The sequence below is a fragment of the Streptomyces sp. NPDC001927 genome (genome assembly GCF_053594455.1).
Genome location: NZ_JBSFEN010000003.1, coordinates 566,963 through 682,305 on the forward strand (window position 1 = coordinate 566,963; position 115,343 = coordinate 682,305).

General features: G+C 71.0%; 79 protein-coding genes (2 of these 79 running past the window's edge). 32 read left to right on the forward strand and 47 right to left on the reverse strand.

The features are described from left to right. From ACWCO8_RS09940 to ACWCO8_RS09960, 5 genes are all read right to left on the reverse strand, one after another. A protein-coding gene (locus ACWCO8_RS09940; RefSeq protein ID WP_451031819.1) for a DUF3626 domain-containing protein crosses the window boundary here: on the reverse strand, positions 1 to 18,814 show its 5' portion. It extends 4,382 nt beyond the left edge of the window; only the first 18,814 of its 23,196 coding nucleotides appear in the window; it begins with the start codon at positions 18,812 to 18,814; its stop codon lies off the left edge, out of view. A 4-nt stretch (positions 18,815 to 18,818) separates the two neighbouring features. Beyond that, positions 18,819 to 19,178 (reverse strand): hypothetical protein, encoded by a 360-nt coding sequence (locus tag ACWCO8_RS09945; RefSeq protein WP_451031820.1) that lies wholly within the window; start codon positions 19,176 to 19,178, stop codon positions 18,819 to 18,821. 113 nt (positions 19,179 to 19,291) lie between these two features. Beyond that, positions 19,292 to 19,753, reverse strand: coding sequence for a YbaB/EbfC family nucleoid-associated protein (locus ACWCO8_RS09950; RefSeq protein ID WP_451031821.1), 462 nt, complete (start codon positions 19,751 to 19,753; stop codon positions 19,292 to 19,294). 1 nt (position 19,754) lies between these two features. Beyond that, complete coding sequence (locus ACWCO8_RS09955) at positions 19,755 to 23,132, reverse strand: AAWKG family protein (RefSeq protein ID WP_451031822.1); 3,378 nt, start codon at positions 23,130 to 23,132, stop codon at positions 19,755 to 19,757. A gap of 46 nt (positions 23,133 to 23,178) precedes the next feature. Beyond that, positions 23,179 to 23,670: a type VII secretion system-associated protein gene (locus tag ACWCO8_RS09960; RefSeq protein ID WP_451031823.1), complete on the reverse strand. Its 492-nt coding sequence runs from the start codon at positions 23,668 to 23,670 to the stop codon at positions 23,179 to 23,181. A gap of 241 nt (positions 23,671 to 23,911) precedes the next feature. Between ACWCO8_RS09960 and ACWCO8_RS09965 the strand changes: the two genes are divergently transcribed. Next, positions 23,912 to 24,400 carry a YbjN domain-containing protein gene (locus ACWCO8_RS09965; RefSeq protein ID WP_451031824.1) on the forward strand — a complete coding sequence of 163 codons (489 nt, stop codon included), beginning with the start codon at positions 23,912 to 23,914 and terminating at the stop codon, positions 24,398 to 24,400. Positions 24,401 to 24,441: 41 nt separating this feature from the next. Here ACWCO8_RS09965 and ACWCO8_RS09970 read toward each other — a convergent pair whose 3' ends face one another. Then, complete coding sequence (locus tag ACWCO8_RS09970; protein WP_451031825.1) at positions 24,442 to 25,224, reverse strand: peptidase inhibitor family I36 protein; 783 nt, start codon at positions 25,222 to 25,224, stop codon at positions 24,442 to 24,444. 214 nt (positions 25,225 to 25,438) lie between these two features. Between ACWCO8_RS09970 and eccD the strand changes: the two genes are divergently transcribed. Together eccD and eccB are read left to right on the forward strand one after the other, a co-directional pair. Beyond that, positions 25,439 to 26,842: a type VII secretion integral membrane protein EccD gene (eccD, locus tag ACWCO8_RS09975; RefSeq protein WP_451031826.1), complete on the forward strand. Its 1,404-nt coding sequence runs from the start codon at positions 25,439 to 25,441 to the stop codon at positions 26,840 to 26,842. Between the two features lie 14 nt (positions 26,843 to 26,856). Continuing rightward, positions 26,857 to 28,347, forward strand: coding sequence for a type VII secretion protein EccB (eccB, locus tag ACWCO8_RS09980; RefSeq protein WP_451031827.1), 1,491 nt, complete (start codon positions 26,857 to 26,859; stop codon positions 28,345 to 28,347). A gap of 63 nt (positions 28,348 to 28,410) precedes the next feature. Here eccB and ACWCO8_RS09985 read toward each other — a convergent pair whose 3' ends face one another. Beyond that, positions 28,411 to 31,710: a right-handed parallel beta-helix repeat-containing protein gene (locus ACWCO8_RS09985; RefSeq protein WP_451031828.1), complete on the reverse strand. Its 3,300-nt coding sequence runs from the start codon at positions 31,708 to 31,710 to the stop codon at positions 28,411 to 28,413. A 130-nt stretch (positions 31,711 to 31,840) separates the two neighbouring features. Here ACWCO8_RS09985 and ACWCO8_RS09990 point away from each other — a divergent pair, with 130 nt between their 5' ends. Next, positions 31,841 to 33,025 carry a S8 family serine peptidase gene (locus ACWCO8_RS09990; RefSeq protein WP_451031829.1) on the forward strand — a complete coding sequence of 395 codons (1,185 nt, stop codon included), beginning with the start codon at positions 31,841 to 31,843 and terminating at the stop codon, positions 33,023 to 33,025. Positions 33,026 to 33,090: 65 nt separating this feature from the next. Here the strand turns inward: ACWCO8_RS09990 and eccCa are convergent, their stop codons facing one another. Further along, on the reverse strand, positions 33,091 to 37,071 hold the full coding sequence (eccCa, locus tag ACWCO8_RS09995; protein WP_451031830.1) for a type VII secretion protein EccCa: 3,981 nt from the start codon (positions 37,069 to 37,071) through the stop codon (positions 33,091 to 33,093). Positions 37,072 to 37,413: 342 nt separating this feature from the next. Between eccCa and ACWCO8_RS10000 the strand changes: the two genes are divergently transcribed. The 4 genes from ACWCO8_RS10000 to ACWCO8_RS10015 all read left to right on the forward strand — a co-directional run bounded on the left by ACWCO8_RS10000 (position 37,414) and on the right by ACWCO8_RS10015 (position 39,729). Then, positions 37,414 to 37,752, forward strand: coding sequence for a hypothetical protein (locus ACWCO8_RS10000; protein ID WP_451031831.1), 339 nt, complete (start codon positions 37,414 to 37,416; stop codon positions 37,750 to 37,752). A gap of 100 nt (positions 37,753 to 37,852) precedes the next feature. Further along, a complete protein-coding gene (locus ACWCO8_RS10005; protein WP_451031832.1) occupies positions 37,853 to 38,182 on the forward strand; it encodes a WXG100 family type VII secretion target in 330 nt (109 codons plus the stop codon). Between the two features lie 148 nt (positions 38,183 to 38,330). Continuing rightward, complete coding sequence (locus ACWCO8_RS10010) at positions 38,331 to 39,380, forward strand: peptidase inhibitor family I36 protein (RefSeq protein ID WP_451031833.1); 1,050 nt, start codon at positions 38,331 to 38,333, stop codon at positions 39,378 to 39,380. 91 nt (positions 39,381 to 39,471) lie between these two features. Then, positions 39,472 to 39,729, forward strand: a complete 258-nt coding sequence (locus ACWCO8_RS10015) for a hypothetical protein (RefSeq protein ID WP_451031834.1) — start codon at positions 39,472 to 39,474, stop codon at positions 39,727 to 39,729. 9 nt (positions 39,730 to 39,738) lie between these two features. On the opposite strand, the gene ACWCO8_RS10020 is transcribed toward ACWCO8_RS10015, so the two are convergent. From ACWCO8_RS10020 to ACWCO8_RS10035, 4 genes are all read right to left on the reverse strand, one after another. Then, on the reverse strand, positions 39,739 to 40,290 hold the full coding sequence (locus ACWCO8_RS10020; RefSeq protein ID WP_451031835.1) for a hypothetical protein: 552 nt from the start codon (positions 40,288 to 40,290) through the stop codon (positions 39,739 to 39,741). A gap of 99 nt (positions 40,291 to 40,389) precedes the next feature. Continuing rightward, the gene (locus tag ACWCO8_RS10025) at positions 40,390 to 40,848 is read right to left on the reverse strand and encodes a cold-shock protein (protein WP_451031836.1); all 459 of its coding nucleotides are present in this window, start codon (positions 40,846 to 40,848) and stop codon (positions 40,390 to 40,392) included. Next, entirely contained in the window at positions 40,845 to 41,672 is an 828-nt protein-coding gene (locus ACWCO8_RS10030) for a hypothetical protein (RefSeq protein WP_451031837.1), read from the reverse strand. Before ACWCO8_RS10030 ends, ACWCO8_RS10025 begins: the two co-directional genes overlap by 4 nt. 171 nt (positions 41,673 to 41,843) lie before the next feature. Next, the gene (locus tag ACWCO8_RS10035; RefSeq protein WP_451031838.1) at positions 41,844 to 44,714 is read right to left on the reverse strand and encodes an ATP-binding protein; all 2,871 of its coding nucleotides are present in this window, start codon (positions 44,712 to 44,714) and stop codon (positions 41,844 to 41,846) included. A gap of 253 nt (positions 44,715 to 44,967) precedes the next feature. On the opposite strand from ACWCO8_RS10035, the gene ACWCO8_RS10040 reads away from it, so the two are divergent. Then, positions 44,968 to 45,531: a hypothetical protein gene (locus ACWCO8_RS10040; protein WP_451031839.1), complete on the forward strand. Its 564-nt coding sequence runs from the start codon at positions 44,968 to 44,970 to the stop codon at positions 45,529 to 45,531. On the opposite strand, the gene ACWCO8_RS10045 is transcribed toward ACWCO8_RS10040, so the two are convergent. Both ACWCO8_RS10045 and ACWCO8_RS10050 read right to left on the reverse strand, forming a co-directional pair. Next, a complete protein-coding gene (locus ACWCO8_RS10045) occupies positions 45,473 to 46,024 on the reverse strand; it encodes a WXG100 family type VII secretion target (RefSeq protein ID WP_451031840.1) in 552 nt (183 codons plus the stop codon). The two genes, ACWCO8_RS10040 and ACWCO8_RS10045, sit on opposite strands and share 59 nt — an antisense overlap. Positions 46,025 to 46,153: 129 nt before the next feature. Continuing rightward, the gene (locus tag ACWCO8_RS10050) at positions 46,154 to 46,510 is read right to left on the reverse strand and encodes a MerR family transcriptional regulator (RefSeq protein ID WP_451031841.1); all 357 of its coding nucleotides are present in this window, start codon (positions 46,508 to 46,510) and stop codon (positions 46,154 to 46,156) included. Positions 46,511 to 46,603: 93 nt separating this feature from the next. Between ACWCO8_RS10050 and ACWCO8_RS10055 the strand changes: the two genes are divergently transcribed. Next, positions 46,604 to 47,677, forward strand: a complete 1,074-nt coding sequence (locus ACWCO8_RS10055) for an alkene reductase (RefSeq protein WP_451031842.1) — start codon at positions 46,604 to 46,606, stop codon at positions 47,675 to 47,677. Between the two features lie 18 nt (positions 47,678 to 47,695). Here the strand turns inward: ACWCO8_RS10055 and ACWCO8_RS10060 are convergent, their stop codons facing one another. After that, complete coding sequence (locus ACWCO8_RS10060) at positions 47,696 to 48,493, reverse strand: SDR family NAD(P)-dependent oxidoreductase (protein ID WP_451031843.1); 798 nt, start codon at positions 48,491 to 48,493, stop codon at positions 47,696 to 47,698. A gap of 124 nt (positions 48,494 to 48,617) precedes the next feature. Between ACWCO8_RS10060 and ACWCO8_RS10065 the strand changes: the two genes are divergently transcribed. Both ACWCO8_RS10065 and ACWCO8_RS10070 read left to right on the forward strand, forming a co-directional pair. Then, positions 48,618 to 49,223, forward strand: a complete 606-nt coding sequence (locus tag ACWCO8_RS10065; RefSeq protein WP_451031844.1) for a TetR/AcrR family transcriptional regulator — start codon at positions 48,618 to 48,620, stop codon at positions 49,221 to 49,223. Between the two features lie 78 nt (positions 49,224 to 49,301). Then, positions 49,302 to 49,709, forward strand: coding sequence for a CoA-binding protein (locus ACWCO8_RS10070; protein ID WP_362010301.1), 408 nt, complete (start codon positions 49,302 to 49,304; stop codon positions 49,707 to 49,709). A 26-nt stretch (positions 49,710 to 49,735) separates the two neighbouring features. On the opposite strand, the gene ACWCO8_RS10075 is transcribed toward ACWCO8_RS10070, so the two are convergent. Together ACWCO8_RS10075 and ACWCO8_RS10080 are read right to left on the reverse strand one after the other, a co-directional pair. After that, positions 49,736 to 50,293: a YbaK/EbsC family protein gene (locus ACWCO8_RS10075; protein ID WP_451031845.1), complete on the reverse strand. Its 558-nt coding sequence runs from the start codon at positions 50,291 to 50,293 to the stop codon at positions 49,736 to 49,738. Positions 50,294 to 50,337: 44 nt separating this feature from the next. Further along, the gene (locus tag ACWCO8_RS10080; protein ID WP_362009730.1) at positions 50,338 to 50,910 is read right to left on the reverse strand and encodes a helix-turn-helix domain-containing protein; all 573 of its coding nucleotides are present in this window, start codon (positions 50,908 to 50,910) and stop codon (positions 50,338 to 50,340) included. A gap of 114 nt (positions 50,911 to 51,024) precedes the next feature. Here ACWCO8_RS10080 and ACWCO8_RS10085 point away from each other — a divergent pair, with 114 nt between their 5' ends. Beyond that, on the forward strand, positions 51,025 to 51,891 hold the full coding sequence (locus ACWCO8_RS10085; RefSeq protein WP_451031846.1) for an EamA family transporter: 867 nt from the start codon (positions 51,025 to 51,027) through the stop codon (positions 51,889 to 51,891). Positions 51,892 to 51,935: 44 nt separating this feature from the next. On the opposite strand, the gene ACWCO8_RS10090 is transcribed toward ACWCO8_RS10085, so the two are convergent. Further along, positions 51,936 to 52,679 carry an acyltransferase gene (locus ACWCO8_RS10090; protein ID WP_451031847.1) on the reverse strand — a complete coding sequence of 248 codons (744 nt, stop codon included), beginning with the start codon at positions 52,677 to 52,679 and terminating at the stop codon, positions 51,936 to 51,938. Positions 52,680 to 52,799: 120 nt separating this feature from the next. Here ACWCO8_RS10090 and ACWCO8_RS10095 point away from each other — a divergent pair, with 120 nt between their 5' ends. Next, on the forward strand, positions 52,800 to 53,327 hold the full coding sequence (locus tag ACWCO8_RS10095; protein ID WP_451031848.1) for a gamma carbonic anhydrase family protein: 528 nt from the start codon (positions 52,800 to 52,802) through the stop codon (positions 53,325 to 53,327). Positions 53,328 to 53,439: 112 nt separating this feature from the next. On the opposite strand, the gene ACWCO8_RS10100 is transcribed toward ACWCO8_RS10095, so the two are convergent. Continuing rightward, positions 53,440 to 54,105 (reverse strand): DedA family protein, encoded by a 666-nt coding sequence (locus ACWCO8_RS10100; RefSeq protein WP_451031849.1) that lies wholly within the window; start codon positions 54,103 to 54,105, stop codon positions 53,440 to 53,442. 197 nt (positions 54,106 to 54,302) lie between these two features. Between ACWCO8_RS10100 and ACWCO8_RS10105 the strand changes: the two genes are divergently transcribed. From ACWCO8_RS10105 to ACWCO8_RS10115, 3 genes are all read left to right on the forward strand, one after another. Further along, positions 54,303 to 55,700, forward strand: a complete 1,398-nt coding sequence (locus ACWCO8_RS10105) for a hypothetical protein (RefSeq protein WP_451031850.1) — start codon at positions 54,303 to 54,305, stop codon at positions 55,698 to 55,700. A 73-nt stretch (positions 55,701 to 55,773) separates the two neighbouring features. Then, positions 55,774 to 57,042: an AAA family ATPase gene (locus tag ACWCO8_RS10110; RefSeq protein WP_451031929.1), complete on the forward strand. Its 1,269-nt coding sequence runs from the start codon at positions 55,774 to 55,776 to the stop codon at positions 57,040 to 57,042. Next, the gene (locus tag ACWCO8_RS10115; protein ID WP_451031851.1) at positions 57,039 to 58,316 is read left to right on the forward strand and encodes a vWA domain-containing protein; all 1,278 of its coding nucleotides are present in this window, start codon (positions 57,039 to 57,041) and stop codon (positions 58,314 to 58,316) included. Before ACWCO8_RS10110 ends, ACWCO8_RS10115 begins: the two co-directional genes overlap by 4 nt. A 91-nt stretch (positions 58,317 to 58,407) precedes the next feature. On the opposite strand, the gene ACWCO8_RS10120 is transcribed toward ACWCO8_RS10115, so the two are convergent. Next, positions 58,408 to 58,869, reverse strand: coding sequence for a DUF4442 domain-containing protein (locus ACWCO8_RS10120; protein ID WP_361597477.1), 462 nt, complete (start codon positions 58,867 to 58,869; stop codon positions 58,408 to 58,410). A gap of 106 nt (positions 58,870 to 58,975) precedes the next feature. Here ACWCO8_RS10120 and ACWCO8_RS10125 point away from each other — a divergent pair, with 106 nt between their 5' ends. Further along, positions 58,976 to 60,070 carry a hypothetical protein gene (locus ACWCO8_RS10125; RefSeq protein WP_451031852.1) on the forward strand — a complete coding sequence of 365 codons (1,095 nt, stop codon included), beginning with the start codon at positions 58,976 to 58,978 and terminating at the stop codon, positions 60,068 to 60,070. Between the two features lie 126 nt (positions 60,071 to 60,196). After that, a complete protein-coding gene (locus ACWCO8_RS10130; protein ID WP_451031853.1) occupies positions 60,197 to 61,516 on the forward strand; it encodes an MFS transporter in 1,320 nt (439 codons plus the stop codon). Here ACWCO8_RS10130 and ACWCO8_RS10135 read toward each other — a convergent pair. From ACWCO8_RS10135 to ACWCO8_RS10145, 3 genes are all read right to left on the reverse strand, one after another. Then, positions 61,503 to 62,294, reverse strand: a complete 792-nt coding sequence (locus ACWCO8_RS10135; RefSeq protein WP_451031930.1) for a spermidine synthase — start codon at positions 62,292 to 62,294, stop codon at positions 61,503 to 61,505. The genes ACWCO8_RS10130 and ACWCO8_RS10135 overlap by 14 nt on opposite strands. 153 nt (positions 62,295 to 62,447) lie before the next feature. After that, positions 62,448 to 63,617: an elongation factor Tu gene (gene tuf, locus ACWCO8_RS10140; protein ID WP_451031854.1), complete on the reverse strand. Its 1,170-nt coding sequence runs from the start codon at positions 63,615 to 63,617 to the stop codon at positions 62,448 to 62,450. A gap of 276 nt (positions 63,618 to 63,893) precedes the next feature. Further along, entirely contained in the window at positions 63,894 to 64,601 is a 708-nt protein-coding gene (locus ACWCO8_RS10145; RefSeq protein WP_451031855.1) for a DNA alkylation repair protein, read from the reverse strand. A 171-nt stretch (positions 64,602 to 64,772) separates the two neighbouring features. On the opposite strand from ACWCO8_RS10145, the gene ACWCO8_RS10150 reads away from it, so the two are divergent. Continuing rightward, positions 64,773 to 65,567, forward strand: a complete 795-nt coding sequence (locus ACWCO8_RS10150) for a TVP38/TMEM64 family protein (RefSeq protein WP_451031856.1) — start codon at positions 64,773 to 64,775, stop codon at positions 65,565 to 65,567. Between the two features lie 34 nt (positions 65,568 to 65,601). Here the strand turns inward: ACWCO8_RS10150 and ACWCO8_RS10155 are convergent, their stop codons facing one another. Continuing rightward, positions 65,602 to 65,763, reverse strand: a complete 162-nt coding sequence (locus tag ACWCO8_RS10155) for a hypothetical protein (RefSeq protein WP_451031857.1) — start codon at positions 65,761 to 65,763, stop codon at positions 65,602 to 65,604. A 101-nt stretch (positions 65,764 to 65,864) separates the two neighbouring features. On the opposite strand from ACWCO8_RS10155, the gene ACWCO8_RS10160 reads away from it, so the two are divergent. The 4 genes from ACWCO8_RS10160 (at position 65,865) to lnt (ending at position 69,263) form a co-directional block, all read left to right on the forward strand. Next, positions 65,865 to 66,740: an undecaprenyl-diphosphate phosphatase gene (locus tag ACWCO8_RS10160; protein WP_362009696.1), complete on the forward strand. Its 876-nt coding sequence runs from the start codon at positions 65,865 to 65,867 to the stop codon at positions 66,738 to 66,740. A gap of 76 nt (positions 66,741 to 66,816) precedes the next feature. Beyond that, entirely contained in the window at positions 66,817 to 67,032 is a 216-nt protein-coding gene (locus tag ACWCO8_RS10165; protein ID WP_362009694.1) for a hypothetical protein, read from the forward strand. A 74-nt stretch (positions 67,033 to 67,106) separates the two neighbouring features. Next, the gene (locus ACWCO8_RS10170) at positions 67,107 to 67,544 is read left to right on the forward strand and encodes a nuclear transport factor 2 family protein (protein ID WP_451031858.1); all 438 of its coding nucleotides are present in this window, start codon (positions 67,107 to 67,109) and stop codon (positions 67,542 to 67,544) included. Between the two features lie 90 nt (positions 67,545 to 67,634). Continuing rightward, complete coding sequence (gene lnt / locus ACWCO8_RS10175) at positions 67,635 to 69,263, forward strand: apolipoprotein N-acyltransferase (protein WP_451031859.1); 1,629 nt, start codon at positions 67,635 to 67,637, stop codon at positions 69,261 to 69,263. Here the strand turns inward: lnt and ACWCO8_RS10180 are convergent. Then, complete coding sequence (locus ACWCO8_RS10180; protein ID WP_451031860.1) at positions 69,187 to 70,092, reverse strand: Gfo/Idh/MocA family protein; 906 nt, start codon at positions 70,090 to 70,092, stop codon at positions 69,187 to 69,189. The two genes, lnt and ACWCO8_RS10180, sit on opposite strands and share 77 nt — an antisense overlap. A 61-nt stretch (positions 70,093 to 70,153) precedes the next feature. Continuing rightward, positions 70,154 to 71,341, reverse strand: a complete 1,188-nt coding sequence (locus ACWCO8_RS10185) for an FAD-dependent monooxygenase (RefSeq protein WP_451031861.1) — start codon at positions 71,339 to 71,341, stop codon at positions 70,154 to 70,156. Between the two features lie 105 nt (positions 71,342 to 71,446). Between ACWCO8_RS10185 and ACWCO8_RS10190 the strand changes: the two genes are divergently transcribed. Together ACWCO8_RS10190 and ACWCO8_RS10195 are read left to right on the forward strand one after the other, a co-directional pair. After that, the gene (locus tag ACWCO8_RS10190; RefSeq protein ID WP_451031862.1) at positions 71,447 to 72,067 is read left to right on the forward strand and encodes a TetR/AcrR family transcriptional regulator; all 621 of its coding nucleotides are present in this window, start codon (positions 71,447 to 71,449) and stop codon (positions 72,065 to 72,067) included. A gap of 52 nt (positions 72,068 to 72,119) precedes the next feature. Next, positions 72,120 to 72,641, forward strand: coding sequence for a DinB family protein (locus tag ACWCO8_RS10195; RefSeq protein ID WP_451031863.1), 522 nt, complete (start codon positions 72,120 to 72,122; stop codon positions 72,639 to 72,641). Positions 72,642 to 72,688: 47 nt separating this feature from the next. Here the strand turns inward: ACWCO8_RS10195 and ACWCO8_RS10200 are convergent, their stop codons facing one another. The 12 genes from ACWCO8_RS10200 to ACWCO8_RS10255 all read right to left on the reverse strand — a co-directional run bounded on the left by ACWCO8_RS10200 (position 72,689) and on the right by ACWCO8_RS10255 (position 89,147). After that, on the reverse strand, positions 72,689 to 73,162 hold the full coding sequence (locus tag ACWCO8_RS10200; protein ID WP_451031931.1) for a hypothetical protein: 474 nt from the start codon (positions 73,160 to 73,162) through the stop codon (positions 72,689 to 72,691). Positions 73,163 to 73,256: 94 nt separating this feature from the next. After that, positions 73,257 to 73,940, reverse strand: coding sequence for a uracil-DNA glycosylase (ung, locus tag ACWCO8_RS10205; RefSeq protein ID WP_362009677.1), 684 nt, complete (start codon positions 73,938 to 73,940; stop codon positions 73,257 to 73,259). A 94-nt stretch (positions 73,941 to 74,034) separates the two neighbouring features. After that, positions 74,035 to 75,612, reverse strand: a complete 1,578-nt coding sequence (locus tag ACWCO8_RS10210) for an ABC transporter substrate-binding protein (protein WP_451031864.1) — start codon at positions 75,610 to 75,612, stop codon at positions 74,035 to 74,037. 150 nt (positions 75,613 to 75,762) lie between these two features. Then, entirely contained in the window at positions 75,763 to 76,530 is a 768-nt protein-coding gene (locus ACWCO8_RS10215) for an SDR family oxidoreductase (RefSeq protein WP_362009671.1), read from the reverse strand. Between the two features lie 27 nt (positions 76,531 to 76,557). Further along, positions 76,558 to 77,319, reverse strand: a complete 762-nt coding sequence (gene fabG, locus ACWCO8_RS10220) for a 3-oxoacyl-ACP reductase FabG (protein WP_362009668.1) — start codon at positions 77,317 to 77,319, stop codon at positions 76,558 to 76,560. Between the two features lie 149 nt (positions 77,320 to 77,468). Beyond that, on the reverse strand, positions 77,469 to 77,852 hold the full coding sequence (locus ACWCO8_RS10225; protein WP_451031865.1) for a DUF3037 domain-containing protein: 384 nt from the start codon (positions 77,850 to 77,852) through the stop codon (positions 77,469 to 77,471). Further along, positions 77,849 to 78,694, reverse strand: a complete 846-nt coding sequence (locus ACWCO8_RS10230) for a HipA family kinase (RefSeq protein ID WP_451031866.1) — start codon at positions 78,692 to 78,694, stop codon at positions 77,849 to 77,851. The genes ACWCO8_RS10225 and ACWCO8_RS10230 overlap by 4 nt, the downstream gene beginning before the upstream one ends. A gap of 58 nt (positions 78,695 to 78,752) precedes the next feature. Then, positions 78,753 to 79,496 (reverse strand): hypothetical protein, encoded by a 744-nt coding sequence (locus tag ACWCO8_RS10235; RefSeq protein WP_451031867.1) that lies wholly within the window; start codon positions 79,494 to 79,496, stop codon positions 78,753 to 78,755. Further along, positions 79,493 to 80,047, reverse strand: coding sequence for an RNA polymerase sigma factor (locus ACWCO8_RS10240; RefSeq protein ID WP_451031868.1), 555 nt, complete (start codon positions 80,045 to 80,047; stop codon positions 79,493 to 79,495). The genes ACWCO8_RS10235 and ACWCO8_RS10240 overlap by 4 nt, the downstream gene beginning before the upstream one ends. 74 nt (positions 80,048 to 80,121) lie before the next feature. Then, the gene (locus tag ACWCO8_RS10245) at positions 80,122 to 80,574 is read right to left on the reverse strand and encodes a hypothetical protein (RefSeq protein ID WP_451031869.1); all 453 of its coding nucleotides are present in this window, start codon (positions 80,572 to 80,574) and stop codon (positions 80,122 to 80,124) included. A gap of 233 nt (positions 80,575 to 80,807) precedes the next feature. Further along, positions 80,808 to 81,386: a hypothetical protein gene (locus tag ACWCO8_RS10250; RefSeq protein WP_362009653.1), complete on the reverse strand. Its 579-nt coding sequence runs from the start codon at positions 81,384 to 81,386 to the stop codon at positions 80,808 to 80,810. Between the two features lie 30 nt (positions 81,387 to 81,416). Continuing rightward, entirely contained in the window at positions 81,417 to 89,147 is a 7,731-nt protein-coding gene (locus tag ACWCO8_RS10255) for a golvesin C-terminal-like domain-containing protein (RefSeq protein ID WP_451031932.1), read from the reverse strand. Between the two features lie 1,284 nt (positions 89,148 to 90,431). On the opposite strand from ACWCO8_RS10255, the gene ACWCO8_RS10260 reads away from it, so the two are divergent. From ACWCO8_RS10260 to ACWCO8_RS10285, 6 genes are all read left to right on the forward strand, one after another. Next, complete coding sequence (locus ACWCO8_RS10260) at positions 90,432 to 90,908, forward strand: MmpS family transport accessory protein (RefSeq protein WP_451031870.1); 477 nt, start codon at positions 90,432 to 90,434, stop codon at positions 90,906 to 90,908. Between the two features lie 60 nt (positions 90,909 to 90,968). Further along, entirely contained in the window at positions 90,969 to 92,555 is a 1,587-nt protein-coding gene (locus tag ACWCO8_RS10265; RefSeq protein WP_451031871.1) for an N-acetylmuramoyl-L-alanine amidase, read from the forward strand. Between the two features lie 354 nt (positions 92,556 to 92,909). Further along, the gene (locus tag ACWCO8_RS10270; protein ID WP_451031872.1) at positions 92,910 to 93,431 is read left to right on the forward strand and encodes a hypothetical protein; all 522 of its coding nucleotides are present in this window, start codon (positions 92,910 to 92,912) and stop codon (positions 93,429 to 93,431) included. Between the two features lie 422 nt (positions 93,432 to 93,853). Next, positions 93,854 to 97,057: an NB-ARC domain-containing protein gene (locus ACWCO8_RS10275; RefSeq protein WP_451031933.1), complete on the forward strand. Its 3,204-nt coding sequence runs from the start codon at positions 93,854 to 93,856 to the stop codon at positions 97,055 to 97,057. Positions 97,058 to 97,277: 220 nt separating this feature from the next. Next, positions 97,278 to 99,797 (forward strand): hypothetical protein, encoded by a 2,520-nt coding sequence (locus tag ACWCO8_RS10280; RefSeq protein ID WP_451031873.1) that lies wholly within the window; start codon positions 97,278 to 97,280, stop codon positions 99,795 to 99,797. Positions 99,798 to 99,900: 103 nt separating this feature from the next. Then, on the forward strand, positions 99,901 to 100,560 hold the full coding sequence (locus ACWCO8_RS10285) for an MSMEG_1061 family FMN-dependent PPOX-type flavoprotein (RefSeq protein ID WP_451031874.1): 660 nt from the start codon (positions 99,901 to 99,903) through the stop codon (positions 100,558 to 100,560). A gap of 63 nt (positions 100,561 to 100,623) precedes the next feature. Here the strand turns inward: ACWCO8_RS10285 and ACWCO8_RS10290 are convergent, their stop codons facing one another. From ACWCO8_RS10290 to ACWCO8_RS10330, 9 genes are all read right to left on the reverse strand, one after another. Continuing rightward, positions 100,624 to 104,835, reverse strand: coding sequence for a molybdopterin-dependent oxidoreductase (locus tag ACWCO8_RS10290; protein WP_451031875.1), 4,212 nt, complete (start codon positions 104,833 to 104,835; stop codon positions 100,624 to 100,626). 253 nt (positions 104,836 to 105,088) lie between these two features. Continuing rightward, on the reverse strand, positions 105,089 to 105,679 hold the full coding sequence (locus ACWCO8_RS10295) for an exonuclease (RefSeq protein WP_451031876.1): 591 nt from the start codon (positions 105,677 to 105,679) through the stop codon (positions 105,089 to 105,091). Positions 105,680 to 105,703: 24 nt separating this feature from the next. Then, positions 105,704 to 105,946 carry a hypothetical protein gene (locus ACWCO8_RS10300; RefSeq protein WP_451031877.1) on the reverse strand — a complete coding sequence of 81 codons (243 nt, stop codon included), beginning with the start codon at positions 105,944 to 105,946 and terminating at the stop codon, positions 105,704 to 105,706. A gap of 67 nt (positions 105,947 to 106,013) precedes the next feature. Next, positions 106,014 to 107,042, reverse strand: coding sequence for a hypothetical protein (locus ACWCO8_RS10305; RefSeq protein ID WP_451031878.1), 1,029 nt, complete (start codon positions 107,040 to 107,042; stop codon positions 106,014 to 106,016). Then, positions 107,039 to 109,792: an ATP-binding protein gene (locus tag ACWCO8_RS10310; protein ID WP_451031879.1), complete on the reverse strand. Its 2,754-nt coding sequence runs from the start codon at positions 109,790 to 109,792 to the stop codon at positions 107,039 to 107,041. The genes ACWCO8_RS10305 and ACWCO8_RS10310 overlap by 4 nt, the downstream gene beginning before the upstream one ends. Positions 109,793 to 109,836: 44 nt before the next feature. Further along, the gene (locus ACWCO8_RS10315; RefSeq protein WP_451031880.1) at positions 109,837 to 110,931 is read right to left on the reverse strand and encodes a hypothetical protein; all 1,095 of its coding nucleotides are present in this window, start codon (positions 110,929 to 110,931) and stop codon (positions 109,837 to 109,839) included. A gap of 154 nt (positions 110,932 to 111,085) precedes the next feature. Next, a complete protein-coding gene (locus ACWCO8_RS10320; RefSeq protein WP_451031881.1) occupies positions 111,086 to 113,284 on the reverse strand; it encodes a hypothetical protein in 2,199 nt (732 codons plus the stop codon). A gap of 28 nt (positions 113,285 to 113,312) precedes the next feature. After that, positions 113,313 to 114,215, reverse strand: coding sequence for a M48 family metalloprotease (locus ACWCO8_RS10325; protein ID WP_451031882.1), 903 nt, complete (start codon positions 114,213 to 114,215; stop codon positions 113,313 to 113,315). A gap of 866 nt (positions 114,216 to 115,081) precedes the next feature. Continuing rightward, positions 115,082 to 115,343, reverse strand: partial view of a class I SAM-dependent methyltransferase gene (locus ACWCO8_RS10330; RefSeq protein ID WP_451031883.1) — the end only. It continues 572 nt past the right edge of the window; only the last 262 of its 834 coding nucleotides appear in the window; its start codon lies off the right edge, out of view; the stop codon is at positions 115,082 to 115,084.

Genomic DNA, 115,343 nt, shown 5'->3' on the forward strand with positions numbered 1-115,343 from the left:
CCGGTGCCGGGTCCTTGAAGGTGACCGCGTCGGGCTCCTCCATCCCGGCGAGCGCGGCCTGGCCTTCAGGCGTGGCGTTCATGGCGTGCCAGCGCGTCAGGCGTTCCGCGGCCAGCCGGACCCGCTGGTGTTCCTCGGCGAGGGCTTCGGCGGTGTCCAGCAGCGGCTGCAGGCGATCCCGCTGCGCTTCCAGCGCAGCGCGCGCCTGGTCCAGTTCGCCCTGGGCCCCGGCCAGTTCCGCCTCGGCCTCGGCAACGCCCGCGTCGTCCGCCCCGGCGGCAGGGGCAGCCCCCGGCGCCGCCTCCGGCCGGAGGGCCCGCAGGGCCGTACGGGCCGTCTCGACGCGGGCCTCCGCCTCCTCGTGGCGGGTGAGGAGTTCGGAGCCGGCGGCACGGCGGGCGTCCCAGTAGGCCTTGTCGGCCTTGACCCAGGCCTTGGAGGCCGTACTGACCGCGGTCCACGCGGAAGCGACCTTGGCCGGGAACTCCTGGTCCGTGAGGAGACCGAGGTCGCGGGCCACGGGCTCCGTGATCCACACCAGCAGCGACGCCTGCGTCTCGTACGCCTGTTGCCCCGCGTTGCCGACGTGCCGCGGGAGCAGCCTCTGCAGTGGAGAGCTGAAGAAGCGGCCCAGCCTGCTGTCCTTGATGCTTCGGTGGACGTGTGCCACCGACAACCAGTCCGCGGGGATCGCGAACAGGAAGCTGCGCTCAGGCGGTACGTCGGCGATGCCGAGACCGTGCCACCCGGCTCCCTTCGCGCCGGCGGCGATCTTGTCGGAGCCTCCTGCGTTGGAGCCGGACGCGGGCAGGGCCGGGGTCGGCGTGCCGATGTCGGTCCTGGTGCTGCCCGAGAGCCCGCTGACCTCCGCGACGTGCTGCCCGTACCCGAAGTCGGAGCGCTTCCACTCCTGCCGCTTGGGCGAGGGGCCGACGTGCCGGGCGTCGTCGACGACCGCGAGCAGCGTGGACCGACCGAGGTCGGGGCGCGCGTACAGGGTGAGCGAGCCGCGGGCCCCGCCGATCAGGTTGTCCTCGATCAGGTCGGGCGGTCGGAATCCCTTGCGAGAGAGGGCGTCGGGGGCGAACGCGGTCAGCGACGCGTCCGCCGTCGCCGATCGCAGGGTGCTGTCGCTCGGTGTGGCGGCCGCGGTGAGGCCGGTCTTGTCGATCCACTGCGGAGTCGAGGTCTTGCCGTCGTCACGGAAGCCGATGTCTCCGGCCTTGGCGAGGGCGCGGCGGGCACTGTCCTGTACGGACGGAGCGCCCACGACGTCGACGATGGAGAAGCCGTGCTCCGGCATCTCGAACGTTCCCCTGCTGCCGTCGCCCAGGGTGATATGGCGCCAGTCGTGCGCGCCGCCCGAGAAGGACGGGAGCGGCGCGTGCCGGACCGGCCCGGCCTCCGACACGGCCACCGGCCGGTCGAGTACGGAGGTGGAGGGCGGGGCCGCCGGCAGGCTCAGACCCAGCGAGGTGTGGGTCACCAACTCACCGACATCGCCCTCGAAATGGAACGGCTCCAGGCCCCTGAAGTGGGCCAGCGTGTGCCGGTTCGCCCGGCCGGCAGGCTCAGCCGGCGCCGAGCCCGAACTGTCGGCGGCGGGCGCGGCACCTGGCACGGCGGACGGCCCTGCGTCCGGCTCCGGCACCGGCTCCGGCTCCGTATCCGTGACGTCCTCGACGCGGGATCCGCTCTCCTCCTGGACGTCGAAGTTGTCGACCTCCAGAAACAGCTTCAGCCGGTACGGAGTGATGTGTTCGGCGTAGGCGCCGTCCAGAGTGACTCCCCAGCTGTTCTCCTCATCCTCGGTCTCGTGTTCGCTCCGCACGGTCCCGCTGGCTCCGGCGGACGTGTAGGTGGCGCCCAGGTCGGCGGGGGTGGTCTGCTCGAACTGACCGCGCTGGGTGGTGAAGACGCCGAGCTGCGCGTCGTGCTCGACGATCGTGCCGCTCTCCCTGGTCACCTTGGACTTCACGGAGTCGGTGAGCCAGACACTGTGGTCGAGGCCGTTGAATCGCGTCGTGCCGGGGACGAGTTCGGCCTTCATCCGGACCGTGCGGCCACCGATGCGTACGGGGTCCCAGCCCCACCGCCCGATCCTGGCCGGCAACGTGGCTCCGCCGCCCGCCGTCATCTCACCACGCAGGGCCCGCGTCACACGCCCGCTGACCAGCTTGCGTACCGCTTCGAGGTCCGAGGCACGGACGAACAGCGTCGCGAGCCTCGCTTCGAAGTTGGCGAGCACCGGTGACGCGTCGAGCGAGTTGACGACGAAGGTGCCGAGTCGGCGTCCCTTCAGCCATGGTTGCGGCATCCAGACGAACCGCATGTAGCGCGGGACGGGCCCGAGGCCGTCGCGCAGCAGCTCCAGCTCGAAGGCGGTCTTCTCGCCGACCATGCCCGTCCAGCCGGCCGGGACAGTCACCTCGTACCCGGCGGAGTCCGCGAGATAGCCGGGAACGTAGGAGGCATCCACCGAGGACAGGGTGCCCGTCGTGGACGACGCGGCGGCCAGTTCGTGGCCGGCGTCCGCGGTGACCATCGCACCCCGGCCCAGGTCGAGGCGCAGCACGCCCGCCGTGGCGGTCATCGGCGTGTGGTGGACCTGGGTCCTGACCCGCTCCCACAGGGCGCCCATGCCTGTCATACCGCGCCCGTGCTCGCCCACGGTGTGCGACGACAGACCGAAGCCACGGGCGGAGGCCACGATGCTGTGCCCGCTGTGTCGGCTGCCCCCGAAGCTCATCGCGGTGAGGTTTCCCTGCATCGCCTCCGCGACGTCCCTGGCCCCGGTGACATGCATTCCGGTGAGGTGCAGCCGGTGCAGGAACACCGTGGTCCGGTTCAGGTACGGGCCCGATGCCCACAGCACGCCGCTCCGGTAGCCGCCCGGACTCATGCTCTGGTCGGAGTTGGCGGTGATGTAGGGGGCCTGGAGGATGGAGAGGGCCGAGTCGTGGGCGGGCGCTCCTTCGAGCGAGAAGTGCCACGAGCCGTGCGAGGAGTCCGAGAGCGCCCGCTGCCCCGCCGCGGCCACCGCGCTGTGTGCCGTCACCGCGACCGTGAACAGGAGGCGGCGGCTGAAGTCCGGCGCGGGACGCCGCGCCCCCGGCGCCCAGGGCCGCGTGACGGAGCCTCGGAAGGCGTCCAGGGCGTTGAGGGGTTGGACCGTGGCCTCGCCGCCGGCCAGGTAGCGGTTGGTGGGCTGGTCCGGGTCGGTGAGCGAGACGTGTTCGTTGGTGGTGCTGAGGAGGACGCGCCCGGAGAAGACCGACACGACCTCCTCCTCGGCCGCGTCCGCACCGTCGGAGCCATCGGCGGCGTCCGCCGCGCCTTCGGCGGCGGCGCCGTCCGCGGCCTCAGCCTCGTCCGCGACCTCAGCCCCCTCCACACCGTCCGCGCCGTCCGCCACCTCCGCGCCGTCCGCGCCCTCCCCCGGACCCGCCGCTTCCCCGGCGTCCCCGGCGTCCCCGGCTTCCCCCGCATCCCCGACATCCGCCAGCAGCGGCGTGGTGGAGTCGTCGCTGCCGAAGGTGAGACCGCGGTACGGCTTCGTGAAGACGAAGGGCTGGGCGCCGAGAAGGCCGACGGTGGCCACGCCCCGTACGATCGACGGCAGCCGCCAGTACCCGCCCCGGCTGACGGTCAGGTCGATCTCGTAACTGTGCATGTGCGCCGGCTTGGTCGCGTCCGTGAACTGCTTGAACGAGGCCGTCGGCCCGTACTGGTTGCTCTTCTCCCACCGGGGGCCGCCCGTCAGGCCCGCCCAGAGGCCGCCACCGCCCTTGGGGCGGCCCGCGGCGGTCTTGCTCGTGCTCGTCCCCGCGAAGTTCCCCTCGATGCCGCCCTGGATGCTGTGGGTGACCGAGTCCTCCGAGCCGAGCAGTTCGTCTCCGCTGATGTTGTACTCGAAGCGGTGACCGGTCTGGGTGCCTTCGTAGCGCCGCCCCTTCAACTCGGCGTGGACGAAAAGGTACTTGTACCCGCGCTTGACGCCGACGTGTTCGCGCAGCGTGATGCGCAGGCCCCGCGGCGGCGCGCCCACGTCGCCCGTCGCCTGGGCGTGCAGCAGCATCTTCTCGAGGTTGATCGCGATGCTGCGCTCGCCGAGGACGCGCAGGATCGTCATCGTGTTCATCACCACGAGTTCGAAGTGCCTGCGGCTGCTCCACGGTCCCTTCGGATCCAGGTCGCCCAGGGAGGCGGCCACCAGCTTCGGGTACGCCTTGGCCGCGGCGGCGAGCACGTGGTCGGCGAACTCCTCCGCGAAGGTGCGTGGCGAGCCGTCCGGTGCCGGCTTGGAGTGGGAGCCGTCGCTGAAGAAGAAGTTCTGCACCCGTGTCGACGCCAGCGTGGGCGGCCGGTCGAGGGTGAGGTACGGCGGGGCGAAGGGTTCGCCGGCGCCCGACTGCAACCGGATCATGCCGCCGTCGTCCCAGCCGGCCAGGCGGCGGGCCTCGGCGTGGGTCAGCCGTTCCACGGCCCAGGTGGTGAAGGTCCGGGCCTCGTACGGCGGGTGGAGCCCGTCGGGTCCTGCCGGGCGCGAGCGGTCCCTTCCGCTGCGCTGGACGGTCACGGCCTTCTGCATGAGGTAGAGGCTGCTACCGCCCTTGGCGGGGGCCTGGTCCGACAGGATCTCGACGCCGGCGGTCCCGCCCATGGCGGTCACCCTGGAGCGGGAGTGGAGGGCTCGTACCACGCCCGCGAGGATGAGACGGAGATTGGCGGCGCCCTCCAGCTGGTCCATCCACTGGAAGGCGGGGCCCAGACTGGCCGTGAAGGTCTGCGCGTTGGTCTTCGTCAGCGACCGGGAGCTGCCGGAGGTGGACAGCTCGTCGCCCTGCTTGAGGCGGGTCATCATCGAGTCCGACAGCCAGAGTCCGCGCTGCGACACCGCGGACACCGTGAAGACGCCGAGCGGGTCCTTCCCCTTCTTTCCGCCGTAGAGGGGCTCGGTCACGACACGGCCGACGTTCAGGCGGTAGCCGTCCTTCTCGAAGTTGCCCGAGGAGAAGAAGGTCCCGAGGTAGTCGTGGAGTGCCGTGCCCTCGACGGCTCCCGTCTCGGCGATGGCCCAGTCCCGTACGGCGGTCAGCGGACCGAAGCGTTCGGTGATGGCAAGGCGCAGGTCCGGGCGCTCGGCGAGGGTGAGCTCCTGCGGGACGCGCCGCCTGCTCACCTCGCCCTTGTCGCCCTCGTTCATCAGCGTCAGCAGACCGTTGCGGAGGGCGAACCCATCAGTGGCCAGCTCCGCGTCCTCTGCGTCCACCACCTGAATCTCCAGCCAGGCGTGATCCAGGTGCACGTCCGGGTCGAGACGGCCCCTGTTGTCCGAGGATCCGGCCACGTCGGAGGTGAAGTGGTAGGCCATGGACCTGCTCTGGCCGAAGCGCATGCCGACCCGGGCGAAGACGTAGACGGGCAGGAGCAGCGGAGCCAGCGGAACCATCGGGCTGATGGCACGCGAGGCGTTCACACCCGCCTGGGTACCGGTCGTCTCGACGCTCTTCCAGCGGAGACCGGTCCGGTCGACCATGGCGGCGCTCGGCGAGAACTTCTCACCGAGCCCGTAGGGCCGCAGCCGCAACCGCAGCTTCCGCGGCGCCTTCCCCGCGGCCAGGTACGTGAATTCGCGGCCCTCCCGCAGCAGGTCCTCCGCGTCCTTCGTCAGGGCGTGCGCCACAGCCTCGCCGAGCCTGACGGACTCGTCGCCCTTGCGCTTGGAGACCCGGGGCCGCGTGGACTGTTCGGAGTCCAGGAACGCCAGGATCTCGGCGACCGCCAGGGGGATGCCGCGTACGGAGTTGACGTGCAGCCCTTGCCCCAGGACGGCGTCCTCCGGCAGCACCTCCGTCGCCTCGTCGGCCGCCTGCGGCGCCCCCTCTCGCACGTGGTCGCCGAGGAGGCGGCGCACCGTCGGGCCGAGGACGGGGCGGCGCGTGCCGTCGGAGAAGAGGACGTCGCGGGGCCGTGACCCGGGCTTGACGAGCGTACGGTCCACCCTGGCGGGCCGACGCTCCGCCAGCTGACTCTCCAGGGGCAGCTTCACATCCGCCGGCGCGGCAGCGGGCTTCGGCGCGGGCACCTGCGGTACGGAGGACGGCCCGGCCTCGGGTTCGGGTTCGGGGGAACCGGGCGACGGGGGCGGGGAGGAGGCGGGCTCGGGCGCGCTCGGGTCCGAGGTGAGGAGGGCCATCAGCGCGCTGTCGGTCGCCGCGTGTCGGCCGCGGGTGGTACGGGCCGGCTCGGCGTCCGCCGCCGAAGCGGGGGCAGCGGGCGACGCTGGGGATGCGGAGGAATCCGCAGACGCGGGGGAATCCGCGGCAGCCGGGGCGTCGGCCGCGCTGGGCCCGGCCAAGAGGTGCCTGCCGAGGGCGCTGCCGGTCGCGGGGCCGGGAGGGGCCGTGGGCGTCGCCGATGCGGTCGTGGACGCGCTGGGGAGAACGATGCCGGCCACCGTGAGGGGTCCGGCGGGCGAGTCCGACACCTTCTGCTGACCGGCCGCGGACGGAACGGTGTCGAACGGGAAGTGGCTCGGGCGCGCCTCAAGCCAGTTGGCGCCGAGAGAGGTGACGCCGGACGGTGCGTCGACCGCGATGACCCACTTCGTCGGGGCTTCGCCGCGGTCCGGCACCAACTGCGCCGGGTACGACGAGAAATGCGAGACCTTGCGCAGCTTCCTGGTCAGTACCTCGTGCAGCCAGCCTCCCGGGGAGGCGGCGCCGGTCGTGTCCAGGCCGACGACGGCGATCTCGGAGAACCGTCCCATCTTCGCCGACACCGTGTCATACATGAGCAGTTCGGCCAGATGATCGAACGGCACGTGCAGACTGCGGTCCCCCAGGAACATCGTCACATGGCCGGGTTGCTGCCCAGGAGCCAACGACAGCAGGAGGACCCGCCTGACCCAGGGCGTCGAGTCCCCGCGCTTGGAGGACGGATCATCTGCCGGGACAAGATCGTCGGACACCGGGAGCCCCGGACGGCGGTCCCCTTCGGAGCGCCAGTCCCACCCGGTGTCCCCGCCCTGGGCGTCCTTCAGTGCGTACTCGGCGCCCAGCGCCCCCAGGATGTGCAGGCGGAGCCCGCCCAGGCTCTCCACGCGGTCGAGGTCACGGCCGACGGCGGCGGCCTGGGTCACCAGGAGGTCCAGGTCGGCCAGGTCGCCGTCCGTCGGATCGCCGGTCAGGTACAGCGCGCCCTTCGCGAGGGTCCGGCGCTCCGCGTCCGAGGTGCGCTCCCGCCACTCCACGGCCTTGACCGTCGCCCACAACAGCCGCGAGCGCTCCATCGGGCCCACCGGAGCGGTGTCGGGGAGCCTCAGCACCTCCCGTGTCTGCTGCTCCAGGGTCTTGCCGCCGTCCTGGGCCGCTCGCAATACGGCCCACGCACGGTCGAGCGAGCTCAGTGGCATCGACTCCAGCGTGGCGTTCGGGTCGGCGGTGCCCGTCTCGAACGCGCGGTCCATCCGCACCGCGTGGTCGAGGGCCGCGAGGTAGTCGCTCCGCCACACCTGGCCCTGCGCCGGCCGGCCGCCGATCGCCCGTGCCGCCCTCTCGAACAGATCCGCCGTGAGGGGACCGAACCCCTCAGCCCGCGGATCGTTCGACCAGAGCCTCTCCAAGGCGCCGGTCGCCCGCGCCAGCTCCTCGAACCCGTCCCTCCAGCCCGTCCCGTCCAGCCAGTCCACGTCATGGCCGAACACACGCCGCAGCGCGCGTACATGACGCTGCGTCAATTCTCGCTTCTCCTCGGACGCCGGCCCCGGGTCCTTGTGGTGGCCCGTCCACCGCGCCACCTGGTCCAGGCGCTCTCCCTGAGGCAGCGGAAGGCTGTGCACGTTGCGCCCCGGCACCACGGAGGCCGCGATGAACCTCACCGACTTGCCCTTGCTGTTCTTCGCGACGCCGACCGGGCGATCGGATGCCACGGTGTGCCGGCCGCTCCTGGTCGAGAAGACCTGGGACAGGGAGTCGTGTCCCAGGACGTCCGGATCGAACTGCAACGGTCCGCTCGGCCAGAGGCGATCCAGCACCTCGGGATCATCTCCAAGAGCACCCCCCACGTAGCAGGCGCTGAGGAGCATCCCCATGTTCCGCGGCACACCCAGGCCGAGCAGGAACGCTTCGAGGAAGTCCGCGAATTCGTCCTTCGTCAGGTGGTGGGGATCGCCGGACCTCGACGCCACCTCCGCGAGGTCGGGCAGGCCGTGGCCGTGGTACTCACCGAACTCGTCGTTCTCCCCGAACCCGGGACCGAGGTCGAACTCCTCACTCGTCTGCCGGCCGGTCTCCACGTCGTGGTGCACGAAGGTCGTCATGCTGTTCCCGGCCAGCTCGCCGGGCCCGTCCGGGTCGGCCGTCGTGCGGGACCTCTCGGCCAACTCGGCGTTCGAGAAGGTCCTGATGCCCCGCATCAAGCCGTCCGGGCCGGGGATGACGGCGACGTTCACGTCCCAGGGGACGGAAGCCGGGAGCACCATCGGGAGAGGCTCGCTGCCGGGCGGGACCTGATGGACGTGGGGGATCGGGTCCGCCCCGCTCTCGCGCAGCATGCTCAACCGCGGCCCGCCCGGGGCATCGGCGGCCTGCGGCTCGGCCACCCACTTCCGGTTGGTCGCGAACGCCGGGACTTCTCGCCCGTGGGCCGCCGTGACCTCGAAGGCCGCCCTGGCCGGCAGGAGGCGACGCTGCTTGGCCGCGCCGTTGACCAGGAACAGCAGACTCGCGACGCTCCCGTCCTCGATCCGCGCCCGCAGGCTCTTGTCGCGGGCCAGGAGTCTGCCGGACACGTCCTCCCGGGGGAATCGCGGACGGCTGTCCCTCCGGGGGCCGTACACCATCATGTACGAGCCGTCACGGCCTCCGTTCGCCCTGTACACAAAAGGCTGACGCCCTGCCCACTGGGCCGGGAACTTCCTGGAGACGGCGGGCGGGGCCAACACCGATTCCAGGGTCACCGACACGGTACTCAGGTCGAGCCCGGCCGAGAGGGGCGGAGCCGTGATGGCCGGGTCGGGCCAGTCACGGCCCAGGACCACGTCGTCGGGCCCCCGCACCGCGCTGTGGTCGCCGAGGACGTCCTCGTACAGATCCAGGAACCGCGCGGCGAGATCGACGATGCTGTCGGCGTCGGCCGTCCTGTCGTCGTCCAGGACCATGGTGAAGATCAGCTTCAGCTCGTCCTCGGAGACGTACTCCCCCGGTTCGAGCGACAGAACCCGCCACGCCAGTTCGTCCGCGTTCAGTTCGCGGTCCCGCAGCAGGGGGTCCTCCGCCCACAACGCGTCCAGCTTCGTGGCCCCGTCCAGCAGCCTCGCGTAGTCGGACCACCCGGTGACGCTCCGCCCGAACGTGACGTCCAGCAGGTCGGCGATACGCCGCGGCACGTCCTCGGGGTGCCCGCCGCCGGCGTGCTCCTCGATGCCCGCCATCGCCGCCCGCATGATCGCCTCGAGCGGGTCCACCGGCCCGGCCGGCTCCCCCTCACTGCCGTCCTCGTCGTAGCCGTCGTCCGAGTACTCGCCGTAGCCCGCCGCGTCCTCGTCCGCGTACGGCTCCGGATCGAAGTCCGCGTCGGAGTCCGCGTACCTCGCCCGACGCCCCGCACCCCCAGCCGGACCCCACTCGCCATCGCTCTCCAGGCTCAGCCCCGCGAAGCGCTCCGCCAGGGGCGCCGGCGGGACCGGCGTGGGGGCTTGCGTCGTGGAGTCGCCCGGGAGGGGGAACGGGTAGTGGCCCGGCAGTTCCCAGTGCCAGCGTTCGGACAGGGGCCCGGGGGTGCCGGCGGGGAACGTGAGCCGCAGGGTGGACTGGGGTGTGCGGCCGTCGGGTCGCAGCGTCACGTCGTCCAGCGCGGTGAGCGTCTCCACGCGCAGGGTCTTGATCAGCAACTGGCCAAGACGCTTGGCGGACTCGGCGTTGCCGCCCGCGGCCTGGCCGATGAGTGCAAGGCCCTCGTCGTCGGGGCTCCTTCCGAACGCGGGGTCGTAGAGGAGGAATTCGCGCATCTCCTCGTGCGTCGCCTCGAATTCGATGAAGTCCGGGTCCGTTCCGTGGCCTTCGTGGCCGGCCGGGCGGGGCAGGCGCACGGTGACGGTGTCGGCGTCGGGCGAGGTGCCGGGGCCCGTGGAGAGGAAGAACGGCGGGGCGTCGTCCGCGTCCTCCCACATCGTGGACTCCTCGTCCGCGGGGGCATCGGCGCGGAAGAGACCGGCCCGGAAGATCGGGAGGGTCGGGCGGGTGCCCGTCCGCAGGTCGCGGCCGACGACATCGCCGTCGATGTTCAGCAGTTCGGTGTCCCGGCCGTACCCCCCGAGCAGGTCCATCTGGAACCCGCCCAGGCTGCCGGGGCGGTAGATGTTCCGTCCGGCCGCGAGCGCCTGCGTGACCAGGAGCGTCAGCACCTTCAGGTGGTTCGGCGTCACCTTTACGCCCGGGCCCAGGTGCAGGACGGATCGCGCGATGCCCGGGAGCGCGTCGGCCCCCACGTGCTCCCGCCACTCGTCGGCCTTGACCGCCGCCCACAGCAAGCGCGACCGCTGCGCGTCACCCACCGGGGTGTCCGCGGGAAGCCTCAGCACCCCGCGCGTCAGCTCGGGCGAGGGCATTCCGTCCGGGCCGCTGCGGTCCCGCAGGAACGGGCCGGCCAGCGTCCGTACGAGGGCGGGCGGCCGCAGCGTCCCCAGCGACGCCCTCGCATCGTCCTCGACCGCCTTCCGCGCACGGTTCAGCGCCTCGTCGTAGGCAGCGCGCGAGGGGGTCTGCAGAGTGCCCAGGCCGCCGGCCGCCCGCGCCGCGCGTTCGAACACCTCCGGCACGAGCGGGCCGAAGGGCCGCGCGCCCGGCTCGTTCCGCCACATCTTGTTCAGCGCGCCGATCCCCCGCACCCGACGCTCGTACGCGTCCGGCTCCCGCGCCGCCACGTCCTCGCCGAACGCCCAGCGGAGGCCGCGGACCAGACGCTCCGCCACCTCGACGTCCTGGACGTCGGCCCACTCCATGACCCGCCGCAGCGCGTCGCCCTTGGGCATCGGCGGGTACCACTGGTTGACGGCCTCGTGCCCGGCGAGCGGCGTCGCCTCGTAGGCCCTGAACGGTTCGCGGGTCTGCCCGTCCTTCGCGTAGCCGACGACGCGGTCTCCGGCCCCGACCTCGGCGTCCAGTTTGTTGGCCATCAGCCGGGGCGGCGGATCGGCGGCCCACGGGTCCGGGACGAACGGCTTCGGTCCCCCCTGTGCCATCCGGTCCACATCTGCGGGATCCACCCCGCGCGTCTGGCCCACGAAGCAACCGTTCACCCACAGCGGCATGCCCGACGGCAGGCCCAGCGCCTCCCTGACGTACACGAGCACCCGGGCGAACTCCTCCGGCTCCACGTCCCGCAGCACACCGGACTTCGTCGCGAGTTGCTGCACGCCCGCCGTGCCGTGGTTCTCGAAGATCCACATGAACGCGGCCCTGGCCTTCGACCAGAGCTCCACGGCGGGCCCCAGGAACTGCCGCGTCTGCCACTCGTAGGGCCGGATGAACCGCATCCCCCTACCGGTCCGCATGTACTGGACCTTCGCGCCGTCCTGCATGTCCATCTCGGTGAACGACGACACGCTCTGCACCGTGCCGTCGCCGTCGTCTACCTGGACGGCGAAGCTGAAGTCGAGGGACACGCCCTGCGGAGGGCGCATCGGCGGCGGAGTGTGCCGTATCGGCGACACGTGCATCTGCGGCAGACTCGACGAGCGGAACCGCAGGCTCAGGCCCGTCCGCCCCGCCACGCGGGTGTCCGGCAGATAGTCGCCGGGGGTCGCGTACTGCTTCGTCTTCGTCCAGTACGACCACATCTCCGGCAGGAGACGAAGCTCCTTCGCCGCGCCGTTGACGAGTACGAGGATGCCCTCGGCGGTGCCGTCGGCCCGGCGCTGTCTCAGCAGCTCGTCGTCGGCCAGCACCCTGCCCGACACGTCCGCCTGCGGGAAGCAGGCCCGCGCCGGAGTCCCGTCGGCCCTCGTGCGCCCGAACATCTTCACCAGGCCGCCGCCGCGCGGGTGACCGGCCGCCCTGACCGGGAACAGCTTCGCCGGATCGGACCACCTGGTCAGTGCGTCGCTCTTCTTGATGGGCGACCGGCTCAGGTCCCAGTTCTCCGTGACCCTGCTCAGGTCCGTCAGATCGGACAGCTTCGGTGCTGTGATCGCCGGGTCGTCCCATTCGCGGCCCGGGCCGTCCGGCCCGTCCACCGCACTGTGGTCGCCCAGGACACCCTGGACGACGATCAGATACCGCTTGCCCAGCTCGGCGATCCCGTCGGCGCCTTCCACCAGGGTGCCGTCCGCCGCCACCTCGAACAGTTCCGTCCTGTGCTCGGCCGTGACCTCTGCATCCGGGTCGAGGGCCAACACCCGCACCGCCAGCCGGTCCACGTCCAGCGCCTGGCCGCCGCCAAGGACCGGATCCTCCAGCCGCATCCGGTCCAGCCACTCGGCTCCGGCGACCAGAGCGGCCGCGCGCTCCTTCGGGACGGAGGAGAAGTCCTGGCCGAAGACCCCGAGCATCGAACCGACGAGGTCCTCCCGGACGGGGACACCACCGGTGTCGCTGTCACTGTCGGTGTCGCTGTCCGTGGCGGTGTCGGTGTTCGTGTCGGCGGCCACCGGGGCGGGGGCGACTTCGGGCTGGGGCTGAGGCTGAGACTCGGGCTGAGGGCTCGGTGACTCGGATCGTGTGACGATCCTGAGGGCGCTGCCGGGAGCCGGCGGGGTCAGCGTGGCGGGCGCGGCGGGCGCGGCGGCGGAACGTGGGGCGGGGATCGGGAACTGGTCCGCCGTGGCCTTGTGCCACAGGGCGGACGGGGGCGCGGGGGGCTTGGGGGCGAACGTGAGCCGCAGGCCGGACGCCGGCTCGCCGTCGTCCTCCCGCAGGGCGACTTCCGTCCGCGGGGTGTAGGTGTCCTTGCGCAGGGTGCCGACCAGCGTCTTGCTCAGCAGGGCGGCGTCGGCGGCGTTGCCGCCGTCGGCCACGCCGATGATCCCGAGGGGGGCGTCCACCGGTGTCGCGCCGAAGTCCGGATCCCAGACGAGGAGTTCACGTATCTCATAGTGGGTCGCCTCGATCTCGATGAAGTCCGGGTGCGACCCGTGGCCCAAGTGGCCTTCCGGGCGGGGCAGTCGCACGATCACGGTGCCGGGCGATGTTCCGGGGCGCAGCGCCACGAGGAACGGCAGCGCGTCCTCGTCGTCCACGGGCCAGGGTGGGGCCTCCTTGAGCGCGGGATCGTCGACGTCGAAGAGGTCGGCCCTGTTGACGGGCAGGCCGGAGGGGACCCCGGAGTGCCAGTCCCGGGCGACCGTGACGCCGTTCTTGTCCCACCGCGCGGTGCCCCGGCCGTACGCCCCGAGCAGGTCCATCTGGAAGGCGCCCAGGCCGCCGGGGCGGTGGAGGTCCCGTCCCGCCGCGGCCGCCTGCGTCACCAGGAGCATCAGCGCCCGCACGTGGTGCGGCCTGACCGTCTCGTTCGGCGCCAGGTGCAGGACGGATCGCGCGATGGACCGGAGAGAGTCGTACGTCTTGCCCTCCTGCCACTCCTCGGCCTTCACGGCCGCCCACAGCAACCGCGACCGCTCGGCGTCACCCACCGGAGCGTCCTGGGGCAGCCTCAGCACCTCACGCGTCTTGTCGTTCAACTCCTCCAATCCGTTAGGGGATTTCCCGTTCGGAACGTTGGGGCCGGCCAGCGTCATGTCCAGGGAGGGCAGCCTCAACTGACGGAGCGTCGGTTTCGGGCCGCCGGCGGTCGCGAGCGCGAGATCCAGTGCCTTGTCGTAGTGGCCGTGCGTCGTCGGCTTCTGCGACGGGTCCAGCTCGGCCGCCACCCGCGCCGTCCGCTCGAACAGGTCCAGCGTGAGCGGGCCGAGGAGTTTCACGCCCGGATCGTTCAGCCACAGTTTGTTGAGCGCGCCGATCCCCCGCACCCGACGCTCGTACGCGTCCGGCTCCCGCGCCTCCACGTCCTCGCCGAACGTCTCGCGCAGGGCCCGCACCAGGCGCTTCGCCACCTCGGGGTCCTGTACGTCCGCCCAGTCCATCACCTGCCGCAGCGCGTCGCCCTGGGGCATCGGCAGGTACCACTTGGCCTTGCCCTCGTGCCCGGCGATCGCGGTCGCCGAGATGTGGCGCGTATAGCGGCCCTTCTCCCCGGCCCAACCGACCGTGCGGTCACCCGCCTTGACCGCGTGGCCGAACTCGGTGGCGACCGCCCGGGCCGGCGGGTCCTGCGCCAACGGGTCCGCGACGAACTGGAACGGCCCGTGCCGCCACTGCGCCGCCTCGGCCTTGGGATCCGTACCGCGCGACCGCCCCAGGTGGCAGGCGCTCGCCATCAGATCCATGTCCAGGCCCAGCGCCCGCATGGCCCACGTCATCGCCTTCGCGTACTGCCCGGTCTCCAGCCGCAGTTCGTCGTCGGACGTCGATCTCAGCAGCGGCGCGCCCGGCATGCTGTGGTGGTCGACGACCACCACCGGGCGGTTCTGCTCCCAGAGTTCCTCGGGGCCGCCCACAGGCCTTCCCGTACGGTCCAGATGCCAGATGAACCGCAGGCTCCGCCCGGCCCGCATGACGAGCAGCTCGTCCTCGTCGCTCAACTCCGCGCTGGAGAGCGACGCCACGGTCTGTTCCGTGCCGTCCTCGCCGACCTGGACGTCGAAGCGGATGTTCTCGGGCACGCCCTCGGGAGGGCGCAGCGGCGGCGGGGTGTCCCGGGAGAGGGACCTGTGCATCTGGGGGAACTCCCCCTCACCGAACCGCAGGCTCAGCCCCGTCCGCCCCGGCACGCTGGTGTCCGGCCGGAACTCGCGGTTGGTGCCGTACGTCGGACGCTTCGTCTCGTACGACATCGTCCCCAGCACGAGGCGCAGTTGCGCGGCCGCGTGATTGACGAGCATCAGTACGCCCGCGGTCGGGTGCGCCGTGAGCCACTCCCGCTGCAGCTTGTCGTGGGCCATGACCTTGCTGAAGATGTCGGGCTGCGGGAAGAAGCGGCGGTCCTTCGTCGGCCCGTACACCTTCACATAGCGGCCCAGCCGGTCGCCGGCCGCCCTGACCTGGAACGGTCTCCCCGTCTCGGACCACAGGGGGTCGGTGGTGTTCGCCCTGATGTCGGAGTCGCCCCAGTGCTCCGACACGGTACTCAGATCCAGGTCGGCCGACACCGCCGGAGCCGTGACCTCCGGGTCGTCGCCCCAGTCACGGCCCACGCCCACGTCGCCCGGCCCCCGCACCGCGCTGTGGTCGCCCAGAATGTCCTGGACCACGACCAGGTACCGCCTGCCCAGCTCGGCGATTCCGTCGGCGCCCTCCCGGAGGCCGCTGTCCGCCGCCACCTCGAACAGTTCCTTCTTCTGTTCCGGGGTGACCTCCGCGTCCGGGTCCAGCGCGAGGACCCGCACCGCCAGACGGTCCACGTCCAGCGCCCGGCCGCCGCCGAGGACCGGATCGTCCACCCGCATCCGGTCCAGCCACTCGGCCCCGTCCACCAAGGCCCTGTACTCCTCCGGCCGGGTCGGCAGGTCGTCGCCGAACACCCGCCGCATGACGTCGACGAGGTCCCGGTCTCCGGAGATTCCACCCGCCACCTGGGGCGCGGCACCTGATGGCCCGCCCGGCTCCCCGGACCGCGTCACGACGCGGAGCTTGCCGTCGTCGGACCGTCGGCGCAGCGCGAGGGCGAGAGCACTGCCGTTGTGCGGGCCGGGGTCGACGTCGGGCTCCGCGATCGCGGGGATCGGCTCGGCCTCGTCGTCCGAGTGGTCGGAGTAGGCGGAGTAGGCGGAGTACTCCGAGGCGGCGTCGTCGTTCGCCTCGCTGGAGAAGACGCTGCCGGTGTCGGTCTCGACGTCGCTGTCGTCCGTGTCCGTGGCTTCCTGGAGGTCGGCACTGACCTGGATTCGTACGGGGGCGCCGACGTCGTCAGGGTCCGCGAGGCCGTCGGTCGGGTCCGCCGGACCGTTGCCGGTGCCGGAGGGTGTGAAGTCCGTGCTGGTCACCACGGGTCGGGTCGCCGGGGTGTCCTGCGTACCGTTCAGTCTGGTGAAGGCGGCTCGGCCGAGGCCGGGGCCGGGGCCGGCGGATTCGGTGGCGATCCGTGCGACGAGCCAGGGCGCCTCCGGGCCGCTGCCGGGGACGAGGGCCACGTCGCCGTCGCTCACCCAGACCCCGACCCCCTCACCCGATGGCGTCCCGTCCTGGCCGGTGGCGACGCGGCGCAGGGTCTCGTCGATGGCCGCGGCCACCGCTGCCCGGTCGGAGCGCGCTCGCGGGAGGAGGACCAGGACGTCGGCCCCCGGCACGCGGGCCGGGTCGTGCGCGATCAGCTCCGCGGCCTCGGCCACCGGCGCCCGGAACTGAGCCCCTGCCGGGGTCACGACGATCACCCGCCGGCCGTCTCCGTCCGGCAGCACGAGGTAGTGCCGCCCGCCCGACCGCCCCGCCGGGTCCGTGGCGTGCGGCCACGGAGCGGCTTCCACGCCGAGCTCCACCAGGTCGCCCTGGCCGGTGCTGTCGGGGGCCATGAAGTGCACCCTTGAGGTGTCGACGGGCCCGAGCGGCGGCACCCTCCACTCCGCGCCCTCGTCCGTCCCGAGATCCGTCCCGAGATCCGTCGCGAGTTCCGTCCCGAAGTCCGTCTGCCCGGGCGCGCTCGGGGGCACGTCGAGCGCGCCCAGGTCCTGCAGGTGGTACGCCGCCACCGCTGCCGGGCTCGTCGCACGGCCCGCGCGCTCAGCCTCGGCCAGCACGTCCAGGGCGGTCGCCCGCTGGCCACCTGTCAGCACGGCGTCCTCGGGCAGCCGCAGCACCTGCCGCGCCACCGCGTCCACGTCCGCCACGGAGACGGGGCCGAGGGCACCGCCGCCCGCCGGTGCCTCCCGCAGCGCGTCCGCCACCGCGACGCCCCGCGCCAACTCCTCCGCCTCGTTCTCGGGCAGCTCCCCCGACCAGCCGATGCCCTCGGCCACGACAGCCCGGTGGGCGTCCCCCACCGCGAGCGGACCGCCCCCGAGACCCGACCGCGCCGGCGCGCTCCCGTCCAGCGCCCCGGTGACCTGCCCGTTGGTCGCGGCGTCCGAAGACAGCGGGTCCGCCTGGTCGTCGGTCATGTCCGCACCGAGGAGGCCGCCCTCGGCCAGGTCTCCCGCACTGCCACCGGCCTGGCCGACCGGCGCGATCCCGGTACGACCCGTCAGGTCGCCCGCACCCGCCGAGCCGACCGTGCCCGGCATCCCGGCGGACGACGCGCCCGAGAGGGGCATGTCCGCCTCCGACACCCCGTCGGCCAGCGGGTCCACCAGGCCCGACTGCGTCTCCGTCAGCGCCGGATCCATCGGCCTGACGCCCGCCCCGCTCGCACCCGGTACGTACGACGAGGTCTGCGCGGACGAGAGCGCGGGCACCTGCGGCAGGGGTCGTACGCCCTGACCACCCAGCAGGCCCGCACTCGACGGGCGGTTCACCCCGGCGACAGCCCCGGCCCCCGTCCCGACGGAACCCACCGTGCCGGCCGCGCCCGGAACCGCCGAACCCGACCCGTAGGACGACGCCTGCGCGGTCGTGAGGGGCGGCACCGACGGAATCGGCGCCACACCGGCCACGCCCAACGGGCCCGTACCCGACACCGTATTCACGGTGGGAACGTTCACCACCCCGGCGGCGGCCCCGGCCGTGACCGAAAGCCCCCCAGCCGTTGCACCGATTCCACCCGCGGCAACGGATCCGCCCACCCCAGCCGCTCCCCCGCCACCACCGTTCAGGAAGGACGGGTCGGGGTCATTCAGCACCGCCGAGTCCGCGGTGTTCACATCGGTCCGCACCGGCGAGAACATCGCCCGGAAGTCCCTGAACCCGCCCGCCACCTCCCCGACCGTCGAGAAGATCGCTGCGATCACGACGCTGCTGAGGGCCGCACCGCCCACCGTCGACCAGGAGAACTCCCACTTCCCCTCGAAAATGCCGTTCGTGAGGAACTCGCCCAGGCCCTCGCCGAACCCCTCGGCGAAGGCCTGGGTCGGCACCTCGAGCACCGGCTTGAACCAGTCGTCCATGTGGTCGTCGAACATGTTCTTGAGCCACTTGCCCAGGGCCCCACCGATGATCTCGATGAACCCGCCCATGACGAACCCGGCGAAGAACGACTTGGCGACGTTGTTTCCGTCCACCCCGTCCGGCCGCATCCCGCCACTGTTCCCGATCAGCTGCAGCAACTGCGCGGCCAGCTCGACGAACGCCTCCTGCAGGCCCTCCGCGAGCGTCGGCAGTCCCCGCGTACGACCCGCGAGCTGGTGGAGAATGATCAGCCGCTGCAGCGTCGTCCGCGCCTTCGCCAGGTACGCCTCACTGGCGGACAGATACGGCGCGATCCACGACATCGCCGCCAGCATCGCCAACTCGACGGCCAGCATGGAGAACTCGATCAGCAGGCTGAGGGACGCCTGCTGGATGTTCCGCGCCGCCTCGAACTGGCCGTCCTGGATCCCCTTCAACTGTCGCTGGAACTCCGCCACATGGTCGGTGCCGAACGTTCCGAGCAACGCGGAGATCGCCCGCGTCATCCCCTCCACCACCGACGGTGGCATCGCACCGCGCAGCTCGATCAGCAGCTGGGACAACCGCTGCGAGATCCGGCCGAGCCCCTCCGAGGCGGCCGCGAACGGCTCCGCGCTCTTCTCCGCCATCTGACTGTCCGCGCGGAGGGGTTCGTCACCGATCACCGCCAGGGCGAAACCGTAGGTCTCCGGCGGCCAGTGGATATGGTCGAGAGACACGGGCTTAGACGCGACCGCCGCGGCCGATGCCGTCGGTCCGCCGTGCCACGTCGTCGATGCCGTCCATGACGTCCGAGGCGGTGCCCTCGATCATCCCCATGGTCTCGAGACAGTTGTTGAAGACCCCGCGCACGCCGTCCCTGTACGCGTAGATCACCCCGGCCGTGCCCTCCGTCTTGAGCACCCACGGCCCGTCCATGGCGATGGCGAACTCGTCCGACCCCGGCTCGCCCATCCAGTACCGGACGCCGGACACTCCCTCCTGGAAGTTGAGGCCGACGGCGGTGGTCTCGTCGATGATCGTCTCCATCAGCCGAGCGACGCCGAGGATGCGAGCCGGATCTCCTTCGAACTCCTCTTCCATGTGCCCCTCATCTCCCTGCCCCTGGTACCGGTGTGCGGGTACGTTCCCATCGCCACCTTGCGACGGTCTTGCGCGTGCTCCGGCGGCCGGCCTGCCGCCGACCCGGCCGACCCCTACGTCTCGGGGTCCTCCACGATCTCGTCCCGCAGCCGGGACTTCCGCTTCTCGGGCGCGGTACCGCCGAGCGCGACGGCCTGTTCGAAGGGCTGGAACATCCTGTCCCAGTCCACACCCGCCCTCGCCTCGTCCGGACGCCCGAGCAACGCGGACCGCTGGGTGAGTGGTTGGAAGGCGTCGAGGACCGACTGCGCCATGTGGGCACGTCCGCGCTGGGCGGCTTCCAGTACCGCCGCCCCCAACTCCTCGGAGGACATGGTGCGGTGCTTGTCGGCGAGGAACTTGACCTGCTTCAGCTCTCCTTGGGCCCCCACCGTCACCTCCACGGAGCGGTCCTTGGAGCGTCCCGTGTAGATGGCCGTACGCAACTCCTTGTCGGCCTCCGCCAGAGCGGCCGCCGTCGCCTCCATCTCGGCGACCAGCTTCATCATGTCGTCCTCGCCCGGTACTCCGGCCATGTCAGTCCCTCCCGATCGACGCCGGGGCGCCGTCCTCGTCGGCTCCCCACACGTCCTCGTCCTCGGTCAACCACGACTCGCGCTCGCGGTCGCTCTGGGTGTCCTGCTGCCCTTGGCCACCGGGCGGGTTCATCGGCGGCATGAAGGGCGATCCCGAGGTGGCGGAGCCGTTGCGGCTCGCCGCTCCCACGTCGTCCTGGTTCTGGTTCCCCCGGCCCTGGCGCCGGCGTACGACCGTCTCGGGCTCGTGGGCCAGGACGGCGCGTACCCGATCGGCGGTCCCCTCACCGCCGGTGGTGGCGCCGTTCATGTGCGTACCCATCGGCAGCATCGGCGGATTGCCCATCGGCGTCCGGGGCATGTCGTCCATGGTGCTGCCCTGGCCCCTGAGGGAGTCACGGGCGCCCAGGTCACCGGTGTTGTACTGCGGGTCGTCGTACAGCTCCTCCTCGTACCCGCCGGCTCCGGAGCCGACGCCGGTGCCTGTGCCCACGCCGGTGGTCGAAGCGTCGTACGGGTTGTCCGGCCGGGCCCGGAAGTCCTGGCCCGGTTCGAGATGGGTGTTCGCCCGGCTGCCGTCGGGGAAGGTCGTCGTCACCTCACCGGTCTCCGGGTCGACCCTGGTCGAGCTGCCGTCCGGGAAGTCGGTGACCAGCGTGCCGTCGTGCTGACGGGTCGTCCAGCTGCCGTCGGGGTTGCGGGTCGACTCGCCCGCGGCGAGCTGGCTGACGTCCCTGGAGCCGTCGGGCAGGGTGACGGTCGACTCGCCGGTCCGCGGGTCGATGGTCGAGGAACTGCCGTCCGGGTACTGCGTGGTGACCGAACCGTCGGGGTTGATCGCGCTGATGCCGTCGCCGAACGAGTCCGGGTAGCGGCTCGACTGCGGCAGGTCGATCGACGCGGCCTGGTCGCCGATCCGTTCCTGGGCCTCCAGTTGCCGCCGCTGGTACTCGTCCTGCCGGCCCTCCTGCTCGCGCCGGATCTCGTCCTGCCGGGCCTCCTGCTCCCGGCGCATCTGGTCCTGCCGCGCCTCCTGCCGGCCCTGCTCCGACTTCTGTTCCTGGCGTAGCTGGTCCTGCTTGGCCTCCTGCTCCCGCTGCCGCTCCTCCTGCCTGCGCTGCTGCTCCCCCTGCCGGGCCTCCTGCTGCGCCCGGATCTCGTCCTGCTTGGCCTCCTGCTGCTGCCGGAGCTGGTCCTGCTTGGCCTCCTGCTCCCGCTGCCGCTCCTCCTGCTTGCGCTGCTGCTCCTCCTGCCGGGCCTCCTGCCGGGCCCGCTCCGCCTTCTGCTCCTCCTTCATCTGCTCCTGCTCCGCCTTCTGCTCCTGGCGGATCTGCTCCTGCTTGGCCTCCTGCTCCCGCTGCTTCGCCTCCTGCTGCTTCTCGCGCTCCTCCTGCTTGCGCTCCTGCTCGGCCCGCAGCTGGTCCTGCTTCGCCTCCTGCTCGCGCTGCCTCTCCTCCTGCTCGGCCTCCTGCTCCTCCTGCTTGCGCTCCTGCTCAGCCCGCTGCTGCTCCTGCTTCGCCTCCTGCTCCCGCTGCTTCTCCTCCTGCTTGCGTTCCCGCTCCTCCTGCTTCTGCTGCTGCAGCAGGACCATCGCCTGCTGCTGAGCCTGCTGTTCCTCCTGCTTGCGCTCCTGCTCGGCCCGCTGCTGGTCCTGCTTGGCCTCCTGCTCCTGCTGCCGGGCCTCCTGCTTGGCCTGCTGCTCCTCCTGCTTGCGCTCCTGCTCAGCCCGCTGCTGGTCCTGCCTGGCCTCCTGTTCCCGCTGCTTCTCCTCCTGCTTGCGCTGCTGCTCTTCCTGCTTCCGTTCCTGCTCGGCCCGCTGCGCCTCCGCCTTCGCCTCCTGCTCGCGCTGCTTGGCCTCCTGCTTGGCCTCCTGCTCGCGCTGCTTCTCCTCCTGCTGGCGCTGCCGTTCCTCCTGCTTGCGCTCCTGCTCGAGCCGGATCGCCTCGGCCCGGGCCTCGGCCTCCTTCTGCTTACGGTCGGCCTCCTCCTGCGCCTTCCGTGCCCGCTCCTCCGCGCGGGCCTCCGCCTCCGCCTGGCGGGCCGCTGCCGCCGCCTCGGCCTCCTTCTGCCTGCGGTCGGCCTCCGCCTTGGCCGCCGCCGCCTCGTCCTCCGCCCTCTTCTTGTCCCGCGCGGCGACGTCCGCCGCGAAGCTCTTCTCCAGGTCGATGTCGATCGACTTGAGAGGCCTGAACCTCTGGTCGTTCCACGAATTCTGCACATCGATGAGCACCTGGCGGGCGACTCTCTCCAGGTCATTCTTGACAGAGTCCTGCCAGCGCTTCAGAGCGTCTTCGCCGATCCTCTTCCAGGTCGCCGTCGATTCGAGCGGGCCATAGTCCTTGTAGCCGCCGCTGAATCCCTCGTACTTCACCTTGTTGTGTTCGCTGGGATCGACGCCGGACCGCACTTTGGTGAGGTTCTGGTACCAGATCTCGTCGGACACCTTGAGCAGGTCGTCATAGAGAAAGCGCAGGGGGTTGGACGCGAATTCCTGCCAGATCTGCCATGCGCTGTGGAGCTTCTTCACCGCCAACTCGAGCTGCTTGCCGAAGATGCGCAGCTGGTAGCCGTGTTTCGACCAGGTGCCGAACTGCGGAAACTGCTCGTTGTACCCCTCGTAGTTCCTCTGCAGTCCGTGGATGAGATCACGGAAGATGCCGGCCGCCTGCCCCTTCCAGGCGAACTCCTCCTTGCCGAGGTCGAACTCCCAGTCCGTCAGGTCACGGTTGCGGGCCGCGAAGAACCTCGCCGCCCGGTCGAACGCGGCCGCCGTGTCCTCGAAGGACTTCAGGCTCACGGCGTTCTTGCGTGAGACGTCGATCTCGCCCCACGAGAATCCCACCGTCGACTGACCGGGCAGTTCGAGAAGCCGTGCGAGCGCCAGGCCTCCCCCGAAGGAGTACGTCGTGAGGTTGCGGTTGTTCCACTTGTGATGGGCATCGATGCCGCCGCCGAAGGCGTGACCCAGGTTGCTCTTGAACTCGCCGCCCAGGTAGACGCCACCGTCCGGCACATCGGCGTCGATGGTGCCGATGAAGGTGATGCGGGCCCGCTTCATCTTGACGTTCTCGCCGACGGGCGCGGTCGTGATGGGGCCGTACATGCCGGAGTAGAAGGGAACGATGAAGTCGGTGTCCTGGATGTGCCAGCCGCTGTTCCTGGACCTCCACTGAAGATCGTCGATGGCGCCCAGAAGGCTGTTCTCGACCTCGGGGGCGTCCGAGAACTCCACCTTCATCAGGGGGATCTTGTCGTTCCCGAGCAGTGTCGCGAAGATCTCGTCCCTGGTCGGCGGGACGTACCCGGTGAAGAGCCGTACCGCCTGCCACCAGTAGTCGTCGGTGGCGGTGATCGGGGGGACCTTGGGGGCGTCGGGCACGACATTCTGCTTTCACTCGGAGAACAAGGGAGGAGGGGGTCGCGCTCTAGTCGTCGTCATCTCCGCTGCCGCCCCCTCGCTCGCTCGACGCGAGGTCGTCCACCACGTCCTCCCACATGTCCATGAACTCCTCGCCGTCCATGCGGATCAGGCTCCCGTCCTGCACCTCGCCGAGCTTCCTGATGGTGATCCGCATGTTGTCTTCCATGTCGTCGAACAGGACGATGTGGTCGTCGAAGATCTCCGTCATCGACGTGATGCACTTGACCAGGGCCTTGTTCAGCTTCACCCCGGTCTCCCCCATCTCACCGCTCGTCCCCATGAAGCCGAGGGAGAGCGGCCGCCCCAGGTCCTTCAGTTCCGGGTCGGTGACGTCCCCGTCCGCCAGCGTGCCCAGCGCCCGCTCCCCGGAGGGGTCGTCGACCAGCATGTTCCGCAGGCTCTGCGTGAACGGCGCGAGCCGGTTGTCCAGGAACAGCTGCAGACCCCCCTTGTCCATGACGATCCGGGTCGTGTCCGTATTGGGGTCGCCTGCCATGTCCCTCTCCGTTCATGCGATGCGATGCGGTGCGGCGGTCGGGGTGCGTGAACGGGCCCTCACCGATGGGCCGTGGGCCCAGGGTGGAAAGAGAGCCTTGCCTCCACCCCTCACACTCCTGCCACCACCCTGCGAAATCCTTGCGCCCCCGCTCCCGCGCACCCGTCGGGCCTGTGCCGACGGGACGGTCTGTGGCACATTCGGCGACGTCGAGAGCGTCCGGAGCGAAGGAGCCCCCACCGTGGAAGCCGAGACCGTCGCCGCCGCGCCCGCCGGGAACGGCGGCACCCTCCTCCCCACCCAGGACTTCGTCCGGCAGCTGCTCGACCGGCTGGAGTTGACGCACACCGTCGACGTGGAGGGGGATCTGGTCGCGCCCTGGAAGGACTACCGCATGTACTTCATGTTCCGGGGCGCGGGCGACCAGCGGCTGTTCTCCGTCCGCACCTTCTACGACCGGCCCTTCCGCCCCGAGGACAAGCCGAAGCTGTACGAGTGGATCGACGACTGGAACCGCAACAGCCTGTGGCCCAAGGTGTGCACCTTCACGCCCGAGGACGGGCAGATCCGGATGATCGGCGAGGCGCAGACCCTGATCGGGATGGGCGTCGGCCCCGAGCACTTCGTGACCTGTGTCGTCAGCTGGATCGAGGGATCCATCGAGTTCGACCGGCACGTGACCCGCCTCCTCGGCCTCGCCGACGACAGCGAGGCCGAGAGCGAGAACTAGGGCGTGTGCCGAAGGATGACGCAGCGCTCACTTGGATCGGGTCAGTTGCCCGGGCCGTCGCACCAACTGGGCTTCAGGGACGACAACTTGTCGATGTCCTGGAGGTTGGTCGCCGCCTTCGCCGGCATCTTGAGCTCGACACCCTGGTGGTCGGCGTCGGTGAAGAGGCTCCAGGTGTGGTCGGTCCGGTTCCAGACACTGGTCGCCTGGTCGTTCCAGGTGGCGCCGTCGTTGTAGCCGGGCTTGTCCTGCCAGGTGAGGGGCAGCGACAGGTACGTGAGGTTCGTGGCGAACCCGTCGCACATCTCCGCGACGTGCAGCGGGGTCAGCGCCAGCAGCGGCCCCGTGCCGTCGGGCCCGCCGTAGAGGCACATCTCGCCCTCATCACACCCGTACCACATCGGCCTCGCCTCGACCCTGGGGAGCAGCGGCGAGCCGCTGCGTCGCATGACCGCGAGCCGTTCGGCTTCCTGCTCCTCGGCGGGGGCGAGCTCCTGTCGCTGGAGCGGTGCCGTGTCCTCCTGTACCGCTTCGCGCTTCTGCTTCTTGAGGGGTGCCGGTGCCTTCTCCCGGCGCTCGCCCGCACGCTCCGGCTCCGGCTCCGTCCCGTTGCCCGCGGCGAGCTCGACCTTCGCCGTCTCTGCCGGGGCCGCCGGCGCCGCCTGGGACGCGGGCCGGTCCGGCTCGTCGGCGCCGCCCTCGGCGATCAGGAGGAAGGGCAGGGTGACCAGCGCGCCGCCGGCGAACGCCGCGCGGACGAGAAGTCGCCCGGCGCCGTTCGGCTGCGCCGACGGCGCACCTGGACCTGTCGAGGATTCGGACATGTCTGCTCCGTGTTCGGGGTGAGGTACGGGTGGGAAGCCCGGTCATGCCGCGCCGTCCCACACTCCTGCCGTGTCCCTGCGCAAACCTTGCGGGCGGACCTGAACCCCGTCGGCGGTCGGCGCGTAGGTCGGGGTGGTTGTCGATGGCAGCGGAGATGCAGAACCGAATCGTGTGAAGTGATGAGTTGGCGGTTTCGAGGAACGTGGGTTGGAAATGCCTGAGAACACGGCCGCCGGTCTGTGCCGGCTCACGGTGCGCGCCCCTGAGAAGTCGATCGACCTGGCGGTGCCCGCGGACATTCCGATCATCGACCTGCTGCCCACGCTGGTGGAGTACGCGGGTGACGGGCTCGCCGAGAACGGCCTGGAGCACGGGGGGTGGGTCCTCCAGCGGCTGAGCGGCAAGCGGCTCGACGAGGAGAGCAGTCTCGAGTCGCTGGGGCTGCGGGACGGTGACACGGTCCTGCTGAGACCGCACACCGAGGTACTGCCCGAGGTGCGGTTGGACGATCTGGTGGACGGGATCGCGACCACCATGCGTGACCAGCCCTTCGGCTGGACTCCGGTGATCTCCCGGCGGTTGCTGCTCGCGTTCGCGTGGGCGACCGCGCTCGCCGCGGCGGCGACGGTGGCGCTGTCCGGGAATTCGAGCCTGGTCGGCGCGATCGCCTCGGCCGGCATGGCCCTGCTGCTGCTCGCGGGGGCGGGTTCGGCGAGTCGCGCGGTGGGGGACGCGGGCGCGGGCGCTGTGCTCGGGATGCCCGGGGTGCTGTGTCTGGCCCAGACGGGCTGGCTGCTGCCCGGGGGCACTCTGTCGGGCACATCGGAGGGGCATGCGGTGCTCGGTTCCCGGCTGCTCGCCGCGGGTGCGGCGGCGGCCGGCGGGGCGATGCTGGCGGTGGCGGTGGTCGGTGCGTTCGCGGCCCTGTTCGCCGCCTTCGGGATCATCGCGCTGAGCGCGGCGCTGGCCGGGGTCCTGGTCCTCGCGGCCGATCTCGGCTTGTCGGAGACGGCGGGCGTGATGGCCGTCACGGCGGTCATCTTCGGCGCGTTCGTACCGAGCCTGTCGTTCCGGCTCGCCGGGCTCAGACTGCCGCCCCTGCCGTCCAACGCCGAGCAGTTGCAGGAGGGCATCGAGCCGCACTCGCCGTCGGCCGTCGCCGCGCGGGCGGTGGTCGCCGACGGCTGGATGACGGGCCTCTACGGCGCGGCGGGGGTGATCTGTGCCGCCTCCGTCGTGGGTCTCGCCACGCACCCCCGGCTCGCGGAGACGTTGACCATCGCCGTACTGACGGTGCTCCTGCTTCTGCACAGCAGGGGTCTGGGGAACACCTTGCAGCGCCTCTGGCTGACGGCCCCCGCCGCCATCGGAGCGGGCGCCCTCGTCCTCGTCATGACGGCCGATGCGACGCCCACGGGTCGCCTGCTCTTCGCCGCCGGTCTCCTCGGCGCCACGGCCACCGTCGCGATCGCCGCGTGGACCGTCCCGGGCCGGCGACTCGTTCCGTACTGGGGCCGCGCGGCCGAGATCCTGCACTCGACGATGGCCATCGCCATGCTCCCGCTGGGTCTCTGGGTGCTTGGCGTCTACTCCTTCCTCCGCGGACTCAAGGGCTAGGGGCGCCGGACACGATGGACAACAAACGCGACCAGGTACAGGCGCACATGTTCATGATGGGGCGCCTCACCTCCGGCATGCTGCGCGCCGACCCGGATGCCCCGGAGAGCCCGCAGGGACGGACCAACCGGGGCATCGTGATCGGCATCGTGGTCGCGGTGCTCGTCGGCGCCGGCGCCTTCGTCTTCGGGCTCATCTCCCCCGGTACGCCCTCGTCGAAGTGGCGGGAGGAGGGCAACATCGTGGTGGAGAAGGAGACCGGATCACGCTTTCTGTACATCGGCGGCCGCCTCCGGCCGCTGCGCAACTACGCGTCGGCGAAGCTCCTTTCGAGCAAGGAGGCCAAGACCGAGACGGTGAGCTCCAAGGCGCTGGCCGGTACACCCCACGGGTCTCCGGTCGGCATCCCCGGCGCTCCGCACTCCCTGCCGTCGACCGCACAACTGGACCATCAACCTTGGCAGTTGTGTTCAGAGACGACCACCGGCGTCGGCGGGAAGGGCGCCAGGACGATCACCACTCTCGCCGTCGCGCGCGGTCCTCTGATCGACTCGTTGACCAGCGATCAGGCCCTCCTCGTCACCGGCCCCGACGGCGCGAACTACCTGCTGTGGAAGGGCAGTCGCCTGCGCGTCGACCGGGCGAGCGCCGCCCAGGAGGCGCTCGGGTACGGGTCCGCGACCGCCACGCAGGTGTCGGGGGCGCTGCTCAACGCTCTGCCGTCCGGGCCCGATCTGGCCGCGCGGGAGGTGCCCGACGTCGGCGCGCCCGGCCCGCGCCTCGCCGGCCGGGAGACCCGGATCGGACAGCTCTTCCGGGTGGCGGTCCCCGGTCGCACCGCCGAGACGTACCAGCTGCGCAAGGACGGACTCAGCCCCCTCACCGCGACCCAGATGGCCCTGGCCGTGGGTGCCCCCAAGACACGTCAGCTGGCGTACGGCGGCGCTTCGCCTACCGTCGCCGATGTCGGCTCCGACGTCCTGCGGGGCAATCTGGCGCCCGTCGACCCCACCGTCGACCTGACCGCCCTGCCGAGCAAGCCGCCCCAGCTGGTGCAGGTCGCCCAGGGTCAGCAGCCCTGCGCGCAGATCACCCCAGCCGGCTCGCAGGCGAAGGGGACGAGCACGAGCATCGGCCTGGCCTTCGCGCCCGAACTGGGCATGCCGGCCGATCCCGGTCCCGAGGGTCTTGTCAGGGCGTGCATGCCCGTCGACCGCATCACCGTGTCGGCGGGCCGAGGAGTGGTCGTCCGTGCCCTCAGCGGCGCCGGGACCAAGATCGGGACCACCCTGTACCTCGTCACCGACGCCGGGGTGAAGTACCGCGTGGCGAGCGGTGCGGCGGCTTCGGCGCTCGGGTACGCGGACGCGACCTCCGAGGGGCTCCCGTCCCTGCTCCTGGCCATGCTTCCGACGGGTCCCGACCTGTCGCCGGAGGCGGCGGAGCGGGGCGTGGCCGTGACGACGGCTCCGCGCTGCACCCCGTCGGCGAACACCACGCACTGAGTGGTTTCCGGTGGTCCGCTCCCCCGCCGTTTCGGCGGGGTGAGCGGACCACCGTCACGCTGTCTAGGCGGAGGCTTCCGCGTGTGCGGGGAGGTCCTCCGGCAGCAGGGCGCGCAGGTCGTCCACCGACGCGTTCGTCAGGCCGCCCAGGCGCCGGGCCTGATGGGTGATCATCGACTCCATCAGCTGACGTGCCGTACGGGCGTTGCCGAACGATCGGCCACGGGGAAGCGCGGAGATGTGCTCGCGCAGCGCGGCGACCGTGTTCGTGCCGCACTCGTAGCCCGTGCTCCGCGCGTGCTGCTCGACGATGGAGACGAGTTCGTCGGTGGAGTAGTTCTCGAAGTGCACCCGCCGGCCGAAGCGTGAGGCCAGACCCGGGTTGGAGTCCAGGAAGCGTCCCATCTCCACGTCGTAGCCCGCCGCGATGACCACGACGTCGTCGCGGTGGTCCTCCATCAGCTTCAGGAGCGTGTCGATGGCCTCCTGGCCGAAGTCGTTGCCGCCGCCGTCCGGGGTGAGGGTGTACGCCTCGTCGATGAAGAGGACACCGCCCATCGCGCTCTGGAAGACGTCCTTGGTGAGCTGTGCCGTGTGGCCGACGTACCGGCCCACCAGGTCCGCGCGGGCGACCTCCACCAGTTTGGTCGACGGCAGGACGCCGAGGGCGTGCAGCAGTCGGGCGTAGAGGCGCGCCACGGTGGTCTTGCCGGTGCCGGGAGGGCCGACGAAGACGAGATGTTGGCTCAGGCGTGAGACGGGCAGTCCTGCGGCTTCCCGCTGGCGGGCCAGGGAGAGCAGGTTGACCAGGTCGGTGACCTCCCGCTTCACGGCGGCGAGGCCGGTCATGCCGTCCAGCTGGTCGAGGAGTTGCTGCCGGTCCTCGGCCGCGTCCTTCTCCTGGCCGGCCGCGTCGGCGACGTCGTCCGGCAGCAGCAGGGTGAGGTCCGCTTCACTGGGGTCGGTCATGGCGGCGAGCCGGAACGACTGCCGGTCGACCATGTCCTCGAAGACGCCTCGTGCGACGCGTCCGTTGCCGAAGTTGGCGTCGCGCGGCATGGACTGGAAGTGCGCGGTGAGCGCCTCCGACGTACCGGGGCCCAGTTCGTAGCGGTGGCCGGCGGAGATGTTCTCGGTGATGGTGACGAGTTCCTCCACCGAGTAGTTGGCGAACTCGATGGTGCGCGTGAACCGGGAGGCCAGACCGGCGTTGGCGGCCACGAACCCCTGCATCTCCTCCGAGTAGCCGGCGGCGACCACGACGATGTCGTCGCGGTGGTCCTCCATCAGCTTCACCAGGGTGTCGATGGCCTCCAGGCCGAAGTCGGTGCCGTTGCCCTTGGCGCCGGAGGCCAGCGTGTACGCCTCGTCGATGAAGAGGACGCCGCCGAGTGCCTCGTTGAAGGCCTCGGTGGTCTTGATGGCCGTGGCGCCGATGTACTGGGCCACCAGGTCGGCCCGTGACACCTCGACGATGTGGCCCGAACGCAGCACCCCAAGCTCCGCGAGGATGCCGCCGTACAGCCGCGCCACGGTGGTCTTGCCGGTGCCGGGAGGCCCGGCGAAGATCAGGTGGCGGCTCATGCTGGGTACGGGCATGCCGAGCCGGATCCTGCGCTGAGCCTGCTGGTTGAGGTTGACCAGCGTACGCACCTGGTGCTTGACGCCGTCGAGGCCGACAAGCGACTCCAGCTCCTCCAGCGGGCTGCGGTCTCCACCGCCCGCGCCTCCCTTGCCGCCGCCGGCCAGGTCCGCGTCCGGGCCCCAGGCGTCCGGCACGTGGTTGTCGGCGCTGCTGATGTCCATCACTTCGAGCTTCTCGGAGGCGCGGGTCTGCCGCAGGCCGGCGCCCCGGTTCTCCGTCAGCTCGCACCCCGCGATGCCGACGGCCTCGGCGGTGTCGACGCGGATGCCGTCTCCCGCGCTGGCCGAGACGCGGCACGAGCGGAGTTCGGCCCGGCTGCCTTCGGAGAGCAGGACGCCGTGGGCCCCGGCGCCGGTGATCCGCGTCCGGGTCAGGGCGAGGTCGCTGCCGGACGCCACCATGACGGCCGTACCGGCGCTGGAGTCGAACTCGCAGTCGCGGACGGTGGCGGTGCAGTCCGCTCCGACCTCCAGGCCGACGTTGGAGATGGAGCGCAGCACCGTGTCGCTGATGTGGGTCTCGGCGCCGCCGGACAGCCGGATGCCGACGCCCTCCGTCAGCTCGATGGTGCCGCCTTCGAGGCGGCCGCGCCCGTCGTCGTCGACCTCCACGCCGACTCCGCCCGGGCTGATGATCCGTACGTGCCGGATCAGCGGGTTGGCGAGCGTACGGACGGAGATCGCCGTGCCCGCCGCGTTGGTGATCTCCAGGTGGTCGAACTCCGCCGTGGAGCCGTCGGAGAGCTGGACGGCGCCCGCGGTGTCCAGGCACTGCCGGACGCCGACCCGGGTGAGTGAGGGGGCGCCGTCGCCCAGCACCTTGATGCCGGCCTCCTTGGTGCCGGTGAACTCGCACTCCTCGAAGGTGCCGCGGGAGCGCTCGGTCACGAACAGCCCCGCACCCTTGGTCCGTTCGGCGCTGCAGTACCGCATCAGGCAGTCCCCGCCCGCGGACAGCGCGTATCCCGGGCCTGTGGTCGCCGACACCCTGACGTTCTCCAGGACCGGCCGCGCCGTCGTGGTCACCAGGACGCCCACGGGCACGTCCCGGATCTGCACCCTGCTGACCGCGGTCGAGCTGCTGCCCTCAAGTGCCAGGGCGGGCTTGTCCGTTCCGGATACCTCGCAGTCCTCGAAAACGCCCTGCGCCTCGCCGTTGGCGAGGAGTCCGTTGCCCCGGGCATCGCGGATGGTGCAATTACGGACCGTGGTCCTGGAGTTCTCGCCGAGCACCACACCCGAGGTGCCGAGGTTCTCGATCAGGCAGTCCTCCACCACGCTCCCGGTCGGGGCGGTGTCGACGATGCCGGCGCCGTCCCGGTTGGTGATACGGCAGTTGCGCAGGGCCAGCGACCCCGTCTGACGCGAGAGGATCGCCGTCCAGCCCGAACCGTTGACCGTGCAGCCGTCCATGGCGAGCTGGCCCCGGGCCGCGTCGACCGTGGCGACGTCCTCCGAACCACCGCGCAGCACCAGGTCCGTGAGCATCACGGCGTCCGCGACGAGCACCAGGGCCGAACCGCGGCGGGGGCAGATCTCGACGGCGTCGCCGTCGCCCTCGGCGACCAGGCTGACCCGGGTCCGCACCATGAGGTTCTCGGCGTACCGGCCCGCCTTGATGCGGATGACGGCCCCGGAGCGCGCCACAGCCAGTGCCTCGGTGATCGTCCTGTAGGCACCGGACTCATCCGGCGAGACCCTGAGTATCTGGCGTGACACTTCATACCTCCTGATGGGTGGGTGCGGACGGGTGCCGTACGGGAGGCCGGGGAACCGTGTGCCGCGCTACTGATTGATTTTTCTTCCGCGCGCCGTTGATGGGACCGGTTCGGCGCCTATCATGTGCCGCATGCGACGCGCCCGTTACTCGCGCCAACACCTCATCTCGGCAGCGGCGGTTGCCTGTTGCCTGACGATCAGCGCGGCCCCGCCGGCTTCCGCGGCGGACGAACCGGTCTCGCTGCCGACCGTACGGACCGCACTCGGGTCCGACGAGCCGTGCGCCGGCCCTTCCGCGGAGACGGCACGCGCCGAGCCCTGGACGCGGGCGGCGATGAGTCTGTCCCGCTCCTGGCAGCTGACCCAGGGCTCCGGCGTGCTCGTGGCCGTCGTGGACACCGGGGTCGGCGCCGACATACCCGCGCTCGAGGGCCGGGTGACCCATGTGGGTACCGCCAAGATCGACTGTGTGGGGCACGGCAGCTTCGCGGCCGGCCTCATCGCGGCCGCTCCCCGCCCGGGCTCGGGCATGGCCGGTGTCGCGCCGCAGGCCCGCGTCCTCGCCGTGCGCGGCACCGACGAGCGGGGCATCACCAACGGCCCCGCCCTGGCGACGGCGATCCGACAGGCCGCGGACGCCGGTGCCAAGGTCATCTACGTGGCCCGGGCCGTCGTCGACGGGCGCGCCGAACTGACCGCGGCCGTCGCGTACGCGTCCGAGCGCGACGCGCTGATCGTGGCGCCGGTCGCCCCCGACGCGCTGCCGCGCGGCGCGACGGGCGACCAGGCCGCGGCGCGGCCCTACTTCCCCGCCTTCCTGCCCAAGGTGGTGTCGGTGGTGGACTACGGCCCCGACCTGGCCCGCCCGACCAACGCGCCGCCGCCCTTCGCCGCCGACCTGTCCGCACCCGGCGACGCCGTGGTCAGCGTGGGTCCGCGGGGCGCGGGCCACTACATCGGCTCCGGCTCGTCGTTCGCCGCGGCCAATGTGGCGGGTGCCGCGGCCCTCATTCGGGCCCGGTACCCCGAGCTCTCCGCGGACCGGACGGCCGCCCGTCTGGCGTCGACCGCGTACCCGGCGGACATCCCCCGCCTCGACCCGTACGCCGGGCTCACCGCCGTCGCCGGTGGCGGCGCCGTCGACCGGCGCGCCGAGCCGGCCCGGGTGGACCCGAAGCCCGACACCGCCGAGGGATCCCGCCGTACGGCGCTCGTGGTGGCCGGCGCGGCCCTGCTCCTCGTGCTCGTCCTCGCCGCCGCGGTAGCGATCGTCCCGCGCGGACGAGCCCGCTCCTGGCGCGCCGCCGACCGCTGAGACACCGACCTCTGAGACGCCGGCCCTGGGGACGCCGACCGCCAAGGCCTCGGCTCTCGCGCCGCTCACGACTCCTCCGCATCGAGCAGCGCGGTCTGCACCTGCATCGTCTTGCGCCGCGAGATGTGCATCGCGCGACCGGGATTCATCAGCCGGCCCTTGTGGTTGCCGAACAGGAAGCCTTCCGAGGGCGGGCAGGACAGCAGCAGGCACGGTGCGTTGACCTCCAGGAGGCGGCGCATCAGGGCATCGCTCAGACCACGCCCCGCTCCCGCCGCCGCCCTCGCGACGACCACGTGCAGCCCCACCTCGTGGCCGAGGGCCAGATGGTCGCTCAGCGGCGCGAAGGGCTGGTGCATCGGCCCGGCGCCCACCATGTCGTAGTCGTCCACCAGGATGAAGAGCCGCGGCCCCTGCCACCAGTCGCACAGCCGCATCCGGGACGGCGCGATGTCGGGTCCCGGCACGCGGGTCGCCACGGCGCGGGCCGCACCGCTGACGAGTTCCTGGAGCGCGTCCATCGACACGGCGTGGCCCAGCCGGTACTCGTCGGGGATGGTCTCCACGAGCTGGCGCCGGTAGTCGACGACCATGATGCGGGCCTCGGCCGGGGTGTGGGTCCGCATGATGCTGTGCGCGATCAGGCGGAGCATGTTCGTCTTGCCGCTCTCGTTGTCGCCCACCACGATCATGTGAGGTGTCTCGCTGAAGTCGTGCCACAGCGTGGACAGCCGCTCCTGCTCCTGGCCGATGGGGATGCGGAGCTTGTTCGGCGGGGTCGGCAGGTCCCTGGAGCGCAGGACGGTGGGCAGCATCCGGACCGGCGGGGCGACGGGGCCCGACCAGTGGTCGCGTACGGCGGCGACCATGGCCGCGACGCCCTCCGACAGGTCTCCGGCGCTGTTCGTGCCGTCGATCCTCGGCAGCGCCGTCAGGTAGTGGTGGTGGCCCTCGCGCATGATGCCGCGGCCCGGGTCGCGGGGCACGGTCGCGGCGATGCGGGCGTTGATGGTGGAGTCCATCGCGTCGCCCATGCGCAGCTCCAGTTTGGTGCCCGCCTGGTCCCGGATGGCCGAGGTGAGTTCCAGCCAGCGGGCCGTGGTGATGATGAGGTGGATGCCGTAGTTCAGGCCGCGTGAGGCGAGGGCGGAGAACGCGGGCAGGTGCCGGTCGTAGTCCTGCCGTACCGACTGCCAGCCGTCGATGACCAGGAACACATCGCCGAACTGCTCGTCGGGCAGCTCGCCGGCCGCCCGGCGGCGCCGGTAGGTGGCCATGGTGTCGATCTCCTGGTCGAGGAAGAGCCGCTCGCGATCGGCGAGCAGCGCCGTGACCTCGGAGATGACGCGGCCCACCCGCTCCTCGTCCATCCGGGAGGCGACACCGCTCACATGCGGGAGGCGGGAGAGGCCCGCGAGCGTTCCGCCGCCGAAGTCCAGGCAGAAGAACTGGACTTCGCGCGGTGTGTGGGTCAGCGCGAGCGCGGTCATGATGGTGCGTACGAAGGTGCTCTTGCCGCTCTGCGGACCGCCGGCGATGGCGACGTGCCCGCCCGCGCCGGACATGTCGACGACGAGTTGGTCGCGGCGCTGGTCGAAGGGCTTGTCGACGATGCCGACGGGCACCTTGAGCGAGCCGAGGTGGGGGTGGTCCGCCGCCATCAGACCGAGTTCGGGGTGCGGTGCGATGCCCGGCAGGAGCTCGTCGAGCGTGGCGGGCTTGTCCAGCGGCGGCAGCCACACCTGATGGGCCTCGGGGCCCGCCCCGACGAGGCGGCTCACGGCGACGGCGAGCAGGGACTGGGCTTCCTCCTCCGGCTCCGGCTCCGGTACGGGCGCCGGATCCGGGTCCACACCGGCCCGCGGCATGATCCACTCCGCCGACCAGGGCACCACCTGACTGGCCACCCGGGCCCGGCTGACCGGGCCGCTGCGCCGCCGGTGCGGACCGGAGACGTACGCGGCCCGGAAACGCTTCAGGGTCTCCACACCCGTCTTCATGTAGCCGTTGCCCGGCTGCGGCGGGAGCTCGTAGGCGTCCGGCACGCCCAGCACTCCGCGGCTCTCCATGGCGGAGAACGTACGGAGGCCGATGCGGTAGGACAGATGGCTCTCGAGCTGGTGCATCCGGCCCTCGTCGAGCCGCTGCGAGGCCAGCAGCAGATGCACGCCGAGGCTGCGCCCGAGGCGGCCGATCATGACGAACAGCTCCATGAAGTCGCGGTGCGCCGAGAGCAGTTCGCTGAACTCGTCGACGACGACGAACAGGCTGGGCAGCGGCGCCAGATCGGCCCCGCCCGCCCGGGCCCTTTCGTACTCGAGGGCGGACGTGTAGTTGCCGGCGCTGCGCAAGAGCTCCTGGCGCCGCATGAGTTCGCCGTGCAGCGCGTCCTGCATGCGCGAGACGAGCGCGGCCTCGTCGGCGAGGTTGGTGATCACGGCGGAGGTGTGCGGCAGCGCGTCGAGGCCAAGGAACGTCGCGCCGCCCTTGAAGTCCACGAGGATGAAGTTCAGCGTCTCGGAGGAGTTCGTCAGCGCCAGCGACAGCACGAGCGTCCGCAACAGCTCGCTCTTGCCCGATCCGGTCGCACCGATCAGCATCCCGTGCGGCCCCGTGCCGCCCTGCGCCGACTCCTTGATGTCGAGTTCCACGGGCGTGCGGTCGGCGGCGAGCGCGATGGGGACCCTGAGCCGGTTGGAGTCCGTACGCGCGGACCAGAGGGTGTTCGGGTCGTGCCGGTACAGGTCCGATATGCCGAGGAGGGTGGTGAGTTCGACGTCCGAGCTGAGCGGTTCCGCGCCGTTCTCCCCGTCGAGCCGCAGCCGGTAGGGGGAGAGCATCTTGGCCAGCGAGGCCGCTCCGACGACGCCGAACTGGTCCGCCCGCCCCAGCGGGCTGGTGCGTTCCTTGCGCTCCCGGTCGGTCCGTACGAGACCGAGCTCGCCGTCGGTGAGGTCGAGCCGGAGCGTGGTGCGCCCGGGGCGCCAGGTCAGTGAGGAGTCCACGTCGAGGACGACGGTGTTGCGCAGTCCGGGCCCGTCGAAGGCGTGCCCGCCGGGAGAGGGGACGCCGTCGAGGACGACGACGGTGTACGGCTCCTCCCAGCCCGGAGTCGCGTCGGGGTCGAAGGGGGGCCGCTCACCGAACTCGGGTCCGAGGAGCTCGTCCATCTCGTTGAAGGTAGACACGATCCGGCGCACCGAACCGGCGGCGTCGCTCTCGTGCGGATGCAGGGTGTGGGGCAGCCACTTCAGCCAGTCGTACGCGGCCTTCCGGTCGTCCGCGGCGCACACCACGATCCACAGGTCCTCGGGGGACTGGAAGGTGGCCAGCTCGGCGAGCATCGACCGGACGAGGGCCTGCACCCGCGCGGTCTCGCCCCGGAAGAGCACCCGGGACCAGGCGCGCAGGAACACGGAGATCGGCTGGTCGGGAACGGTGGCGTAGGCGCGTACGAAGCTGCGCAGCGCGTGGGCGCAGAGCGGTTCGAGGTCCTCCACCGGCTTGGTCGAGCCCGGGACGAGCTTCAGGCCGAGCTTCTGGTCGCCGACGGCGACCCGTACCTCCGCGAAGTCGTCGTCGGCGGCCCTGCGTTCCCACAGCCGGCTCGTCCCCACGACCGACCAGAGCGTGGCCGGCTCCGGGTGGTGCCAGGCGGACGCGGCCTGCTGTTCGGCGACGTTCCTCCGTACCCGCCTGCGGATCTGCGTCAAGTAGCGCAGATAGTCCCGGCGTTCGCCCTTCAGCTGCTGCTTGCGCTCGGCGGCGCGCTTCATGAACTGCCCCAGCATCATGCCGGCGGATGCGAGGACCATCAGCCCCATCGCCAGGTACATGAACGAGCCTTCGCCGCCGCGCATGCTGCCGGGCCGGATGTACATGAACATGAACGAGATCGACATCAGGGCCATCGGCAGGTACTGCCAGATGGCCGAGCTGTCCGGCTGCATCTCGGCGAGGACGGGCGGCTCTTCGAGGTTCAGTTCGCCCTCGGGCATGTCCGGCCCTGGGCGGCGGGCGGGACGTCGGAACAGTACGACGCTCAACGGTGCTCTCCTTCGGCGTGAATCCGTGTCCTGCTGTTCGCGCGGCGCGCGGGAAGTCGCGTGGAGCGCGGCGAGTCGCGTGGAGCGCAGGAGGTCGCGCGGCCCGGCATGCTGCGGCGGACCGTGGAGCGGAGGAAGTGGCTGAGGAAGGGGAGCGGCAGCAGCGTACCCGCCCCGACATGGGTGCGGGGAGCCTGATGGGGGCCGCCGTACCGCGACGCAAGGTTTCCGCAGGGTGGCGGCAGGAGTGTGGGGACCGGAGACAAGTCTCTGTCGTCAGGCTGGTCCAGGAAGTGAGAACCCCGCTGCGGTGAGGGGGATCAAGGCGAGAAGGAGTGTGCGATGTCGACAGGAATGCAGCAGTCCCAGGAGAGCGCCACACGGAACGGCATCAACGCGCTGACCGCCGCGCGTGACGGTGTCATGAGGTGCAGCTCCGACGTGGAGGCCACCCGCCTGAATCTGACCAACGGCTACGGGGGCAGCGACGGTGCCGCCTTCTCGCAGCTCGTCACCGCGTGGCAGGAGAAGGTCGGCGTCATCACGATGAACCTGGAGCAGATGATCGAGGAGCTGCAGAAGACGCTGCGGGAGCACGGCAAGCAGCAGCAGTTCGCCAACGAGCAGGTCGCCCAGGCCAGCAGCGCGTCGAACGCCGTCTTCAACACCCTCAGCGGCTGACCCGACCCCGTACCCGTGACCCTGCCCGTCCCCGCGGGCGGCCCACGCCACTTCCCACCCCGGTCACGCCCCGCCGGCCCGCATCAGAGGAGGACACACCATGCCAGAGAACCTCACCGACGGATATATCTACGTCGACTACCGGCACATGGACAACGCCGCCGAGGACCTGATCGCGCAGACCCAGGCCATCGACCAAACCCTGTACAACCTGGAAGCGGAGCTCGGCGAGCTGCGGAACACCTGGGTGGGTGACGACGCCCAGGTCTACGCCGAGAAGCAGAAGGCCTGGAACGACGCCCTGCTGGCCATCGAGAAGATGCTCGAGAGCAAGGTCACCCTGCTCAACGAGATCTCCGGGTCCTACCGCCACACCCAGAACACCCTCGTCCAGGGCTGGCAGAACGTCAGCATCGGCCCCGGCCGCTGAACCTGTGGCCAGGACCCCGGCGCCCCATCGGTGACCGAGCCCCTCACCCGCCCGGTCGCTGATGGGGATTCCGTCGCTTCCCTTCCCGCCACCGCCCAGCGTGCCAGCGCCTCCCCAGGAGTGCGCGTCCAGCCAACACGGAGCACTGATGTCCGAGCATTCGACACGGCCCGACGGGGCCTCCGCACCCGCACCGCACAACGCCGGAGCGGGAGCCCGGCCGCGTCCCGAGGGAACGGCCGCCGGAGAGGCGAACACCTCGTCCCATGAAGGCCGATTGGGCGCCAGCGGCCCGGCCACCGCGGCCGAGACCGCGACGTCCGAGAGGGCGGCCTCGGCGGCACGGCCGCGCACCGAACCCCGTACCGCGGGAACGAACCCCGAGACCCCCGACCCGCGCGCACGCGGGCAGGCCGAGGGCGCCGCCCAGGCCGGCTCGGAGGGTCCGGGCAACCGCCCCGAGGAACCGGTCGGCGCCCCCTCGGCGGGTCCCAAGAAGCCGATCCTCGCCGGCGCGGCGATCGCCGGCGCCGTGATGGTGACCCTTCCGTTCCTGCTCATCGGGTCCAACGAGAACTCCCGCGAAAAGACGAACCCGGTCGCGGCGGTGAGCGAGACGGCCGACACCGTGCTCGACACGGACGGCGGCGGGCCCGAGAGCGGGGCCTTCGTGGCCGCGTCCCCCACGCCCACGCCGACCCCCGTGAAGACCACTCAGGCACCCACCAAGAAGCCCACGCCGAAGGTCACTCCCGCACCGCCGAGGACGCAGAGGCCGCCCGCGACGACCAAGCCCGTGTACAGGCGTCCGGCCCCGCCCGCCCCCACCAAGTCCAAGGCCCCGCAGCAGACTCCGTGGGCCGGGTGCAAGGTCGGCGAGTTCTGCCTGTACGGCGGCCCCAACGGCACCGGACCCGTCTTCGCGCTCACCCCGCTGCACGTCCCGGAGATGTGCGACGGGTTCACGAGGCACCTGGGCAGGGTCGGGATTCCGCGCGAATGGCTCGGCAAGGCGGGCTACGGCAAGGAAGCCAACTGGGACAATGCGACGACCAGCGTCTGGAACAGGACCGAGCACACGTGGACGCTCTTCAACGACCCCGACTACTCCGTGGCCGCCGCCGCGCCACCGAGCCAGTGGCGCGGCCAGGTGACGAGCATGAACGGGATCACCTCCCTCAAGCCCAGCTGGTGCTGAGCCGTCCGGCGGCCTGAGGCAACCCATCCACGCGCACGGCGGTCTTCTCAGGCGTCGTACTCAGCACCGGCGAGAAGGGCGCACGCACTCCATGACGATCGATCCCAACCTCTGCCTGGACGTTCCGAAGGGTTTCGACGACTCGGATGCCGACTGCCAGGTGCATCCGATGGCCCGCAAGCTCTTCCCCGCCACGACCGCCGCCGGGGCCTTCAAGAAGGCCCATGAGTGGGTGCGGGACCACAACGTCCGCCTGGTGGACGTGTCGTGGGACGCCTTCCACGACGAGGACGAGCCCTACATGCTGACCATCTACTTCACGTTCGAACTGGATCCCGAGGACCTCTGACCCGTCGTGTCAGGAACCGAGCTCGGGTCCGTCCGCGGAGGAGACGGTGTAGTAGACGCTGGAGCCCTGCTTGGATCGCTCCAGCTTGCCTCGGGCAACCAGCCGCTCGGCCGAGGTGCGTACGAGAGGATCGGAGATCTGCCGCTTGGGGTGGGCCTCGGCGAGGCACCGGAGGATCTCCGAGGTGTTGCGGGGTTCGGACTGCTCACTCAGGTAACCGAGGATGAGTGAGGTGAGGGCGGCTCCCTTCTCCTCCTCCTTGCGGACCGCGGGCCGCTTCTTGGCCGCCGTCTTCGGACGAGGTGAGGTCTTGGCGACGGTCTCTCCCGCCGACTGGGCGGGGACCGTCGCCTTTGCCGTGGTGAGGGCATCCCCCAGCGCCGCGCTGACGCTCATCAGCAGCTCATGGTCGGCCTTCAGGGACACCAACTGCTCCTGCAGGGACTGGATCTGCGCCTGGACGCGCCGCTGGTCCGCCTCGTTCTCGTCGATGTCGCCGGCGACCTTGCTCGCGTACTGGGCCTTCAGATCCGGGCGTGTGGGGTCGGTTTCGGTCGTCACGATGGCTCCTCCTTGAATGGGCGATGAATGCTACCCATCTGCGCCGAAGGAGCGAAACGCCGAAACACCGTTCAATGGGTCCAGGAGCGGGCGCTGAGGTCAGCCGTCGACCCACCCGTGGCCCCGGGCCAGCTCAAGCACCCCTCGCCGGATCTCGAGAATCTGGCCTGCCGTCAGCGAGGTCACCCGAAGGAGGAGTTCGGTCAGCTCTCCGTTGGTCTCCTCCGTACTGAGTACATCGCACATCGCCTCCTCGACGACCGGAACGGGGCCCGCGACGGGCACGACCTGTACGGGCACGGCCTGGTCCGCCGCCAGCGCGGTCCGCTCGGAGGCGGCGAGCCTGATCCTCGCGGCCTTCGGGCCCCGCTCACGGTCGACGACCTCGAACTCCACGGCCAGTCCCGACTTCACGTACGACTCGGGGAAGAACAAGTCGTTCACGTGCAGGAACACATCATCGCCGCCCGTCTCCGGGGTGATGAATCCATACCCACGTGCCTCGTCGAAGCGCACCACACGCCCAGCAACCACAGTCAACTCCCGGCCCCTCATCATCCACTCCGTCGTCCCTCACGGCGGCGCCGCCCTGTGCTACGTGTCAGGACGGCCCGAGGTTCGGTCATGGCGGCGAGGTCACGGCAGCGGGTCGGGGGCGGGGGCGGCCGCACCGAGTCCGGCATCAGGCCCCTCAGTCCCGGCCTGCGTCCCGGTAGAGGGCGCGGACGTCGGCGGCCAGTCCGGCGACGGGGGACGCACTGGCCGCCGTAGCCGGCGCAGCGTGCGACGACCGCGTCGTGCATCAGCTCGCAGGCGTCCGTCGCCTCGGCACCGACGCCGTTCACCGGGCCCGGAAGGCCGTACACCTGGGAGACCAGGGGCAGGTTCACCCGGTGCGTACGGGAACGGGCGGCGAACCGTACGACCGCCGGGTGCCCCGCGAGCCGTTCGACGTCCCGGTGCACCGCGTCGCCGTCGACGACCGGCATGAGCGGGGTCGCGTCGCCGAGGAGGGCCAGTGCCTCCTCCACTTCCGCCGTGGACCGTACGGCGGGCAGGACCACCCCGTCCGCCCGACCGACCAGGTCCGCGAAGCTCGTGGTCACCCCGTCGGCTGCCGGCTGGATCCGCAACCACACCTGCGCGTCCAGGTGTTCCCGTACGTCGAGGAGCAGCGCAGCCGCCGCGTCGAGCGCGGCCTTCGTGCCGTGCCGGGCGGCACAGCCGAGGACATCGACGATCAACGCGTCCACCACACCCGGTCCCCACTGGAGGGTGTCGGTCGGTCGGCAGGGGTCGACGAGGACGAAGGAGCGAGGTGCCGCGAACCTGGCGTCACGGCGGTGGTCGAGGTACGAAGCGGTCGTCCGCTCACCGGGCACGATGCTCTCCCCTCACCGGCGGGCACCCTGCGGTGCCCGCCGAGGACGTGGTGGGTTTCCCGTCCGCGTACTCGGGCACGGACACACCCTCCCCTACGCACCAGCGGCGCTGAGGGGTCACGTGAATTCCGCTTCACCCACGGCCCGTACCGCGATCGGCGGAGCGGAGCATCAACTCACGGCCGACTCAGGCGACCGGTCCCCGATGGCGCGCGCCACTTCCATGCGGGAGCGCAGGCCCAGCTTGCCGAGGATGCGGCTGACGTGGGTCTGGACGGTGCGGCGTGAGGAGAGGAGTCGCTCGGCGATGTCGGGGTTGGACAGGCCCTCCGCGACGAGTTCGGCGACCCGCTGCTCGGTGGGCGTGAGCGACTCCCAGCCGGCGGACGGGCGGTTGCGGCTCGCCCGGGCGCCGCGACGCAGGCCCGCCGCACGCCAACGGGCGTCCGCGCGGTCGAGGTCGCCCGTCGCGCCGAGCGCCAGATAGCGCTCCGCCGCGTCCCGCATCGCCGCCTTCGCGCCGTCCATGTCGCCCGCCTCGGCCAGTACGACGGCCAGGTCGTCCGCGCACTCGGCCGCCTCGGCGGCCCACACCGCGCCGTCGAAGTACTCCAGCGCCTGGCGCAGCAGCCCCGGATCGGCGTCGGCCACCCCCTGGCAGTGCCGGGCGACGGCACGGACCACCCGACGGTCGTCCCGGTCGGCCGCGTGCCCGGCGCGGGCCACCACCTTGGCGGCCAGGTCCGCCAGGCCCGCCGCGCGGGCCAGGCGCAGGGCCCGGGGCAGGAGGCGGTGGTAGTCGGCCGCGATGGCGCCGAACTCCTCGGCGAGGACCCGGCGCAGGAGAACGAGCACCTCGTCCTCGCGGCCCTCGCGCTCGGCGAGGGCCAGGCGGGCGTGCCAGTAGTGCGTGGAGTTCACGCGGGCGCAGGTGAGCAGGACGTCCGGGTCGCCGATCTTCTCCAGTTGGTCCCTGGCCCCGTCCACATCACCGCGTCGCGCCCTGATCAGGGCGAGCAGGCCCTTGACGGTGAACTTCGTGTAGCCGTCGGTCACATCGTCGTCGACGGCTTCGAGATCCGCGAGGGCGTCGTCCCAGGACCCCTCGAAGTAGGCGAGTCCCGCGGTCATCCCCAGGACGGTGCCGACCCGTGCCGAGCCGCACTCCAGGGCGGCCTTGCGGGCGGCACGCGCGGTGGCCCACACGCGCTCGTCGCTGATGTCGGCGCCCCGCAGGTGATGCATCTTGTTGCTCGCCAGGACGAAGCGTATGTCGGCCAGTTGAGGATCGCTCTCCGCACCGGCGAGGCCTTCGTCGAGGCAGACGGCGGCCGCGTCGAACTCCTTCATCGCGAAGAGGTACGTCCACATGGTGTTCGCCGCGTACGCGACGGTGTGCGCGTCCTTGAGGCTCCGGCCGAGTTCAAGCGCCTCGGTCACCCGCGGTATGACGGCCCCGTCCTTCTCGGGGCCCAGCGCCGTGCCCAGGGTGAGCATGCCGTGCAGGGCGCGCAGCCGGGCCAGCCACACCGGCCTCAGCGGCCAGCGGGACGCGGCGCCGGTAGCCAGTTCGATGCCCTCGGCGTAGCGCCCCCGGTGGAACAGGACGACGCCGACGAGCCAGGTCATCTCCCCGGCGCGGTCGGGATCGACGGTGCTGCCCAGGACGCGGGTGGCGATGGTCTCGCACTCCTCGAACCGGCCGCGCAGGTACGCGGCCATGGCGAGGACCGCCTCCAGGGGCTCGCGTCGCTCGTCGGTACGGTCCAGGTGTTCGGTGGCGTGCTTGAGGAGTTCGACGGCGAGCTGTGGGGCCCGGTGGAGCAGGGCGGTGCCCGAGGCCGCCAGCCAGGTCAGCGTCCACTCGTCCGGCTCGCTCCCCGCGCGGACCAGCTGCGCGGCGACGCGCTCGGGCGGCCGGCCCGCCTCGCCCAGCCGCTGCGCGATCTGCCGGTGCCGCAGCGCACGTACCGCGGGTGTCATCGACTCGTACAGCGCCTGCCGCAGCAACGGCGCGTGGAACTCCACCGTCGCGCCCTGCTCGTCGAGCACTCCGGTCTCCGCCGCCTCGCCCAGCGCCCCGGCGACCCGCTCCAGTGGCCAGTCGAGGACCGCGGCCAGCTCGCCCGGGTCGAACCCGGTGCCCAGCGCGCCGGCCGAGCGCAGCGCCTCCAAGGTGTCGTCGGAGAGATACCCGAGCCGGTCCGCGATCGCCGCGCTCAACGAGGTCGGCAACTGCGTCTCCGGGTCGGGTCCGGGGACGAGATGCGCGTGGCCCGCCCGCTCCTCGACGCGCCGCTCGCGCTGCAGCGCGGCCACCAACTCCCGTATGTGCAGGGCGTTTCCGCCGGTCTGCGCCACCAGGTCGCGCAGTCCGGCGGTGAGCGGAAGCCCCACGTACGCCTCCGCGAGCAGCAGGGACTCCTCCTCACTCAGGGGCCCCACCACCAGCTGGGTGGCCTCGCGGGTGGTGAAGGTCCGACGGAGCTGCTGGACGTGATCACGTTGAGAACCGGTCGTCAGCTCCCCCACCAGCAGCAACGGCAGCTGTTCCGTGAGGCGCATCAGCGCCCCGAGGACCATCAGGGACGCCTCGTCCGCCCATTGCAGGTCGCTCGCGACGAGCACCACCGGCCGCACCGCGCACGTCCGTTCCACGCGCGCCAACGCCTCCTGCACGCCCGCCGCCAACGGATTCCGCGCCCCGGCGCCCCACAACGAGTCGGGTTCCGGCGCGGGTTCGTCCCGGTCGACCGGCCGCAGCGCCTCCGCGATGAGCTGGAACGGCAGGTTCACGCAGAACGCGTCGGCGCTGCCCCGCAGCACGAACACCTCATCCGCGCCTACAGCCCGCACCGCCTCGCCGACGAGAGCGCTCTTCCCGATTCCGGGCGGCCCCTCGACCAGTACGCACCCTCCCGCACCGCGCTGCAGTGACCCCAAGTGCTCGTGCAGCACTGCCAGTTCGGCGGAGCGCCCCACCCAGCGGGGCGTGCCGATCGGAGCGAGGGGAGAGGTGACGGACCGCCGTTTTCCATCCATGCGGCAGAGGATAGGCCGCTCGATCCCCGCCCCTACCGGCTCCCGACCCACAACTGGCTTGATCGGACTGATCCTTCGCCCCTCCCTCGACGTAGACATCGGCAGAACAAGGACCGTTTCCGCCGATCCCCGTCGGAGGAGTCGTCCGCCCGGTCGCCCCTCACCCTTCAACCCACGTGACCGTTGCCAACCCCCGTCCCGCGCGTTCACCGTCACACCACCAAGCCGGCCACATCGACAAGGAGTCGTAGGAATGACCTGGTACCCGGGCCCCAGCCGGATCACCGTGATCGGCGTGGACGCCGACTGGCCTCAGCGCGCGGTGATCCTGCCCGCCGGAGGAGGTCGCCGGATCGTGATTCCCGGCGTCGTGGGCGAGTCCGTGGACATCGGCCCGGCGGGATGCCGCATGAATCTGGAGCATCAGTACCAGGGTTCCTGGCGGCCGAATGTCCGTACGCTACGGGGCCGTTGGGAGCGCCAGGGCGGCACCGACGTACAGGTGATCCGCAGCAAGGACCACGACTGGTCGCACGACCGCGTCGAGAACGACCTGGTCCTGCGCATCGAGCGGCTCGTCCAGGCCCCGGACACCGCGGCCGCCACCGCTCAGGCCCCGAGCGGGCTCCAGGACTCGGGTCGGGCGGCCGCGGCGATGCCGGAGAGGGCGCCGTCGGATCTCGGACGGATCAGCACCGTCTCGACGGACACCTCCGCCTTCTCCTCCCCCATGACCGCCCCGATGGCCGCCCCCGACGTCAGTGGCCGGGGCCGATCCGGACGCCCTGCCACCCCTGGACGAGACAGTTCTGGCTGAAGCGGTAGGTCCCGGCGATGTGGTTCAGCAGGTGCACGTGCTCGCCGAGCATCCGCTCCATGGCCGTCGCCGCGTCGTGCCAGGCCGTCTGCTTCTCCGTGTAGACCTGGGCGTCGTCACCGATCCAGGTCTTCTTCAGCTCACTGAGCTCCGCTTCCAGATTGCTCAGGGTCTGGGCGATGGCGTGCGTCTGGGCGATCAGGTCCTCGGCGGCATTGTCCATGTGGCTGTACACGACATGGATCTGACCGTCAGTCAGGTCGGGCGGCTCCGCGTAGGTGACCCAACTGCGCGTGGGAGTCAGCGGCGTGAGCGCCTCGACCGCGGTCTGCTGACCGAGGGGCACGAGTCGCTCGTGCGTCGTCAGCGGGTCGAGGGGCGCGAGCGCCTCGTGCGTCGTCAGCGGGGTGACGGGCGCGAGCGCCTCCTGCGTCGTCAGCCGGGCGACCGGCGTGCCGTCGGTGGGCGGTCCCACCCTGTAGAACTCCGCCATCGATGGCCTCCAGAGGTGTCGCGACCGTCCCACCCTCGCGCGGCCGCCTTGCGGAGACCTTGCGACCGGCGGCCCGGCGGCCCGGCGACCCCGCGACCTGGCGGCCCGGCGCGCCGGCCGACCCGGCGATCACCCGTGCCGGTGCGCCCGGGCCGCCGCCATCAGCCCGTCGAGGGTGTCCCTGGTCCGCACGAGGTCGGCTATGTGGGCGGAGAGCCGCTCCCGCTCCAGAGCCATCCGCTCCAGCGCGGCGTCGGAGTTCTCCTCGCTGGGCGCGTCGACGCAGGGCAGCAGCTCGACGATGGTGCGGCTGGACAGACCGGCGGCGTACAGCCGCTGGATGAACGCGACCCGCTCGACCTCGACGTCCGTGTAGTGCCGCTGCCCGCTGGCGCTGCGGGTACTGGCGAGGAGGCCTTGGTCCTCGTAATAGCGCACGGACCGGACACTCACCCCGGCCCGCGACGCGAGCTCACCGATCCGCACAAAGCCTCCCGACTGCGTTCCGCTGCGTTCCACTGTGTTCCGGCTCACAACAGCTTGCCTCTGACGTCAATGTCAGGTTTTAGCGTAACCGACATGACAACTCTCTTCACCAGCTTCCGACTCGGCGGCCTCACCCTCCCCAACCGCGTGGTCATGGCCCCGATGACCCGCGTCCGGGCGGCCGCCGGCGGCCTCGCGACCCCCTCCATGGCGGCCTACTACGCGCAGCGGGCCACGGCCGGGCTGATCGTGAGCGAGGGCGTGCAGCCGAGCGCCGTCGGGCAGTCCAACCCGGGTACGCCGGGGCTGCACACCGACGAGCAGGTCGAGGCATGGCGCCCCGTGACCGCCGCCGTCCACGCCAACGGCGGCCGGATCTTCGCCCAGCTCATGCACGGCGGCCGGGTCTCCCACCCCGACACGACCGGCCTGCGGCCCGTCGGGCCGTCGGCGGTCCCGGCGGTCGGCGACGTGTTCACCCCGTCCGGCCCCCAGCCCGCTCCGACGCCCCGCGCGCTGGACACCGCCGAAGTGCCCGAGCACGCCCGCTCCTACGGCCTGGCCGCCCGCCGCGCCGTCGACGCGGGGTTCGACGGTGTCGAACTGCACGGCGCCAACGGCTACCTGATCTCGCAGTTCCTCTCGTCCAACGCCAATCTGCGCACGGACCGCTACGGCGGCCCGGTCGAGCACCGGATCAGGTTCGCGGTCGAAGCGGCCGCGGCGGCCGTCGACGCCGTCGGAGGCGCCAGGACCGGCATCCGGCTCTCACCGGGCGGTACGTTCTGGGGCATCGAGGAGACCGACGTACGCGAGTTGTACACCGCGCTCCTGGCCGAACTGACCTCCCTGGACCTCGCGTACATCCACCTCGAGGCCACCGCGGACGAGGAGCTGCTGGTCGCCCTGCGGCGGGCGTGGCCGGGTGCGCTCGTCATGAACCCGGTGCTGCCGATGGGACCGAAGCAGACCGGCCGGGACGACGCCGACCACTGGCTCGGCCTGGGCGCCGACCTCATCAGCTTCGGCCGCGCGTACGTCGCCAACCCGGACCTGGTCGAGCGGCTGCGGGGCGGGCTGCCGATCGCACCGGCCGACGAGGCCACGTACTACCAGGGCGGCGACGCGGGCTACCTGACCTACCCGGCGTACCAGCACACGGCCTGACCCCGAGCGGCCGCGGGCTCAGCGCGCGCCCGTCATGGATCCCATGACGAGGACCGCGCGGCGCCTGGTCAGACCGCGGCTCAGGCTCGCCATCACACGGTTGCGCCGGCCGGAGACGACACTCGGCGGCGGCGTACGGCGGTCCAGGGCCCGCAGCGCCGTCGCCACGACCTCCTGCGGAGACTGCATCTTCGCGCCCCCGGCGGCGGCATCCGTGCCGGTGACTTCGAAGAACTCGGTGCTGGTCGCACCGGGCGACAGGGCGAGCACACGGAGCCCGGTGCCGCGGGACTCCTGCCACAGGGCCTCGGTGAAGCTCAGCACGAACGCCTTGGCCGCCGCGTAGACGGCCATGTTGGGGACGGGGAGATACGCGGCCATGCTGGCGACGTTGACGAGCACGCCGTCGCCGGCGCTCCGCAGCGGCCCGATGAACGCGCGGCTGATGTCGACGAGGCCGGCGATGTCGACGGCGATCTCCTCGCGCAGGCGCTGCGGGTCCTCGGTGTGGAACGGCCCGAAGGTGCCGAACCCGGCGTTGTTCACGACGCTCGTCACGGTCAGCCCGCGCCGGGCCACCTCCTCCGCGAGGGTCTCCCCCACGCCGGGCAGGCCGAGGTCGAGCGGTATCGCCGTGGCACGGACGCCGTGGGTCGCGGCCAGTTCGGCGGCCAGCTTCTCGAGCCGCTCCCGGCGCCGGGCGACGAGCACGACGTCCGAGCCGCGCGCGGCGATCTGCCGCGCGAACTCGGCACCGATGCCGGCGCTCGCGCCGGTGATCAGGGTGGTCTGGCGGCGGTAGTCGACGGCACTCATGGCTGCTCCCCAGGATCGATGGATCGATGACGCGGTGAACCCACTCCGGATGTCACTGTAGGTCGAAACTGTCACCGAGTGTCAATACGGTACGGGGTGACACCGGCTGGTAGGCTCCGTACTCATGAGCGACGACGACAAGACCGTCCGCGGTGGACTGCGGGCCCGCACCCGGCTGGCCGTGCAGGCCGAGATCGTCGCCACCGCGATGCGGCTGTTCCTGGAGCACGGCTTCGAGGCCACGACGATGGAGCAGATCGCGAACGAGATCGGCATCTCGCGGCGCTCGCTCTTCCGCTACTTCGGCACGAAGGAAGACATCGTGCTGGGCGACCACGCCGAGAGCGGCCGGTCCCTGCGGGCCCTGCTCGAGGCCCGCCCGGCGGAGGAGCCGCCGTGGGACGCGCTCCGGGCCGCCCTCAAGGAGCTCGTCGACACCCTGCCGTATTCCTCCGAGGACTTCCTCAGGATCACGACCATGCTCCACGCGTCCCCGTCGCTCCGGGGGCGTCAGCTGGAGAAGCGCCAACAGTGGGTCGACCTGCTCGCGCCGGACGTGACCCGGCGCCTGGGCGACCCGGCGGACCCGATGACGGAGTCACGCGCCCGCGCACTCGTCGCCTGCGCCCTGGCCTGCTCGGACGTCGCGCTGGAGACCTGGGTCCGCAGCGAGGGAACGGTCGACATGGTGCAGGTCTTCGACGAGGCGGTGGCGGCGGTACGCGGCTAGGGGGTGTCCGGGAATCCCACACGATCGACGCTCGTTCAGCCTCCAGGAGCGTCCGAACTCAGCGACCGGAGACAGAGCGTGCACAGCGACACGGAAACCATCCGCAGGATCCTCGACGAGCACGGCGACACCTGGGCCATCGTGGGGCTCTCCGCCAACGAGGAGCGCGCCGCCTACGGCGTCGCGGCCTTCCTGCAGCGGCACGGCAAGCGGATCGTGCCCGTACACCCCAAGGCCGAGACGGTCCACGGCGAACAGGGCTACGCCTCCCTGGACGCCATCCCCTTCGACGTCGACGTCGTGGACGTGTTCGTCAACAGCGCCCTCGCCGGCGCGGTGGCCGACGAAGCCGTCGCCAAGGGCGCCAAGGCCGTCTGGTTCCAACTCGGCGTCGTCGACGAAGCCGCCTACACCCGCACCCGCGCCGCAGGCCTCGACATGGTGATGGACCGCTGCCCGGCGATCGAGATCCCCCGCCTCGGCTGAGGGCACCTACGGGCCCGCCCCCGGCCTCACTCGACGCCCAGGCCCTCCAGGACGACCGCGCCCGGCAGTTCGGCGAACGTCTTGCCCGGGACGATGAGTTTGCCGCGGCGGCGGCCGCTGCCGATGAGGACCCAGGGGGTGTCGACGACCGTCGCGTCGACGAGGACGGGCCAGTCGGCCGGGAGGCCGATCGGGGTGATGCCGCCGTACTCCATGCCGCTCTCGCCCGTCGCGGTCTCCATCGGGGCGAACCGTGCCTTGCGGGAGCCCAGTTGGCGGCGGACCACGCCGTTGACGTCGATCCTGGTGTCCGACCGGACCACGCAGGCCGCCAGGGTCGTCTCCTCACCGCGCTTTCCGGCGACGATCACGCAGTTCGCGGACTGTTCGAGGAGTTCGCGGCCGTGGTTCTCGACGAAGACGGCCGTGTCGGCGATCTCCGGGTCGGTGTCGACGTACAGCAGCTGATCCGCCGGGACGGTGCCCTGCCAGGCGCGTACCGCCGCCGCGACCGGTTCCCTGAGCAGGTCCAGGCAGTCGGGGGCGGGAACGGCGTTGTCGAAGTCTCCGATGGGTGCGCGCATGGAGCCCAAGCTAACAGCGGCCGCACGGGCCGGTGTTCGGCGTCTCAGCGTACGGGCGGGATGGAGACGGCCATGGTCATCTCCACCCGCTCCGAGCCGTCGTTGCGGTACGCGTGCGGCACGTTGGCCTCGAAGACGGCGGAGGTGCCGGCCGGGATGCGGTGATCCTCGCCCTCGACCACGAGGGTGAGCTCGCCGGCCGAGACGTGCAGCAGCTCGGTCGTTCCGTCGGGGTGCGGGTCGGACGCGCTGCCGTCGCCCGGCATCAGCGTCCAGGCCCAGAGTTCGAGCGGGCCGCGCGCCTCGGTGCCGGCGAGCAGGGTGGTGTGGCTGCCGGTGGAGGTGGACCACATGCGGACGGCCTGGTCCGGCGGGACGAGGCGGACGTGCGGGCCCTGCTCGTAGTCGAGGAGCGTGGTGATCGAGACACCGAGCGCGTCCGCGAGCTTCACGGTGGTGCCGACGCTGGGGTTCGTACGGGCCTGCTCGATCTGGATGATCATGCCGCGACTGACACCGGCCCGGGCGGCCAGCGCGTCCAGCGTGAAACCGCGTTCATTGCGCCACCGCTTCAGATTCCGCGCGAGCGACTGCGTGAGCTGATCGAGGTCCGACACATTCCGTCCAATATTTTGGATGACATAGTCCAACAGACTGAACTACGGTGGGGTCTACCGCGGTGTACCAGCTGTCCACCGCACTGTACTGCGAGACCGCCCCTGCGAGGATCCATGACTGCCCTGTTCGCCCTGGCCACCGCCCTCCTCTGGGGCCTGGCCGACTTCGGCGGCGGGCTGCTCACCCGGCGCATGCCCGCCCTCACCGTGGTCGTGGCCTCGCAGACCGTCGCGGTCCTCGTCCTGGGCGCCATCGTGATCGCCACCGGCGCCTGGACCGAGGCCGGACCCCAGCTCTGGTACGCCGTCGCCGCGGGCGTGGTCGGACCGGTCGCGATGCTCTCCTTCTACAAGGCCCTCGCGCTCGGCCCGATGGGCGTGGTCTCCCCGCTCGGCTCGCTCGGTGTCGTCGTCCCCGTCTCGGTCGGCCTGCTCATCGGCGACCGGCCGGGGCTCCTCCAGTTCGCCGGGATCGGTGTGGCGATCATCGGCATCGTCCTCGCCGGCGGGCCCGAGCTGCGCGGGGCGCCCGTGCAGCGCCAGGCCGTGCTCCTCACCCTGGTCGCGGCCTTCGGCTTCGGCTCGGTCATGGCGCTCATCGCCGAGGCCTCCTCGACCCTGACCGGCCTCTTCCTCGCCCTGTTCGTCCAGCGGGTGACCAACGTGGCGGTGGGCGGCGGTGCGCTGTACGTCTCCGTGAAGCGGGGCGGGCGGGCCCTGCCCGAGGGCGGCGGGATGAAGGTCGTGTGGGCGGCCCTCCCGGCGCTCGCCTTCGTCGGCCTCGCGGACGTCGCCGCCAACGGTACGTACTCGATCGCGGCGCAGACCGGCCCGGTGACCGTCGCCGCCGTCCTCGCCAACCTCTACCCGGTCGTCACGGCCCTCGCGGCGCGCGGAGTGTTGAAGGAACGGTTGCGCGCGGTCCAGGCCGCGGGCGCGGGCCTTGCCCTGGTCGGCACGGTCCTCCTCGCGACGGGCTGATCGGCGCGACGGACTGATCGGCCGACCGTCCGCCGAAAAGCGGCTCAGCCCTCCGCGAGGTCCCATGCCGCGAGCGCGGCGAGCTGCTCGTGCGTCACTCCGTCCGGTACGGGCACGGGCGGCGGGGTCCGCAGCGGCGGCTGCCAGCCCTTCTCCGGGTCCCAGCTGCGCACCACCTTCGCCGGCGCGCCGGCCACCACCGAGTGGTCCGGCACCTCGCCCCGTACGACGGCACCCGCCGCGACCACCACGTTGCGGCCGAGCCGCGCGCCCGGCAGGATCACCGCGCCCGTGCCCAGCCAGCAGCCCGGACCGATCTCGACCGGCTCGGAGCGCGGCCACTGCCTGCCGACCGGCTCGTCGGGGTCGTCGTAACTGTGGTTGGTCGAGGTGATGTAGACGTACGGCCCGCAGTACGTGTCCGAGCCGATGGTCACCCGGGTGTCGGCGATGACGTGGCTGCCGCGGCCGAGGACGACGCCGTTCCCCAGGGTCAGCACCGTGTCGGGGCCCAGGTCGAGCCCGGGCAGCATGCCGGCGGTGAGGGTGACCTGCTCGGCGATGATGCAGCACTCGCCGATCTCGATCCACTGCTCGCCGAAGACGGTCCCCTGCGGGAACGCGAGCCGGGTGCCCGCCCCGAGGCGACGGAAGCGCAGCTTCCCGGGACGCTCGGCGGTCACGGAACCGGTCTCCTGCACCCAGCGCCACCCGCCCTGCACGGCCCGGGCGAGCACACGGCGCCGCCACGCGGTGAGAGAGGAGAACGTGTTTCTGTTCCTGGGCACCCGCACACGGTAGTCCGCACCGTCGTGGCTGATCAGTGGGGTGCCCTGTGATGTCCGTCATGGGTCGCGGCTAGGGTGCCGGGGAGGCGTGACGGAAGCACGAACGATCAGGAGCGAACGATGACCGAGGCGTTGATCAGGGGCGTGGGCGGCAAGGAGCCGCAGGTGGATCCGACCGCCTTCACCGCGCCGACCTCCGTGGTGCTCGGTGACGTCACGCTGGGCGCCCGTGCCAGCGTCTGGTACCACGCGGTGCTCCGGGCGGACTGCGGTCCCATCGCCGTCGGCGAGGACTCGAACATCCAGGACAACTGCACCGTCCACGTCGACCCGGGCTTCCCGGTCACGATCGGGGACCGGGTGACGGTCGGCCACAACGCGACCGTGCACGGCTGCGTGATCGAGGACGACGTGCTGGTCGGGATGGGCGCCACGGTGCTCAACGGGGCCCGGGTGGGCGCCGGTTCGCTCATCGCGGCGCAGGCGCTCGTCCCGCAGGGGATGGAGATCCCGCCGGGCTCGCTGGTGGCGGGCGTGCCGGCCAAGGTCAGGCGCCCGCTGACCGAGGAGGAGCAGGCGGGCATCCGCCTCAACGCGGAGATGTACCTCCACCTGGCCAAGGGCCACGCCGAGGCCTTCAAGGACTGAGAGCCCGGTACGCGACGGAGAGCCAGGCTCGCGCACACAGCCCGAGGGCGCGGCGGCCGTATGGCCACCGCTCCCTCGCGCGTACGTCTCGCTGCCGGTGAGGCGCTGTCGATCAGCTCGCCGAGTCCGCCGCCACCGGGACCGGCGCCGCCTCCGGCTTCGTCTCGGCCTTCGCGGCCGCCTTCTTCGCCCGGTTCTTCAGGATCAGCATCGAGGAGACGCCGACCAGGACCGCGAGCACGAGCCCCAGCCACGAGAAGCGCTTGAGCCATGCCTCGGCGACGACGCCCACCGAGTAGATGACGGCCGTCGTGCCGCCCGCCCAGAGGATGCCGCCGAAGACGTTGGCGATGAGGAACTTCCAGTACGGCATGCGCAGCACACCCGCGAGCGGTCCGGCGAAGATCCGCAGCAGGGCGACGAAGCGGCCGAAGAAGACGGCCCACATGCCCCACTTCTCGAAGGAGCGCTCCGCGAGCGCGATATTGGCCTCGCTGAAGTGCTTGGGGAACTTCTTGCCCAGCCAGGCGAGCAGCGGACGCCCGCCCCTGCGGCCGATCGCGTAGCCGATCGAGTCGCCGATGATGGCCCCGGCGGTGGCGCAGGCGCCGAGGACGTACGGATTGATGTCACCGTGCTGGGAGGCGAGCAGGGCCGAGCTGACGAGGACGATCTCGCCGGGCAGCGGGATTCCCAGGCTCTCGAGCCCGATCACCACTCCCACCAGCGCGTAGATCGCCACCGCGGGGATCGTCTCCAGCCATTCCTGGACGTGCAACGCGGTTTCCTCCCGGGTCGTGGCGCGCGCCGCGTCGCGCGCGCCGGGGAAGCCTACCTGGTCAGGACAGACCGGCCCGCCGCCCGCCGGGCCCGTAAATGACTGGTCGGCCGTGACCTGGGCGCGCTACGCTCCGCCGCGATGACGACTCACACCGTTCAGTGTTGGGGGGTCCCGTCCGCGCAAGGTGAGTGCTGATGACCACTCACACCGCGTACGAGGATTCCCGCGCCTCCTTCCTTTCCTTCTGGCTGCGCGTCCGCGAGTTCGCCGTGCCGCCGTCCATGATCGAGACCGCGACCGCCCGCCGCCTTTCCGGGGACTGGGCCGGAGCCTGTGCCGCCGCACGCGTCGATGTCGACCTCGACCTGCGGTCCGTGACCCGGACCCATGGCCGGGACCTCACCGACCGGCTCCGGCTCGATCTCCGCCACCTGGCTCCCGACCTGCTGCGCTGGCACATGCCGAGGGTCGCTCCGCACGGGCTGCTGCGCCCGGGCCTGACGATCTCGCTGGCCCGGTACGCCCCGGCGGAGCCGACGGCGCGCGCGGGCCCGGTCCACCTCGTGGCCCGGACCCCGCCGGCGTGGGCGGAGGGCGGCCAGCGGATCAGCCTGGCGCTCTGGGACGGGACCTCTGACGGGTCCGCCAACGGGTCCGCCCACCGGTCCCTCCGTCAGGGCCCCGTCGGGCGCCACCCGCACCCGCGGCCAGGACGGCGGTTCCGCCTCGACCTGCACCGCCACCTGTGGGACGCGCGCAGGACCGACGAGCTGCGCCTGCGCTCGGGGGCCGACGCGCCGCCCTCGGGCGGGGCGGAGACGCCCGTACCGGAGGGGTACCTCTGTGCCGTCGACCGCTGGCCGGCCGAGGCGAGGCACGTGCTCCGGGCCGAGGGCAGGTCCGGCGGTCCGGTGACCGTACGCCTCGATTCGCGCCGCCGTCTCACGCTGGACGTGGACGTGGACCCCGAGGCTCGTGGGGATACGCGCAGCCCCGCGCAGCCGCTCGTCCTGCCGGACGCGGCGACCTGGGTGCTGCCCGATCTGGAGCTCCTCCGGGCGGGCGCGATCGAGGCCGGCCGGCTCCACCCGCTGGTCGCCTCCGCCCTCGTACCGGACCACGTTCCCGTCGCCCCCGCCCCCGCCGAGAAGCAGGCTGCCTCGGGTCCCCGTGTCGTGGAGTGCCGGGGCGACCGGCACCGGATCGCTCTGGTCGACGGCGTCCTGGCCGCGCTGGACCACGGCCCGGACGAGCTCGCGCGGGAGGAGCTGCTCGTCGCCCTGGGCGGCCCCCCGCTGCCCTGTCTGCGGGCGATCGACGAGGCGCACCGGCGCCCGGACTGCCTCACCGGCGTGAGCGAACGCCTCCAGCACGGGGACGTCGCCGGGGCGCTCGCCGTCGTCGAGGGCCTGGTCGGGCCCGGGGCGACCCTGCGCGGCGGACCACTGCGCGACGCCCTCGAAGAGGCGGCGCGGCGGCGGATCGCGTACGGGATGTTCCGCTCGGGCCTCGACGTACCCCCGCCCCACCGCGTCCTGCCCACCTCACGCCGTCCTCGCGACGCACGAACCCGCCCGCGCCTCGCGCACTGAAGCGCGCCACCGGGCCCCTTCTCGTTCCCACCACGACTTTCCCAGGTGATCACTCATGACTGCTCTGTCCACCATGCCCGCGTACACACCAGCCCCCGCCCCTACCGCCGCCCCCGCCTCCCCCAATTCCCCTCTCGAAGTCGCCGACGCGTTGCTGACGCTCCTCGGCGACACCACCACCGAACCCCGGCCCGACACCCAGCTGGAAGCCCTGACGCTGGCCGTGGCCGCCGACCTGCCCGTGATCCTGTGGGGTGAGCCCGGGATCGGGAAGACGGCGGCCCTGACCCGGCTGGCCGAGGAGCTCGACCTCCCCCTGACCACGGTGATCGCCAGCGTGCACGAGCCCTCGGACTTCTCGGGCCTGCCCGTCGTCGGCGACGACCCCGCCGTGCAGGGTGTCCCGATGGCCCCGCCGGACTGGGCCGTGCGGCTGGTCCGCGCCGGCCGGGGGCTGCTCTTCCTGGACGAACTGTCCACGGCGCCGCCGTCCGTGCAGGCCGCGCTGCTCCGGCTCGTCCTGGAGCGGCGGATCGGCGCCCTCCAACTGCCGCCCGGGGTACGGATCGTGGCCGCCGCCAACCCGAGGTCCTCGGCCGCCGACGGCTGGGAGCTGAGCCCGCCTCTGGCCAACCGGTTCGTCCACCTCCAGTGGGCCCACGACGGGGACGTCGTCGTCCGCGGCCTGGGCGGGACCTGGCCCCGGGCCACCCTGCCCCGTCTGGACCCCGGGAAGCTGCCCGAGGCCGTGGAGTTCGCCCGGCGCGCGGTCTGCGGGTTCCTGACCGTCCGTCCCGAGCTCGTGCACCGGCTGCCCAACAGCGAGACGCGGCGGGGCGGCCCCTGGCCCTCGCCCCGGAGCTGGGAGATGACCCTCCGGCTGATCGCCTTCGCGACCGCGGCCGGCTCCTCGCGCGACGTCCTGGCCCAACTGGTGCGGGGCGCCGTCGGCGACGGGCCCGGCCTCGAAGTGATGGCGAGCGTGGACCGGATGGACCTCCCGGACCCCGAGACCCTGCTCGCCGACCCCGGGGCCGCCGAGCTGCCCGAGCGCGGGGACCTGCGCCAGGCCGCCCTCGACGGAGTCGTGGCGGCGGTGCGCGGGCGCCCGGACGAGGCACGCTGGGACGCGGCCTGGGCGGTCCTGGTGCGGGCGCTGGAGACCGGGGCGCCGGACCTGGTGGTCGTACCGGCGACGACGCTCGCCTCGCTGCGGCAGGCGGACTGGACGGTTCCGGCGGCGATCGAGCAGCTCGCCGGCGTGGTCTCCCTCTCCCGGCGCGCCGACGACGCGGCGGCCCGCGCCGCCCAGGCGGCGCTGAAGCCGCGGGCCCGCCGATGACGGCGGGGACGCGCGGAGCGCGAGAGCCGGAGGCAGGGCCGGACCTCCGCCTCGACCTGGACTTCGACAAGCTCTACACCGCGCGGCTGCAGGCAGCCCGGGCCAGGCCGTACCTGGCGACGGCGCTGTTCGCCCTGCACACGGTCGAGTCGCGCCAGGTGCCCACGATGGCGGTCGACCGGTACTGGCGGTGCTACGTCTCCCCCGGGTTCGTGGACCGGACCCCGGTGGAGGAGCTGGCCGGGGTGTGGGTGCACGAGGTGTCGCACCTGCTGCGCGACCACCACGGGCGCGGCGACCGGCTCGCCCGGACGCGCGGACTGACCGGCCCCGCGGAGCGGCTGCGGATGAACATCGCGGCCGACATGGAGATCAACGACGACGCGTTCGGCGACGGCCTGGTGCGGCCGGAGGGCGCCGTCGTACCGGGCGACCTGCACCTCCCCGCGGGGGAGCTGATGGAGGACTACCTGCGTCAGTTCGGGCTCGGGCCCAGGACAGAGCACCTCGTCTGGCTGGACTGCGGCAGCGGTGCGGACGGCAGCGCACGGGAGTGGGACCTCGGCCCCGACGGCGCGGACGGTCTGAGCGAGCAGCAGCGGGACGCGGTGCGGTTCCGGGTGGCGCAGGCCATCTCGGGGCGGCCGGGGAGCGCCCCGCGGGGGTGGAAGCGGTGGGCGGAGGAGGCGTTCCATCCGCCGCAGCCGTGGCGGGAGTTGCTGGGCGCGGCGCTCCGCTCGGCAACCTCGGGACCCGGCGCGGGCGACGACTACAGCTACGGCCGTCCGTCCCGGCGCTCGACCGCGCTGCCCGGTGTCGTGCTGCCGAGCCTGCGGCGGAGGCCGCCGCGCGTCACCGTGGTCATCGACACCTCGGGCTCGGTCAGCGACGCGGAACTGGGCAGCGCGCTCCTGGAGGTCGCCGCCATCTCCCGTACCGTGGGCGGCCGTCGCGACCTCGTCTCGGTCGTGTCGTGCGACGCGGCGGCCCGGGTCGCGGACCCGATCTGCCAGGCGGAGGGCATCCCGTTGATCGGCGGCGGGGGTACGGATCTGCGCGCGGGCTTCACGACGGCCCTGCGCGGCCGTCCGCGCCCCGATGTGATCGTGGCCCTGACCGACGGCCAGACCCCGTGGCCCAGCGCGCCACCGCCCTGCCGGACGGTGGTGGGCCTCTTCCCCCGTGCCAGGCGCCCCCGCTACAACGAGGACAACCCGGAGTACGTCCCGGACACACCACCGGACTGGGCACGCGTGGTGGTCATCGACGGATGAGACGGGTGAGGGGCGGTGCGGGCGTCATGAGGAGCGGTACGGAGGCGGCAGCCGGGCCGCCGCTTCCGTACCCCCATACCCCTTATAGGAGCTACTTCCCCTGGCCGTTCGGCCGCAGCGTCCAGACGACCGTCATCTCGCCGGTCACCGCGCCGTCCTCGCGGGTGATCGCGATGTGGACGGGGAACTCCGGGCGCTCGCCGGCGTCCAGTTCGGCGACGACCTCGGCGGCCGGGCGGCCCAGGGTGGCGGTGGCCGTGACGACGCCCATGGCCAGCTTCTTGTAGCCGATCTCGGCGGTCACGGCGAGCGGCACCGCGCGGTTCAGCTGGTCGCCGAAGGCGGCCAGGACGATCGCGCCGCTCGCCGACTCGGCCAGCGTGAACATGGCTCCGGCGTGCGGGCCGCCGACGTGGTTGTGGTAGTCGGCCTGGTCCGGCAGGCGGACGACGGCACGCTCGGAAGTGGTCTCCAGGAACTCGAGGTTGAGGGTCCTGGCCATGGGAACCGTGGCGGCGAGCATCTCGCCGACGGACATCTGGTCTGCGCTCATGGCGCGATGTTACCCGCGAGTAGCACGGATGGCCATCCCCCTCCCCACCCGCCCGCACGGGGGCGGACGTAGCAGGGTTCGCGCCACACCTCTATGGTTACTGGCCATGTGGCCAGGACAGCAGCCGCCCGGGGGCGAGCAGAACCCGCAGGACCAGAGTCAGAACCCCTACCAGCAGTCGGGGTACCAGCAGCCGAACCCGTACCAACAGCCGGGCTATCAGCAGCAACAGCCCGGATACCCGCAGCAGCCGCCCACGCAGCCGGGTTTCCCGCAGCAGCCCGCGCAGCCCGGCTACCCGCAGCCCAACCCGTACCAGCAGCCGACCGTGCCGCAGTACGCGGTGCCCGGAGCGCCGCAGGGCGGACCCGGTGGGCCCGGCGACGGCAAGAAGAAGCAGACGACCCTGATCGCCATCGTCGCCGCGACCGCCGTCGTCGTCGCGGCCGGCGTCACGGGGTTCCTCGTCCTCGGCAAGGACGACGACAAGAACACGAACGCGGGCGGCGACCCGAAGGGCTCCGCGTCCGCCCCCGCCACCCCCACCGGCCCCGCGCCGACCTCCTCCTCCCTCGACAACCCGCGCGACGACGCCGACCTGCAGCCGACCATCCCCGGCTGGAAGGTCGTCCACAATCCGAAGTACGGCACGCTCTTCGACGTACCCCCGGACTGGGAGCTCCTGAAGCCCGGCAGCGTCACGTTCTTCGAGGACGAGAAGAAGGGTGACGGCACCCCGGTCGTCACGATGTCGGCTCCGGTGCGCTACAAGAGCAAGTGGTGCACGTTCGACACCAACAAGGACGGCTCCAAGGAGAGCTGGGGCCTGAGCAGCGCCGGCACCAAGGGCGGCCAGGGCGCCAAGAACACCGACGAGGCGGCGTTCAACGAGGCCGGCAACTGGGTGTGGGCGGGCTACGCGCAGCACATGCCCAAGGGCACCATCAAGATCACCAAGGCCGTGCCGTACACGACCACGTCCGGTCTGACCGGCAGCGTCGCGACGGCCACCGCCCCGGGGATCAAGAAGCGGAACCCGTGCGAAGGGGACGGCAAGTCCATCGCCTTCTCCTTCAAGAACGCCAAGGGCGACTTCTCGTCGTTCGTGCTCTACGGCGCCGACGGGGTCAAGGACGAGCTGGCGGACGCCACGATCCAGAAGATCCTGGCGACCGTACGGCTGGCCCCGGCGTCTTCCTGACGCAAGTCGGACCTGACGCAAAACGGTCCCGACGTACATCGGCCTCGACGCAAGTCGTCCCGACGTACGTCGGTCCTGACGTAAATCGGTTTGGCAGGGGGCGGCGGCTACGGGGATAGTCCCGGGGTGAGAAAACCCGCCGCCTCCCCCCGCACCCCGCTCCTCTCCCGCCGCCCCGACTGGGCCGGCCGCAACTACGTCCTGCTGACCGCCGCCGCGATCGTCACCAACCTCGGCACCCACGGCGCCCTGATCGCGGCGGCGTTCGCGGTGATCCAGTCCGGCGGTGACGGCGGCGACGTGGGCCTGGTGGCGGCGGCCCGCACCCTCCCGCTCGTCCTCTTCCTGCTGATCGGCGGCGCGGTCGCCGACCGGATACCCCGGCACCGCGTCATGGTCGCCGCCAACGCGCTGAACTGCGTCTCGCAGGCCGTCTTCGCCGTCCTCGTCCTCGCGGGCGACCCGCAGCTCTGGCAGATGATGCTGCTCACCGCGCTGTGCGGAACGGGCCAGGCCTTCTTCAGCCCGGCCGCCGAGGGCATGTTGATGTCCAGCGTCAGCGGGGAGCAGGCCGGCCGCGCCTTCGCCCTCTTCCGGATGGCGATGCACGGCGCCGGCATCGGCGGAGCCGCGCTCGGCGGCGCGATGATCGCCGCCGTCGGCCCCGGCTGGGTCCTCGCCATCGACGCGGCCGCCTTCGCCGTCGCCGGCGGGTTCCGCGCCTTCCTCGACGTCAGCCACATCGCCGAGCGCAAGCCGGGCGGCGGACTGCTCGCCGATCTGCGCGAGGGCTGGCAGGAGGTCGTCGGCCGGCCGTGGCTCTGGTCGATCGTGGCCCAGTTCGCCGTCGTCGTGGCGCTCGTCGGCGCGGCCGAGTCGGTGTACGGACCGCTGGTCGCCCGGGACGAACTCGGCGGGGCCCGGCCGTGGGGGCTCGCGCTCGCCGCGTTCGGCGTGGGCACGCTCTCCGGGGCGTTCCTGATGATGCGCTGGAAGCCGCGCCGGATGCTGCTCGTGGGCACCCTGGGCGTCTTCCCCCTGGCCCTGCCGTCGGCGGCGCTCGCGGTGCCGCTCGACGTCGTCGGGCTCTCGGTGGCCATGTTCGTGAGCGGGGTGGCCATCGAGGTGTTCGGCGTGGCGTGGATGACCACGCTGCACCAGGAGATCCCGGAGGAGAAGTTGTCCCGGGTCTCCGCGTACGACTGGTTCGGCTCGACGGCGATGCTCCCGCTCTCCACGGCGCTCGCGGGCCCGGCGGAGAGCCTCTTCGGCCGGAGTCAGGCGCTGTGGGGTTCGGCGGTGCTGATCGTGGTGGTCACGGCGCTCGTGCTGCTCGTCCCCGACGTAAGGAATCTGACGCGCCGTACGCATGCGAAGGAGCTCACGCGCGGCCCCGGCCCCGGTGCACCGACGGCCGCCGACCAGGGCGCCGTCAGCCCACGCTGAACGCCCCGTCCGGCGGTACGGGAGAGGGCACCGCGTCCGCGTCGCCCACCGGGCGTGCGTCGCCGGTGAAGCGCGCGAGGCTCTCGCCGTACTCCACGCGCGCGGGGAAGGCGTCCGACGCCGTGCGGCGGGCCAGGAAGGCCGTGTCGATGTCTCCGTCGGAGGCGACGAGGACGGCGTTGCCGAAGCGGCGGCCGCGCAGTACGGGCGGTTCGGCGATCAGGGCGAGGTCGGTGAAGACGGCGGCGAAGGTGGCCAGTTGGGAGCGGAGGAAGGCGAACGGCGCCCCGTCGGCCAGGTTGGCGGCGTAGAGCCCGCCCGGCCGCAGCACCCGCCGGGCCTCGCGCGCGTACTCCACCGAGGTCAGGTGCGCGGGGACCCGCGAGCCGCCGAAGACGTCGGCGACGAGCACGTCCACGGACGCCGTGGGGGCCTTGCCGAGCCAGTCCCGGGCGTCGGCCCCGTGCACGGCGACCCCGGAGCCCTCGGGCAGCGGAAGGTGCTCGGCGACGAGGTCGAGCAGCCCCAGGTCGGCCTCCACCACGTCCTGGCGTGAGCCGGGGCGAGTGGTGGCGACGTAGCGGGGCAGGGTGAGCGCGCCGCCGCCGAGGTGGAGAACGGAGAGGGCGGCGCCGTCGTCGGCGGCGCTGTCGAGGACGTGGGCGAGGCGGCGCGCGTACTCGAATTCGAGGTGCGTGGGCTCGTCCAGGTCGACGTACGACTGCGGTGCGCCGTCGACGGTGAGCAGCCAGGCCCGCTCCCGGTCGATGTCCGGCATGAGCCGGGCGGTGCCCCCGTCGACCTCGCGCACGACGGGAATCTGCTCGTTGACCTCGTTCACACCCTCATTGTGCCTGCGGCCCCGGCCGACGGTCGGCCCGCACTCCGTGGGGTACGGAATGCGGGCCTCCCGTCCGCACGGCGGTCGGGGTCAGGCGACGGTCGTGACCGTCCCCGCGCCGACCGTGCGGCCGCCCTCGCGGATCGCGAAGCCGAGACCCGGCTCCAGCGGTACGTCACGGCCCAGTTCGACGGTCATGGTGACCGTGTCGCCGGGGCGCGCGATCGCCGCCTCGCCGAGGTCGACGTCGCCGACGACGTCCGCGGTCCTGATGTAGAACTGCGGGCGGTAGCCGGTGGAGACGGGGGTGGTACGACCGCCCTCCGCGCCCGACAGGACGTACACCTGCGCCGTGAACCGCCGCCGCGGTACGACACTCCCCGGCGCCGCCACGACGTGCCCGCGACGGACCGCGTCGCGCGGGACGCCGCGCAGCAGCAGCGCCACGTTGTCGCCCGCCTCGGCGGACTCCATGGGCTTGCCGAAGGTCTCGACGCCGGTCACGACCGTCTCGGTCTCCGCACCGAGGACCTCGACCCGGTCGCCGACCCGTACCGTGCCCCGCTCGATCGCGCCCGTCACGACGGTCCCGCGCCCGGTGATGGTGAGCACGTTCTCGACGGACATCAGGAACGGCGCGTCCACGTAGCGCACCGGCATCGGCACGTACGTGTCCACGGCGTCCAGGAGCGCCTCGATCGCGCCGGACCAGCGCGGGTCGCCCTCCAGGGCCTTGAGCCCGGAGACCCGGACGACGGGCACGCTGTCGCCGGCGTAGCCGTGCGCGGTCAGCAACTCCCGTACCTCCAGCTCGACCAGGTCGGTCAGTTCGTCGTCCCCCGCGTCGGCCTTGTTGAGCGCGACGACGATGTGGTCGACGCCGACCTGGCGGGCCAGGAGCACGTGCTCGGCGGTCTGCGGCATGATCCCGTCGAGCGCGGAGACGACGAGGATCGCCCCGTCGAGCTGGGCGGCGCCGGTGACCATGTTCTTGACGTAGTCGGCGTGGCCGGGCATGTCGACATGGGCGTAGTGCCGGGTGTCGGTCTCGTACTCGACGTGCGCGATGTTGATGGTGATGCCGCGCTGGGCCTCCTCGGGCGCGCGGTCGATGCGGTCGAAGGGCACGAAGGTGCCGGTCCCGCGCTCGCTGAGGACCTTGGTGATGGCGGCGGTGAGGGTGGTCTTGCCGTGGTCGACGTGGCCCATGGTGCCGATGTTCAGGTGCGGCTTGGTGCGCACGTACGCCGTCTTGGACATGGTTCGCTCGTTCCTTGAGCTCGAAGCGTGTGAGGGGACCCCGGGACCGAACCGACCCTCCCCCTACGGGGTCCGCCGGACGATCCGGGGAGGGTCAGCTTCGGACGCCGTCGAGTGCGACGACGGCGAGGAACGTGGAATCCACGACGGCAGCCTTCGGCGCGGCCGCGACTGCGGGCCGTGCTGCGAGGAAGGCGTACCGGAACATGCCCCCGATCATCGCGGGGCGAGCGCGCTACGTCGAACGATTTTCCACCGAGCGGCTGTTGAGCAGCATCAGAGGTGCTTGAGCGCCTCGCGCACCGAGAGCGGGGCGAGGCGGGTGCGGTGCGTCTCGACGAAGGCGCGGACCTCGTCGGGGTCCGTCTTGGCGTACTCGCGCAGGGCCCAGCCGATCGCCTTGCGGAGGAAGAAGTCCGTGTCCCCTGCGCGGCGCAGGCAGTAGGCGAAGAGCCGCTCGGAGTCGGTGGCGTCCTTGAAGCGCAGTTGGTGCAGGAGCGCGGTCCGCGCGATCCAGAGGTCGTCGTCCTCGATCCACTCGTCCATGCGCGCGGCGAGCGCCGGATCGGCGGCGACGAGCCCGCCGACGACATGGGCGGCGAGGTGGTCGACGGTGTCCCACCAGGAGTCGGTGGTGATCAGCCGACGGGCGACGGGCAGGAAGCCGGACGAGCAGCGCCGGACGTGGCGGCGGAGGTAGTCGACGGCGAAGTAGTGGTACTCGCGCTCGGGGAGGGCGAAACAGCGCAGGGCGACGGCCGCGCAGTCGGCCTCGTCGGGGCGCGGGGTGCCGTCCAGGACCGTACGGGACAGCACGCGCCGCTCGGGGGTGCGGATGCCGAGGAAGGGGGCGACGCCCTTCATGTACGCGACCATCTCCTGGGCCCGGAACGGGTCGCCCGCGGCCGGGTAGACCTCGGTGAGGCGCGCGAGCAGGGTGTCGGCGAGGGCGCTGGCGGGGACGGCGGGCGGCGCGGACGTCATGGGGGTCACAGTACGGCCGGCCACAGGACGGGCGATCACGGTACGGCCGATCACCGCACGTGCGGTCGGTCACCGTTCATCGGATGGCAGTACGCACCGTTCATCGGATGGCAGTACGGAGGATGACGGACATTACGGCGATCACACGGGTACGTCGGTTACTCTCCCCGGATGCTCGACCCCGTCACCCGACCGCCGGGCTCCCTCGCGCTCCGCTGCTCCCGGGCCATGCTGTCGCCCTGGTCGCGCCTCTCCCTGCTCGCCGCGCTCCTCCTCGCCGCGGCGACGACCGTCCTGCTCTACGAGCCACAGCGGCTGCTCGCCGAGGGCTGGCCGGCGCAGTCGAGCGGTGCGGGCGCGGTGCTCCTGTTCGGTCTGGCGTACGGGGTGTGCACGGCGGCCTTCGTGCCGCGGCCGATCCTGAACCTGGCCGCGGGCGCGCTCTTCGGTACGCAGGCGGGGCTCGTGGCGGCGCTGGCCGGGACGGTCCTGGGCGCGGGGATCGCGTTCACCCTCGGGCGGCTGCTCGGTCAGGACGCGCTGCGGCCGCTGCTCCGGGGGCGCTGGCTGACGGCGGCGGACGGGCAGCTGAGCCGGCACGGGTTCCGCTCGATCCTGGCGATCCGGCTCTTCCCGGGGGTCCCGTTCGCGGCGGCCAACTACTGCGCGGCGGTCTCCCGCATGGGGTACGCGCCGTTCCTGCTCGCGACGGGGCTCGGCTCGATCCCGAACACGGCGGCGTACGTGGTGGCGGGCAGCGAGGCCGGGTCGCCGACCTCGCCCGCGTTCCTGATCTCGATGGGCTTCATCGTGCTCTCGGGCCTCGCGGCGGCGGTCGTGGCCTGGCGCAAGCGCCACGGCCTGCGCGCCCGGGCGACGGCGACGGCGACGGCGACGGGACCATCGACGCCGGAGCCGGTCGAGGCGCGCCCGCTGGAGACGACGGGCGCGGGGGACCCCCGCTAGCGCGGACGACCGCCGCGACGGACCGGCGCGTACCTCAGAGCGCCGCGACGATCATCGCGTTCGCGTGCGGGGACGAGGCCGACCCCGCGAGCCTGACCCACCATGTGCGGTCGGCCGACTGGACGACGACGGGACCCGGGGAGACGGCGGCCCCCGCGGAGTCCTGCGACCCCAGACCCTCGGGCGGGGCCTTCATCTGAGGACGGTACGCTGCGCAACGACCGGCGGTTGATCTCCGATCCGAGACGCGACCGCCTTTTCTGACGGCACGAGCACATTCGGGACGGCCCTAGCCCCATGAGTTGGTTCGAATCATTCATCCTCGGACTCGTCCAGGGGCTGACGGAGTTCCTTCCCATCTCCTCCAGCGCGCACCTCCGCCTCACCGCCGCCTTCGCCGGCTGGGAGGACCCGGGCGCCGCCTTCACGGCGATCACCCAGATCGGTACCGAGGCGGCCGTCCTCATCTACTTCCGCAAGGACATCGCGCGGATCGTCTCCGCCTGGTTCCGCTCGCTGCGCGACAAGTCGATGCGGAGCGACCACGACGCCCAGATGGGCTGGCTCGTGATCGTCGGCTCGATCCCGATCGGTGTGCTCGGCGTGACGCTGAAGGACCACATCGAGGGCCCCTTCCGTGACCTGCGGCTGATCGCGACCACGCTGATCGTGATGGGCATCGTCCTCGGCATCGCCGACCGGCTCGCCGCCCGCGACGAGGCCGGCGGCCGGCACCGCGTCGTCCGCGAGCGCAAGACGCTCAAGGACCTCGGCGTGCGGGACGGCCTGATCTTCGGCATCTGCCAGGCGATGGCCCTGATCCCGGGCGTCTCCCGCTCGGGCGCGACGATCTCCGGCGGTCTGCTCATGGGGTACACCCGTGAGGCGGCGGCCCGGTACTCCTTCCTGCTCGCCATCCCCGCCGTACTGGCCTCCGGCCTCTTCGAGCTGAAGGACGCGACCGAGGGCGGGCACGTCTCCTGGGGCCCGACGGTCTTCGCCACGATCATCGCGTTCGGCGTCGGCTACGCCGTCATCGCCTGGTTCATGAAGTTCATCACCACCAAGAGCTTCATGCCCTTCGTGATCTACCGGATCCTGCTCGGCATCCTGCTCTTCATCCTGGTCGGCACGGACGTCCTCAGCCCCCACGCGGGCGAGTCCGGGAGCTGACCCCGCACCGCTCCGTACCGCTCTCCGCGCCGCCCGCCGCCGGGCGATCTTCGGGCGCGCACCGCACCCTGGAACCATGGCCTGGCAAGCACCCATCGTCGTGCACCGCCCGTCCCCCGACGGCGGGCGGCGCGTCACCGTCCGCGGACAGATCGTGGGCCTGGCGCACAACGACACCGACCTCGTCGAGTTCCTGCGCAGAGCGGGCCTCGAGGACGCCGACATGATCCTCGACGACCCCCACCTGGTGGAATGGCGCGGCGGCCGCCCCCACCTCTGGGAGGCGGCCTAGGGCGCGGCGCCAAAAGATCCCGCGGCGCGCGCAGGGCTCTTGGCGGGGGCCGCTTGCTGCCGGAGACTGAAGCGATGACGCAGCGCGTGGATCTCGCGACCGTGATGGACCGGATGGCCATCGACGACCTTGTCACCGGGTACGCGGTGGCCGTGGACGACTCCGACTGGGCGGGCTACCGGGCGCTGTTCACCCGTGACGGCCGCGCCGACTACCGGGGTTCCGGCGGGGTCGAGGGGCCGGCCGACGAGATCGCCGACTGGCTCGCCGAGACGATGCGGCTCTTCCCGGTGCGCCAGCACCTCATCGTGAACCGGCGCGTCCGCATCCAGGACCTCGGCGGCTACCCCGGCGACAGCGCGGACGTGCGCGCCGACTACGTGAACCCGATGCGGTTCGAGTCCGGGGAGGACTTCGTCTGCGGCGGCCGCTACGCGTTCTCCCTGGCCCGCACCGACGCCGGCTGGCGGCTGCGCTCCGTGGTCGTCGAGGAGAAGTGGCGCCGCCTCTAGCGCCCGTAAGACCGCTCGTACGGTCGTGGCGGGCACGGCCGCGGCCGTCGTACGGCGCACACTGGAGGCGACACCTGGAGGCGACGCGGCATGCGGAATCCGTTCGGCCGTCGCGGTGGGAGCGGTACCGACGCCGCGCACCCCACCGCGGCGACGCCCCACCGGGCCGCACGCGCCGTGGTCGCGGTCGTGTCCGGTGCGCTGCCCGCGCTGGCGTTCCCCGCGCCCGCCCTCTGGTGGTTCGCGTACGTCGCGCTCGTCCCCTGGATGCTGCTGCTCCGCACCGCGCCCACCGCGCGCCGCGCGGGCCTGGAGGGCTGGCTGGGCGGGGTCGGCTTCATGCTGGCCGTGCACCAGTGGCTCATGCCGAGCCTGCACGTGTTCATCCTGGTCGTCGCCGCTCTGCTCGGGCTGTTGTGGCTGCCCTGGGGCTGGCTGGTGCGGGCGATGCTCGCGGACGGACCGTCAGGAGCGCGCGCGGCGGCCGCCCTTGTCGTCGTCCCGTCGGGATGGCTGCTCATCGAGCTCGTCCGCTCCTGGGAGGGCCTCGGCGGCCCCTGGGGGCTCCTCGGCGCCAGCCAGTGGCAGGTGGCCCCGGCGCTGCGGCTCGCCTCCGTCGGCGGGGTCTGGCTGGTGTCCCTGCTGGTGGTGGCGGTCAACACCGCCGTGGCCCTCCTTGTGGTGTCCTCCGCCGCCGCACGGATGACGGCGCTGGTCGGTCTCGTGGCGTGCGCCCTGGTGGTGGGCACGGTCTGGTGGGGTGTCGCCCCACCCCGCGAGCGCGGCACGGCACGGATCGGCGTCGTCCAGCCCGGGGTGTACGACGGACCGGGCGGCGCGGAGCGGCGGTTCGCCCGCGGCGAGGAGCTGACGAGGGAACTGGCCGGCCAGAACCTGGACCTGGTGGTGTGGGGCGAGAGCAGCGTCGGCTCCGATCTGACCGCCCGCCCCGACTACGCGGAGCGGCTGACCGCTCTCTCCCGGGCCGTGGACGCGCCGATCCTCGTCAACGTGGACGCCCGGCGCTCCGACCGGCCGGGCATCTTCAAGAGCAGTGTGCTCATCGGGGCCCAGGGGCCGACCGGCGACCGGTACGACAAGATGCGGCTCGTGCCGTTCGGCGAGTACATCCCCGCCCGCCCGCTCCTCGGCTGGGTGACGTCGGTGGGCAAGGCGGCGAACGAGGACCGGCGGCGCGGCACGGAGCCGGTGGTGATGACGGTGCCGGCCGAGGGCGACCGCCCGGCGCTGCGGATCGGTCCGCTGGTCTGCTTCGAGTCCGCGTTCCCCGACATGAGCCGCCGGCTCACCCGCGACGGCGCCGCGCTGCTCATCGCCCAGTCGGCGACCTCGACCTTCCAGGACAGCTGGGCGCCCGCGCAGCACGCCTCGCTCGCGGCTCTGCGCGCGGCGGAGACCGGCCGCCCGATGGTGCACGCGACGCTGACCGGCATCAGCGCCGCGTACGCCCCGGACGGGCGCCGGGTCGGTACGCCGCTGGGCACCGACCGGAGCGCGGCGACCGTCTACGCCGTACCGCTCTCGCAGACCACCACGGGGTACGTCCGGTACGGCGACTGGCCGTTGTACCTCGCCCTGACGGTCCTGGCCGCGCTCTGCGCCGCCGAGGGCATGGGGGCGCTCAGGAGGCCTGAGTCAGAGCTTCGCGCACCACGCGCTCGCACAGCTCGTGGGTCTGGAGGGCGTCCCGGGCGCTGAGCGTGCGGCCGTCCCGTACGGCGTCGAGGAAGCCGAGGACGGCCTGCTCGATACCGCGCTGGCGGGCCACCGGCACCCAGTCCCCGCGCCGGCGGACCGTCGGCTGGCCCTTGTGGTCCACGATGTCGGCCAGGTTGAGGATCTGACGCTTCGTGTCCTGGCCGGAGACCTCGAGGATCTCCTCGGTGGAGCCGTTCATCCGGTTCATCATGCCGAGGGCGGTGAACCCGTCGCCGGAGAGCTGGAGCACGACGTGGTGCATGAGCCCGTCGCGGATCCGGGTTCGTACGTCGATGTGCTCGACCTCGCCGGGGAGCAGGAAGCGCAGGGTGTCGACGACGTGGATGAAGTCGTCCAGGACGAGGGTGCGCGGGTCCTCGGGCAGCCCGACGCGGTTCTTCTGCATGAGGATCAGCTCGCGCGGGTGGTCCAGGCACTGGGCGTAGCCGGGGGCGAGCCTGCGGTTGAAGCCGACGGCCAGGCTCACCCCGCGCGCCTCGGCGAGCTCCACGAGCCGCTCGGAGTCGGCGTATTCGTACGCCAGCGGCTTGTCGACGTACGTCGGTACGCCGGCCTCCAGGAGCCGGGTGGCGATCTCGGGGTGCACGGCGGTCGGCGCGTGCACGAAGGCCGCGTCGAGCCCGGCGGCGAGCAGCGAGTCGAGGTCCTCGTGGCGCCGGCCGCCCGGCACGTGGTGGACCTCGGCGACCCGGTCCAGGGTCGCCTTCGTCCGGGTCTGCAGATGGAGTTCGACGCCGGGGAGGGCGGCCAGGACCGGGAGATAGGCCTTCTGCGCGATGTCGCCGAGTCCGATGCAGCCGACCTTCACGGGGTCTCCCTTGCGCGTGACGAGGTGTACGCGACGGCACCCGCCGTGCCGTTCGCGCTGGTCAGCTTACGCGGGGGCGATCACCCACGACGGGCGGGCGCCAGTCGGCGATGCCGTCGAAGCCGCGCAGCACGAGGCCGGGGCCGAAGCGCGAGACCGCCGCGATGAGCGCGTCGCGCGCGGCGACGGCGGGCCGGGCCGAGAGCAGCGTGAGCCGGCCGGTGCGGGCGGCCTTGCGGACGATGGCGGTGGTGCGCGGCAGCCGGTCGGCGGTGTACGCGGCGAGGGCGCCGCTCGGCGCGAGCCCCAGGACCGCGTGGTGGGCCAGGACGACGGCGTCCTCGATGGCCTGGTTGCCGCCCTGGCCGAGGGTGGGCTGCATCGCGTGGGCGGCGTCGCCGAGCAGGGCCACGCGGCCGTGGTGGAAGGCGGGCAGGGGGTCCGGCATGTGGTGGACGTCGTGGCGCAGGACGCCGTCGGGGGCGACGGAGGCGAGGATCTCGGGGACCGGGTGGTGCCAGCCGCCGAAGAGCCTGCGGAGTTCCGCCCGCTCGTCGTCGGGGGCCTGGGCGCCCGCGGGGGCGGCGGCCATGGCGTACGCGTAGACGCGGCCGTCCTTGAGCGGCTGGGTGCCCCAGAGGCGACCCCGGCCCCAGGTCTCGTGCGGGGCGAACGGGCTGTCGAGGGCGGGCACGACGACGCGCCAGGTCGTGAAGCCGGAGTACCTCGGTCCGGGGTGGTCGGGGAACAGGGCGCTCCGTACGGTCGAGCGGATGCCGTCGGCGCCGACGACCAGCTCGGCCTCGATGTCCCCGTCCGGGGTGCGGACGAGGGCGGGCCGGGTGTCGCCGCCGGGGTCGGCGACAGAGGCGGGCGCGCCGGTCCTGACGACGCCGTCGGGGAGGGCGCCGAGGAGGATCCCGACGAGTGTGGCGCGGTGCAATGCGACCAGCGGCCCGCCGAAGCGCTCGGCGGCGGCCCGGGCGCTGGTACGGGCGAGCCAGCGGCCGCCGGGCGCGCGCATTCCGCCGTCGCCCTGCCAGGCCGAGAGCGCGCGGACCTCGTCGCCGAGGGCGATGACGTCCAGAGCGCGCAGGGCATTGGGGGCGAGGCCGATACCGGCCCCGACCGGGGTGAGCGCGGCGGCCCGCTCCAGGACGGTGACGTCCCAGCCGCTCCGATGGAGGGCGACGGCGGCCGTGAGCCCTCCGACGCCTGCTCCGATCACGACGGCACGCTGCTGTTCCATGGCTTCCCCCTCGACGGCCACACTCGGCAACTACAGCTGTAGTTGCCGTCGCGAGGACGGTACTACAGCTGTAGTAAACGCGGTAGAGGTGGATAGGTTGTCCCCATGACCGCCCGCACCTCCGCGCCCGCCCTGGACTCCCCCGCCCCTGCCGTCTCCCGGCCCACCCTCATCGGTGACGCCGCGCTCGCCCTCCTCGTCGAGCGGGGGATGCGGGGGCTGACCCATCGCGCCGTGGACGAGCGCGCCGGGCTGCCCCAGGGGTCGACGTCGAACCACGCCCGCACCCGGCAGGCGCTGCTCGAAACGGCCGTCCGCAGGCAGGTCGAGCTGGAGTCGTCGGTGCTCACCCTGGACGAGCTGCCGGGACCCGACGCCGGGCCCGACGCCCTGGTGGACGCCCTGTCCCTGGCCCTGCACCGGTACCTCACCGACCACCGGGCGCTCCTCGTCTCGCGCTACGAGCTCGCCCTGGAGGCCACCCGCCGCCCCGAGCTCCGCGCCTTCTTCGACGCGGCGGGCTCGGCGAACTTCGACCGGCCGCTGATCGCGATGATGACGGCCGCCGGATCGGCGGCCCCGGCGCGGCACGCCCTGTCCCTGATCGCCTGGTGCGAGGGGCTGCTGTTCGCCTGCGCGGCGGGATCGTTCCACTCGGCCGTACCCACCCGTGCGGAACTGCGCACCGGGTTCCAGGAGTTGCTGCGGGGCATGCTCGGCGGGTGAGCCACGGCGTAACCCCCTGGCGCCGGCCCCGACGATGGGACACGATACCCGGATGGCTTCCGTCGATGACAGCGCGCGTACCGAACCGTCCACCCTCGCCGGCGAGCGCGAGATGCTCGAAGGCTGGCTGGACTACCACCGGCAGACCCTCGCCTTGAAGTGCCTGGGCCTGGACGAGACGCAGCTGCGCACCGCCTCCGCTCCCCCGTCGAACCTCACCCTGCTCGGCCTGGTCCGGCACATGGCCGACGTGGAGCGCGGCTGGTTCCGGCGGGTCATGGCCGGCGAACGGGCCGAGCGGATCTACAGCACGGCGGAGGACACGGACCGGGCGTTCCGGGTCACCGACGCGGACACCTGGGAGGAGACCCACGCCACCTGGCTGCGGGAGATCGAGGGAGCGCGCGCCGTCGCGGCGGCCCACGGCCTGGACGACGTGGGCGCGGGCAAGCACCCGAGCGGCGAGGTCTTCAACCTGCGCTGGATCTACACCCACATGATCGAGGAGTACGCGCGCCACAACGGCCACGCGGACCTGCTGCGCGAGCGCATCGACGGCGTGACGGGCGACTGACCGGGCGGCGGGCGACCGACAGCCCGGAGCGTGCCCCCACCCGCCCCCTACCGCCCCCGCAGCCGTGCCTCCAGGCGCTCGATGGCGGCCCTGACCCCGTTGCCGTAGCCGTCGTCGTCCAGGGCGTCCGAGGCGACGCGGGCCCGGTCGAGATGGACCCGGGCCGCGTCGAGTCGCTGGAGCTTGAGATAGTCGGCGGCCAGGTTGAGGTGGAGCGAGGGGTACAGGGCCCGGAGCGCGACGGCCGAGTCGTGGCCGGCCGACCGCTCCCCGTACAGCTCCTCGGCCGCGAGCAGGGCCCGCAGGTCCCAGGCCAGCTCGGCGTCCGGGTCGTCCTGCGCGTCGGCCATGTAGTGCGCGAGCGTGCAGCGGTGCAGGGGGTCGCCCTCCGGGCCGAGCTGCCCCCACAGCTCGACGAACCGGTTGCGCGCCTCCTCGCGGTCTCCGCCGTGGAGCAGCATCGTCGCCTGCCCGATCCGGGTCAGGACGCCGTCGTCCGCCACCTGCTGCTGCTCGGTCACTGCGGCCTCCACGCGCTCACCGTCCGGGGGCTCCGACGCTAACCGCCGAGGCCCCCGATCCGGCACAGGCTCGGGTGGCGGCCCGTCGGACGGCTCAGCCGAGGTTCGGGACGCGCCAGTCGATCGGCTCGTGGCCCTGGGCGGCGATGGCCTCGTCGATCTGGGTGAAGGGGCGGGAGCCGAAGAACTTCTTCGCCGACAGCGGCGAGGGGTGCGCGCCCTTGACGACGACGTGCCGCTCCTCGTCGATCAGCGGGAGCTTCTTCTGGGCGTAGTTCCCCCAGAGCACGAAGACCGCCGGGTCGGGGCGCGAGGCCACCGCGCCGATCACCGCGTCCGTGAACTTCTCCCAGCCCTGGCCCTTGTGCGAGTTCGCCTCGCCGGCCCGGACGGTGAGGACCGCGTTGAGCAGCAGCACGCCCTGCTCGGCCCACGGCATCAGATAGCCGTTGTCGGGCACGGGGTGGCCCAGCTCCTCCTGCATCTCCTTGTAGATGTTCCGCAGGGAGGGCGGGGTCTTGACGCCCGGCCGGACGGAGAAGCAGAGGCCGTGCCCCTGCCCCTCCCCGTGGTACGGGTCCTGTCCGAGGATCAGGACCTTCACCTTGTCGTACGGCGTCGCCGCGAGCGCGGCGAAGACCTCCTCGCGCGGCGGGTAGACCGGCCCCTTGGCCCGCTCCTCCTCGACGAACTCGGTCAGCTGCTTGAAGTACGGCTTCTGCAGCTCGTCCCCGAGGACGCCGCGCCAGGACTCGGGCAGCATGTCGGTGTCGGTCACGTCAACAACCTCCGGTAGGCGATCTCTTCTACGCCTCAGAACCTACCGGGGGCCACTGACAACGGTGCCGCTCGGGCCGCCTACCGGCGGCCGTCTACCAGCTCGCCCTGCGGCTGAGCTCCCACATCTGCATGACGGTCTGCGGGTCGAGGGCGCGCTCGGCGCCGCCGATGTCCTCGCTGGCCGCGATGTAGAGCTTGCCCTGCCACAGCGGAAGCAGCCGGACGTCCTCGACCATGATCTCCTGGGCCTTGCGGAACTGGGAGACGGCCGCCCCGCGGTCGGACTCGCGCCGCGACTTCGGCAGGATCTCGTCGGTGATCTCGGGGCTCAGGTACGGCGTCCCCAGGGCGTTCTGCTTGCCGACGAACGGGGAGATGAAGTTGTCCGCGTCCGGGAAGTCGGGGAACCAGCCTCGGCCGAAGACCGGGTACTGCCCCTTCTGGTAGCCGGCGGCGAACTCCTTCCACGGCTTGCTCTGCAGGGTCACCCGGAACAGCCCGGAGGCGTCCAGCTGCCGCTTGAGCTCGGCGAACTCCAGCGCGGTGCCGGAGCCGTACCGGTCGGTGGTGAACCAGAACGTCAGGTCGACGGGCTTCTTGATCCCGGCGTCCTGCAGGATGTCCCGCGCCTTGGAGACGCTCGGCTCGCCGAAGCGGTCGAAGAACTCGGTGGTGTGGCCGACGATGCCCTTCGGGACCATCGAGTACAGCGGCTCGGCCGTGCCCTTGTAGGCCTTGTCGACGAGCTCCTCACGGTCGACGAGCTGCGCGATCGCCTTCCGGACGGGCTCCTTGGCGACCGAGGGGTCCTGGGCGTTGAAGACGAGGTAGCGGATGTCGGCGCCCGGCGACTCGATCAGCTGGAGGTGCTCGTTGGCGTCGCTGGCGCTCTGGAGGTCGACGACCTCCTCGGCGGTGAGACCGCGGTAGGTGGCGTCGATCTCCTTCTTCTTCAGCGCGGCGACCATCGGCTCGGACTCCTTGAAGTACCGGATGGTCACGCCGGCGTTCTTGCGGTCCGCGAACCCCTTGTAGGTGGGGTTCTTGGTCAGCTCGGCCTTCTCGCCCTCGGTGTACTCGTCGAGGACGTACGGACCGGAGCCGGTGAGCTCGCCGTCCTCGCGGAGTGCGTCGGCCGGGTACTCGGCCGGGTCCACGAGCGACATGGCGGGCGTGGCGAGAACGAACGGGAAGGTCGCGTCCGGCTTGTTCAGCTTGAAGACGACCGTGCGGTCGTTGACCGTCTCGATCTTGTCGAGCGAACCGAGCATCCCGTTCGGGCCGCCGTCGGCGTCGATCTTCCGGATGCGCTCGATCGAGTGCTGCACGGCCTTGGCGTCCAGCGTGTTGCCGTTGGAGAACTTCAGCCCGTCGAGGAGGGTGCACTCGAAGATCCGGCTGGCGGTGTCCGTGAATTTGCAGTCGGCCGCGTCGGACTGCGGGGACGTACTGCCCGTCGGGAAACTCACCAGCGTCTGGAAGACATTTCGGAACAGCTCCCAGGAATTGTCCCAAGCGGCTGCCGGATCGAGCGTGGTGGGAGAACTCGTCGTGCCGACCACGAGTCTCTGGTCCGCCGCGGATTCATTGTCCGAAAACAGCCCGCATCCGGACACCAGGGATATGGACGCAAGGGCTGCAGCGACCTGCAGACTGGTCCGGTTGAACACGTGCGCACGCTCCTCGTTCAGCCTTGGGTCGGCCGACCATACCGCAGCGCCCCGCCAGGTCAATGTTCGACCCTGACGGGGCACTTGAGGCATTCGACGATTAACCGGGGTCAAACCGGTCAGAAATTCAAGCGAGTGTCCGGATATCGGTCACCCGACACCGGCGTTGAGGAAAATCCCCCCGTCGACCACGAGAGTCTGGCCCGTGATCCAGTCCGACTGGTCGGACGTGAGGAACGCGGCGGCGCCCCCGATGTCCTCCGGGACGCCGAGCCGCCCGAGCGGGTAGGCGGCGGCCGCCTCGGCCTCCCGGCCTTCGTAGAGGGCCTGCGCGAACTTGGTCTTCACCACCGCCGGGGCGATCGCGTTGACCCGGACGACTGGCGCGAACTCGTGCGCGAGCTGGAGGGTCAGATTGACCATCGCCGCCTTGCTCATTCCGTACGCGCCGATGAAGGGCGAGGGGGAGATTCCGGCGACCGACGCGATGTTCACGATCGCGCCGCCGTTGTCCTTCTGCCAGGCGTGCCAGGTCTGCTGGGCGAATCCGAGCGCGGAGATCACATTCGTCTCGTAGACCTTGCGGGCGACATTCAGGTCGAGATCGGCCATCGGTCCGAACACCGGGTTCGTCCCGGCATTGTTCACCAGGAAGTCGACCCGGCCGAAGGCCTCCATGGTCGCCGCGACGGCGGCGGCCTGGTGGGCCTCGTCGTGGGCCTTTCCGGGTACGGCGATGACCCGGTCGGAGCCGAGCTGCTCGACGGCCTCCTTGAGGGCCTCCTCGCCGCGTCCCGTGATGCAGACCCGGTCGCCCCGGGCGACGAGGGCCTCGGCGACGCCGTAGCCGATGCCCCGGCTCGCGCCGGTGACGAGGGCGACCTTGCCGGACAGCTCGGGCAGTTCCTTCGTGCTCATGTACGTCTCCTCATTCCCGCGCGGGCGTCAGTTGAGCGGGCCGCCGGCCACGTACAGGACCTGGCCGGAGACGAAGCCGGCGTCGTCGCCGGTGAAGAAGGCGATGGCGTTGGAGACGTCCTCGGGCCTGCCGACGCGCTGCACCGGGATCATGGAGGCGGCCGCGGCCTGGAAGTCCTCGAAGCCCATGCCGACACGCTCGGCGGTCTGCGCGGTCATCTCGGTGACGATGAAGCCCGGGGCGACGGCGTTGGCCGTGATGCCGAACTTGCCCAGCTCCTTGGCGAGGGTCTTGGTGAAGCCCTGCAGACCGGCCTTGACCGCCGCGTAGTTCGCCTGGCCCCGGTTGCCGAGCGCGGAGGACGAGGAGAGCGAGACGATACGGCCGAAGCCCGCGTCCACCATGTGCTTCTGGCAGGCCTTGGCCATCAGGAACGCACCCTTGAGGTGGACGTTCACGACCAGGTCCCAGTCCGACTCGGACATCTTGAAGAGCAGGTTGTCGCGGAGCACGCCCGCGTTGTTGACGAGGATCGTCGGCGCGCCGAGCTCGGTGGCCACGCGGGCGACGGCGGCCTCGACCTGGGCACTGTCGGAGACGTCGCAGCCGACGGCGATGGCGGTGCCACCGGCGGCGGTGATCTTCTCGACGGTGTCCTTGCAGGCCGCCTCGTCGAGGTCGAGTACGGCGACGGCGCGGCCCTGCGCGGCCAGCCGTACGGCGGTCGCCGCTCCAATGCCCCGCGCCGCGCCGGTCACGACGGCTACGCGCTGCTCGGTGGTCGACATGCTGATTCTCCTCGCCCTTGGATCATCCCTGGTTGCGGCCCGCTCCGTGCGTCCCCCACGTACATGAGCGACCGCTTAGTACCTTCGCAGACGAGACGCTAGAAGCCCTGGCACCCGGTGTCAACGGCACACCGGGTGCACCGGCCCACTCAGCGCACAAGGAGGTCGAGCAGCCGGTCGACCTCGCCCTCGGGATCGAGGGTCAGACCGGTGTGCACGGGCCCGGGCTGGACGACGGTGGAGCGAGGCGCGATGAGCCACCGGAACCGCCGCCCCGCGTCGTCGCGGGAGGCCTGTCCGGCGTCCTCGCCCCCCAGGCAGACCCCCTCGACGGCGTGCAGAGCGGCCCGTACGCCGACGACGTCCGCGCCGGGGTCGAGCGCGCGGAGCTTGCCCTCGTCGAGATGGGTCCGGGCGGCGACGAAGGACTTGGCGCGGCAGTAGACCACCACACCGGCGTTGAAGCACTCACCGCGCTCGACGCGTGGCACGACGCGCAGCAGCGCGTACTCGAAGACATCGCGGTCGGTCACGTGGTGCGGTCCTTCTCGGTGGAGTGCGGCCGGGGGGCGAGGCGCTCGGCGAGCCAGCCGGGCGGCTGCGCGGGCCGGCGCTCGACGCGCGGGCCGAGGGTGATGCGCTCGTGGATGGTCGCGGCGCGCGGCAGCAGGGCGTCCACGTAGGCCCGGCGCAGCGCGTCGGTGCTGTCGAAGCCGGGCTCGTCGACGAGCCACTCGTCGGGCACGTCGGCGGCGACCTCCTCCAGGAGCTCCCGTGTGACGAGCGGCGCCAGCTCGACAGCGGCGGCGGCGATGTCCGGCGAGAACGGCGCGAGGGCGTGGTCGGAGGCGTCGTACGGCTTGGCGGCGGACGCCTGGGCGCCGGGCCAGTTGTGGTGCCAGATCATGGTGGCGCCGTGGTCGATCAGCCAGAGGTCGCCGTGCCAGACGAGCATGTTGGGGTTGCGCCAGGACCGATCGACGTTGTTGATGACGGCGTCGAACCAGACGACCTTGCCCGCCTCCTTCGAGTCCACCTCATAGGCGAGCGGATCGAACCCGAGGGACCCGGGCAGATAGTCCATCCCGAGGTTGAGCCCCCCACTGGCCTTCAAGAGCTCCTGCACCTCCTGGTCGGGCTCGGAGAGCCCGATGACGGGATCGAGCTGGATCCCGACCAGCTCGGGCACCCGCAGCCCGAGCCGCCGCGCGAGCTGCCCGCACACAACCTCGGCGACGAGCGTCTTCCGCCCCTGCCCGGCGCCGGTGAACTTCATGACGTACGTACCGAGGTCGTCGGCCTCGACGATGCCCGGGAGCGATCCACCCTCACGCAAAGGCGTGACATAGCGAGTCGCTGTCACTTCTGTAAGCATTTCGCCAGGCTATACGGCACGACCCTGACGATCGCCGACGGCGGCTGTCCGGGCACCCTCAAGGCCGAGGAGGGTCGTCCTTGCCGTTCGGGTTCGGTGAGCGTTGGTCTCGGGCGTCGCCGACCGCGTCGGGGGTGGTCTTGTCCGAGGCCGGGGAGCGGTCGGTGAGCGTCGCGCAGTAGGACGGCACCGCGTTTTCGCCGCCGGCCGCCGCGATCAGGCGTCGCCAGGCGGTCGAGTCCAAGGCCTTGCCGCCGCGCTCGGTCTTCTTCTCGTACGCCCGGCACAGCGCTTCGTGGCTCTGCTCGGCGCCCGGCGGAGTGCGCTCCGATGTTCGCGGCGTCGGCCCGGCCGTCTCCGGTCCCGGTGCCGTCGACGCGGCCGACCCCGAAGGCGATCCAGGCGGGGCGCCCTTCTCGGGCGATGGAGGCACGAGTGCGCCGCGGCTCGGCTCGGGACGGCGCTCCGGCGCCTCCGAGAACGGGCTCGGCAGGCCTCCGGCGGCCAACGCCACACCGCCCAGCGTCACGCTGGTGACCAGCGCGGCCAGCGCCGCCTTCGGCCAACGCCCCCTGCGGCGCTCCGCTGCCGGCCGCCAGTCGTCGCGGCGCCGGGTCCGCCGCGCGGCGGCATCGGAGTGGATGCCCGCGTCGCGCGCGGCGCGGAACGCGGTGACCGCTCGCCGCACCGCGTCCTCGTCTCCGTCCTCGGCCATGGGCTGGTCCGGACGCAGCGCAGCTCTCAACGCCCGCGTCACAGCGTCGTCTTCGTGGTCGTCGTCCCGCTCACGGCCCTGTCTCATCCTTCACCTCCCCGCAGCTGTCTGGCCAGGCGTCGCAGCCCGCGATGCGCAGCGGACCGTACCGCACCGGGCCGCTTGCCCAGCACGCGTGCCGCGGCCGGACCGTCGAGTCCGACGACCACCCGCAGCAGGACGGCCTCCGCCTGGTCCCGGGGGAGGCCTGCGACCATCTCTAACGCCTCCGCGGTCGACACCGCCTCCAGGGCCTCGCCGGCGGTGTCCCGCTGCGCGGGCAGCTCCAGCACGTCCTGGTCCAGCACGTCCTGCCGCGGGCGGGAGCGCATCCGCCGAAGGTGATCGAGCGCGCGGTGCCGAGCGATGGTCGCGGTCCAGCCGCGGAAGCCCGCGCCGTCACCGCGGAACCGCCCGAGGTCCCGTGCTATCTCCAGCCAGGCGTCGGAGGCCACGTCCTCGGCGTCCTCGCCGACCATCCCTCGCAGGTATCCCAACAGCCCCGGGTGCACGAGGCGGTACGCGTCGGCGAACGCCGCCTCGTCTCCGCCCTGGGCCCGCTCGACGGCGTGCCCCAGCACAACATCGTGAGCCCTCATGCGTGTTATCGGTCTTCCTGCGTGAACTGTGCGGGACGCGGCGGCTGATCGCGCCGCCGGACGGCCCCGGCCAGCTACCTTACGTGTCCCGCGGCGCAGCCCGTGAGCGGGGCGGTGCGGGCTCGTCCCGGGAAAAGCAGGGAGAGTTCGTACACGGACTCGCCGGCTCCCAGCTCGAAGCGGTTCACGACCTTGCCCAGCGGGTTCCAGGCCCTTCCGTCGGGGCTCCGGATGCCGACCGGCTGCCGAAAGAGCCCGTACATCTCGTCGTCGAAGTCGACCCAACGTGCGCCGGAGCGGCGTACGAACACCTCGCCGGCGTAGGCGCCGAGCCCTTGAAGGGCCGGTCCGACGGCGGCGGGGTCGTCACCGCTCCGTCTCAGCCCGTCCACCACGCGGTCCACGATCCGCAGGCTCCTCACCGAGTAGTCCAGCGGCAAGCGCGTCCTCACGGTCGCGCGGGAGACGAACACGGCGGCGTGTCGGCTCATGTCGGCGGCTCGCAGCGTGCGGCTGACGCGGTCCATGGTTCCCACCCCTCGTACGCGAACCGGTGCGGTACCCCGGTCCTCCGTCGTTCTCCGAGGTGCCACGGGTGCGCCGTGCCCCTCTCGGAATCCAGCGGAACGAGAGGCCGGACCATCACGGCTTCCCGCTGTGATCACCGCCACATCCCGCCGCAAAGGAACCGCCGGGCACCTGTCGGTGCCCGGCGGCCTGGTGCGGACGGGTGGTCAGTCGACCGGTCCGGCGGGGGCGGTCACTCCGCCCACGGGTCGAGCCCCTGCTCCAGCAGGCGCTCCTCCTCGCTCTCGCTCAGCAGGAGCGCGGGATGCCTGCCCCAGAGCGAGAGGTCGCTCAGGGGGTTCGCCGGGAACTCGGCCCGCAGGACGCGGACGAGAAACTCGACCATCCCGCAGTCGTGGCGACGCCAGATGCCCTTGCCCCGGTGGTACACGAGCACCGGCCACGCGGACGGGTCGTCACCGGAGGCGTCCCAGCAGACGATGTCCGCCGCCGCGTCGGAACCCCAGGCGATCAGCCGCGGCCGCGCCCCCTCGAGCTCGGGCTCCTTCCCGAAGTTCGCCCAGGCGTCCTCGGCGGTGAGGGTCTCCACGAGCATGCCGCCGTAGGGCGACGTCAGCTCATCCGCTTTCGGCTCGGGGACCTGGACCTGGAAGAAGTTGTCGATCGCCCCGGGTCCCCACACCTCCATGAACGCGCGGTAGTCGGGCGGGAACTCCGTGCCCCAGGACGCGTTCATGACGGCCCAGTCGACGGGCGCCTCGGGTGCCGTCCTCGGCGGCATGAGCTGCCGCAGTGTCTCCACATCAGTCATCGCGGTGCCTCCTGCTCCTTCCGGTCGCCGTCATTCCATCGCTCCCGTCGGAACCTGCCGGCCGGTGTTCTGATCGTTGAACATGCCGAGGTTGCGGCCCGCCAGGGTGTTGGAGATGAAGGTGTCGATGGATATTCCGGCACTTCCATCCGGATTCGTGCCTTGTGCGTAGATGGCGAATCCGGTGGGTACGGTACGGCGGCCACTGTATCGGGGGGTCACCGAGTAGTAGACGTCCTGCCCTGCCTGCACGGCCGCGGCGATGTCCGCCTCGTACTTGGCCATGTTGTTGTCGCCCTGCTGGGATCCGATCTGCTTGGCGTTGGCTCCACGGGCGCACGTGGCGAGGTTCCGCGGGTCCGTACCCGATCCGGTCAGCTGGTTGGCCAGCAGGTGGCAGGCGTTGATGTTCTCCCGGATCGGCCGCGCGCCGAGGAAGCCGGCGGTGCGCTGCGCCCACCGGTACCCCGGAGGCGTGAACACGCGGGTGTCGGTCTCCGAACCCGAGTGGGAGGCCACGTACTCCTTGGTGAGGCAGGAGGTCATGCCGGTCGCCCGGCTGCCGTTGCTCTTGTCCACGTCGCCGTGCTGAACCCAGCCGGACCCGCACTTGCCGCTGTCGTCGTCCTCGTCCGGCGAGGGCCGGGGCGCCGGCTTGGGCTTGGGCTTGGGCTGCCTGGCCCGGTCGATGGCGTCGTTGATGCCGCGCGCGGTGGACACCAGCGCGTCACCGAGGCTGTCCGCGAGACTCGGACGGCCCTGCTGCTCCGCGACCACCTCGTCGGTGGCGACGACCGCGACCGCGACGAGGGCGATGACGATGGGGATCGCGATGGCGAAGTGCCCGTCGACCTCGACGTTGCTGATCGGGTTGCCGCCGGTGAAGGCGTAGCGGTTGCCGGTGAAGGGGTCGCTGCCGAGCCCCATGTCGGCGAGGGCGCCGTTGTACATGTCCCGGGTGGTGAAGCGGTTGAGACCCGGGTCGTAGTTGCGGAAGCCCATGTCGTAGGTGCCGGACTGGGCGTCCCACCGCTTGGCGTTGTAGCGGTAGGAGTTGTACTCCTCCTTCGTCGGATCGCCGGCGTCGGGCTTGTCGATGCCGGTGAACTCGGTCGTGTCGTTGCTGCCGTAGGCGGTGTAGCCGTAGGTGGCCTTGGTGTCGCCGTTCCTGTCGGTCAGCGTGTCGACGTCGGTGTGGCTGTTGTAGCCGTAGAAGCCGTCCTCGGTGGTCCCGTCGGTGTTGTGCTTGACCTGGGAGAGCCGCTCGCCCCACGGCGAGTACTGGTACGACTTGGTGAGCTTGCCGGCGACCTCCTCGTTCAGCACCTCGCCCGAAAGACCGAGGTACGTGTACTGCGTGGTCTTGCCGTCGGCCGTCTTCGACGTGGTGCGGTCCAGCGGATCGAAGGCGTAGGTCGTCGACTTCATCACGCCGGAGCCGTCCCGCTGCTGGGACTCGACGACATGGTCGAAACCGTCGTAGACGTTCCGGGAGACGACCTGCCCGCCCTGCGTGACGGACTCGGTCCGGCCGAAGGGGTCGTAGTTGAAGGTGGACGTGGTGCCGCCGGTGGTCGACGTCTGCAGCCGGTTGCGGTCGTAGGCGAAGGCGGTGGAGGTGCCCTTCACGTTCTGGCTGACCACATTGGCGTTGTCGTCGTGGACGTACGTCTCGGTGCCCGCGCCGTTGCCCGTCTTGACCGCCTTGGCGAGGCGGTCGGCCGGGTCGTACGCGTAGTCGGTGGTGGAGTCGAGGTACGCCGCGTGGTTGTCGGCGTTCATCTTCCTGACCACGTCCTGCGCCTTGTTGCCGTTGGCGTCGTAGGCGTAGGTGTGCGAGGCGACGAGGGTGCCGTTGCCCTTCTTCTCCGTGGTGGTGCGGACCGCGCCGTCGAGGAAGTAGGCCCTGTCGACGGTGTTGCCGTTGGCCTTGGTCTCCCGGGCGACCGCACCACGGTCGGTGTAGGTGTACGAGGACACCTTCGGGGAGGGGTCCGTCGGGCTCGTCCCGACCGACACCGTCTTGACCAGTTCACGCGGGTCGTAGGTGTAGCGGGAGAACTGGTCGGCGTGCGTGACCGTCTCCGGCTGGCTGTTGGCGTCGTAGGTGTAGGTGCTGGACTTCTTCTCCTGGCCGGCGAGCGCCTCGGTCACCTTCTGGACCTGGTTGAGACCCGTGTAGGCGATCGTGTAGGCGTCGACCTTGGCCCCGGACGAGGTGTCGTCGATCGAGGTCAGGTTGCCGTTGAGGTCGTACGCGTAGGCGAAGGTGTGCTTCTCGGTGTCGGACTCGGACGACGTGTCGCGCACGAGCTTGACGCCGTCGGCGACGACGACGCCCCCGCTGCTCTGAGCGAGCTGGAGCTTCGCCGTGTTGCCCTGGGTGAAGGCGTAGGAGCCGATCGGGACCCAGGTACCGGTCTGCGCGTTCTGGTCCTTGGTGACCTCCGTCGTGCCGCCGCTGTGGGTGACCGTGTACTTCGCGGCCGCCGTCGCGCCGGTGACCCTGGGGTACTTGACGTACGCGGTGTACGTGCCGTCCTTCGGGACGTTGAGCGTCCAGGTGTAGGCGTCGGTGCCCGCGCCCGAGGCGTGCGTCCGGTGGTCGTACCCGGTCTGGCCCGTGGCGCTGCCGGCGGTCCAGGTGCCGGTGGAGGACGTGTGCTGGGTGTCGGAGTTGTCGACGAGCACGACCGCACTGCCCACCGGGACGCCGTCGTCCGTCTTGGACTTGAGCCTGCCGTTCGGGTAGTACGACCAGCCCATGGTGCGGCTGGAGGAGCCGCCCGCCGACGTCAGCGTCCGCGAGGTCTGCTGGCCGATGGCGTTGTAGTCGTAGGAGGTGACGATGGACCACGGGTCGGTGGACGCCTTCGACCAGCCGTTGTCGAAGTACTCGAAGACCGTGTCGTTGCGGACCGTCTGGCCCTCCGACGGGGGCATCGAGGTCCTGGAGACCCTCCCGACCTCGTCGTAGAAGGTCTGGGTGTAGACGTCCGGCTTGTTGTAGCGGGGGTCGGCGGGGTCGTACGGCTGGAACTGCTTGACCGGGCGGTTCAGCGCGTCGTACTCGGTACGGGCGGTGAAGTCGTCGGCCGTGGCGGTGGCGGAGCCCCGCGGCGAGATCGCCTTGGTGGCGTTGCCGACCTGGTCGTACTCGTACCGCGTCGTGCGGTGGACGATGTCCGCGCCGGTGCCGGAGTGCGGCGCCTTGACCTCGGTCTGGCGGCCGCGCTCGTCGTAGGTGATGGTCGACGTGTTGTTCTCGGCGTCCGTCGTGGAGACCAGCAGCGAGTCCTTGTCGTACGCGCGCGTGCTGGACTTGCCGAGAGCGTCGGTGAGTTCGACCGGGCGGTGGTTGAGGTCGAAGAGCGTCTTGGTGGTGTAGTCGGTGGCGTCGGCGGTGGCGTTCTTCTTCGGATCGACGACCGTGACCACGTTGCCGACGTTGTCGTAGGTGTAGGAGATCTTGTCCCCCACCCCGTTGATCACGGAGACGAGCTGGTAGATCTCGTCGTAGGTGTTGGTGGTCGCGTAGTCGGACGGGTCCGCCGGGGTGAGGAGGCCCTTCGGCTCGGTCGTCGTCCGGAGATGGCCGGCCTTGTCGTAGGAGTAGGTCGTCGTCCGCACCGGTGCCGTCGGCGAGTCCTTCGGGGCCGTGCCCGAGGTGATCTGGTCGGCGGCGTCGTACACGGCCGTGGACACCGCGCCGTGCGGCGCCGTGACGCTCGTGACGTTGTCGTTGGCGTCGAAGACCGGTGCCGGAGTGGTGATCAGCTCCCCGGCGGCCTGGTCCTTGGGCGCGGTGGAGGCCAGCGGGCGCCCGAAGGTGTCGTACGCCTGCGTGGTCCTCTTCCCCAGCGCGTCGGTGACCTCGGTGACCTGGCCGCGCACGTCGTAGAGGTACGACGTGGACTCGCCCAGCGCGTCCGTGATGGTGGCCGGGTAACCGGTCGCCACGAAGTCGCTGTTGACCGTCGGGTTGCCGTTGGCGTCGGTCGCCCTGGTCAACTGACCGTAGGAGTCGTAGTCGTACGACGTGGTGTAGTCACCCGCCGTCGGGGTGGCGACGCCCTTCGGGTCGGTGACGGTCTTCAGGTTCCCGTACGTGTCGTAGCCGAACTGCCACTTGCGGCCCTCGGGAGACGTCTTGGTGAAGAGGTCGGCCGAGAAGCCGTCGAGGCGTGTCTGGTAGCTGTAGCGGGAGGAGTTCGCCGGGTACGTGCCCGGTGCGCACTCCCCCGCCGTGGGCACACCGCCCTTGTTGTTCTCGGCGTCACGCGACCAGAGCGGGTAGCCGGTCTTCTGGTCGTAGCAGTACGCGGTCTTCGCCCCGTTGGCCTCCTCCATGTACGTGACGTTGTTGTCGGCGTCCCACGACATCTTCGTGGTCTGTGACTTGGCGTTGGTCGTCTGGACCGGGCGGCCGAAGTCGTCCGTCACGTAGTCGGTGGCCCGGGACTCGGCGTCGGTGACCTTCGTGTCCGTGAACTTCGTGTTCCCGGCGTTCACCGCGTAGGCGAAGTCCGTCGGACCGCCCAGACGGTCCGTGATCCGCTGCGTCCACCAGTGGTACTTCGGGTCGCCACCGGTCTGCGGCGCGTAGTAGGCCAGGTTCGTCGCGTTGCCGCGCGGGTCGGTGGCCTTGACCAGCTTGACGTTCTTGTTCCCCTGCGTGGCGTCGTAGGTGAACTTGAAGTCCTTGGGCTGGCTGGACCCCACGCCGTCGGTGATCTGGCCGAGCAGGCCCTTGTCCGTGTAGTAGAAGGAGATCTTGCGCCCGGAGATGTCCGTCATGGACTTCACGTGGTCGTAGATCTTGGAGTTGGTCAGGTTCGAGCCCGTGACCTTCGCGCCCGAGTCGTTGATGTACTCGTAGGACGCGTCTCCCTTCTTGTAGTGGTCGACGGTGAGCGACTGGCGGCCGGCCGGGTCCGTGACATAGGTCAGGAACTTGGTCGGCTTGTTGTTGGACTTGCGCTCCTCGTAGGTGAACGTCTGTGTGTTGCCGTTCTTGTCCACCGTCGAGGTCAGGTAGCCGTCGCAGCCGAACAGGAACCGCGTTCCATCGGGCCTGGTCATGGTCCAGGCGTCGGGTACCGGGTCCTTGGTGGGCTTGCAGTCCAGGCCCGCCTTCATCGTCAGCTTGTAGTGGACACCGGCCGGCGCCTTCCACACGCTGTTGGCGGCGTCCCAGCGGAAGACGTGCGTGGTGCCGTCACCGTCCGGGAGGCGGATCTCCGTCGGGTTCGGGTTCGGGTGGAAGTCCAGCGGCGCACCGAGCCGGATCGGCCCCGCGGCCTGCATCGACCAGCCATGCCCCGCGACGGTGTCGGAGGTGTCCTGCGAGTTGTAGGCGAACCGGACGAAGGTGCTCAGACCACGGCCCGGATTGCTGAAGGCGTTGTACTGCCAGACGCCGTTGCCTGAGGACAGGTTGTTCATCAGCGTGGAGCCGGCGCCGGTGTTCTTGCCGGTGTAGCTGTAGAACTTCTCCAGGCCGAGGCTGTTGGAGGTGGGGTCCTCGACCGCGACGTTCTGCTTCAGTGCCGGGATGCCGCCCGTGCCGGCGGACAGCCAGCTGCCGTCGGAGATCTTCCGGATGTCCCAGCCCAGCACGTACTCGTTGCGCTTGTTGCCGGAGTCGGAGTTGATCGGGGTCTTGACCTGTGCCTGGATGGTGGCGGACTTGCCCGGCAGCAGGGCCGGGACCGCCGTCTTGAGCTGGTTGCCGCCGGTCGTCACGTCCGTGCCGTCCGGGAGCTTCCAGGTGTAGGACAGCTCGCGCTCGCCCGCGGCCCAGGCCGTCGAGGTCGTGTTGGTGACCGTGAACTCCACCGAGTACGTGGAGTTCGGGGTCATCCGTGCCGGCGTCTGCGGCGCGTAGTACGTGTCCTCGGTCGTCGCGTCGACGTAGATGACCTGCATGTACGGACGCAGCTGCGGGTCGGACGCCTCGGACGACAGGAACAGCGTGCGCTCCTGCGGGCCGGTGGTGGTCTCGTCCTTCAGCTTGACCAGGACGCCCTTGTTGTTGGCGGGGGTGCGTACCCAGGACTGCATGAGTCCGGTGGCGTCCCACCAGTGGCGGCCGACCTCGTCGGTGATCTGCGGGACGGTGTCGGCTACGGCGGCCGAGAAGTCACCGCCCGCGGTGGTCCACGGGGTCGTGGAGTTGGCGTTGTTCCACGTGGCCTGGGTCTCGGTGAAGTCCCGGGTCAGGGAGTGGAGTTCGTAGATCGCGCCGTTGGTGGTGCTGGTGGTCTCGGCGCCCCACAGGTACATCTTGTTCTCCAGCACCGTGGCGGTGGTGGGGATGTCCGTGGTGGGGAACTTGATGGCGGCGCGGGTCTTGCCGTACGTACCGGAGTTGTTGCCCACGCTCAGCCAGGTCTGCGCCTTGCCGGAGACCAGGCCGTCGTGGTTGACGGTCGGCTGCTGCGAGGAGAGCGTGGTGTCGGTCTGGCCCGCCTGGATGATCTTCATCGTCCGACCGGCCTTGGGGATGCCCACGATGCGGGTCGGCGACCCGAGGAGCTGACCGTTCTTGGTCTTGACCGCGAGCTGGTAGTAGTACGACTTCCCGATCTCGCTGGAGCTGGAGTCCGGGGTCGGCACCGCCGTGGTGTCGGTGTACGTCGTAGCGGTCGAGCCGATCGGCGCGATCAGCGTCGCGGCGGACGGGGTGAAGGCCTGCTGCGTGGAGCGGTGCAGCTGGTACTCGACCATGTCCAGACCGGTGTCACCAGTGGTGTTGGCGTACGCCGGCCAGGAGAGCTCCGGGCCGGTGGAGTGGACCACGGTCGGCGAGTTCAGCGACGTACCGACGGCCCCGTAGGTCACCGTCAGACGCGGATAGGTGGAGGTCTCACCGCCGTAGGCGTTGCCGTCGGCCGCCCCGTAGCGCGGGCCGCCGGTCGGCGCGGTGCCCGACTCGTCCTTCGCCTTGAGCACGAAGCCGTGGTTGGTCGCCGTGCCGGAGACCCACTTCTGGACCGTGTCGGCGACGGGGAAGTCGTGCCACTTGTTGTAGTCCCAGGCCGCCTTGGTGATCTCGGCGGGGTTCACGAGGCGTACCGAGTCGGCGAGCGTACGGGTCGTCGCCGAGCCCGTGTCGCCCAGGACGACCTTGCCGGCGTTGCCCTTGGCGAAGCTCAGCTCCGCGGCGTCCAGGGTCTTCCAGACGCCGCCGGTGCCGGTCTGGTTGACCGTGTAGTTCTTGGTGCCGCCGTTGTGGGTGACCGTGTACGGGGCGGCCGTGGCGGCGTCCGCCGCGGCCGGGTAGTGCACGTCCACCCGGTACGTGTCGGTCTCCGGGACCCTGGGCTGCCAGGTGTAGGTCTCGCCCGTGAGCGCGTTCTTGTTGGAGGCGTAGTCGTCGTTGGTCGCCGCGCCACCGGTCGTGGTGGACCGCGGCCACTCACCGACCGCCGCGGTACCGACGTCACCGTCGTCCAGCTGCACCGTGGTACCGGACAGCTCGCCCACCAGAGCGCTGGTGTTGGACCAGGTCGCGGGCGTCGCGCCGGCCTCGCTCCACGCCCCGGTGGCCCGGTGCGCCTCGAGGGCGACAACGTTGCCGTTGGTCGTGTGCGACTGGTCGTAGTACAGACTCAGCCGTGCCGCATCGACCTTCACCCCCGCCGGGATCTCGGTCAGCGGGAACTTGATCAGCGAACGGGCGATGCCGGTGTCCGTCTTGCCGACCGACAGCTTCCAGGTGTTGTTGAAGTTCACCGCCGGCTGGTCCGACAGGACCATCGTGTCCTCGGAGACCGAGGCGATCGGCGTGATCGTGATCGTCGGATCGATGACGACCGGGTACTGACGCTCCTTCGCCGCGAGCCACGTGGCATCCGGCGTGATCGTCAGCTTCCAGCCCTTGCCGTCGGCGTCCCGGGCCAGCTTCTGGGTGACCCTGGTGCTGTACGTACCACCGGTGACCGACTGCGGATCCTTCTTGGCGTCCGTCATGTACGGAGCCGGGATCACCATCACCGGAGTGCCCGGAGCCTCGCCGAAGAAGGCGATCGAGCCGTCCTTGCGCGTCTTCGGCGTCAGGCCGCCCTCGGTGTCCAGAGTGAAGGTGAACGACACCGGACCGGCCGGGCGCTCGGCGAGGACGATGTCCTCCTTCACCTGACCGTTGCCGACCCGGTACGACAGGTCCGCGCCGGCGACGGCGTCCTTGTAGAGGACCCGGTCACCCTTCGCCTCGGGCTTCAGCGCACCCGCACCGGCCAGGCCGAACGTGACCGCCCCACCGCCCTCCGCCTCGAACCGCATGAACCTGTCGGCGTCGGAACCGAACCAGCTCTTGCCGGCGTTCGCGGTGTTGGCGAAGTCGAAGCCCTTGTCCTGGGTGGCACCCACCTCGGTCGTGATCGGCTTCCAGGAACTGCCCGACCTGTACGAGGTCGGCACGGCCGTCAGTTCCGCTTCGATCCGGCCGTCCGACATTTGCCAGAAGCGTGCCTGCGACGTCCGCTTGCCCGCGAGTTCCTTGACCCGCTTCGCCTTCGGGAGCTTCTCCCCCTTCGGCGACTTCTCCCGGCTGGGTATCTCCAGGTTCCCGCCGACCGGGGGCTTCGCCTCGCCCTGGTCGTCGTCCTCGTCCGAGAACCAGCCCGCGATGGTGTCGACAACGCCCTTGTCGTCGTCGGTCGACGGTGATTGCGGAGCCGCATGGGCGATCTGCGGCAATAGCGTGCCCGCCACCGCCGACACGACAAGACAGGAGAGATATCTCCTGAACGGAACTTTCACCTCTGTACCTTTCGGTATCGGCGCACCCGCTTCACTGCACGCGAAATGGGCACGCCGAACGAGCCGCGGCGGCTTTTCGCCCGGCTTGAAGAATGTGGGTGTTGCAGGGGGCTTTCTAATCAGTCTTCTGACGCCCGGTCAACCCTGAGGGCATAGCGGACAATCGTGTGACGGAGAGAGGTGCCGTTCGCCCGATTCTTCCGCTCGCTCGCGAAGGAGTGACGGCGTGGTGTATAACCGCCCGGTTCATCTGTCAGCTCACGAAAGCCGGGCTCTTTCATGTCGTCCAATGAACTCGCGGAAAGCGCGGTGCGGGAGGAGAACGAGCACGAGAGCACGGGGGCCTCCCCGGACCGGCGGGGGTCGCTGATCGCCGGCATCGCCCTGCTCGCCTGCTTCGGGCTGGTCGGCTACGGCGTCCTCGACACCGACGAAAAGCCGAAGCCGAGCGCGGCACCGACGGCCGAGGTGACGTACGAGGTCTCGGGGACGGGGGTCGCCGAGATCTCCTACCTCGCCCGCAGCGAGGCCGGCACGGCCACGGTCGAGAAGGCCGTCACGCTGCCCTGGAAGAAGTCGGTCCAGGTGCCTCTCGGCCAGGCCCCGACCGTCGCCATTGTCCTGGACGGGAAGGGCGGGCAGGCGTCCTGCGCACTGGCGATCCGCGGCAAGCACGTCCAGCGCGCCACCGCCATGGGCGAGTTCGGGCGCGCCACGTGCACCGGCGACCTGCCGCCCGGCGACGGCCAGGGGTGAGGCAGCACCCCACGGCCGGCCGAAGACACCGCTCAACCACATACGTACGAGGGATGGGACATGAGTCCAAGAGGAGCCCGCGCCAGGCGGGCGAACGGAAAGAAGCGCGCGGTCTGGCTGGCGGCGGGAGTCGTCGTCCTGGCAGGCACGGGCGTGACAGCCGTCGGCGCCTCCGGAGGCAGCGAGGATGCCGGGCCCGGTGACGGGTCGCGACCGCCCAAGGCGCATGTACTGGCCCTGGACGGCAAGGACCCGAAGAGGCGCTCGCTCCCGCGCACCGGGACGCAGACGTTCTCGCTCATCGGCGCCTCGTGGGAGGACAGCGGCGACACATTCGAGGGCACCGCTCAGATTCGTACCCGCAAGGCGGCCACCGGCGAGTGGAGCGAATGGCGCGACCTCGACTTCGACATCCGGGCGCCGGAGTCCGCCGAGGGCCGCGCGACGGACGTGCGCGGCGCCTCGGAGCCGTTGTGGGTCGGCCCGTCGGACGGCGTCGAGGCGCGAGTCGTCGCAAACGGCGAGGAGACCGCGGTGCCCGACGCACTCCGGCTCGACATGATCGACCCCGGCCAGACCGTCAGAGGCAAGGGCGACGGCAAGGGGAGCGGGAAGGAGAAGGGCAGGCCCACCGCCTCCCCCGACGCCACGCGCACCACCCCCGTCGCCCCCGCGCCGACCGACGCGTCGACGACGGCCGCGCCCAGCGCCGAACCGGGCGACACGACGGGAGGCTCAGGCAGCGGCGAGGCATCGCAGCCTCCGACAGGGGATCCGACGGAATCGGCCAGTGCGTCCGAGGCCCCGGCTCCCACCACCGCCCCGACCGAGTCCGCCCCGGGCCCGACGGAAGCACCGACGGAGGAACCCACCGGGGCTCCGACCCAGGCGCCCACCGAGGAGCCCTCGGCCGAGCCCTCCACCAGTGAGCCCCCGACTCCCGGCACGACACCCACGGAGAACCCCACCGGACCGGAACCCACCACCGAGCCCAGCCGCACCTCCGAGCCCAGCACCACCGCTCCGACGGCTCCGACCGCTCCCGCCATCGTCAGCCGTGCCGACTGGGGCGCCGACGAGTCGCTCGTCGAGGACGCGCCCTCGTACCTCAACAAGGTCGACGCCGTCTTCGTCCACCACACCGCCGGGACGAACGACTACACCTGTGCCGACTCTCCGGCCATCATCCGCGCGATCCTCACGTACCACGTGCGGACGAACGGCTGGAACGACATCGGCTACAACTTCTTCGTCGACAAGTGCGGCACGGTCTTCGAGGGCCGTGCGGGTGGCGTGGACCGACCGGTGCTCGGGGCGCACACCTACGGGTTCAACAGCTACTCCTCGGGCATCTCCCTGCTCGGCGACTACGAGAACGGCGGGACGCCGACCGCCGCGGCCACGCAGGCCATCGCCGACCTCACCGCCTGGAAGCTCGGTCTGCACGGCGTCGACCCGCAGGCGAAGGTGACGCTCACGGCCGCCGCCGACACCGGCGTCTGGACCAAGGGCCAGGCCGCGACGCTGCACACCGTCTCCGGCCACCGCGACGGCTACGCCACGCTCTGCCCGGGCGCGAGCCTGTACTCCGCGCTCCCAGGTATCCGTACGGCCGCGGGCAGTTCCCCCTACGCCACCGGAAACTGACGGGCACGCCCCGCGAACAAGGCGGCCGGGACCTTTGGGACAGGGCCCCGGCCGCCCGACCTTCGTGTAGGCCCTCGGTTCGTCGAAAGGGCGCGGCGCTCACCGCCACGCGTTCAAGGCGGCCCGGTTATACAGGTTTTGTGGCACCAACACGAGGCGACGGACAATGCGGACAATCGACGGGCAACGCTGCTTGCAAGACCCCCGTTCACAAGGGGTATGAAACGGCCTTTGAGATCCGCGATCGAGGCCGTTGTTGGATAAATCTGCATACTGAAGCACTCGGTCCAGCGGATGTCCGACACCGTAGAACCAAGCGATACAGTCCCGACGGACAGAATCCAGGGAGGACACATGGCCGTTGACGTGCCGGTGCAGCTGACGTACGTGGTGACTTGGCGGGAGATATCTGACGGATTGAAAATTCAGCTGCGGCACAGCCCGGCCGGCCGATGGATGTATCGCGTCCTGTGGGCAGCGGCGGGCCTGCTCGGCGTGGTGATCATCGCGAACGTGTTGACCAGGGGCACTGACGCCCCAGGTGTGGGCTTGTGGAAGTTCCTGGCCCTCGCCTATCTCTCCTTGGTCGCCTTCCGCTGGTTGATGGCTCTGGCCCTGCTCGCCTACGCCCGGCATCTGGGCGAACACCGCGTGACAGTCGACGAGTCAGGGATCGAGACCGTTTCCGCGCGGCACACGCTCCACACCGGTTGGGGGTTCTACGGGCGCGCCGTTGAGGGTCGGCGCGTGTTCGTGCTGCTCACCCCCGATGTGTGGGGAACGGGAGTGATGGTCCTGCCCAAGAGCGGTCTGGATTCGGCGCAGGACTCCGAGCGACTTTGGACGCTGATCACCACACACCTCGGGGGCAGTTGACCGCCCCTTCGGCCGGGCAAAGGGGCGGCCGGGCAAAGGGGCCTTCCGATGGGAGCGGTGAGGTGATCCCGCTAAGGTCGCGCAGGGAACTGTCGTTGGGGGGTGGCAGCTTGCGTACACGGGTGTGGGCAGTAGCTGTGGGGGCGCTTGCCAGTCTGGGCGTAGCCCTGGCCATTGTGCTGGCTTTGGCCGGAAATGCCGCTACTGAGTCTGCGCGTTGGCCAGGGCTTCTCGATGAGCTGCGACAGAATCCCTGGTGGTCTGTCGGCGTCTTCGGGGTGCTTGCCGTCATTTCGGGCGGCATCGCGGCACGGTTGCAGTTACGCCCGCCGGTGGGACTGAACGATCCGCCGGTGCCGTCCCCGGCGGCTGTTCCGGAGTGGTTCGTGGACAGGGCCCAGACCCGGGCCGTGGCCGCGGCAGTGTGCCGTGGGGGGCGCGCGGTCGGTATCACCACGTCTCTTTGGGGGGCGGGCGGGTTCGGTAAGACGATGTTGGCGAACGCGGTCTGTGCCCGCAGGAAGGTGCGGCGGCACTTCCATGACCGGATCTACTCGGTAACCATCGGTCGGGACGTCCGGGGGCGGGCAGCTGTGGCTGCCAAGGTCGCCGAAGTGACCCGCTTCATCACCGGTGACACCACTGAATTCGATGACCCCGACCTGGCCGGTGCCCATCTCGGGCGGCTTCTCGACCAAAGACCCCGCACCCTGCTCGTTCTCGATGACGTGTGGGATCAGAACCAGCTTGCTCCCTTTCTGGTGGGGGGCCGACGCTGCGTCCGGTTGGTCACCACCCGCAGCCCAGCCCTGCTGCCGCCCGATGCCCGTGCCATTCAGGTCGACCAGATGTCAGAGGCCCAGGCCAGGTCGGTGCTCGTCTGGAATCTCCCGCCCCTGCCCCCAGCTCTGGTGGACGCTCTCCTGCGAGCCAGCGGCCGATGGGCGCTACTGCTGCGTCTGATCAACCGACTGATCGCCGAGCAGTGCGCCAGCGGAGCCGACCCCGTCGCCACCGCCGAGCGCACCCTGCACCGGCTGCGCGACCGGGGACCCGAAGCCGTGGACGCCCCTGCGGTCGCCTGGAACCTCGACGATCCTCGCCAGCGTAACCAGGCGGTCAAAGCATCGATCGAGGCCGCGACCACTCTCCTGCCGCCCGGCGGTCCGGACCGCTTCGCCGAACTCGGAACCTTCGCCGAGGACGAGTCCATTCCCATCCCGGTCGTCGCTCAGCTGTGGCACGCGAGCGGCGGACTGAGCGAGGAACGGACCCGCACGCTGTGCCGAGACCTGGAACGGCTTTCCCTCATCTTCCTCGACCAGGGGGACAACGGGAGTGTCAGAATTCACGACGTCGTCCGCGACTACCTTCGCAGCGCTCTCGGTCCGGGCGGCCTGACCCGCACCCATGCACTCCTGGTCGACGCCGTCGCCGCTCGTCTGGACCCGGCCGAGCCCCTCGTGCCCAACCAGCCTGATCCCGGCCGCACCTGGTGGCACCTCACAGACAGCTACCTGCTCGACCACCTCATCGACCATCTCGTGGCGGCCGGACGCGTCACTCTGGCCGAGGCGGTCGCCGGGGACCTGCGCTGGGTGGAGTCACGCCTCGCCCAGCGCGGCCCCACCGCTCCGTGGACCGACCTCACCCGCATCGACACCCCTCACACGCGTCCCCTCGCACACAGCCTCGCGCAAATCAACCACCTGCTGTCTCCCACCGAACCGCCCCAGGCACTCAACAACGTCCTGCACACGCGCCTCGGTACCCACCCGCACTGGCAGCCACAGATCACCAGCCGCCACAACGACCTCGCCCAACGCCCCTGTCTCGAAGCCCTGTGGCCGCTGCCCGACGCCCCCACGCCGGCGCTCCAGCGGACCTTCACCGGACACTCCAGCGAACTGAATGCGTTGGCGATCTCGCCGGACGGGGCCTGGCTCGCCACCGCCGGCCACGACAACACCGTGCGGATCTGGGACTGGGCCACGGCGTCCTGCACCACCATCTTGGCCGGTCACGGCAGCGTGGTGACGTCAGTGGCGATCTCACCGGACGGAGCCTGGCTCGCCACCACCAGTCGGGGAGGAACGCTCCGGATCTGGGACCGTGCGACCGGAGTCTGCACCGTGACGCGCTCCGGCCACATCGGCGGAGCGACCTCGGTGGCCATCTCGCCGGACGGAGCCTGGCTGGCCACCACCAGCGGCCAAGAGGGAACGGTACGGATCTGGGACCGGGCCACGGCCTCCTGCACCACGACCTTGATCGGCCACACCAGCGAGGTGACTTCGGTGGCGATCTCGCCGGACGGGGCCTGGATCGCAACGTCCAGCCACGACAGGACGGTACGGATCTGGGATCAGGCCACGGCTTCCTGCACCGCCGTCCTCACCGACCACACCAGCGTCGTCAGTTCCGTGGCATTCTCGCCGAACGGAACCTGGCTCGCCACCGCCGGCCACGACAAGACCGTACGGATCTGGGACCGAGCCACAGCTTCCTGCACCGCGATCCTCACCGGCCACACCAGCGCGGTGAGTTCCGTGGCGATCTCACCGGATGGCGATTGGCTCGCCACCACCGGCCACGACAGAACGGTCCGGATCTGGGACCGAGCCATGGCCTCCTGCACCGCCGTCCTCACCGGCCACACCAGCACGGTGAGTTCCGTGGCCATCTCACCGAACGGAACCTGGCTCGCCACCACCGGCCACGACAAGACCGTACGGATCTGGGACCCAAGCTTCGCCCAGACCACTTCCAATCCCAGCCACTCCGGTGCAGTGAGTTCGGTGGCCTTCTCACGGGATGGCGATTGGCTCGCCACTGCCGGTCGCGACGAGACCGTACGGATCTGGGACCGAGCCACGGTCTCCTGCACCGCCACCCTCACCGGCCACACCAGCACGGTGAGTTCCGTGGCGATCTCACCGGATGGCGATTGGCTCGCCACCACCGGCCACGACAGAACGGTCCGGATCTGGGACCGAGCCACGCGCACCTGCACCGCCACCCTCACCGGCCACACCAGTGCAGTGAACTCGGTGGCCATCTCGCCGAACGGAGCCTGGCTCGCCAGCGCCGGCCACGACAAAACCATACGGATCTGGAACCGAGCCACGCACACCTGCCATGCCACCCTCACCGGCCACACCAGTGCAGTGAACTCGGTGGCCATCTCACCGAGCGGAACCTGGCTCGCCACCACCAGCCAGGACAAGACCATGCAGATCTGGGCCGGGGACACCGGCGTCGCCACCCAGACCCATGTCAATCACACCAGCTGGGTGAGCTCGGTGGCGATCTCGCCGGACGGAACCTGGCTCGCCACCGCCGGCCACGACAAGACCGTACGCATCTCGAATCGAGCCACGGCCTCCCGCACGGGAATTCTCACCGGCCACACCAGCGAAGTGACTTCGGTGGCGATCTCGCCGGACGGGGCCTGGATCGCCACCACCAGTCTCGATGCGACCGTGCGGATCTGGAGGGCAGTGGATGGGGACGTCGCGGTCATCATGCGAGCCGAGGGGGAACTGTACGCATGCGCGTGGGGCCCCGCCAACGAACTCGCGGTAGGGGGCGCACGGGGGCTGTACCTCTTGAAACTGCGCGTCTGAAGCGGCCGCGGCACCGAGACGACCGGACTCACGCAGTCGGCGCGGGCTACAGCGGGACGCGGGCGACCAGGGCGGCCAGCAGGGCGCAGGACGTCGCGGCGGCCCAGAACGTTGACGGGTCGATCTGTGCTTGCGCTTCTGGTCCGCGGCGGACACGGGAGCCAAGTCGGCCTGAATCGCGTCATGCATGTGTCAGATCTCGCTCGAGAAAGAAGACACGATGCTCAGACAGAGGCTGCGGTCGGCACTCTCCGCACTGACCGGCACCCTGGTGGCCGGCGCGTTAGTCGCCCTGACGCCACACGTCGCGCAGGCCGACGAACCGCCTTTGCCCCTGCCCTCTCCCTCCTCCTGCAACCCGGGTCCTTGGAATCTGACCCAGCACTACGAGGAGTTCGCGCCGGCCGACGGGCCCTGGCGGGTGGCGCCCGGAGACAACCTCGAGGTGACCGTCACCAAGTCCCGCACCATCGAGGTCGGCGCCCAGCTCACCGTCGGCGTATCGGCCGAGTGGGCCGTGGCCAAGGTCAACGCCGAGCTCGGGATCAGCACGAAGGTCTCATGGACGAGTTCGGTGGGCCTGAAGACCAACACCAACTCCCCGGCCCACGAGCTGACCCACGTCTACTACGGCGTCTTCACCGAACGCGTCCTCATGGAGCGGACTTGGTCCCCGGCAGGGTGCAACAAGGGGTGGCCGTACACGCTTCAGAACTTCCAGAGCGCCATGTGGCTGCAGCTCCCGAAGAGCGAAGGATTCAAGAAGGTCTCGATGCCCCTGGGGCGGGGCGGGGTGGGGACACCCGGTACGACCAACCCGCCCGCTCCGCCGCAGCCTCAGCCGGTGACGTCGGTCCACGGCCTTGCCGACGGCACGCTCCTGCACACCACGGACACCCGGCGCATCTACAAGATGGTCGGTGGCGCTCCGGTCTGGCAGGCCACGTGTGACAGCGGCATCTGCGACTCCCCGCCACGACCGACGACCCAGTCGGTCATCGACGCGGGGCCGAAGACCCCGCGCAACGGCTCGTCGGCCATCGACCAGCGCGGCCGGATCTATATCTACGTCGGCGGTGCGCCGCTGCATCAGTCGCACTGCAACTCCCCGGTCAACTGCGGCAGACCGCCGAAGATCTCGGACTGGTCGATCGACGCCCGTGACCACATGAACCAGGTCCCGGCCGACGGCAATCTGCTCCAGGGCTGGAACGGCGGCAACGGGACACCCGTCGCGCAGACCGTCGGCGGGGCGCGGCTCAACTTCGGCAGCCCGCAGGAAGTCATCGACACCGGCTTCGGCACGGACTGGGCCTCCAAGGTCGTCATCGTGTCGGACTACTCGTTCAACAACCTCGGCACGATCCCGGCGGACGGCACGCTCGTCCAGGGCACGGGCGGCGGTGCCTCGACGCCGGTGGCCATGTTCGTGGCCGGCTCGCGCATCAATTTCGCCTCGCCCGAGGAAGTGGTCGAGACGGGGTACGGGACGAACTGGCGCCAGAAGGTACGCGCGATCCCGAGCCGTGCCTTCAACGAGTTCCACGCCGACATCCCGCCGGACGGCTCGCTCGTCCAGGGCATCGCGAACGGCGTACCGACGCCTGTGGCCATAATGCTCGGCGGTGCGCGGATCAATTTCGGCTCGCCGCAGGAGGTCATCGACTCCGGCTTCGGTACGGACTGGGCGTCGAAGGTCCGGACGGTGCCGACGCGCGCGTTCAACATGATCCGCGCCGACGTGCCCGACGACGGCACGCTGGTCCAGGGAACGGGTGGGAATTCGCCCGTCGCCGCGATCATCGGCGGCGCGCGGGTCAACTTCGCCTCGCCGCAGGAGGTCATCGACTCCGGCTTCGGCACCGATTGGGCGTCGAAGGTCCGTGCGCTGCCCGCCCGGGCGTTCAGCCTGATCCCCGACCGGATCGGGGACGGCACGCGGGTGAAGAAGGCCGGTGCCACGTCGCAGGCCGGCATCGTCGGGGGCGCGAAGGTGCCGTTCGCGTCGATGGACGAGCTGATCGCCTGCGGGTTCGGGGACAAGCGGATGTGGACCATCCCCGACCGCGTGTGGGACGCGCTCACGACCGAGATCGCGGACGGCACCCGGCTGAAGAAGGCGGGGTGGTCGTCGGAGGCCGCGGTCGTCGGCGGTGCGAGGGTGGACTTCTGGACGGAAGCCGAACGCAACGACGCCGGCTACGGCGGCGTCATGCTCCAGTACATCCCGGCCCGGGTGTGGGACGCGATGACGACCAGGATCGCGGACGGCACGCGCATCGCGAAGAGCGGGTGGTCGTCGGAGGCCGCGGTCGTCGGCGGTGCGAGGGTCGACTTCTGGACGGAAGCCGAACGCAACGACGCCGGCTACGGCGGCAAGCCTCGCCAGGTCGTCCCGATCCGGGTCTGGGACGCGCTCCCGCAGCGGATCGCGGACGGCACGCGGGTGAAGAAGGCCAGCACCACGTCGCAGGCCGGGATCATCGGCGGGGCGAAGGTACCGTTCGCGTCGATGGACGAACTGATCGCCTCCGGGTTCGGCAACAAGCCGATGTGGACCGTCCCCGACCGGGTCTGGAACGCGCTCCCGACACGGTTCGCGGACAACACCCTGCTCAAGTCACCTGAATCAGCAACGGTTTGGCGGGTGGTCGACGGCAGGAAGGCCCAGATCACCGATCCGGCCGCCACCGTATGGGTCGTCCCCCAGCGCATTCTGGACGCCATTCCAGAAGGCTGACCCTCACAGGCGGCATGGCGGGGCCAGGGAGGGTGTTCCTTCCCTGGCCCCGCTTCGTTGTCGACGACGGGCGGATCGCAGGTCAGCCCGTAGGGTCGGGGGCATGACGACTTCTCTCGCCGGCAGTGCCTTCGACTCGCTCCGCCTTGACGCCGTGCCCGATCAGGACACCTTGCGCCGGATCTACGAACGTCCCAAGGACGCGGCCATGCGCAAGCAGATGACCGAACTCACGGAGCAGACGAGGCAGTTGATCGGCTGCTCGTCGTTGGTTCTGGTCGCCAGCACGGACGCCGAGGGAAATTGTGACGTGTCCCCGCGCGGCGGCCCCGCCGGGTTCGTCGCCGTCCTGGACGCACGGACGGTGGCGATACCGGACGCGACAGGCAACAAGCGCCTGGACACCCTGCGGAACGTCGTCGCCACCGGGCGGGCCGGGCTGCTGTTCGTCATCCCGGGGCGCACCACGACGCTCAGGGTGAACGGCCGGGCCTGCGTCTCCACCCGCCCGGAGCTGCTGTCGCAGCTGACCGCCGTGGGCAAGCCGCCGGTCAGTGCGCTGGTGCTGGGGATCGAGGAGGTCTACCCGCACTGTCCCAAGTCGCTCCTGCGCGGCGCGGCCTGGAAGCCGGAGCAGTGGCTGCCCGCGGACGCCCAGCCGACGTCGGCCGAGGTGACGCTGGCCCAGCTGCGGATGCCGGAGCTGACCATCGCCGACATCCAGCAGGCGGAGGCGGATTCGCTGAAGTACCGGTACGAGTAACGGGCTGGTGCTGGCGCTCAGTAGACGTCGGTACCCGTACGAGTATCGGGTCGGCACCGGCCGTCAGTAGACGTCGCGGACGTAGCGATGGTCCGAGGCCAGGCGGCGGACGTAGGCGGCGGCCTCGTCCTCGGTCAGGCCGCCGTGCGTGGCGGCGATGTCCCTGAGGGCGCGGTCGACGTCCTTGGCCATGCGGGAGGCGTCGCCGCAGACGTAGAAGTGGGCGCCGTCCTGGAGCCACTGCCACAGGCGGGGGCCGTGTTCGCGCATGCGGTCCTGGACGTAGACCTTGTTGCGCTGGTCACGGGAGAAGGCGAGGTCGAGGCGGTCGAGGTGGCCGGACGCCCGGTACGCCTGCAGTTCCTCGCGGTAGTAGGAGTCGGTGGCCTGGCGCTGTTCGCCGAAGAAGAGCCAGTTGGGGCCGGTGTGGCCGCGGGCCTGGCGGTCCTCGAGGAACCCGACGAAGGGGGCGACGCCGGTTCCGGGTCCGACCATGATCATGGGGGTGGCCGGGTCGGCCGGCGGCCGGAAGTGCGCCGAACGCTGGACGAAGACCTGGACCGGGCCGTCGTCGGCGTGGTCGGCGAGGTAGGTGGAGCAGACGCCCTTGCGGTCGTGGCCGAGGCTGTTGGTGTAGCGGAGGACGGAGACGGTGAGGCGGACCTCGCCGGGGTGGGCGAGCGGGCTGGAGGATATCGAGTACAGGCGCGGCTGGAGGCGCTTGAGGACGCCCGCCCATTCCGATGCCGAGGCACGGACGGGGAAGGCGGCGATGACGTCGGCGGCCTGTCGGCCCCAACTCCACTGCGCGAGGGCGTCCTTGTTGTCGGTCCGCAGCAGGCGCTTCAGGTCGTGGTTGCCGGTGCGTTCCGTCACGAACCTCAGCAGGTCGGTGGTGATGCGGGCGATGTCCAGGCGGGTGCGCAGGGCTTCTTCGAAGGGGAGGGGTATGTCATCGCCGAGGTCGACGGGTTCGTCGGGGTCGAGGCCGGTGAGGGCGAGCCACTCGGCGACGAGCGGGGCGCCGTTCGCGGGCCAGACGCCGAGGGCGTCGCCCGCTTCGTAGGCGAGTTCGCCGCCACGGGTGTCGAAGGCGAACTGCCGGACCTCCTTCTCGGAACCGGGCAGGCTCAGCAGCCGGTTGCCGACGAGGAGCGTGGCGAAGGGGGATGCCTTGGTGAAGCCCGGCGATGACGGTGCCGGTGCCGGTTCTGGTGACGGCTCCGGTGCCGGTTTCGCAGGGGAGACGACCGGAGCGGTCGTGGCCAGGGCGGTGACGACCTGGCCGAGCCACTGTTCGGCGGGCTCCTCGAAGTCGGGCTCGCAATCGGTACGGGGGACGAGCCGGGTGGCGCCGAGGGCGTCGAAGCGTTCGTCGAGGCGGCGGCCGTGGCCGCAGAAGTCGGCGTAGGCGGAGTCGCCGAAGGCGAGGACCGCGTAGCGGACCCCCTCCAACCGTGCCGCGTCCGGAGCCGAGAGCGCCTGCCAGAAAGCGGCGCCGTTGTCCGGGGCGTCGCCGTCGCCGAACGTGCTGGTGACGAGGAGGACGTCGGTGTCCGGTGTGAGGTGTGCCGGGGAGGCGTCGGCCATCGGCAGCAGTTCGGCGGCACGGCCGGACTCGGCGAACCGGGAGGCGGCGGCCACGGCGAACTCCTCGGCGCTGCCGGTCTGCGAGGCCCACAGGATGACCAGGCGGCGGGTCGGCCGCGCCGGGGCGCCGGACTGCGCGGGTAGCGGACCCGGTACGACAGTAAGAGACGCGGTCGCACGGGAGAAGATGCCGGCGAGCACACCGTCGGCCCACAGGGCGTTGTCCGCGGTGAGCGGTGCCCCCGGCGGCAGGACGGGCACTCCTGCATCGGGCGGGGCGACGGCGAGGCCGGAGAGGAATCCGGACAGATACCGGCGCTCCGGCTCGGCCAGGGCCGCGGGGGCGAGGTCGCTGACGCCGAAGAGAGTGGCGAGCGCGTCGAGGCGCGAGTCCGCCGGGGGCGCCACGGCAGGCGTCGCCGCCGGGAGGGCGGTTACGGACGTTCCTTGCTGGGCGGCGGGCTCGGGCTGGCCGCTCGGGCGCGTCGCCGTGACGGGGGCGGCCGTCTTGGCGAGGGTGACGGCGCAGACCTTGAGCTCGGGCTGGAAGGAGATCGGGTCGACGGCGTCGTTGGTGACGGCGTTGATGCTGAGGTATTCGCCGAACAGGTCGTTCCAGTGAAAGGGCGCGAAGCAGGTGCCCGGCCGGACCCGGTCGGTGAGCACGGCGGGCAGGACGGCCCGCCCACGGCGGGAGGCGACCTCCAGGTGGTCGCCCTCGACGACACCCAGCCTGCCGGCGTCTTCGGGATGGACCTCCACGAACGGCCCGGGGTTGAGCCTGTTGAGCTTGGCCACCTTGCCGGTCTTCGTCATGGTGTGCCACTGGTGCTGCAGACGGCCGGTGTTGAGGACGAACGGGTAGTCGTCGTCGGGGAGTTCGGCCGCGGGCAGGTGGGGGCGGCCGAAGAACTGGGCGCGTCCGCTCGCGGTCGGGAAGGCCAGCCGGGGGCGTGTCCCGTCCTCGCGTTCCAGGAGGGTCTGGCTGACGCCGTCGTTGAGGTAGCGGATCGGATTGCGGTCCGGGCCGTCGGCGGTGGGCGCCGGCCACTGGACGGGGGTTGTGCGCAGCCGTTCGTACGTCACACCGCGCAGGTCCCAGCCGGTCTTGGGGTTCCACGCCTGCTTGAGCTCCTCGAAGACCTCCTCCGAGGAGGAGTACGTGAACGCTTCGGCGAAGCCCATCTCGCACGCCACCCGGGCGATCAACTGCCAGTCGGGCAGCGCCTGCACGGGCGGGTCGACGACACCGGGCACGAGGGTGAGGTTCCGCTCGGAGTTGATCATGACGCCGTCGGACTCCGCCCACAGCGTCGCGGGCAGGACGACGTCGGCGTAGGCATTGGTCTCGGTCTCGGCGAAGACGTCCTGGGTGATGACGAGTTCGGCGGCCTCCAGGCCGGCGATGACGGTCTTGCGGTTGCCGACGGAGGCGACGGGGTTCGTGCAGATGATCCAGCACGCCTTGATGTCACCGGCGGCCATCTGCTCGAACATCTCGACCGTTCCGCGCCCGACCTCGGTCCGCAGGGAGCCCTCCGGGATGTTCCACAGCCTCTCGATGAAGGCGCGCTCGGCCTCGACGAGGACCGAGCGCTGGCCGGGCAGTCCGGGACCCATGTAGCCCATCTCGCGCCCGCCCATCGCGTTGGGCTGGCCGGTCAGCGAGAACGGGCCCGATCCCGGGCGGCAGATGGCGCCGGTGGCGAGGTGCAGGTTGACCAGGGCGTTGGTGTTCCAGGTGCCGTGGGTGGACTGGTTCAGGCCCATGGTCCAGCAGCTCATCCACTCGCCGGCCTCGCCGATCCAGGCGGCGGCCTGCCGGATGTCGGCCTCCGGGATTCCGGTGATCTCCGCGACCTTCTCCGGCGGATAGTCCGCGAGGAACGCCGGCATCTCCTGCCAGCCCTCGGTGAACTCGGCGATGAACTCCTCGTCGGTGTGGCCGTTGGCGACAAGGAGGTGCAGCAGGCCGTTCAGCAGGGCGAGGTCGGTGCCCGGCTTGATCTGCAGGAAGAGGTCGGCCTTGTCGGCGGTGGCGTTGCGGCGCGGGTCGACGACGATCAGCTTGGCCCCGGCCGCCTTGATCCGGTCCATCATGCGCAGGAAGAGGATGGGGTGGCAGTCGGCCATGTTGGCACCGATGACGAAGAACGCGTCCGCGTGGTCGAAGTCCTGATAGGAGCCGGGCGGACCGTCCGCGCCCAGCGACAGCTTGTAGCCGGTGCCCGCCGACGCCATGCACAGCCGGGAGTTCGACTCGATCTGGTGGGTACGGACGAACCCCTTGGCCAGCTTGTTCGCCAGGTACTGCGCCTCCAGCGACATCTGGCCGCTGACGTAGAAGGACAGCGCGTCGGGCCCGTGCTCGTCCAGGATCGCCCGCAGCCGGCCGGCGACCGCGGCGATCGCCTCGTCCACGCCGGTCGCGACGGGCTCGCCACCCCGCTCGCCCCGCACCAGACCCGTGGAGAGCCGTCCGGCCGCAGCCATCATGTCCGCACTCGCGGCCCCCTTGGTGCACAGGCGCCCGAAGTTGGCGGGGTGCGCCTTGTCTCCCGACGTCTTCGCGACTCGACGGCGGCCGTCGGCAGGGTCCCGCGTGAGGTCGAGCACGATTCCACAGCCGACCCCGCAGTACGAGCAGACCGTGCGGACACTGCCGCCCTTCGAGCCAGATGCCACCGAAACTCCCACCCGCCGCGCGTGTACCGTCCCGAGCCGGGATGGACCCGTCGACGACGGACATCCCACGATCAGCACCGTAGGAAGATCGAATTTCCGGCCGGTCACACACCCGGAACGCCCCGGGTTACACCCCGCGCACACCCTGCGACCGGGCCGTGTGAGACACAAGATCCGCTCGCCGACCCAGCCTAGGACATCACCAACTGCCCCGGAGGCCGCAGCCCGCTCGCTCCCCGCCCCAACTCCTGGGTCAGTCGTCGGCGCCCCACCGCATCAGGTTCTGGAACAGCTCGGCCTGCTCGATCGCGTCGTCCAGGGCGTTGTGGGTATGGGCCCGCGAGGACAGCAGATGGGCGGGCATCGACCGCTTCGTCGCCCGATTGACCTGCACGGCGGCCTTGGCGGCGTACAGCGTCTTGATGTCCATGCAGCGGGAGTGCCCGAACGGCGAGCCGGCGTCCGCGAACCGCATGAAGTACCAGTACATCCACATCCAGTCGTACCCCAGCGGATACGCGACGAAGACCGGAACGGCCCCCAACTCCTCGGCCACCTTGCCGAGCCAGGCTGCCGCGGCATTCATCCCCTCGGCAGGCTCCCGCCCTTCCCGCGCCAACCGCCCCCGGTCAAGCCCACTGACCGCGAGTGCCTCCGGGTCGTAGCCGTCACTGATCGGCTTGAGCTCGGCGTAAAAGGTCCGCGCGGCAGGATCACTAGCCGTGAACCCGTCTCCGTCATGCACCCCCGCAACGGCAAGCCCGAAACTCGACATGGAAAACGGCCCGGGCACGGGCCCGTCGGCCTCCACATCGGCCGACACATAGAACTCGGCTTTCGCCATTGTCTTTTCTCCGCGTTCTGCGAGCTACGAGGGGGACTGAGCGGTGATCGTCATCCCGGCGCGGGCAGCGGCGTCGAGGATGCTCCTCCGCAGCTCCGTCACCTCTTCGGCGGGCAGCGGATCCCGTTCGTAGGTGAGTGACACCATCCAGTCGTCATCTGCGTACCGCCAAAGGGTCAGATCCACCCGACCCTCCGCCTTGGAGCGCAGCTCCCGCGTCCCGAACTCCTCGTCCCAGTCATCGTTGAGGCGGCCGCGCGGGGCCAACCCCACCTCCTCCCGGAATGCGGAGAGTCGAGCGCCGAGCTCTCCCTTCATTCGAATCTTCAGCTGGTTATTCATCTACGTCGCCTTTCGGACGGTTGATGATCCAATCGGTTTCACGGAAATGCGTGGAGATTCCCTTGCCCACGTCGGTCCTGTCCGGTGGGCCGTCCGACGAGAACAGAGCCGGAGCCACTTCGCGTCCGGTCTCCTCCTCCCAGCGTTCCTTCCACTCCTGCAGGGCGGGGAACGTCTGTCGGACGGTTTCCTTGTCCACAAAGTCGTACTTCGGGTGGATGACTGTGGGCCTCCGGTCGTCGGGGTCCGTGGCCTCCCACGTCTCCGTGGCCTTGTCGACCATCTCGCTGGAGGAAAGCTGAACATCGTAGTCGCTGGGCGGCTCGAACCCACCCTCCCCGTCGTCCACGCCCAGCAGATGCTTGGCATCGAAGGGTACCCGGGCAGGTCGTTCGGATTCCGGACGGTCACCCATCCAATCCTCAAGTCTGGACTGTGCTTCGGGTTGGTCGATCAGGTCCTGCTCGGAGGGGAAATCCTTGTGCGAACCGGAAAAGAACTGAGCCGATGACCCCTGCAGGCGGATATCCACTTGCTCCGGGTCGATCCCGTCCGCCGCGAGCGCGTCGTTCAGGCTGGATCTGAATTCGGTGAACTGTTCCGGGCTCATGCCGAGCGGCGCTTCGAAACGCTGCCAGGCCTCCACCTGTTCTTCGTCCAGACCCAGGTACTCCAGGTCCTCGGCCCGTATCTCGTATCCGGTGTCGTCGCACGGCCGACCCCGCACCCTGTCTCCCGAGTCGAGTTCCTCGACAGGGACGCGCCCGGCTTCGTCGATCAACCCGTCGGCCTGCGCCGCCTGCTTCCTGGCGGCAACGCCATCGACTGTGACGTCGGGGGCACCGGGCTCCTCCGGCTCCGCGGAGTCGTCGGACAGCGCGTCGTCGACATCCTCGCCCTCGACCGCCGCCGTCACCTCCTGCGGCTCCTCCGGCTCCCCGACGGGCTCCGGGGCGTCCGGCAGGCGGGAAGACGGAACGGCGTCCGCCGGAGTGGTCTCGGTCGCGTCGAGCTCGCTCATTTCGTGTCCCCCGTGGGCTGTTGAGACATGACCGGCTTACGAGGCCTGCGATCGAAGCACGCGAGCGTCCGCGCGAATCGTTTGGCCCACTCCTCCGACGGGTCCGTGCAGCCCACCAGCTTCTCCAGCACGGACGGTGCATAGCGCCCGTGGTAGAACTGCCGCGTCTTCGTCCCCTTGCGGGCCTTCCAGTGCGGCTCGGCGACCGGGCACGGGTCGTGGCCGTCGAGTTGCGCGCGCATCACCCAGGCGACGTGCTCGGCCAGGGCGTCGGGCGAGGACGGGGCTCCGACGCGGCTGTGGACCGCGCGGTCGACCGCCTGGCCGATGGCGCACTCCACCGTGCGCCGGTGCGCGGCCCAGTACGGGGCGAGGGCATGGCGCATGGCCTCCCCGGGGAGGGGCGTGGTCCAGCCCAGAAGGTGGGATGCCACCGCCATCTCCGCCCAGAGCGTGATCCGCAGCTCGTCCTCTTCGTTCAGGCGTTGCGCGGTACGCAGCTGCCGCAGCGTGCACGGGGCCGTGCCGCAGTCCGTACCACAGGCCCGGCTGCGCGTCGCGATCATGGCGGCCGGAGACGCCGGCCGGATGGCCGCCGCGTCCTCGCGGGCCGTGCCGTCCTGCATGCGGACCAGCAGCGGATAGTCCATGCCGTCGGTGAAGACGGCGGCCTCACCCGGCTTGAGCGTGACCAGGTACTCCGACTGCGCCTCGGTGATGTTCATGGTGGCGCCGACGGCCTCGCGATCGTCCTGGGCCGGGAGGCGATGGACGACCTTGGCCGCCGTGTTCTTGATGACGTCGGGGACGAGCTTGCTGGGGATCTGGTCGGCGATCACCAGGCCCTCGCCGTACGCCCGGATCTCGGCGAGCAGGCCGGCGAACATCTCCACGGCGTGCGAACTCGCCCCGCCCTCCTCCGACCGGCGCAGGAGCCTGTGGGCCTCCTCGAAGACGGTCAGGTGACGCAAGGGGAAGGAGAGGCGACGGGTCGTACGCTGCTCCATCCGCAGGTACTCGATGAGCCGGATCAGGATCGTCCCCATCAGGAACGCCTTGTCCTTGTCGTCCCCGACGTCCTCGATCTCGAAAACCACATTGCGCTTGAGGAGTTCACCGAAGTCGATGGGGTGGCCACCCTCCAGGAACCGACCCGTGGTTCCGAGCCGGAGACTGGCGAGCCGAATCTTGATGAAGCCCTGAACGTTGTCGGTGATCTCCTTGCCGTAGCCGATCTCCGACACGATCTGGAGGGCCGTGTGCTCCAGGTCCTCGAGCGTCGGATAGCGCGGCTCGGTCCCGCCGGCCTTTGGTTCGCCGAGGGTGAGATCCCACCCCAGGTCCTCGTAGCACCGGGTCAGAGCGGCGCTCAGTACCTGGGGGAACGGCTCCTGCGGGTCGAAGGAGGCGAGGAAGAGCGCGCGGACCATGTCCAGATGGGTCTGCAGCGGGAAGCGCTCGCCGCCCGCGAAGAGGGAGGGTTCCAGCGGGTTCAGCCCGGCGGGGAGGGCATCGCGGTCACCCGGCTTGATCACGATGACCTCGCCCTCGTCCCCCAGCCGCGCGGACATGAACCGGTACTCCGCCTTGGCCGGTTCGACGACCAGCCAGGGCAGCCCCTCACGCGTGGCGGCTTCGAGCAGTCCGCGGACCGTCTGGGACTTGCCGCCGCCCGTCGCGCCGCAGACGAAGGTGTGCCGGTTGAGCGTGGAGCGGGGCAGATCCAGATCACCCACGGGGCTGCGGTTGCGGTCCAGGATCGACCCCAGGCGGATCGGGGCGACGGGCGGGCGCGGGCCCGCGGCGTTCTCCGGGGTGACGTCGAACTCGGGACGGAGTGCGAACCGTATGCCGGGAATCTCCTGGGAGGGGGTACGGGCCACCGCAGCGAGCAGTTCCGAGCTCCCGTGGAAGGGGAAGCCCGAGGGCTCCGCCAGGGAAGCGCCCAGCAGGTTCGGCAGATCCGCCACCAAGCCGGTCGGCTTGAGCGCGTACGGCAGCCCTTCGAGGTCCGCCGACGCGCAGACAAGCGCCGCGACTCGCTGCGCGTCCTCGGCGGTGGCGGCTCCGGCCAGCAGACGTACCCGCCAGAGGCCGGTGGCCTCTGCCCGGGCCAGCTCCTTGTGCCTGTGTTCCAGTCGCGTGAGTTCGAGGCCGTACTCCGGTGAGCTCTCGGCCTTGGACTGCACGCGCCGCTGCCGGTCGGCCGTCTCGCCGACCATCTCGTCGAGCTCGTCCGCCGTGACCGGGTCGGCCACCACCAGCCAGGCGAAGGAGTCCTGCCACACGCCGAGAAGACTGTCCTCGAGGGTGGGGCGGACTCGGGACGTCCCCCGGTCCCGCGGCTCGTCCTCGACCAGCAGCCCGTCGGCGACGCCGGCGATGGCGGTCCAGTAGGGGAAGCGCGCCATGGCCTCACCGAAGGCTCCCTGCGGTGTGCGCCGCGCCCGGGCGCCCGCGGGGAGCCGGAGCAGGACGGTCTCCGGGTCGGTGGAGTCATCACTGCCGACGAGGGACGAGCCGCCGAGGAAGATGTCGACGGAGCGCGCGGCCGAAGGCCGGGACCAGCTGAGCAGGACACGTCCCGGAGGCGGGCCCGGGGGCAGTCCGGCGGCGACCGCGGGGCCGCTGGTGTGACAGGCGGAGACGAGCGCGGCGAACCGCTGGGCTCGCAGATCGTCCTCGCTGTCGGCAGGCCGGGAGGAGTCGGGCCTCGGGCGCGGCACTTCGGTCAGGCGATACGTCGGCATGCCCAGGATCGGGTGCCCTGCCTGGCTCTCGTGGGCGTTCCCCATCACGGGCGCTCACCCGCTTCGGCGGCCGCGCCCCGCAACCTGAGCTGGACATCGGGCGGCGCCACCATGATCGTCTTCCCGACGGCCGACCGCGTGTACGACTCGCGCAGGATCCGCCACACGGCGCATGCCTCGCTCCCCGTGAGGGCGAGGGCGTTCTGTATGCGGGGATCGAACAGGTCGTAGTAGTGCAGCGCGGCGCCCGGCTCGGTCATCTCGAGGACGCGGGCCTCCCCGTCCGTCGTCTGGCTGACGATCGCGGCGATCACCGCCGCCATGTGGACAGCGGGGAGCCGGCCCTGCGGGGCGTCGGGGTGACGGAACGTGTGGGCGGAGAGGTACGAGTCGACATCGGGCAGTTCGTCGATGGAGGTCTCGGAGAGGTGTCCCAGGTAGGCGCGGACCGATCCGCCATGCAGCGCGGCGCCGCCGAGGACATGCCTGATCCGCTCCACGAGGCGGTCCTCGTCCCGCAGCGCCGCGTGCGCCAGCCGAGCCTGTTCCACCGCGTGCTCCTGGTACACCGGCGGGATCCACTCGGGTACGTCATTGACCTCGGCCCCGCCGCCCGACGGGACTTCAGCGCTCGGCAGCTCTGCCGGGGCATGCACGTCGAGGCGGATCAGGGCGCTGCCGGCCAGCTTGCCGAACAGACCGTTCCCGGGGTTCAGCACCATGCCCTGGTTCAACCAGAGGCGTACGTGAGGGCCGTCGTCGCCGTCGGGCAACCAGACTGCCTCGTAGACCGCTTCGCCATCGTCGGAGATCCTCGCCGGCGGTCCCATGCGGTGGACGACCGCGTCCACGTAACGCCGCCACGCCTGCACGGCAAGGCCGAGGGTCTCCTCGTTCTCCTCCGGGGCGTGCGCCTGGATCGCCCAGCAGCAAGAGCGTGCCAGGCGTATGGGGTTGAGGAAGTGCTGTCCCTCGCCGTACAGCTCGAAGGCGTTGCCCGACGGTGTGATCAGGCTGAGAACCGAGTCGACCGAGATGGTGGTGAAGTACGTCAACCCGGTGACCCAGGCCGCCAGTTCACTCTCCGGGACGGGTGGACCGGCCCAGACCTCGGACATCCCCGGCAGGGACGCGAACAAGGCCGCATCCCGCACTTGAGCATCTTCGTGTTCACGCAGAACGGTCGGCACGCGCTTCGTTCCCCCGATTGATTCGATCTTGAGACGGCATCCTAGACGCCTGGATTTCACAGCCGTGGGGCCGCCGAAGTGCGGCGGCCCCACGGTGCTGCGGCTACTGCTGCGGTGGCCAGCCCTGGCCGGGCCACTGCTGCTGATGGGGCTGCGCCGGCGGTGCCTGGGGAGGCCAGGAGCCGGGAGCCTGCGGCGGGCCCCCTTGAGGCCAGGGCCATGCCGGCTGCTGCGGCTGCCCACTCGGCTGGACGCCGTACGCCCCGTACGCGCCATAGGACTGGCCACTCGCGGCATGCTGCGGCGGCTCGTTGACCGAGTGCGTGGGCACCTGCGGCGGGAGGACCGGGGCCGGTTGAGCCGGGACACCCGCATGCTGCTGCGGCTGTACCCCGGCCTGCGGGGGCAACGGCAGTTCGACCAGAGGCCGGTTGCTGAACCGCCCGAGTTTCACGACGTTCGGGTTGCACACCGCGGTGTGGGTCCTGACGGATCCGTCCGGCCCGCGTTCGACGAAGACGAGGCTGAATTCCGCGAGCCCCTGCAGCTGCGTCGGCTCCAGCACGTACTCGTACACGCGCTGAGTGGTCTTCCCGTCGCTCGTGCTGACGGTCGTGCCCTTGGTGTGCCCCGTCGACTCGTTGGTGCCGAACGTTTCGGTCACACTGCGGTTCTCCGACTCCGAGTAGTTGCCACCCTCGCTCGAGCCGCTGGTGCTGCTGGTCGGGAATCCGAAACCGTCGGAGTAGGTACTGGAGGAACTGGTGCCCCAGTTGCTTCCCCAGGACCGCGAGAAGCCGACCGATGTCGCGGTGGAGGTGGACGTCCCCTTCGTGACGGTCACCGAAGTGCTGACGCTCTCGCCGACGGTGTCGGTCAGGGAGTGCAGGATGAACCGGTAGTCGCGCCCGAGGAAGTCCGCCGCGACACCCGCCTCCTGGTGGTTGCCGAGCCGCATGAACGCCACGGCCCCGCCGCCGATCATGTCGCGTGCGGTCTCCCGCAGATGCACGTGCATGACGGTCAGCTGTGCACCGCGCCACTCACAGACACGGGCGAGCGTCTCCAGGTGACGCCGCTGCACCTCGTGCTCTCCGAGGGCCACCACGACGGCCGGCGCCTGCTGCTCTTCGAGTGTCGAGAGACGACGCGCCACACTGAGGATGGCGAGGTCGGTGAGGAGCTCGATGCTGGCGCTGCCCGTCGTCCGGTCGAGGCTGAAGCAGGTCAGGTAGCCGGGGCCGCGTCCCGCGCGCTCGCTGCCAAGGCGCGCCAGCGGCTGGAGGAACGACTCCAGCCGCATCAGTCCCTCGCGTATCTGGTCCTTGCTCTTGTCCGGGAGCAGGTCGTCGGAGATGCGGTTGCGCTCGGCACGGGTCAGACAGCCGCTCTCGTCGAGATCACCGAGCAGCGCCCGCAGGCCGGCGGCGATCCGAGCCGGCGTGACGTCGTCACCCAGCGCGTCACAGAGCCGGTTGAGGATCCGGCTGTCCATGCTGCGGGCGGCGCGGGTGGCCTCCGACGTGTCCCCGTAGACGGCTTCGACGAGCGCGTCGACCAGTTCGGCCGGCTGGAGGCCGTCGAGGATGCTGCTCTGCGGCTGCTGGCTGGGCAGCAGCTGCACATCGACGGGGGCGCCCATCTGCGCGGAGAGGATCGAAAGCTCCCGGCAGATCTGAGCCTGCGTCAGGTCAAGGACGATCAGCGGTCGTTCACGCAGGGTCGACGCGCCGAAGACGGTGAGGAAGCCCTCCCGGCTGCGCCGCGTTCCGCCGAAGACGTCGAGTCGCGCGTTACCGGCTCCGACCGGCAGTGCGCCCCAGGTGTCGAGCCCGCGGATGCGCTGATCCTCGGTGTACTCGAAGTGGGTCTTGGCGTGGGTCCACGCGGCGGAGTCGTGCTGGTACCGCTGTGCGAGCTCGTGGCGTGCCTGCTCCACCTTCTGGTCGGCCGTCGTCGCCGCGCCACCGGACTGCGTGTAGAGGAAGACGGCGCCCGCGGCGGAGACGGCCGCGAGCACCAGTCCGATCGTTCCGGCGAACAGCGAGACCACCAGGAAGAACGCGGTGAGGCCACCGCCGACCTTCAGGGCGTTCCCCTTCCGGTCCGCGGTGTTCAGGCGCGCGGCCCGCGCCCTGTTCAGCAGCGTCTCGGGAACGTCGACGGGTGCGGGCGGCGGCTGGGTGAAGGCGTGGCGGTAGGCCTCGGCGTCACGGTAGACCCAGCCGATCCGCTGTCCCGGGTCGAACAGCCGGGAAAGCGGCTCCAGTTCTGCGCTTGGTTCATTGGATTGGACGGTCATGACATGGACTCCTGGTCGGGCGCTTCGCTCAGCGGGCTGCGTCGGCGAACTTCTCCAGTTCGCGGATGCGCTCATGCATCGGGGGGTGTGAGGCCAAGAGGCGCTCGACCGTGCGAGCCTGCGCTCGCTCGACATCTTCGTCCTGCCAGCCGCTCAGCACCGCGTGCAGCAGCGGGCCGTAGCCCAGTTCCGCGGCCGTTCGGTCAGCACGCAGTTCGGCGGCGCGCCCGGCCCAGGCAAGCAGGTACGGAGTGACGAACACGATCAGCACCGGCGGGAACGACACCGCGATGGCGATCACCAAGGCCACGAAGACGAGGCCGACCAGGCAGCCGAGGATCGGAATGACCTGGGCGACGACGGCGACGACGAAGAGCACCTTGCGAGCCAGGAACATCGCGATCTTGCCCGGGAGGGCATACCAGAGGCCCAGCAGACCGGCCCAGGCGTGCCCCCCGAGGTGGTGGCCGAGTTCATGAGCCAGGACCGCCGTGAGCTTGTTCGGCTCAAGAAGTCGCAGCGACTGTGTGGTCACGCCCACCATGTGACCGGCGGCGGCAGCGGCGTTGATCCCCTTGCTGTCCTCGATCCACAGTTCGTACGCGGCCGGATTCTTGATGTCCGCCCTCTGCAGCACGTCGTCCCACAGCGGGCGCAGCGCGGCGAGCTCAGCCCCGGTCGGCTCACGCCACCTGAACGACATCTTCACGAACAGCCGCTCGGCGGGCCGGTAGAAGACAAGTGCGCCGGAGGCGAGCCAAGCGACGATGAAGACCACATCGACCCCGGCGGGCATCAACGCGGAGACCGCCCACACGACCAGGAGGCTGGCCAGGAAGTTCGGCAGCATCAGCAACAGGGTCGTCAGGGCCGTCGCATCGGCACGGCGGCGGACCGGCTGAACGTCGACGTGCGCGTCATAGCCGGGCACGTACGCGGGTGCCGGAGGTCCGGTGGGGGCCTGAACAGGGGGGTAACCCTGTGCGGGAACCGGGGGATGGGACGGGGCGTGGGACGGGGGTGCCTGCCCGGCGTATCCCTCGGCGAGGTACGGCTGCTGCGCCGGCGGGGGCGGCTGCTGGCCGGCCGGCTGCTGCGGCGCGAACCCCTGGGCGGACTGCCCGTACTGGCCGTACTGCCCGTAGGCCGACGGCTGCTGGGGAGGGAAGCCCGGCTGAGGCTGAGGCTGGGCCTGGGGCTGCGGCTGCGGCTGCGGTGCGTAGCCGGACTGAGGCGCGTACCCGGGCTGGGGCTGTGCTCCGTACGCGGGCTGCGGAGGCTGCGGGCCATACCCGGGCTGCGGCTGTACTCCGTGCCCGGGCTGAGGCTGTGCCCCGTACCCCGGCTGTGCTCCGTACCCGGGCTGCGGCTGAGGCTGTGCTCCGTACCCGGGCTGCGGCTGAGGCTGCGCTCCATACGGCGGCTGGGGAGGGTACGCCTGCGGCGGCTGTCCCTGCGCCGGCGGCGGCTGCGGCACGTACTGCGGTGGCGGACCGTACCCCCCTTGCGGCGACGGGGGTTGGGGCGCGGGTTGCTGCTGCCCTTCGTTCGACGCGTACGGGTCCGTCGGGTGACTCACCAAGGTTCCCTTTCAAGGCCGCGTCAGGGCAGCGGTGCTGCTACCTGCCGCGTATGCGAGGGCCTCGGACAACTGCGTGGCGCGACCAGTGGCGACGGACATGTCGAGTCCCGTCCCCATCCCCCGGTAATGACAGCAGTCGCACTGGCCTTTGAAGAAAGCGCCATCGTTACGCAATCGAACAGGCGTTGTCCACTTGCGTATTCGACGCGCGGTCTTCAGTCGCTCGTCGTGGCCGGCGCCGGCTTCCTCCCCCACGCGGTGAGCATGCCGGCCGACAGCGCCGCGCATTCCTCCGAGTCCAGGTAGCGGATCGCCGTGTCGACGAACGCGTCGTCGACGAGGCCGGTGGCGCGCATCGCGGATCGGCTGCGTTCCCAAGTGTTCGCCCAGAAGCGGCTGATGGGGCTGCCGGGCTCCAGTGGTGGCACGTGGATCTCGGCGGCGACGGGTTCGAGTCCGGCTCTGCGCAGGAGGTGC

Excerpts from the sequence above, each read along its gene's own strand:
- ACWCO8_RS10155 (WP_451031857.1), bottom strand. The coding sequence starts at position 65,763 with ATGAAGGCCCCGCCCGAGGGTCTGGGGTCGCAGGACTCCGCGGGGGCC.
- ACWCO8_RS09970 (WP_451031825.1), bottom strand. The coding sequence starts at position 25,224 with ATGTCCGAATCCTCGACAGGTCCAGGTGCGCCGTCGGCGCAGCCGAAC.
- ACWCO8_RS10280 (WP_451031873.1), top strand. The coding sequence starts at position 97,278 with ATGCTCAGACAGAGGCTGCGGTCGGCACTCTCCGCACTGACCGGCACC.
- ACWCO8_RS09960 (WP_451031823.1), bottom strand. The coding sequence starts at position 23,670 with ATGGCAGGCGACCCCAATACGGACACGACCCGGATCGTCATGGACAAG.
- ACWCO8_RS10115 (WP_451031851.1), top strand. The coding sequence starts at position 57,039 with ATGACGGCGGGGACGCGCGGAGCGCGAGAGCCGGAGGCAGGGCCGGAC.
- ACWCO8_RS10195 (WP_451031863.1), top strand. The coding sequence starts at position 72,120 with ATGGCTTCCGTCGATGACAGCGCGCGTACCGAACCGTCCACCCTCGCC.
- fabG (WP_362009668.1), bottom strand. The coding sequence starts at position 77,319 with ATGTCGACCACCGAGCAGCGCGTAGCCGTCGTGACCGGCGCGGCGCGG.
- ACWCO8_RS10055 (WP_451031842.1), top strand. The coding sequence starts at position 46,604 with ATGACAACTCTCTTCACCAGCTTCCGACTCGGCGGCCTCACCCTCCCC.
- ACWCO8_RS10255 (WP_451031932.1), bottom strand. The coding sequence starts at position 89,147 with ATGGTCCTGTCGGACCAGCCGGCGGTGAACTTCAACAACACCTGGAAG.
- ACWCO8_RS10015 (WP_451031834.1), top strand. The coding sequence starts at position 39,472 with ATGACGATCGATCCCAACCTCTGCCTGGACGTTCCGAAGGGTTTCGAC.
- ACWCO8_RS10085 (WP_451031846.1), top strand. The coding sequence starts at position 51,025 with ATGACTGCCCTGTTCGCCCTGGCCACCGCCCTCCTCTGGGGCCTGGCC.
- ACWCO8_RS10000 (WP_451031831.1), top strand. The coding sequence starts at position 37,414 with ATGTCGACAGGAATGCAGCAGTCCCAGGAGAGCGCCACACGGAACGGC.
- ACWCO8_RS09950 (WP_451031821.1), bottom strand. The coding sequence starts at position 19,753 with ATGGCCGGAGTACCGGGCGAGGACGACATGATGAAGCTGGTCGCCGAG.
- ACWCO8_RS10005 (WP_451031832.1), top strand. The coding sequence starts at position 37,853 with ATGCCAGAGAACCTCACCGACGGATATATCTACGTCGACTACCGGCAC.
- ACWCO8_RS10010 (WP_451031833.1), top strand. The coding sequence starts at position 38,331 with ATGTCCGAGCATTCGACACGGCCCGACGGGGCCTCCGCACCCGCACCG.
- ACWCO8_RS10120 (WP_361597477.1), bottom strand. The coding sequence starts at position 58,869 with ATGAGCGCAGACCAGATGTCCGTCGGCGAGATGCTCGCCGCCACGGTT.
- ACWCO8_RS10215 (WP_362009671.1), bottom strand. The coding sequence starts at position 76,530 with ATGAGCACGAAGGAACTGCCCGAGCTGTCCGGCAAGGTCGCCCTCGTC.
- ACWCO8_RS10230 (WP_451031866.1), bottom strand. The coding sequence starts at position 78,694 with ATGCTTACAGAAGTGACAGCGACTCGCTATGTCACGCCTTTGCGTGAG.
- ACWCO8_RS10045 (WP_451031840.1), bottom strand. The coding sequence starts at position 46,024 with ATGGCGGAGTTCTACAGGGTGGGACCGCCCACCGACGGCACGCCGGTC.
- ACWCO8_RS10040 (WP_451031839.1), top strand. The coding sequence starts at position 44,968 with ATGACCTGGTACCCGGGCCCCAGCCGGATCACCGTGATCGGCGTGGAC.
- ACWCO8_RS10060 (WP_451031843.1), bottom strand. The coding sequence starts at position 48,493 with ATGAGTGCCGTCGACTACCGCCGCCAGACCACCCTGATCACCGGCGCG.
- ACWCO8_RS10160 (WP_362009696.1), top strand. The coding sequence starts at position 65,865 with ATGAGTTGGTTCGAATCATTCATCCTCGGACTCGTCCAGGGGCTGACG.
- ACWCO8_RS10320 (WP_451031881.1), bottom strand. The coding sequence starts at position 113,284 with ATGACCGTCCAATCCAATGAACCAAGCGCAGAACTGGAGCCGCTTTCC.
- ACWCO8_RS10305 (WP_451031878.1), bottom strand. The coding sequence starts at position 107,042 with ATGAGCGAGCTCGACGCGACCGAGACCACTCCGGCGGACGCCGTTCCG.
- ACWCO8_RS10310 (WP_451031879.1), bottom strand. The coding sequence starts at position 109,792 with ATGCCGACGTATCGCCTGACCGAAGTGCCGCGCCCGAGGCCCGACTCC.
- ACWCO8_RS10185 (WP_451031861.1), bottom strand. The coding sequence starts at position 71,341 with ATGGAACAGCAGCGTGCCGTCGTGATCGGAGCAGGCGTCGGAGGGCTC.
- ACWCO8_RS10095 (WP_451031848.1), top strand. The coding sequence starts at position 52,800 with ATGACCGAGGCGTTGATCAGGGGCGTGGGCGGCAAGGAGCCGCAGGTG.
- ACWCO8_RS10145 (WP_451031855.1), bottom strand. The coding sequence starts at position 64,601 with ATGACGTCCGCGCCGCCCGCCGTCCCCGCCAGCGCCCTCGCCGACACC.
- ACWCO8_RS10295 (WP_451031876.1), bottom strand. The coding sequence starts at position 105,679 with ATGGCGAAAGCCGAGTTCTATGTGTCGGCCGATGTGGAGGCCGACGGG.
- ACWCO8_RS10245 (WP_451031869.1), bottom strand. The coding sequence starts at position 80,574 with ATGGACCGCGTCAGCCGCACGCTGCGAGCCGCCGACATGAGCCGACAC.
- lnt (WP_451031859.1), top strand. The coding sequence starts at position 67,635 with ATGCGGAATCCGTTCGGCCGTCGCGGTGGGAGCGGTACCGACGCCGCG.
- ACWCO8_RS10265 (WP_451031871.1), top strand. The coding sequence starts at position 90,969 with ATGAGTCCAAGAGGAGCCCGCGCCAGGCGGGCGAACGGAAAGAAGCGC.
- ACWCO8_RS10165 (WP_362009694.1), top strand. The coding sequence starts at position 66,817 with ATGGCCTGGCAAGCACCCATCGTCGTGCACCGCCCGTCCCCCGACGGC.
- eccB (WP_451031827.1), top strand. The coding sequence starts at position 26,857 with ATGGACAACAAACGCGACCAGGTACAGGCGCACATGTTCATGATGGGG.
- ACWCO8_RS10135 (WP_451031930.1), bottom strand. The coding sequence starts at position 62,294 with ATGCCGGACATCGACCGGGAGCGGGCCTGGCTGCTCACCGTCGACGGC.
- ACWCO8_RS10270 (WP_451031872.1), top strand. The coding sequence starts at position 92,910 with ATGGCCGTTGACGTGCCGGTGCAGCTGACGTACGTGGTGACTTGGCGG.
- ACWCO8_RS10240 (WP_451031868.1), bottom strand. The coding sequence starts at position 80,047 with ATGAGGGCTCACGATGTTGTGCTGGGGCACGCCGTCGAGCGGGCCCAG.
- ACWCO8_RS10190 (WP_451031862.1), top strand. The coding sequence starts at position 71,447 with ATGACCGCCCGCACCTCCGCGCCCGCCCTGGACTCCCCCGCCCCTGCC.
- ACWCO8_RS10250 (WP_362009653.1), bottom strand. The coding sequence starts at position 81,386 with ATGACTGATGTGGAGACACTGCGGCAGCTCATGCCGCCGAGGACGGCA.
- ACWCO8_RS10150 (WP_451031856.1), top strand. The coding sequence starts at position 64,773 with ATGCTCGACCCCGTCACCCGACCGCCGGGCTCCCTCGCGCTCCGCTGC.
- ACWCO8_RS09945 (WP_451031820.1), bottom strand. The coding sequence starts at position 19,178 with ATGGAAGAGGAGTTCGAAGGAGATCCGGCTCGCATCCTCGGCGTCGCT.
- ACWCO8_RS10110 (WP_451031929.1), top strand. The coding sequence starts at position 55,774 with ATGCCCGCGTACACACCAGCCCCCGCCCCTACCGCCGCCCCCGCCTCC.
- ACWCO8_RS10035 (WP_451031838.1), bottom strand. The coding sequence starts at position 44,714 with ATGGATGGAAAACGGCGGTCCGTCACCTCTCCCCTCGCTCCGATCGGC.
- ACWCO8_RS10025 (WP_451031836.1), bottom strand. The coding sequence starts at position 40,848 with ATGATGAGGGGCCGGGAGTTGACTGTGGTTGCTGGGCGTGTGGTGCGC.
- ACWCO8_RS10235 (WP_451031867.1), bottom strand. The coding sequence starts at position 79,496 with ATGAGACAGGGCCGTGAGCGGGACGACGACCACGAAGACGACGCTGTG.
- ACWCO8_RS10260 (WP_451031870.1), top strand. The coding sequence starts at position 90,432 with ATGTCGTCCAATGAACTCGCGGAAAGCGCGGTGCGGGAGGAGAACGAG.
- ACWCO8_RS09990 (WP_451031829.1), top strand. The coding sequence starts at position 31,841 with ATGCGACGCGCCCGTTACTCGCGCCAACACCTCATCTCGGCAGCGGCG.
- tuf (WP_451031854.1), bottom strand. The coding sequence starts at position 63,617 with ATGTCCAAGACGGCGTACGTGCGCACCAAGCCGCACCTGAACATCGGC.
- ACWCO8_RS10125 (WP_451031852.1), top strand. The coding sequence starts at position 58,976 with ATGTGGCCAGGACAGCAGCCGCCCGGGGGCGAGCAGAACCCGCAGGAC.
- ACWCO8_RS10075 (WP_451031845.1), bottom strand. The coding sequence starts at position 50,293 with ATGCGCGCACCCATCGGAGACTTCGACAACGCCGTTCCCGCCCCCGAC.
- ACWCO8_RS10285 (WP_451031874.1), top strand. The coding sequence starts at position 99,901 with ATGACGACTTCTCTCGCCGGCAGTGCCTTCGACTCGCTCCGCCTTGAC.
- ACWCO8_RS10065 (WP_451031844.1), top strand. The coding sequence starts at position 48,618 with ATGAGCGACGACGACAAGACCGTCCGCGGTGGACTGCGGGCCCGCACC.
- ACWCO8_RS10170 (WP_451031858.1), top strand. The coding sequence starts at position 67,107 with ATGACGCAGCGCGTGGATCTCGCGACCGTGATGGACCGGATGGCCATC.
- ACWCO8_RS10105 (WP_451031850.1), top strand. The coding sequence starts at position 54,303 with ATGACCACTCACACCGCGTACGAGGATTCCCGCGCCTCCTTCCTTTCC.
- eccD (WP_451031826.1), top strand. The coding sequence starts at position 25,439 with ATGCCTGAGAACACGGCCGCCGGTCTGTGCCGGCTCACGGTGCGCGCC.